Annotated in this window: 109 protein-coding genes and 1 pseudogene (2 of these 110 only partly in view); 68 read left to right on the top strand and 42 right to left on the bottom strand. The window is 58.9% G+C overall.

What is annotated here, in order from left to right:
- From ICA16_RS15145 to ICA16_RS15010, 28 genes are all read left to right on the top strand, one after another.
- On the top strand, positions 1-391 hold the 3' portion of the coding sequence (locus ICA16_RS15145) for a hypothetical protein (protein ID WP_210700925.1). Its footprint begins 173 nt before the window's first position; 391 of the gene's 564 nt are visible here — the last part of the coding sequence; its start codon lies off the left edge, out of view; the stop codon is at positions 389-391.
- A gap of 4 nt (positions 392-395) precedes the next feature.
- Positions 396-2,414 (top strand): phage terminase large subunit family protein, encoded by a 2,019-nt coding sequence (locus ICA16_RS15140; RefSeq protein ID WP_210700924.1) that lies wholly within the window; start codon positions 396-398, stop codon positions 2,412-2,414.
- Between the two features lies 1 nt (position 2,415).
- Entirely contained in the window at positions 2,416-2,622 is a 207-nt protein-coding gene (locus ICA16_RS15135; RefSeq protein WP_210700923.1) for a phage head-tail joining protein, read from the top strand.
- Entirely contained in the window at positions 2,622-4,103 is a 1,482-nt protein-coding gene (locus tag ICA16_RS15130; protein WP_210700922.1) for a phage portal protein, read from the top strand. The genes ICA16_RS15135 and ICA16_RS15130 overlap by 1 nt, the downstream gene beginning before the upstream one ends.
- Entirely contained in the window at positions 4,100-5,254 is a 1,155-nt protein-coding gene (locus ICA16_RS15125) for a head maturation protease, ClpP-related (protein WP_210700921.1), read from the top strand. The genes ICA16_RS15130 and ICA16_RS15125 overlap by 4 nt, the downstream gene beginning before the upstream one ends.
- Complete coding sequence (locus ICA16_RS15120; protein WP_210700920.1) at positions 5,251-5,595, top strand: head decoration protein; 345 nt, start codon at positions 5,251-5,253, stop codon at positions 5,593-5,595. The genes ICA16_RS15125 and ICA16_RS15120 overlap by 4 nt, the downstream gene beginning before the upstream one ends.
- A gap of 61 nt (positions 5,596-5,656) precedes the next feature.
- Positions 5,657-6,652 carry a major capsid protein gene (locus tag ICA16_RS15115; protein ID WP_210700919.1) on the top strand — a complete coding sequence of 332 codons (996 nt, stop codon included), beginning with the start codon at positions 5,657-5,659 and terminating at the stop codon, positions 6,650-6,652.
- Between the two features lie 2 nt (positions 6,653-6,654).
- On the top strand, positions 6,655-6,975 hold the full coding sequence (locus ICA16_RS15110; protein WP_186622938.1) for a head-tail joining protein: 321 nt from the start codon (positions 6,655-6,657) through the stop codon (positions 6,973-6,975).
- Complete coding sequence (locus tag ICA16_RS15105; RefSeq protein WP_210700918.1) at positions 6,972-7,637, top strand: hypothetical protein; 666 nt, start codon at positions 6,972-6,974, stop codon at positions 7,635-7,637. Before ICA16_RS15110 ends, ICA16_RS15105 begins: the two co-directional genes overlap by 4 nt.
- Positions 7,630-8,145 carry a hypothetical protein gene (locus tag ICA16_RS15100; RefSeq protein WP_210700917.1) on the top strand — a complete coding sequence of 172 codons (516 nt, stop codon included), beginning with the start codon at positions 7,630-7,632 and terminating at the stop codon, positions 8,143-8,145. The genes ICA16_RS15105 and ICA16_RS15100 overlap by 8 nt, the downstream gene beginning before the upstream one ends.
- A gap of 29 nt (positions 8,146-8,174) precedes the next feature.
- Complete coding sequence (locus ICA16_RS15095; RefSeq protein WP_150592594.1) at positions 8,175-8,708, top strand: phage baseplate assembly protein V; 534 nt, start codon at positions 8,175-8,177, stop codon at positions 8,706-8,708.
- A gap of 56 nt (positions 8,709-8,764) precedes the next feature.
- Positions 8,765-9,043, top strand: a complete 279-nt coding sequence (locus ICA16_RS15090; RefSeq protein ID WP_210700916.1) for a hypothetical protein — start codon at positions 8,765-8,767, stop codon at positions 9,041-9,043.
- 4 nt (positions 9,044-9,047) lie between these two features.
- Positions 9,048-9,374, top strand: a complete 327-nt coding sequence (locus ICA16_RS15085) for a GPW/gp25 family protein (protein WP_210699646.1) — start codon at positions 9,048-9,050, stop codon at positions 9,372-9,374.
- Complete coding sequence (locus tag ICA16_RS15080) at positions 9,371-10,252, top strand: baseplate assembly protein (RefSeq protein WP_210700915.1); 882 nt, start codon at positions 9,371-9,373, stop codon at positions 10,250-10,252. The genes ICA16_RS15085 and ICA16_RS15080 overlap by 4 nt, the downstream gene beginning before the upstream one ends.
- A gap of 1 nt (position 10,253) precedes the next feature.
- Complete coding sequence (locus tag ICA16_RS15075) at positions 10,254-10,862, top strand: phage tail protein I (protein ID WP_210700914.1); 609 nt, start codon at positions 10,254-10,256, stop codon at positions 10,860-10,862.
- Positions 10,855-12,828 carry a phage tail protein gene (locus tag ICA16_RS15070; RefSeq protein ID WP_210700913.1) on the top strand — a complete coding sequence of 658 codons (1,974 nt, stop codon included), beginning with the start codon at positions 10,855-10,857 and terminating at the stop codon, positions 12,826-12,828. Before ICA16_RS15075 ends, ICA16_RS15070 begins: the two co-directional genes overlap by 8 nt.
- 2 nt (positions 12,829-12,830) lie before the next feature.
- Positions 12,831-13,274, top strand: a complete 444-nt coding sequence (locus ICA16_RS15065; RefSeq protein ID WP_210700912.1) for a tail fiber assembly protein — start codon at positions 12,831-12,833, stop codon at positions 13,272-13,274.
- 103 nt (positions 13,275-13,377) lie between these two features.
- Complete coding sequence (locus tag ICA16_RS15060; RefSeq protein ID WP_150592459.1) at positions 13,378-14,544, top strand: phage tail sheath subtilisin-like domain-containing protein; 1,167 nt, start codon at positions 13,378-13,380, stop codon at positions 14,542-14,544.
- A gap of 13 nt (positions 14,545-14,557) precedes the next feature.
- On the top strand, positions 14,558-15,061 hold the full coding sequence (locus tag ICA16_RS15055) for a phage major tail tube protein (RefSeq protein WP_210700911.1): 504 nt from the start codon (positions 14,558-14,560) through the stop codon (positions 15,059-15,061).
- Between the two features lie 13 nt (positions 15,062-15,074).
- On the top strand, positions 15,075-15,674 hold the full coding sequence (locus ICA16_RS28455) for a phage tail assembly protein (RefSeq protein ID WP_210700910.1): 600 nt from the start codon (positions 15,075-15,077) through the stop codon (positions 15,672-15,674).
- Between the two features lie 150 nt (positions 15,675-15,824).
- A complete protein-coding gene (locus ICA16_RS15045; protein WP_210700909.1) occupies positions 15,825-18,668 on the top strand; it encodes a phage tail tape measure protein in 2,844 nt (947 codons plus the stop codon).
- Between the two features lie 9 nt (positions 18,669-18,677).
- Positions 18,678-19,523, top strand: coding sequence for a phage tail protein (locus tag ICA16_RS15040; RefSeq protein ID WP_210700908.1), 846 nt, complete (start codon positions 18,678-18,680; stop codon positions 19,521-19,523).
- Positions 19,498-19,704, top strand: coding sequence for a tail protein X (locus ICA16_RS15035; protein WP_123377010.1), 207 nt, complete (start codon positions 19,498-19,500; stop codon positions 19,702-19,704). The genes ICA16_RS15040 and ICA16_RS15035 overlap by 26 nt, the downstream gene beginning before the upstream one ends.
- A 78-nt stretch (positions 19,705-19,782) precedes the next feature.
- Positions 19,783-20,832, top strand: a complete 1,050-nt coding sequence (locus ICA16_RS15030) for a phage late control D family protein (protein ID WP_210700907.1) — start codon at positions 19,783-19,785, stop codon at positions 20,830-20,832.
- A gap of 48 nt (positions 20,833-20,880) precedes the next feature.
- Positions 20,881-21,444, top strand: coding sequence for a glycoside hydrolase family 19 protein (locus ICA16_RS15025; protein ID WP_210700906.1), 564 nt, complete (start codon positions 20,881-20,883; stop codon positions 21,442-21,444).
- The gene (locus ICA16_RS15020) at positions 21,426-21,968 is read left to right on the top strand and encodes a lysis system spanin subunit (protein WP_210700905.1); all 543 of its coding nucleotides are present in this window, start codon (positions 21,426-21,428) and stop codon (positions 21,966-21,968) included. The genes ICA16_RS15025 and ICA16_RS15020 overlap by 19 nt, the downstream gene beginning before the upstream one ends.
- Before the next feature lie 151 nt (positions 21,969-22,119).
- Positions 22,120-22,914 (top strand): DNA adenine methylase, encoded by a 795-nt coding sequence (locus tag ICA16_RS15015; protein WP_210700904.1) that lies wholly within the window; start codon positions 22,120-22,122, stop codon positions 22,912-22,914.
- Between the two features lie 98 nt (positions 22,915-23,012).
- On the top strand, positions 23,013-23,855 hold the full coding sequence (locus tag ICA16_RS15010) for a hypothetical protein (RefSeq protein WP_210700903.1): 843 nt from the start codon (positions 23,013-23,015) through the stop codon (positions 23,853-23,855).
- A gap of 261 nt (positions 23,856-24,116) precedes the next feature.
- Here ICA16_RS15010 and ICA16_RS15005 read toward each other — a convergent pair whose 3' ends face one another.
- From ICA16_RS15005 to ICA16_RS14980, 6 genes are all read right to left on the bottom strand, one after another.
- The gene (locus ICA16_RS15005) at positions 24,117-25,514 is read right to left on the bottom strand and encodes a hypothetical protein (RefSeq protein WP_210700902.1); all 1,398 of its coding nucleotides are present in this window, start codon (positions 25,512-25,514) and stop codon (positions 24,117-24,119) included.
- A 65-nt stretch (positions 25,515-25,579) separates the two neighbouring features.
- Positions 25,580-26,536 carry a hypothetical protein gene (locus ICA16_RS15000; protein ID WP_228734186.1) on the bottom strand — a complete coding sequence of 319 codons (957 nt, stop codon included), beginning with the start codon at positions 26,534-26,536 and terminating at the stop codon, positions 25,580-25,582.
- Positions 26,537-26,541: 5 nt separating this feature from the next.
- Positions 26,542-27,213 carry a TauD/TfdA family dioxygenase gene (locus tag ICA16_RS14995; protein WP_210700901.1) on the bottom strand — a complete coding sequence of 224 codons (672 nt, stop codon included), beginning with the start codon at positions 27,211-27,213 and terminating at the stop codon, positions 26,542-26,544.
- A gap of 233 nt (positions 27,214-27,446) precedes the next feature.
- The gene (locus ICA16_RS14990; RefSeq protein WP_210700900.1) at positions 27,447-28,211 is read right to left on the bottom strand and encodes a hypothetical protein; all 765 of its coding nucleotides are present in this window, start codon (positions 28,209-28,211) and stop codon (positions 27,447-27,449) included.
- Positions 28,212-28,595: 384 nt separating this feature from the next.
- Positions 28,596-28,802 (bottom strand): hypothetical protein, encoded by a 207-nt coding sequence (locus ICA16_RS14985; RefSeq protein WP_150617662.1) that lies wholly within the window; start codon positions 28,800-28,802, stop codon positions 28,596-28,598.
- Positions 28,803-28,953: 151 nt separating this feature from the next.
- Entirely contained in the window at positions 28,954-29,145 is a 192-nt protein-coding gene (locus ICA16_RS14980; protein ID WP_150617663.1) for a YegP family protein, read from the bottom strand.
- A gap of 350 nt (positions 29,146-29,495) precedes the next feature.
- Between ICA16_RS14980 and ICA16_RS14975 the strand changes: the two genes are divergently transcribed.
- Complete coding sequence (locus ICA16_RS14975; RefSeq protein ID WP_150603036.1) at positions 29,496-30,416, top strand: LysR substrate-binding domain-containing protein; 921 nt, start codon at positions 29,496-29,498, stop codon at positions 30,414-30,416.
- Positions 30,417-30,615: 199 nt separating this feature from the next.
- Positions 30,616-30,975, top strand: a complete 360-nt coding sequence (locus ICA16_RS14970) for a 5-carboxymethyl-2-hydroxymuconate Delta-isomerase (RefSeq protein ID WP_150617664.1) — start codon at positions 30,616-30,618, stop codon at positions 30,973-30,975.
- On the opposite strand, the gene ICA16_RS14965 is transcribed toward ICA16_RS14970, so the two are convergent.
- Together ICA16_RS14965 and ICA16_RS14960 are read right to left on the bottom strand one after the other, a co-directional pair.
- The gene (locus ICA16_RS14965) at positions 30,972-31,907 is read right to left on the bottom strand and encodes a LysR family transcriptional regulator (RefSeq protein WP_150603034.1); all 936 of its coding nucleotides are present in this window, start codon (positions 31,905-31,907) and stop codon (positions 30,972-30,974) included. The two genes, ICA16_RS14970 and ICA16_RS14965, sit on opposite strands and share 4 nt — an antisense overlap.
- Positions 31,908-32,092: 185 nt before the next feature.
- Positions 32,093-33,275 (bottom strand): annotated as a pseudogene (locus ICA16_RS14960) (cyanate transporter).
- A gap of 381 nt (positions 33,276-33,656) precedes the next feature.
- Between ICA16_RS14960 and ICA16_RS14955 the strand changes: the two are divergent.
- The 4 genes from ICA16_RS14955 (at position 33,657) to ICA16_RS14940 (ending at position 37,896) form a co-directional block, all read left to right on the top strand.
- Complete coding sequence (locus ICA16_RS14955) at positions 33,657-35,306, top strand: phosphoethanolamine transferase (RefSeq protein ID WP_210700899.1); 1,650 nt, start codon at positions 33,657-33,659, stop codon at positions 35,304-35,306.
- Positions 35,307-35,435: 129 nt separating this feature from the next.
- The gene (gene rnd / locus ICA16_RS14950) at positions 35,436-36,569 is read left to right on the top strand and encodes a ribonuclease D (RefSeq protein WP_150603031.1); all 1,134 of its coding nucleotides are present in this window, start codon (positions 35,436-35,438) and stop codon (positions 36,567-36,569) included.
- Positions 36,566-36,859, top strand: coding sequence for a YcgL domain-containing protein (locus ICA16_RS14945; protein WP_042558092.1), 294 nt, complete (start codon positions 36,566-36,568; stop codon positions 36,857-36,859). Before rnd ends, ICA16_RS14945 begins: the two co-directional genes overlap by 4 nt.
- Before the next feature lie 104 nt (positions 36,860-36,963).
- A complete protein-coding gene (locus tag ICA16_RS14940; RefSeq protein ID WP_150603030.1) occupies positions 36,964-37,896 on the top strand; it encodes a D-2-hydroxyacid dehydrogenase in 933 nt (310 codons plus the stop codon).
- 88 nt (positions 37,897-37,984) lie between these two features.
- Here ICA16_RS14940 and ICA16_RS14935 read toward each other — a convergent pair whose 3' ends face one another.
- Positions 37,985-38,578, bottom strand: a complete 594-nt coding sequence (locus ICA16_RS14935; protein ID WP_210553750.1) for a nitroreductase family protein — start codon at positions 38,576-38,578, stop codon at positions 37,985-37,987.
- Between the two features lie 278 nt (positions 38,579-38,856).
- On the opposite strand from ICA16_RS14935, the gene ICA16_RS14930 reads away from it, so the two are divergent.
- Positions 38,857-39,306 carry a YcgN family cysteine cluster protein gene (locus tag ICA16_RS14930; protein ID WP_150617670.1) on the top strand — a complete coding sequence of 150 codons (450 nt, stop codon included), beginning with the start codon at positions 38,857-38,859 and terminating at the stop codon, positions 39,304-39,306.
- A 117-nt stretch (positions 39,307-39,423) separates the two neighbouring features.
- Here the strand turns inward: ICA16_RS14930 and ICA16_RS14925 are convergent, their stop codons facing one another.
- From ICA16_RS14925 to ICA16_RS14910, 4 genes are all read right to left on the bottom strand, one after another.
- Positions 39,424-39,801: a YgaP family membrane protein gene (locus ICA16_RS14925; protein WP_210700898.1), complete on the bottom strand. Its 378-nt coding sequence runs from the start codon at positions 39,799-39,801 to the stop codon at positions 39,424-39,426.
- 81 nt (positions 39,802-39,882) lie between these two features.
- On the bottom strand, positions 39,883-40,353 hold the full coding sequence (locus ICA16_RS14920; RefSeq protein WP_210700897.1) for an RNA methyltransferase: 471 nt from the start codon (positions 40,351-40,353) through the stop codon (positions 39,883-39,885).
- Between the two features lie 130 nt (positions 40,354-40,483).
- Positions 40,484-40,855: a YajD family HNH nuclease gene (locus ICA16_RS14915; RefSeq protein WP_007911336.1), complete on the bottom strand. Its 372-nt coding sequence runs from the start codon at positions 40,853-40,855 to the stop codon at positions 40,484-40,486.
- 48 nt (positions 40,856-40,903) lie between these two features.
- Positions 40,904-41,590: a spermidine synthase gene (locus ICA16_RS14910; protein WP_042558095.1), complete on the bottom strand. Its 687-nt coding sequence runs from the start codon at positions 41,588-41,590 to the stop codon at positions 40,904-40,906.
- Positions 41,591-41,669: 79 nt separating this feature from the next.
- On the opposite strand from ICA16_RS14910, the gene ICA16_RS14905 reads away from it, so the two are divergent.
- Positions 41,670-41,954 carry a hypothetical protein gene (locus ICA16_RS14905; protein ID WP_210553749.1) on the top strand — a complete coding sequence of 95 codons (285 nt, stop codon included), beginning with the start codon at positions 41,670-41,672 and terminating at the stop codon, positions 41,952-41,954.
- On the opposite strand, the gene ICA16_RS14900 is transcribed toward ICA16_RS14905, so the two are convergent.
- Both ICA16_RS14900 and ICA16_RS14895 read right to left on the bottom strand, forming a co-directional pair.
- A complete protein-coding gene (locus tag ICA16_RS14900) occupies positions 41,951-42,424 on the bottom strand; it encodes a cyclic nucleotide-binding domain-containing protein (RefSeq protein ID WP_150603026.1) in 474 nt (157 codons plus the stop codon). The genes ICA16_RS14905 and ICA16_RS14900 overlap by 4 nt on opposite strands.
- Before the next feature lie 199 nt (positions 42,425-42,623).
- On the bottom strand, positions 42,624-44,678 hold the full coding sequence (locus tag ICA16_RS14895) for a S9 family peptidase (protein WP_210700896.1): 2,055 nt from the start codon (positions 44,676-44,678) through the stop codon (positions 42,624-42,626).
- Positions 44,679-44,915: 237 nt separating this feature from the next.
- Here ICA16_RS14895 and ICA16_RS14890 point away from each other — a divergent pair, with 237 nt between their 5' ends.
- The 3 genes from ICA16_RS14890 to ICA16_RS14880 are packed head-to-tail and all read left to right on the top strand — an operon-like array spanning position 44,916 to position 46,762.
- Positions 44,916-45,413, top strand: a complete 498-nt coding sequence (locus tag ICA16_RS14890; protein ID WP_210700895.1) for an MFS transporter — start codon at positions 44,916-44,918, stop codon at positions 45,411-45,413.
- A gap of 16 nt (positions 45,414-45,429) precedes the next feature.
- Positions 45,430-46,206 (top strand): class II glutamine amidotransferase, encoded by a 777-nt coding sequence (locus tag ICA16_RS14885; RefSeq protein WP_042558101.1) that lies wholly within the window; start codon positions 45,430-45,432, stop codon positions 46,204-46,206.
- 13 nt (positions 46,207-46,219) lie between these two features.
- Positions 46,220-46,762 (top strand): DUF2937 family protein, encoded by a 543-nt coding sequence (locus ICA16_RS14880; protein WP_210700894.1) that lies wholly within the window; start codon positions 46,220-46,222, stop codon positions 46,760-46,762.
- Positions 46,763-46,855: 93 nt separating this feature from the next.
- Here ICA16_RS14880 and ICA16_RS14875 read toward each other — a convergent pair whose 3' ends face one another.
- Complete coding sequence (locus tag ICA16_RS14875; protein WP_150603022.1) at positions 46,856-47,770, bottom strand: LysR family transcriptional regulator; 915 nt, start codon at positions 47,768-47,770, stop codon at positions 46,856-46,858.
- A 159-nt stretch (positions 47,771-47,929) separates the two neighbouring features.
- Here ICA16_RS14875 and ICA16_RS14870 point away from each other — a divergent pair, with 159 nt between their 5' ends.
- From ICA16_RS14870 to ICA16_RS14855, 4 genes are all read left to right on the top strand, one after another.
- Complete coding sequence (locus tag ICA16_RS14870; protein ID WP_150617676.1) at positions 47,930-49,216, top strand: MFS transporter; 1,287 nt, start codon at positions 47,930-47,932, stop codon at positions 49,214-49,216.
- A gap of 75 nt (positions 49,217-49,291) precedes the next feature.
- A complete protein-coding gene (locus tag ICA16_RS14865) occupies positions 49,292-50,044 on the top strand; it encodes a 5-oxoprolinase subunit PxpA (protein ID WP_210553745.1) in 753 nt (250 codons plus the stop codon).
- The gene (gene pxpB, locus ICA16_RS14860; protein WP_150603019.1) at positions 50,041-50,745 is read left to right on the top strand and encodes a 5-oxoprolinase subunit PxpB; all 705 of its coding nucleotides are present in this window, start codon (positions 50,041-50,043) and stop codon (positions 50,743-50,745) included. The genes ICA16_RS14865 and pxpB overlap by 4 nt, the downstream gene beginning before the upstream one ends.
- Entirely contained in the window at positions 50,742-51,659 is a 918-nt protein-coding gene (locus ICA16_RS14855) for a 5-oxoprolinase subunit C family protein (RefSeq protein WP_210700893.1), read from the top strand. The genes pxpB and ICA16_RS14855 overlap by 4 nt, the downstream gene beginning before the upstream one ends.
- 88 nt (positions 51,660-51,747) lie before the next feature.
- Here ICA16_RS14855 and ICA16_RS14850 read toward each other — a convergent pair whose 3' ends face one another.
- Both ICA16_RS14850 and ICA16_RS14845 read right to left on the bottom strand, forming a co-directional pair.
- Positions 51,748-52,926 (bottom strand): vWA domain-containing protein, encoded by a 1,179-nt coding sequence (locus tag ICA16_RS14850; RefSeq protein ID WP_042558108.1) that lies wholly within the window; start codon positions 52,924-52,926, stop codon positions 51,748-51,750.
- A gap of 17 nt (positions 52,927-52,943) precedes the next feature.
- Positions 52,944-53,789, bottom strand: a complete 846-nt coding sequence (locus ICA16_RS14845; RefSeq protein ID WP_042558109.1) for an AAA family ATPase — start codon at positions 53,787-53,789, stop codon at positions 52,944-52,946.
- A gap of 202 nt (positions 53,790-53,991) precedes the next feature.
- Between ICA16_RS14845 and ICA16_RS14840 the strand changes: the two genes are divergently transcribed.
- A complete protein-coding gene (locus ICA16_RS14840) occupies positions 53,992-54,222 on the top strand; it encodes a DUF4160 domain-containing protein (protein ID WP_210700892.1) in 231 nt (76 codons plus the stop codon).
- The gene (locus ICA16_RS14835; protein WP_210700891.1) at positions 54,210-54,707 is read left to right on the top strand and encodes a helix-turn-helix domain-containing protein; all 498 of its coding nucleotides are present in this window, start codon (positions 54,210-54,212) and stop codon (positions 54,705-54,707) included. Before ICA16_RS14840 ends, ICA16_RS14835 begins: the two co-directional genes overlap by 13 nt.
- Here ICA16_RS14835 and ICA16_RS14830 read toward each other — a convergent pair.
- Positions 54,704-55,780, bottom strand: coding sequence for a DUF748 domain-containing protein (locus ICA16_RS14830; RefSeq protein WP_150617680.1), 1,077 nt, complete (start codon positions 55,778-55,780; stop codon positions 54,704-54,706). The genes ICA16_RS14835 and ICA16_RS14830 overlap by 4 nt on opposite strands.
- A gap of 128 nt (positions 55,781-55,908) precedes the next feature.
- Between ICA16_RS14830 and cysK the strand changes: the two genes are divergently transcribed.
- A complete protein-coding gene (gene cysK, locus ICA16_RS14825; RefSeq protein ID WP_042558111.1) occupies positions 55,909-56,883 on the top strand; it encodes a cysteine synthase A in 975 nt (324 codons plus the stop codon).
- 248 nt (positions 56,884-57,131) lie between these two features.
- Positions 57,132-58,070 carry an aspartyl/asparaginyl beta-hydroxylase domain-containing protein gene (locus ICA16_RS14820; protein ID WP_150617681.1) on the top strand — a complete coding sequence of 313 codons (939 nt, stop codon included), beginning with the start codon at positions 57,132-57,134 and terminating at the stop codon, positions 58,068-58,070.
- Positions 58,071-58,132: 62 nt separating this feature from the next.
- Here the strand turns inward: ICA16_RS14820 and ICA16_RS14815 are convergent, their stop codons facing one another.
- Positions 58,133-58,393 (bottom strand): hypothetical protein, encoded by a 261-nt coding sequence (locus ICA16_RS14815; RefSeq protein ID WP_210700890.1) that lies wholly within the window; start codon positions 58,391-58,393, stop codon positions 58,133-58,135.
- Between the two features lie 34 nt (positions 58,394-58,427).
- On the opposite strand from ICA16_RS14815, the gene ICA16_RS14810 reads away from it, so the two are divergent.
- Positions 58,428-58,595, top strand: coding sequence for a hypothetical protein (locus ICA16_RS14810; RefSeq protein ID WP_210700889.1), 168 nt, complete (start codon positions 58,428-58,430; stop codon positions 58,593-58,595).
- Between the two features lie 96 nt (positions 58,596-58,691).
- Positions 58,692-59,555, top strand: coding sequence for a DMT family transporter (locus ICA16_RS14805; RefSeq protein WP_210700888.1), 864 nt, complete (start codon positions 58,692-58,694; stop codon positions 59,553-59,555).
- An 83-nt stretch (positions 59,556-59,638) separates the two neighbouring features.
- Here ICA16_RS14805 and ICA16_RS14800 read toward each other — a convergent pair whose 3' ends face one another.
- The gene (locus tag ICA16_RS14800) at positions 59,639-60,532 is read right to left on the bottom strand and encodes a DMT family transporter (protein ID WP_150594348.1); all 894 of its coding nucleotides are present in this window, start codon (positions 60,530-60,532) and stop codon (positions 59,639-59,641) included.
- Between the two features lie 214 nt (positions 60,533-60,746).
- On the opposite strand from ICA16_RS14800, the gene aceK reads away from it, so the two are divergent.
- From aceK to ICA16_RS14775, 5 genes are all read left to right on the top strand, one after another.
- Positions 60,747-62,468 carry a bifunctional isocitrate dehydrogenase kinase/phosphatase gene (gene aceK / locus ICA16_RS14795; protein WP_150617683.1) on the top strand — a complete coding sequence of 574 codons (1,722 nt, stop codon included), beginning with the start codon at positions 60,747-60,749 and terminating at the stop codon, positions 62,466-62,468.
- Positions 62,469-62,640: 172 nt separating this feature from the next.
- Positions 62,641-66,552: an ATP-dependent RNA helicase HrpA gene (gene hrpA, locus ICA16_RS14790; RefSeq protein WP_150617684.1), complete on the top strand. Its 3,912-nt coding sequence runs from the start codon at positions 62,641-62,643 to the stop codon at positions 66,550-66,552.
- Positions 66,553-66,870: 318 nt separating this feature from the next.
- Positions 66,871-67,992, top strand: coding sequence for a beta-ketoacyl-ACP synthase III (locus ICA16_RS14785; protein WP_042558117.1), 1,122 nt, complete (start codon positions 66,871-66,873; stop codon positions 67,990-67,992).
- Positions 67,993-68,112: 120 nt separating this feature from the next.
- The gene (locus tag ICA16_RS14780) at positions 68,113-68,727 is read left to right on the top strand and encodes an RNA polymerase sigma factor (protein WP_150603010.1); all 615 of its coding nucleotides are present in this window, start codon (positions 68,113-68,115) and stop codon (positions 68,725-68,727) included.
- Entirely contained in the window at positions 68,721-68,960 is a 240-nt protein-coding gene (locus ICA16_RS14775) for an anti-sigma factor family protein (protein WP_150617685.1), read from the top strand. The genes ICA16_RS14780 and ICA16_RS14775 overlap by 7 nt, the downstream gene beginning before the upstream one ends.
- Positions 68,961-69,134: 174 nt before the next feature.
- Here the strand turns inward: ICA16_RS14775 and ICA16_RS14770 are convergent, their stop codons facing one another.
- Positions 69,135-70,457 carry a putative porin gene (locus tag ICA16_RS14770; protein WP_150603008.1) on the bottom strand — a complete coding sequence of 441 codons (1,323 nt, stop codon included), beginning with the start codon at positions 70,455-70,457 and terminating at the stop codon, positions 69,135-69,137.
- 281 nt (positions 70,458-70,738) lie between these two features.
- Here ICA16_RS14770 and ICA16_RS14765 point away from each other — a divergent pair, with 281 nt between their 5' ends.
- A complete protein-coding gene (locus tag ICA16_RS14765; RefSeq protein ID WP_210701086.1) occupies positions 70,739-71,863 on the top strand; it encodes a GNAT family N-acetyltransferase in 1,125 nt (374 codons plus the stop codon).
- Positions 71,864-71,980: 117 nt separating this feature from the next.
- Here the strand turns inward: ICA16_RS14765 and ICA16_RS14760 are convergent, their stop codons facing one another.
- From ICA16_RS14760 to ICA16_RS14745, 4 genes are all read right to left on the bottom strand, one after another.
- On the bottom strand, positions 71,981-73,813 hold the full coding sequence (locus ICA16_RS14760; RefSeq protein ID WP_150603006.1) for an ABC transporter ATP-binding protein: 1,833 nt from the start codon (positions 73,811-73,813) through the stop codon (positions 71,981-71,983).
- An 87-nt stretch (positions 73,814-73,900) separates the two neighbouring features.
- Positions 73,901-74,464: a peptidylprolyl isomerase gene (locus ICA16_RS14755; protein WP_042558122.1), complete on the bottom strand. Its 564-nt coding sequence runs from the start codon at positions 74,462-74,464 to the stop codon at positions 73,901-73,903.
- A gap of 3 nt (positions 74,465-74,467) precedes the next feature.
- The gene (locus ICA16_RS14750; protein ID WP_210700887.1) at positions 74,468-75,271 is read right to left on the bottom strand and encodes an alpha/beta fold hydrolase; all 804 of its coding nucleotides are present in this window, start codon (positions 75,269-75,271) and stop codon (positions 74,468-74,470) included.
- A 14-nt stretch (positions 75,272-75,285) separates the two neighbouring features.
- Positions 75,286-76,209, bottom strand: coding sequence for a PA3225 family LysR-type transcriptional regulator (locus ICA16_RS14745; protein WP_150594336.1), 924 nt, complete (start codon positions 76,207-76,209; stop codon positions 75,286-75,288).
- 49 nt (positions 76,210-76,258) lie between these two features.
- Between ICA16_RS14745 and ICA16_RS14740 the strand changes: the two genes are divergently transcribed.
- The 3 genes from ICA16_RS14740 to ICA16_RS14730 all read left to right on the top strand — a co-directional run bounded on the left by ICA16_RS14740 (position 76,259) and on the right by ICA16_RS14730 (position 78,586).
- Positions 76,259-76,573, top strand: a complete 315-nt coding sequence (locus ICA16_RS14740; RefSeq protein ID WP_042558125.1) for a hypothetical protein — start codon at positions 76,259-76,261, stop codon at positions 76,571-76,573.
- Between the two features lie 229 nt (positions 76,574-76,802).
- Entirely contained in the window at positions 76,803-77,402 is a 600-nt protein-coding gene (locus ICA16_RS14735; RefSeq protein WP_210553738.1) for an FMN-dependent NADH-azoreductase, read from the top strand.
- A 326-nt stretch (positions 77,403-77,728) separates the two neighbouring features.
- The gene (locus tag ICA16_RS14730; RefSeq protein WP_210700886.1) at positions 77,729-78,586 is read left to right on the top strand and encodes a carboxylate/amino acid/amine transporter; all 858 of its coding nucleotides are present in this window, start codon (positions 77,729-77,731) and stop codon (positions 78,584-78,586) included.
- Between the two features lie 114 nt (positions 78,587-78,700).
- Here ICA16_RS14730 and ICA16_RS14725 read toward each other — a convergent pair whose 3' ends face one another.
- Positions 78,701-79,999: a mechanosensitive ion channel family protein gene (locus ICA16_RS14725; protein ID WP_210553737.1), complete on the bottom strand. Its 1,299-nt coding sequence runs from the start codon at positions 79,997-79,999 to the stop codon at positions 78,701-78,703.
- Positions 80,000-80,190: 191 nt separating this feature from the next.
- Here ICA16_RS14725 and ICA16_RS14720 point away from each other — a divergent pair, with 191 nt between their 5' ends.
- On the top strand, positions 80,191-81,531 hold the full coding sequence (locus ICA16_RS14720; protein ID WP_150603001.1) for a DEAD/DEAH box helicase: 1,341 nt from the start codon (positions 80,191-80,193) through the stop codon (positions 81,529-81,531).
- A gap of 60 nt (positions 81,532-81,591) precedes the next feature.
- Here ICA16_RS14720 and ICA16_RS14715 read toward each other — a convergent pair whose 3' ends face one another.
- The 4 genes from ICA16_RS14715 to ICA16_RS14700 form a co-directional block, all read right to left on the bottom strand.
- Complete coding sequence (locus ICA16_RS14715) at positions 81,592-82,191, bottom strand: hypothetical protein (RefSeq protein WP_210700885.1); 600 nt, start codon at positions 82,189-82,191, stop codon at positions 81,592-81,594.
- A gap of 12 nt (positions 82,192-82,203) precedes the next feature.
- Entirely contained in the window at positions 82,204-82,788 is a 585-nt protein-coding gene (locus tag ICA16_RS14710) for a papain-like cysteine protease family protein (RefSeq protein ID WP_210700884.1), read from the bottom strand.
- 266 nt (positions 82,789-83,054) lie between these two features.
- On the bottom strand, positions 83,055-83,330 hold the full coding sequence (locus tag ICA16_RS14705) for a hypothetical protein (protein ID WP_042558132.1): 276 nt from the start codon (positions 83,328-83,330) through the stop codon (positions 83,055-83,057).
- Between the two features lie 141 nt (positions 83,331-83,471).
- Entirely contained in the window at positions 83,472-84,206 is a 735-nt protein-coding gene (locus ICA16_RS14700) for a DUF899 domain-containing protein (protein WP_210700883.1), read from the bottom strand.
- 175 nt (positions 84,207-84,381) lie between these two features.
- On the opposite strand from ICA16_RS14700, the gene ICA16_RS14695 reads away from it, so the two are divergent.
- Positions 84,382-84,774 (top strand): transcriptional regulator, encoded by a 393-nt coding sequence (locus tag ICA16_RS14695; RefSeq protein WP_150602997.1) that lies wholly within the window; start codon positions 84,382-84,384, stop codon positions 84,772-84,774.
- A gap of 77 nt (positions 84,775-84,851) precedes the next feature.
- Here the strand turns inward: ICA16_RS14695 and ICA16_RS14690 are convergent, their stop codons facing one another.
- From ICA16_RS14690 to ICA16_RS14680, 3 genes are all read right to left on the bottom strand, one after another.
- Positions 84,852-85,721, bottom strand: a complete 870-nt coding sequence (locus ICA16_RS14690; protein WP_210700882.1) for a DUF6279 family lipoprotein — start codon at positions 85,719-85,721, stop codon at positions 84,852-84,854.
- A 76-nt stretch (positions 85,722-85,797) separates the two neighbouring features.
- Complete coding sequence (locus ICA16_RS14685) at positions 85,798-86,514, bottom strand: TorF family putative porin (protein WP_210700881.1); 717 nt, start codon at positions 86,512-86,514, stop codon at positions 85,798-85,800.
- Between the two features lie 216 nt (positions 86,515-86,730).
- A complete protein-coding gene (locus tag ICA16_RS14680) occupies positions 86,731-86,919 on the bottom strand; it encodes a hypothetical protein (protein WP_181818528.1) in 189 nt (62 codons plus the stop codon).
- Positions 86,920-87,259: 340 nt separating this feature from the next.
- On the opposite strand from ICA16_RS14680, the gene ICA16_RS14675 reads away from it, so the two are divergent.
- The 3 genes from ICA16_RS14675 (at position 87,260) to ICA16_RS14665 (ending at position 89,831) form a co-directional block, all read left to right on the top strand.
- Entirely contained in the window at positions 87,260-88,096 is an 837-nt protein-coding gene (locus tag ICA16_RS14675; protein ID WP_150602994.1) for a CvfB family protein, read from the top strand.
- Between the two features lie 103 nt (positions 88,097-88,199).
- Positions 88,200-88,604, top strand: a complete 405-nt coding sequence (locus ICA16_RS14670; RefSeq protein ID WP_210700880.1) for a DUF2177 family protein — start codon at positions 88,200-88,202, stop codon at positions 88,602-88,604.
- Positions 88,605-88,862: 258 nt separating this feature from the next.
- Complete coding sequence (locus ICA16_RS14665; protein WP_215729181.1) at positions 88,863-89,831, top strand: DMT family transporter; 969 nt, start codon at positions 88,863-88,865, stop codon at positions 89,829-89,831.
- On the opposite strand, the gene ICA16_RS14660 is transcribed toward ICA16_RS14665, so the two are convergent.
- Positions 89,779-90,960 (bottom strand): MFS transporter, encoded by a 1,182-nt coding sequence (locus ICA16_RS14660; RefSeq protein ID WP_210700879.1) that lies wholly within the window; start codon positions 90,958-90,960, stop codon positions 89,779-89,781. The genes ICA16_RS14665 and ICA16_RS14660 overlap by 53 nt on opposite strands.
- Positions 90,961-91,065: 105 nt before the next feature.
- On the opposite strand from ICA16_RS14660, the gene ptrR reads away from it, so the two are divergent.
- The gene (ptrR, locus tag ICA16_RS14655) at positions 91,066-91,959 is read left to right on the top strand and encodes a putrescine utilization regulator PtrR (protein ID WP_210700878.1); all 894 of its coding nucleotides are present in this window, start codon (positions 91,066-91,068) and stop codon (positions 91,957-91,959) included.
- A 142-nt stretch (positions 91,960-92,101) separates the two neighbouring features.
- A complete protein-coding gene (locus ICA16_RS28295) occupies positions 92,102-92,230 on the top strand; it encodes a PA1414 family protein (RefSeq protein ID WP_003184145.1) in 129 nt (42 codons plus the stop codon).
- 239 nt (positions 92,231-92,469) lie between these two features.
- On the opposite strand, the gene ICA16_RS14650 is transcribed toward ICA16_RS28295, so the two are convergent.
- From ICA16_RS14650 to speB, 4 genes are all read right to left on the bottom strand, one after another.
- On the bottom strand, positions 92,470-93,849 hold the full coding sequence (locus ICA16_RS14650) for a sodium:solute symporter family protein (RefSeq protein WP_210553729.1): 1,380 nt from the start codon (positions 93,847-93,849) through the stop codon (positions 92,470-92,472).
- A gap of 152 nt (positions 93,850-94,001) precedes the next feature.
- Positions 94,002-95,504, bottom strand: coding sequence for a purine-cytosine permease family protein (locus ICA16_RS14645; RefSeq protein WP_210553728.1), 1,503 nt, complete (start codon positions 95,502-95,504; stop codon positions 94,002-94,004).
- A gap of 55 nt (positions 95,505-95,559) precedes the next feature.
- Positions 95,560-95,982: a YybH family protein gene (locus ICA16_RS14640; protein WP_150617702.1), complete on the bottom strand. Its 423-nt coding sequence runs from the start codon at positions 95,980-95,982 to the stop codon at positions 95,560-95,562.
- A 10-nt stretch (positions 95,983-95,992) separates the two neighbouring features.
- A complete protein-coding gene (gene speB / locus ICA16_RS14635) occupies positions 95,993-96,943 on the bottom strand; it encodes an agmatinase (protein WP_047300226.1) in 951 nt (316 codons plus the stop codon).
- 325 nt (positions 96,944-97,268) lie between these two features.
- Here speB and ICA16_RS14630 point away from each other — a divergent pair, with 325 nt between their 5' ends.
- Entirely contained in the window at positions 97,269-98,162 is an 894-nt protein-coding gene (locus tag ICA16_RS14630; protein ID WP_007914510.1) for a LysR family transcriptional regulator, read from the top strand.
- Between the two features lie 5 nt (positions 98,163-98,167).
- On the top strand, positions 98,168-98,764 hold the full coding sequence (locus ICA16_RS14625; RefSeq protein WP_210700877.1) for a tRNA-uridine aminocarboxypropyltransferase: 597 nt from the start codon (positions 98,168-98,170) through the stop codon (positions 98,762-98,764).
- 232 nt (positions 98,765-98,996) lie between these two features.
- Here the strand turns inward: ICA16_RS14625 and ICA16_RS14620 are convergent, their stop codons facing one another.
- From ICA16_RS14620 to ICA16_RS14610, 3 genes are all read right to left on the bottom strand, one after another.
- Complete coding sequence (locus tag ICA16_RS14620; protein ID WP_150617704.1) at positions 98,997-100,358, bottom strand: HlyD family type I secretion periplasmic adaptor subunit; 1,362 nt, start codon at positions 100,356-100,358, stop codon at positions 98,997-98,999.
- A 10-nt stretch (positions 100,359-100,368) separates the two neighbouring features.
- Positions 100,369-102,531 carry a type I secretion system permease/ATPase gene (locus ICA16_RS14615; protein ID WP_210553727.1) on the bottom strand — a complete coding sequence of 721 codons (2,163 nt, stop codon included), beginning with the start codon at positions 102,529-102,531 and terminating at the stop codon, positions 100,369-100,371.
- A 134-nt stretch (positions 102,532-102,665) separates the two neighbouring features.
- Positions 102,666-104,024, bottom strand: coding sequence for a TolC family outer membrane protein (locus ICA16_RS14610; protein WP_150602983.1), 1,359 nt, complete (start codon positions 104,022-104,024; stop codon positions 102,666-102,668).
- Between the two features lie 533 nt (positions 104,025-104,557).
- On the opposite strand from ICA16_RS14610, the gene ICA16_RS14605 reads away from it, so the two are divergent.
- Positions 104,558-113,846 carry the 5' portion of a retention module-containing protein gene (locus ICA16_RS14605; RefSeq protein ID WP_210700876.1) on the top strand. It continues 68 nt past the right edge of the window, so 9,289 of the gene's 9,357 nt are visible here — the first part of the coding sequence; its start codon is at positions 104,558-104,560; its stop codon lies beyond the right edge, outside the window.

Raw genomic sequence — 113,846 nt, 5'->3', positions numbered from 1 at the left:
TACACGAATTGCACCGGCTATCCGTACATCAGTCCAGCATATTGAGACTGGCCCTTTAGTCCACAGCGCTGTCCCTCATGCAGCGCCGGACTACCATCACGCTAAGACCCGACTGGCTCTCGCGCAGGCTGAGCGGGCTGAAACTGACCTGCAAAAGATCACCGGCGACTTGGTGGATAGGGAAGTCGTCGATGAAGCGGCGTTCGTGTCAGGGCGCATGACACGTGACTTGCTATTGAGCTTGCCGCCCAAACTCGCTCCAGTGTTGTCGGCTATGACCAACACTTGGGACATTGAGAAGCACCTTCTTAGTGAAATCCGCCAGGCTCTTGAGGAGGCTGAGCGACTCTCCACCGAAGATTTCGACCACGCCTTAGCCCTCGGAAACTGATCCCATGGATACCAAACTTGCAAACGGTGCCGAGGTTTACCGTACGGCGTACTTCCGTGGACTGCGGCCAGAGCCTGAGCTGTGGGTCGATGAGTGGGCAGATGAGTACATGCGGATTCCGCGCGACACAGGTGCTGCTGAACCCGGCCGTTACCGCACGTCCCGGACGCCTTATGCACGCGAGCCTATGCGTTGTCTGTCGCCCGCACACCGCAGCAAACGTGTAGTCACCATGGTGGCTTCCCAGTTGATGAAAACCCAAATCGCGCTCAACTGGATTGGCGGGCTAATCCACATGGCTCCGTCAAATATCCTGACGCTGCTCCCAAGCTTGGGCCTGGCCAAACGAGTGTCGTCGCGGATCGGAAAGACCATCAAAGCCACTCCAGTTTTGCGTGGGCGAATCGCAACCGGGCGAGATGCGGTGAACACCATGGATACCAAGGAATTCGAAGGTGGTTCGCTGTATGTTACAACCGCCGGCTCTGCTGCGAACCTATCTGAGCTATCGGCGCGCTACATTTACGGCGATGAAATTGATCGTTGGGAAGTCGACATTGGGGAAGAGGGAGACCCGATTGAACTGGCCGAGACACGTGCCAGTACTTTCGGTCGCAACGCAAAGTTCTATTTCTCCAGCTCGCCCACGATCAAGGGAGCTTCGCGCATTGCCGATCTGTTCGAAGGCAGCGACCAGCGGCACTACTACGTCCCGTGCCCAGACTGCGGCTTTATGCAGGTGCTTGAGTGGGAGCGGCTGCACTACAGCGAGGACTTGAGCGCAGTCCATTACGAGTGTGCTGGATCCGATTGTGACGTGCTGATCGAGGAACACCACAAGGGTGAGATGCTCGCTAAAGGCGTATGGCGTGCGCACGCGGAAGGTGATGGCGAGACGGTCGGGTTTCACCTTAATGCTCTCTATTCACCACCTGGCTGGATGGATTGGCGTACTTTGGCGATGCAATTTGAGAAGGCGAAAGTCGCCCAAAACAAAGGCGACCTCGAACCCATGCAGGTGTTTTATAACACCCGTCTGGCCAAGGTCTGGGACAGTGCGCAGGAGCAAACCAAGGCCGAAGTGCTGATCGCTCGGGCACGTCTCGAAACCTACACCCTCGGCGCGATGCCGGCCGGTTCACTGATGCTGACTGGCGCCGTCGACGTCCAGGCCAACCGCTTGGAGCTGATGGTGATGGGCTTCGGCATCGGCATGGAGCGCTGGGTTGTTGATCACCAGATTATCTGGGGTGACCCGGCCGACGAGCGAACCTGGGCGGTGCTGGATGAAAAGCTTAAGGCGCGGTATCGGCATCCCTGCGGCGTGGACTTGGCGATCCTCGCCACCGGCGTTGACTCCGGCGGTCACCACACCGACGAGGTTTACCATTTCTGTCGCGTTCGTCGCTGGCGCAACGTCTTCGCCATCAAAGGGGCGAGCAAGCCGGGCAGGCCGGTGATCGCTCAGCGCCCTTCCATGGTAGACGTGACCTGGAAAGGCCAGACCGAACGCAATGGCGCCGAGCTGTGGTTCGTCGGTACCGACACCGCCAAAGACTGGATTTACAACCGCTACCCGTTCCCGGACGGGCCGGGGTGTCTGCACTTTGCCAACGACCTGCCGGACGAGTTCTTCGCCCAGTGCGTAGCCGAACGCAAGGTCGCCCGCTACGTGCGCGGTCACAAGCGCATCGAGTGGGTCAAGGGCAAGGCCGAACGCAACGAAGCGCTCGACCTGATGGTGTACTGCTTGGCCATGGCTCATTACTTGGGCATCAATCGATATCAGGAACACGATTGGGAGCGGGTCCGACAGTCACTGGCACAGGCCGGTTTGTTTGATGACGCGACAGGCATGAAGCCCGTTCAGGGCGAACGTGTCTCTAGTTCTACACAACCAGTTCCGGTCGCCTCTACTGCGCAACCCGCACCGCAACCTGCAGCACCGGCCTCGACTCCGCGCCCGGTTGCGGCATCCCCTCTACGCCGCAGCTCTGCCAGTGGCTACCTGAAGAGACGCTGATATGTCATTTACGAAAAAGCACCTCGACGCGGTTGAGGCGGCCATTGCTCGCGGTGAAAAAACTGTGCGCTACACCGACCGTACCGTGGAATACCGCACGGTCGATGAGCTGCTGAAGGCGCGCGAAGAAATACGCTCGTCGCTGGCCAGCGCCGCCGGGCCACGTTCGCGCGTGGTCCGGCTGTACCACGCAGGGAAGGGGATCTGATGGCCCGCCATTTTCCGACGCTGACCCGTAACGGATTTGTGCTGCCGTCCAACATCAAAGCCAGTTACGAAGGCGCTGGTGAGGGCCGCCGATCCACTGGCTGGGATGCACCCGACAACGGGATCAACAGCATCAACACCCCGGCACTGCGCAATTTGCGCTCGCGCTCCCGGGCAGCGGTTCGTAATGACCCGTATGCCTTCAACGTGATCGACAAGCGCGTCAGCAACTTGATCGGCACCGGCATCACGCCTAGGCCGACAACCGACGATGATGCGTTGCGCAAGCTGCTGCAAGAGCTGTGGGGCGATTGGGTTGATGAGTCTGATGCGGATGACCGCACCGACTTTTACGGCCAGCAGGCGCTGGTGGCGCGCACGGTGGAAACATCGGGTGAATGCTTTATTCGCTTGCGTCCTCGCAGTCGGGATGAAGGCTTGGCGGTTCCGCTGCAGTTGCAGATTCTGGCGCCGGAGTTTGTGCCGCACGACAAATTCGAGAGCACCAAGAACGGCAACATCATCCGCGCCGGCATCGAGTTCACGCCCGGCGGCAAGCGGGTAGCGTATTGGATGTACATGTCGCATCCGCGTGACTCGGCCTCGTTGAACGCCGGTTACAACCAGCTAGTGCGAATCCCGGCCGCGCAGGTGCTGCACATCTTCGAACCGGTCGAACCTGGCCAGTTGCGCGGTGTGCCGCGATTGTCGCCGGTGCTTAAGCGCCTGCGCAGTCTGGACAACTACGACGACGCGGTGTTGTTCCGCCAAGAGGTGGCCAACCTGTTCGCCGGTTTCATCAAGCGCCCGGCGCCGGAATCGGGACCGGTTCCACGCGATCCGGTCACCGGCCAATTGCTTGATCTGGACCGTGACGATTTCACCCCCATGGTCGCGCTCGAGCCCGGCACCATGCAGGAGCTTGGCGCGGGCGAAGAGGTTGAGTTTTCCAAACCGCCAGACGCCGGCAATAACTACCCGGACTTCATGCGTCAGCAGTTGATGGCTGCAGCAGCGGGATCGGGCACGCCTTACGAAATCCTCACCGGCGACATGCGCGGGATCAACGACCGAGCCCTGCGGGTAGTGCTCAACGAGTTCCGGCGCCGCCTGGAGCAACTGCAATTTAGCGTGTACGTGCATCAGCTCTGCCGCCCGGTACGGGCCGCGTGGATGGACATGGCGGTGCTGTCGGGTGTTCTGGTGCTGGACGATTACGCGCAGAAGCGCCGCCAGTACCTGCGCACTCGCTGGGTGCCACAAGGCTGGGCCTACATCCAGCCGGTGCAGGATGTGCAGGCGCGGCGGATGGAAGTGCAGGCCGGGTTTTCGTCGCGCAGCGAGATGGTCTTGCGTACTGGCTACGACGCCGAAACGGTCGATCTGGAAAATGCCGCCGATCTGGCGCGCGCCACCGCATTGGGCCTCAACTACAACACCCTTGATGCCGTCGAAGACACCGACGACAAGGAGCAACCATGAGCAAAACTGCGAAACCGCGTATTTACAACCGCGCCGGCAAACGCGTCGAGGTAAAGGACAAGACCTGGTATGCCGTTGATGCCAGCGGCGAAGCGGCCGATCGAGTTATCGAAGTTTTCGTCTATGGCGAGATCGGCGCGTGGGGCATCACTGCTAATCAGTTCGTGCAGGATCTGCGCGCCATGGATGACGGCGTTTCACCAGTGGTGGCCGCGTTCAACAGCATCGGCGGCGATTTGTTCGATGGTCTGGCCATGCACAACGCGCTGTCGCGGCTGGGCGAGCGCTGCACTGGTCGCATTGATGCACTGGCAGCGAGTGCGGCCAGCGTTGCCGTGTGCGGTGCACACCGCGTAGTCATCGCGGCGAACGCCATGTTGATGATTCATAACCCCTACACCTATACAGGCGGGGACGCTGAGGACTTTCGCCGGGTCGCTGATGTGCTGGATCAAACCTTGGAGGCGATCATTGCGGCCTATAAGGCCAAGGCGCCCAACATTGACGACGCAGAACTGCGGCGAATGGTTAATGCAGAAACCTGGCTGACTGCCAATGAAGCATTGGCCCTCGGTCTGGCTGACGAAGTCGGCGACGGCATCAAAGTCAAAGCGTGCCTCGGTCAAGGCGCGGTGCTGCAACGATTCCAGCATGCACCGGCTGATTTGCTGGCCCAGCTCGACGAGCCACCTGAAGCGGATCCGGATCTTGATCCTGTCGAACCGCCGCTGGTGCCGCCTGTCGTCGATTCGGCCAAGTTGGCATTGATGGTCACTCAGCGCTGCACGGCGGCGGGCATCAGCAACCTGGTCGAGCCGCTGCTTAAGTCCACCCAGCTTGAAAGCGAAGAGGTCGTTTTAGCCGGTCTGGCACGCGCCAAGGCGGTAAACGACCTCTGCGTGGCCGCGCGGTTGCCGGAATTCAGCGCCGAGTATGTCGCGGCAGGTCTGGACGAGGCGGCGGTGCGGGCGCGTCTGTTCGACAAGATTGTCACCAGCGGTAAGGGCTTCGAAATCGACAACAGTCTGCCGCTGGCGGACGACCTGGCGCCCAAGGTGCTGGCCAAACAACCTGACCCCAACTTGATTTGGGCTGCTCGCCAAGCGGCCCAAACTGGAACCGCGCAAAGCGCGAAAGGAGCAAGAGCATGACCATCAAACAGGAACCGATGCACGCGGGTGAATTCCTGCTGTCCGAAGGCGCCGGCAATATTTCGCGTGAAGCGATCAACGTCGCGGCCGGTCCAGCGTTGTGGCCGGGACAAGTCCTCGGACTGGTGACCGCCTCCGGCGAATTCGCACCGTACAACCCAACGGCTGAGGACGGCACCGAAAACGCTGTCGCCATTCTTTACGGCCCGCTGGGCGAATCCGATGTGGTGCGTCGCGGTCGCGCCGTGGTGCGGTTGGCCGAGGTCAGTGAAGCGCATTTGACCGGCCTCGATCTGGCCGCCGAGAAAGCACTTGCCGCGCATTTCGTGATCGTCCGCTAAGTCGATCCTTTTTTGTATGCATCCCGCCGCGTGCGGGATTTTTCGTTTCTGGAGAGTACCCATGGCCGATATCGCCATTTTTGACGACGAAGCGTTTACCGTTACCTCGCTGACCGCTGCACTCAATGATCAACCCTACCTGCCGGGCCGCATCAGCGCCTTGGGTCTGTTCCGCGAGGAAGGCATTACCTCGCTGACCGTGCAGATTGAAAAGGACGGTGACACCCTGGCACTGGTGCCGGCCGGTGAGCGCGGTGGTTCTGGCCTGGTGGTTGCTGCGAGCAAGCGCAACCTGATCCCGTTCAACACCGTGCACCTGCCGGAGCGTTTCACGATCAAGGCGGATGAGATCCAAGGCATCCGCGCCTTCGGTACTCGCACCGAGCTGCAGGCGGTGCAGGACGTGGTCAATGCGCGTCTGGCTAAGGCGCGTCGTCAGTTGGACGCCACGCATGAGTTCCAGCGCATGGGCGCACTCAACGGCCAGATCCTCGACGCTGATGGTTCGACGGTGTTGCTGGACTTGTATGAGCGCTTCGGTGTGCAGCGTCAGAAGATGTCCATGGGGCTGACTAAGGCCGATACCGAGCTGCGGGTCATGTGCGGTGAGGCTCTGGACATGCAGGAGGATGCGCTGGGCAGCGTGACCAGCACCGGTTCGCGCGCTTTCTGCGGCAAGAACTTCTGGAACAAGCTGATTGTTCACAAGTCGGTCAAAGAGACCTACCTCAACAGCCAGCAGGCAGCAGCCCTGCGCGGTGATGCTCGTGAAAGCTTCGAGTTCGGCGGCATCATCTGGGAGCGTTACCGTGGCAAGGTCGCCGGTGTGTCTTTCGTCCACGACGACAAGGCGCTGCTGGTGCCTGAAGGCGTGCCCGATCTGTACATCTCGGTGTTCGCGCCGGCGGACTACATGGAAACGGTCAACACGCAGGGCATCCCGTACTACAGCATGATCGAGCCGTTGCCGATGAACAAAGGGATGGCCGGTGAAGCCCAGTCCAACCCACTGCACATGTGCACTCGACCGCGCGCCCAGATCCTGTTGGAACTCTGACCATGGGCTTTCGCGATCTGATCGCCGAGGTTGACGCGGTGGTGTTCGAAACGCTGGGCGACACCGCGCGGATCGAGGGTCGCGAAGAGCCAGTGTTCGGCATGTTTGCCGCGCCCTGGCTGCAACCCAAGTTCGGCAAGCTCAACACCGGGTTGCGCGAGCCGCGCTTCGAGATCCGCGTCAGCGATTCGCAAGGTCTGGAACAGGGCATGCTGGTCAGCGTTGACCTGCCTGCTCTGGATGGCGGCGGTGACTACGACTTGATCCAGCTCGAACCGAGCGGCGACGGACTGGTCGCCCTGATTCTGAGGTTGCGGCCATGAGTGTCGGCAGCTATTTCAAACCCTCGGCCGGGGGCGGGATGATTTCTATCCAGTCCTCGGCCGCAGATTTTCAGGCGTTCCAGAACTTTGCCAAGGTGGTGCCGAAAGCGGCGGCTGCGGCGCATCGGCGCGCAATCAACAAGACGTTGGGCTGGTTGCGCACGCACATCGCCCGAGCCGTCAGCCGGTCAGAGCGCATTGCTGTTGCAGCGGTGCGTCAGCGGTTGCGCAGCTATCCGGTTTCCGGTGGTGCTGCGAGCGGCAAACTGTGGTTCGGGTTGAACGCCATCGAATCCAGTCGGATCGGCCGGGCGCGGCAAACCGGCAGCGGTGTGTCGGTGGCGGGGCGGCGTTACCAAGGGGCTTTCCTCAAGAAGGTCTACGGCAACAAACCCGACATCTGGATCCGCACAGCCAGCAAGCATTTCAACGGGGACGATTACCCGGACAGCACGGTCTCTCCCGGTCGCGGGGCGAGTTCGGGCTGGGTCGCCGAACACGGCAGTCGTTTCCCGCTGGCCAAAGCCAAAGTGTCGCTGGAGCAGGCCCGACCGCATTTCGACAGTTGGGTCAAAAAGGCCGATGAGCGTCTGCTGGAGATTCTCAAGCAGGAACTCAACTTTGAGCTGCAGAAATACCTTAAGAGGATCGGCAATGTCTGACGAACCGTTCAGCCTGGACCAGCTTTATCGGGCGGTAGAACAGTATCTGCGCGCTCACCTTCCTGGCGTGCAGGCCGTCACAGCCTGGCCAGACATTAAGGATCGCGTGTTGTTGCCAGCGGTATTTCTGGAGGTGGCCGAGATCGAGCCGGGTACCGATATCGGCACTGGCGAAACCTCGCTGGTCTGCAAGTTCGAGGCTCGGATCATTGTTGACCCGATCAAGCCGCACCATCATCAACAGGCCGTGCAATTGGCGACCCAGTTGGCGGTGCTTCTGCGTGCGCAGACGTGGGGGTTGGCAGTTGAACCCGCCGAGTTTGTGCAATCGCTGCAGGACTGGACCCAGCCGCACCTGGATGGATACACCGTGTGGCTGGTGGAGTGGACTCAGCAAGTCTATCTAGGCCCGGAGGAATGGCTCTGGCCTGACGAGCCGCCGGGCATGTTGCTCATTGGATTCAACAACGACGTCAAAGAGGATTTTGTACCTGCGGAGGATGTGTGAGTAGCTACGCGAGTGCCCAGCACGACCGCATGATTGCGGGGGCGGTAAAGGCTTGCTACGTGGTCGCGGTAGATCTGTCCGCATCGCCGCCAGTGTGCAGGGTATCTGATGGTGAGTGGACCAGCGCCTGGGTGCGCTGGCACAGCATCGCGGCGGGAAAGGCCAGGCATTGGCGGGCGCCGTCCATGGGCGAGCAGGGCAGTTTGATCAGTCCCAGTGGTGACGTGTCACAAGGCACGTTTGTCCCGGGCTTGTATGGGAATGCCGGACCTCCGCCGGACAACCGCGACCACGTCGAGGTTTGGCGCTTCGATGATGGCGGCTCGCTGATCTACGACTGGCAGGCCAAGAGCTACAGCATCACCCTGCCGAGCGGTACGGTGACCATCAAAGTGGCCAGCACGGAAGCGGTTGTTACCGATGCCGCCGTGAACGTAACCACCGGCAACATCAATCTGAAAGCGGCGGTGATGATCGACGGCGCGCTGCACGTCACCAAGGGCATCACCAGCGCCGGCGCAATCATTGATGCCACCGGCAACAGCAATCACCACACGCATTAATTTCAAACCACCACAGCCCGCCCAGTGCGGGTTTTTTCGTATCTGGAGTGTGCCTTATGAGTAAGTCTAGAACTGATGGCGATTCCGCCGGGGTATCCGAAGCCATTGCTGTTTCGGGATTGAAACCGGCGCCGCTGGGTTTTCCTGCTACTGCTGACGCGGTTGAACCCATCGGACCACCGCGCGTTTTTCGCGACAAGGTTTTCACCTCGCGCACCTTGATTATGCCCGGCGGCGGCACGCTTGCTGTTGTCGCTGGTCGTGTTGCCGCATGTGGTGATGATCAATATGCGTTTTTGAAGGCGCATCCAGACCTGGAGCAATTGCAGGAGTAATCAAATGATCGGAATGGATCGCCACACCGGCCAGCCCATTTCCGGCATCGAGCATTTGCGCCAATCCATCCCAGACATCTTGGGCACGCCGCTGGGCAGTCGCCGGCACCGTATGGAATACGGCAGCAAGCTGCGCCGGTTTGTCGATTTGCCCGTTAACGAGGGCTGGAAAAGCGCCGTACAGGCTGAAGTCGCCCGCGCTCTAGGGCGCTGGGAGCCGCGTTTGAAGCTGGATCAGGTGCGCGTCATTTCCGTCATTGGCGGGCAAATCAATATGCAAATCGTCGGGAAGTACCTGGGCGACAGCGTCACGTTGGAGGTGGCCGCATGAGTACCGTTGATCTGTCGTCGTTGCCGGCACCGACCGTGTTGGAGCCTCTGGACTTCGAAGAGGTTTATCAGGATGGGCTGGGCGTGTTTCGCGGGTACATGGGGGGCAACTGGACGGCCGCGCTGGAAAGCGATCCAGTGGTCAAGACGCTTGAGGTCGGGGCTTATATCAAGGTCGGCAACCGCGCTCGGGTCAATGACGCCGGCAAGGCGCTACTGCTCGCGCACGCCATTCGCGGTGACCTCGATCAGTTAGGGGCTAACGTCAATCTGAAGCGTCTGGTTATCCAGTCCGAGGATCTGCTGGCGGTGCCGCCGGTGCCCAAGGTCATGGAAGAAGACGAGCCGTTTCGCGAACGCATCCAGTTGGCCTATGAGGGCTTGACCACGGCCGGCCCGCGTAACAGCTACATCCTGCACGCGCGTAACGCCTCGGGGCTGGTGGCGGATGCCACGGCTGAAAGCCCGAAACCTTGTCACGTTACGGTAACGGTGCTGGGGCTGGACGGGGAAGGGGAAGCACCGCCGGAGCTGCTGGCGACGGTGGCCGCTGCGTTGAATGACGATGACGTGCGCCCTGTCGGTGATCGGGTGACCGTGCAGAGTGCGCAGGTGATCCGCTACGAGATTGACGCCATCTTGCATATGACCGGCGCCGGCCCGGAAGTGGATGCCAGTTTGGCCGAAGCGAAAAGCCGATTGGCCGGCTGGATCAATCCCCGCAAGCGGCTGGGTGTTGAGGTCGCACGCTCCGCTGTTGACGCTCAGTTGCACGTCGCCGGCGTTGCCCGGGTTGAGTTGGTTGGGTGGCAGGACTTGGCCCCGACCAAGGCTCAGGCGGCGTTCTGCACGCGCTACAACGTGAGGCTGGCGGGCTGATATGAAAAGTCTACTGCCGCTTAATAGCACGCAACTGGAACGGGCCATGGAGGCCGCGTTTTTCGAAAAGACGATTGTCCCGCTGCGCGACCTCTACAACCCCGACACCTGTCCGGTGCATCTGCTGCCGCATCTGGCGTGGGCGTGGTCAGTGGATCGCTGGGATTACCGGTGGAGTGAGGCGACCAAGCGCGCGGCCATTAAGGCGTCGTTCTACATCCACAAGCACAAGGGCACCATCGGCGCATTGCGCCGCGTGGTCGAGCCGCTGGGCTACCTGATCGAAATCGTCGAGTGGTTCCAGACGGTGCCCGAGGGTGTGCCGGGCACTTTCGCGCTGAAGGTTGGCGTTCTCGACACCGGTATCACCGAGGAAATGTATCAGGAGCTTGATCGCCTGATCGACGACGCCAAGCCCGTCACCCGGCACCTGACCGGGCTGGCTATCAGCCTCGAAACCAAAGGCGATCTGAACATTGCCGTGTCCCTTTATGACGGCGACGAAATCGACGTTTACCCACCCGTCATGCGTGACATCGAGGTCACCGGCAGCTTTGGCGTGGTCGGTCGCGAACACACCATAGACACCCTGGACGTTTATTATGATTGATGCGAATTCGCAGTTTTTCGCGATCCTCACGAACGTGGGGATGGCCAAGCAGGCGAACGCCGACGCGCTCGGCATTGCCTGGAAACTCACGGAAATGGGCGTTGGAGATGCCAACCCGGGCGGGCTGGCTGATCCGCCAAATCCGATTCCGTCGGCCGCTCAGACCAAGTTGCTCAACGAGTGGCGGCGCAAGCCGTTGAATCAGCTACGGGTTGACCCGGTCAACTCGGCAGTGATCATCGCCGAGCAGATCATTCCGGCCGATGAGGGCGGTAAGTGGATTCGCGAAATCGGCCTCTACGATGCCGACGGCGATCTGGTCGCGGTGGCCAACTGCGCGCCAAGTTTCAAGCCGTTGCTGTCGCAAGGCTCGGGCCGCACGCAAGTCGTGCGCATGAATTTCGTGGTCACCAGTACCGGCAACATCACGCTGAAGATCGATCCGGCGGTGGTGCTGGCGACCCGCGAGTATGTCGATTCGCGCATTCTGGATGAGCTGAGCAAGCTTGACACTAAGCAGTCTGTTCGCGTGGCCACCACGGCCAACATCAATCTGGTTGGCTTGCAGACGATTGATGGTGTCGCGCTGGCCGCCGGTGATCGGGTGCTGGTGAAAAACCAGACTGCCGCCAAGGACAATGGCCCCTATGTGGCAGCGGTTGGCGCCTGGGCGCGGGCCAAGGATGCCGACAACAACACGAAGATGACGCCGAATCTGACGGTGGCTGTCGAGGTTGGTGCGACGCAAGCTGACACGATCTGGCAACTGGTGACCGATGGCGTGATTGTCGTGGGCACCACGGCGCTGACGTTCAAGGACATCACCGACGGATTCGCCCGACTGTTGTCGCCAAGTTTGGCCGGGAATCCGACCGCTCCAACGCCGGCACAATACGACGCCAGTAAGTCGATCCCGACGACTGATTTTCTCAAGCGGCGAGGGGTTGAATATTCGGCCACCAGTTGGTTATTGGCGAGCACGGTTCTCTCGGCGGCTCACGTCGGCGGGTATCACACATTTGCAAGCCCGGCGCCAGTTACAGCCACGCTGCCGCCGATGGCTGGCATTCCTCAAGGCGTCACCATCGGGTTGGCGAATACGAATGATGGTGTGGTTAATGTCGTAGCCGCTTCTGGCGAAACCATGTACATCCCGACCGGCGTCATTGGCGCTTTGTCGTTGGGCTTGGGCGATACGGCTGAATTCACTCAAGTCGGCAGCCAGTGGCGTTTAAGCGGCGGAACGGTGGCGTTGCGATTTGCCGGGACAATGAGCGGGGCACATTTTCTCACTCAACCCCAGTTTGACGACAGCAATAAGCTGGCCACGACGGGGTTTGTGAGAAGGGCGAGCGGAAGTTTCAGCGGGCAAACGAACATCACTACGGCTACCGCCAGTTTGACGTCTGCAATGGCGGGGAGTCGGATCGTAGTCTCCGTGTCCGGTGTTCTGACGCTGCCGGTGTTGTCCACCATTCCTATCGGGACAAAGTTCTATATCCAGAACTCCGCATTGGGCGACGTCGCGGTTAACCGACAGGGTGCGGATGTCATTGTTGCGCTAGCCAATAGCTTGACCAGCATCACTATTCCGCCGCAGTCAGTCGGTGTTTTGGCGCGCGGGGAATCTAACTGGGTATTTGAGGAGGGGCCTGCGGCTCTCAAGTACGCCACGGAATTTGCTTCCAGCATCGGCGCCTCAGGTTGGGCGCGGCGTCCGGACGGGCTGATCGAGCAGTGGGGCGTCGGTGTCACGGATGCCAACGGTTATGTTTATGTGTCTTATCCGCGTGCATTTACCAAGGGTGTGCGGAATGTGACGCCGGTACATCTCGGCTCCGCCCCCCTGCTGCATGCGGTCATGGACGTAGGGTTTACCTTGCAGGGTTGCAGAATTCTTGTGAAAAACTCGGCGGGTGGTTCTTCGGCAAATTGGCAGGTTTTCTGGCGCGCATTGGGAGATTGAACGTGGAAAAGATTATTTACTTCAGTCCGTCGACCTGTGGCGCGTATGAGCCGGCGTTTCACGGTGGTGATATGCCCGAGGACGTGGTCGAGGTGGCCGAAAGTGTTTGGCTGGGCTTGCTTGCTGAGCTGGAGAGCCAGCCAAAAAAAATGTCGTCGCGACCTGATGGCCAGCCGGTGCTGATTGATCCGCCGCCGCTCGATTTTGACGAGCAGGCGGGTGTCGAGCGGGCTTGGCGTGATGCGCAATTGGCGCTGTCCGATCCGCTGGTTTCTCGACACCGCGACGAGATCGACGAAGGCGGTTTGACCTCGATCACGGCCGAGCAATATACCGAGCTGCAAGCCTACCGCCGGCAGTTGCGCGACTGGCCGCAAGGCTCGCAATTCCCGCTTGTCGAACACCGGCCGCCGGCGCCGACCTGGCTGTCAGCACAACCCGACTAAACGCCCCGCACCGACGGGGCGTTTTTCATTCCGTTACGCGTAACACCAACACCCTCACAGCCTCGCTTAAGCGGGGCTTTTTCGTTTCTGGAGATTGGACTTTATGAGTTTCTTTCACGGCGTCACGACCACTGATGTCAAGACGGGAGCGCGCACCATCTCGCTGCCGTCTTCGTCGATTATCGGCCTGTGCGACACCTTCACACCGGGCATTCTCGGCGGCGGTACGGCCAAGGCCGGCGAACTGAAGTTGATCACCACCGAGCGCGAAGCCATTGCCGCGTTCGGTGCCGACTCGGCCATCACCAAGGCCTGTCAGGCGATTTTCGTCAAAGCCAAGGCGGTGATCGTCGCCATCGGTGTGGCCAAGCTGGAAGACGCCGCGCTGCAAACCTCGGCGATCATCGGCGGTGTTCTGGCCTCGGGGCAGCGCACCGGTTTGCAGGCGCTGCTCGACGGTAAAAGCCTGTTCAACGCACAGCCGCGATTGCTGATCGCCCCGGGCCACACCGCGACTCAGGCTGTGGCCACTGCGCTCGACAGTGTGGCGCAGAAGCTGCGCGCCATCGGCATCATCGACGGCCCTGGCACCACCGATGAGGCCGCCATGGCCTACGCCGATAATTTCGGCAGTCGCAACCTGTTCATGGTTGACCCGGGTGTGAAGTACTGGGACACCGTCACCAGCTCGACGGTCGACGCGCCCGGCTCGGCTTGGGCAGCAGGCCTGTTTGCATGGACGGATGCTGAATACGGTTTCTGGGCCTCGCCATCGAACAAGGAATTGACCGGTATCACCGGTACCGGCCGCGCGGTCGAGTACCTGGACGGCGACGAAACGTGCCGGGCCAACCTGCTCAACAACGCCAATATCACCACGATCATTCGCGATGACGGTTATCGCCTGTGGGGCAACCGCACGCTGTCGAGCGATCCGAAGTGGGCCTTCGTTACTCGCGTTCGCACGCTGTTCATTCTCATGGATGCAGTGCAGGCCGGGCACAAATGGGCTGTCGACCGTTCGATCACCAAGACCTACGTGACCGATGTCACCAACGGTCTGGATGCGTTCATGCGCGACCTTAAAGCCCAGGGCGCAATCATCAACTTTGAAGTGTTCCCCGACACCGAGCTGAACACGGCCAGCCAGATTGCCCAAGGCAAGGTGTATTGGCGCATCCGTTTCACCGACGTGCCGCCGGCAGAAAACCCGAATTTCCTTTTCGAAGTCACCGATCAGTGGATGACCGAAGTGCTTGAAGCAGCCTAAGGGGGCGTAACCAATGATTCCTCAAACTTTGTACAACACCAACCTGTTCGTCGACGGTGTCAATTTTGCCGGCGAAGTGCCGAGCATGACGCTGCCCAAGCTGACCACCAAGACTGACGAGTATCGCGGGGGCGGCATGGCCGGCCCTGTCGAGATGGATCAGGGGCTGGAAAAAATGGAAGCATCCTTTGTCACCAAGGGCGTGCGCCGTGAGTCGCTGAAGAATTTCGGTCTGGCTGATGGCACGGCGTTCAATGCCACGTTCCGTGGCGCCTTCAGGGGGCTGAAGGGCGCCGTTACGGCGGTGGTCGCCACTTTGCGCGGTCGCCTCAAAGAGGTCGACATGGGCGACTGGAAAGCCGGCGACGCCGCCGAGATCAAACACGCTATCGCGGTCACCTACTACAAGCTCGAAATCGACGGGCGCCTGATGTACGAGATCGACATGGTCGCCGGCATTCAAGTGATCGACGGCAAAGACCAACTCCTCGAAGTGCGCCAGGCGCTCGGCCTGTAGGGAATAGATGCAGATGACTCAAGCAATCGCTAAAAACCTCCCCGCCTGGCTGTCGCTCAGCGCAGTCGGTGCCGTCGTGACGCTGACCCGGCCAAGCAAGGCCAACAGCGTCGACGTCGAGACGTTGAACCTGCGTAACCCGACCGTACGTGAAGTGCGCGCAGCAGACCGTGCTGCCAACGGAGACGACGAACAGCGCGAACTGATGCTGTTCGCAGGTCTCGCCGAGGTCGGGCTGAAGGATCTGGAAGGACTCAAGCTGACCGACTATCGCCGCGTCCAGACAGCGTATTCGCACCTGGTACCGAAAACCGATTATTCGGACTCGATGCCGGCATGGTTGTCGCTGACCACCGACCAGGTGCTGGTGACGCTGTCGTGCCCGAGCGAAATCAACGGCGTGACAGTCGACAAGCTGGCCTTGCGTTCGCCGACCGTGGGCGACGTGCGGGCCGCCAATCGTGAAGTGGGTGGTGACGATGAGCAGCGCGAGCTGGTGTTGTTTGCTGCGTTGTCCGGTGCCCCTGTGGCGGATCTGGAGGGGCTGAAGCTGGTGGATTTTAACCGCTTGCAGGCCGGCTATTTTCGCATGGACGACGACGACGGGTTTTAACCCCAGCGTTATCAAGTCGGCGGCGAAACGTCTGGCGGCGGAAACGGGATTTTCCGCCGCCGAGATCCAGTCGATGCCGTTTGCGGAAATGGTGTGGTGGCTCACGGATTGAGCCGCTTTGGGTAGTGCTGGGCACATGGGGGCCATCACATGGCAAACAAAATCGCCCTCGGGCTGGTGATCGGCGGCGCCGTCAGTTCGACGGTCGGCGCCGCGTTCAAGGATGTGACCGGGCGTATCAAGCGCCTCGAGGCAGAAGGCAACAAGGCGCGCGTGCTGCAGCGCACGATTGGCGACACCATCCGCCTGCGCGAAGAATGGAAGAAGGCTCACGACACCGGCGCGGCCGGTGCGTCCAAATTACTCAACCGTTTGAACTCAAACCTCGACAGCCTGAAAAAACAGGGGGTTGAGGTCGGCCGGCTGGAAAAAGCCTATCGCTCGATGGGGCAGATGGCCAACAAAGCCGAACTGAAAGCCAAGGGGCATCAGCAGATTGATTCGGGCGTAAAGGGCATGAAGGGCGCCGTCGGTGCGGCGGTGGTTGGTGTCGGTGCTCTGGCAGTGCCGACCAAGGTCAGCGCTGATTTTGGCGCGATTGTGCGAGATATCGCGATCAAGGCCGGCATTGCCAACAAGCCGCAAGAGCAGGAGATGTCGCGCAAGATCATCGACACCTCACGCGACACCGGCATGGCGCGTAACGACGTGGCCGACGTGGTCAATCAGTTGGTCGGCGCCGGTATGGACCTGAGCAAGGCGCTGGAATATGCACCCGTCGCGGCCAAGTTTGTCGTGGGGCAGGGATCCAGCGGCGTCGACACGGCGAAGATGATCAACGCCCTGGGGCAGAACGCCAAGATCACCGACCCCAAGCAGATGCAGCAGGCGCTGGAGGCGATCGCCTACCAAGGTCAGGCGGGCAGCTTTGAAGCGGCCGACATGGCTAAGTGGTTCCCGGAGCTGCTGGCTAACATGGCCAGCAACGGCATCACCGGCTTGGACGCGGTGACGCAACTGGGCGCCATGTTGCAGGTGCAGATGAAGCAGGCCGGCAGTTCGGACGAAGCAGCCAACAACCTGAAAAACTGGATGGGCAAAATCGGCTCGACCGACACGGTCAAGGCCTACGAAAAAGCCGGTATTGATTACAAGGGATCGATGCAGACCGGTTTGCAAAACGGTATGTCGACGCTTGAGACCAGTATGGCGCTGGCTCAGAAATACATTCAGGCGACCGATCCAAAGCGCGCGGCGGCCATGGCCGAAGCGACGTCGAAAATCAGCAAGGAAGCGGATCCTGAAAAGGCCAAGGCCATGATGGCCTCGCTGGAAGAATCCCTGCGCACCGGCGACCTGTTCGCTGATATGCAGGTCAAGGCCGCGCTGTCGGCCTACATGCAGAACAAGGCGCTGTACAGCCAGCTTAAAAACGATTCGCGCGATGCAACCGGGATCCTCGACAAAAACCTCGCCGAGCGGCGTGAGTCGTCGTCGCAGAAGTGGGCCGAAATGGCCCAGTCGATGGATGACGCCATGCGCAGCATCGGCGATGCCCTGCGGCCGGTAACGGACGTCGTTGCAGAGTCGCTGACCAAAGTCACCAAGGGCATCACGTCGCTGTCTGACAGCGCGCCCGGGGTGGTGACGGGTGTCGTGGCAGTCGGTGGTGGATTGATTGCCCTCAAAGGGATTTTCAGTTCGTTCAAGATTGGCAAAGGGTTGTTCAACCTGGCGCGCGGATCCTTGGGCAAGGGCAAGGCCGGCGAAGTGCAAAAGGTCTTCGTGACCAACGCTAAAGACGGTGATGGCGACGGCAAGGATGCAGAACCCAAGGGCAAGGCCGGCAAAGCGCTGTCGCTGGTCGAAACCGGGCTCAAGGCCGTCGCCGCTTTCAAGGGCGAGCCGGCGGATGGCAATGATGACGCCGGGGAAGGCGCCGACAAGAAGCCCGGAAAGCTCGATCTGGTTTCTACCGGCCTCAAAGTCGTGTCGCTGGCCCAAGAAGCCGTCTCGGGCGGCGATGGTGAGGGCGAGGCGGGCGGCGGTGACGACGCGGTCAAAAAGGTGTTCGTCGTCAACGCCGGTGCCATGGGTGGAGCCGGTGGCGCAGATGCCTCGGGCGAAACTCGCCGGCGTGGGCGTGGGCGCGGCTCGCGGCGCGGTGCTTCGCGGCGCCGGCCGTTGCATCGCCCTGGGCCGCCACGACCACCCGGGCCAAAGCCGCCTGTACCACGGCCACCGGTTCCCGTACCGCGTCCGCCCGTTCCGGTGCCACGGCCGCCGATTCCACCGGTGCCACCTGTCCCGGCCGGGACGATGGCCAAGCTGGGCGGGGTCGTGCAAGCCGTTGGTAAGGTCGGCAAAGTCGCCAAGATGATTCCGGGCGGTACGCTGCTGGAGTCTGGAGCGATGGCCTACGAGACATTTGAAAACGCCAAGACCAAGGACGAAAAAGCCGAGGGCTACGGCGCGGCCGCTGGCAATCTGGCCGGCACCATGGCAGGGGCAGCAGCAGGCGCGGCGATTGGTTCGGTTGTGCCGATTATCGGCACGGCCATCGGCGGCTTGATCGGCGCCTATCTGGGCAGTCAGGGCGGTGCGGCGTTGGGCGGATCTTTGGGTAAATCGCTGTTCGGTGGCGAGGATGAAAAGCCCGAGGAAAAGCCAAAGGCGCCCGTGCCGACCACGCCGCTCATGATGGCGTCAGCAGCGCAGCAAGGCCCGGTGCTGGGGGATGTCGCACGCTCGATGGCGGTGACGGCGCCACTCAAGTCGGCAGCGCTGGCGATCCAGCCCAAGGAGCCAGAAAAGCCGGTACCGGCCAAGGTCGATCAGCAGTTTCAATACTCGCTGAGCATGCCGGTGACCGTGCAGGGTGATGTCAAAGACCCGCAAGCATTGGCGCAAGATCTGATGCCGCACATGCAGCGAATGATGGCGGACGCGGCGAAGACTAACGCCGCCAAGCTGTACGACGAACCCCATCTGTAAGGAGGTTTCATGGCTTACATGGAGCAGATGCAATCAACTCTTAAGTATCTGGTGGAGGCAGCGGAAACCGGGCGGCGTAGCGCGGATGGCATGCTGAGCCCGGTCAACGGTGCTATCCGCGAACTGACCGGTGCCGCGTCCGAGCTGGAGAACATCCCGTTTGTCGGGCCGGCCATCGGCGCCAAACTTCAGCGGGTAATGCGCGGCGTCGACGCGGCTCAGGCCAAGGTCGGCCAGGTGGCGGCGGTGTACGGCCGCGCCACCCGGGCGGCAGCAGAAGTGCAGGAGCGGCTGGGCACGTTGAAGGAACAGGCGGGCAAGGCGGCCACGGCGATCAACAACGTCGCCGGCAAAGTCAGTCCGGCGCTGGCCAACATCGTGCCCACCAGTTCCTTTGCCGTGGATGCCACGCCGGCGCCGGAGGCGGTGAAGCCGTTCCCGCACCTGATGATCATTCAGCCGCGCGATCCGAAGATTGAGCCGTATTACTTCAACCTGGACACGGCAGCTTTCGACGAGCTGAGCCGTTCGACCGAATTCCGCTGGGCTTCGCAGGAGCGCTTGACGCGTAGGCCGGCGAAGCAGGCCATTGGTATGGGCGATGAAAAGTTGACGCTCAAGGGCACGATCTACCCGGGCTTCAAAGGCGGTTTAAAGCAGCTCGACACGCTGCGTTCCATCGGGGCCAGGCTTCAACCGCTGACCCTGACCACGGGTTATGGCGAGGTGATCGGAACGTGGTGCCTGAAAAACATCAACGAGGAACAGTCCGCGCTGCTCCACGGCGGGATTGCTCGAAAACAGGGCTTCACTTTGGAGTTTGAGCGCTATGGCGACGACATGCAGGACGTCTGACGGCGACATGCTCGATGTCATTTGCAACAACGTTTACGGTCATCTGAATGGCAGCGTCGAGGCTGTGCTCGATGCCAATCAGGGGCTGGCTGATGAGCCTCAGCCGTTCCGGTCGGGCGTGATCATCGTCCTGCCGGATCTGCCCAGCCCGACCAATGAAGGCGTCAGCTTGTGGGATTGACCTCGGCCGCCGCGTTACGCGTAACGGCACCTTGTTTTTCTGACCCGCCTTGTGCGGGTTTTTTATTGGAAAAAATCCATGACCCCGATGTTTCGCATTGTCGCCGATGGGGCCGACGTCACGGCCAAGATCAATGATCGTCTGTTGTTGCTGCGCACCTCTGACAAGCCGGGCATGGAGTCCGACGAGTTTGAGTTGCGTATCGACGACCGTGATGGTCAGGTGAAATTGCCACGGCGTGGCAGCGCTATCGAGATATACCTGGGTTACGCCGAAACGACCTTGGCGCGCATGGGCAGCTACACCGTGGACACCGTCGAGGTATCAGGCCCGCCGGACACCATCGTGATCAAGGGCAAGGCCAGCGACATGCGTGGCAGTGGCAAAACCATCCGTAGCGGAAGCTGGGAAAACGTGCCGCTCTCGAAGATCGTGGCTGACGTCGCGGCGCGCAATGGCTGGACGCCGGTGTGTCCGGTGTCGACCAAGGTCGCCCGGGTCGACCAGCTCAACGAGTCCGATTTTAATTTCATCACCCGGCTCGCCAAGCATTACGACTGCACGGCCAAGGTCGCCGACGGCAAACTATTGGTGATGCCGCGCCAAGGTGGCCAGACGGCCAGCGGTAAGGCGTTTGGCGCTGTCACCCTGACCCGTCGCGACCTCAGTCGCTGGCAATTCAGCCTAGGCGATCGCAACTCACACAAGGCGGTTTCGACCAAGCACCAGAACAAAAAGGACGGCAAGCTGGAAGTGGTCACCATCGACAACGATGACTCCCCGGACGGTCTGCCGGCGGTGCATACCGATCGCCATATCTACCCGAATAAGACCGCCGCCGAAGCGGCCGCCAAGGCCCGTCTGTCAGCGTTCAATCGCTCGACCGCCGACGTGCGGTTTGAGATGGAAGGACGGACTGACATCTTCGCCGAGCGGCCGATTCTCGCCCAGGGCTTCAAAGTCGGCCTTGATGGCGAGTATCTGGCGGACTCGGTGGAGCAGGTGTTCACCCAATCCGGCTGGTCCACCACGGTCGAATGCAACGCCGGCAAAGCAGGTAAATCCAAGGGCAAGAAAAAGAAGGGTGCAAAACCACCACTCAAGGTGGTGAACATCGAGAAGCAATAGCCGCATTCCATCGCCGCCTGAGTGCGGTTTTTTACGTCTGGAGTTTGTATGTCCATCACTGAACAACAGCTGCAAAGCATCATGCCCAACGCCCGCCGCCAAGCGGGCGTTTTTGTATCCGCTCTCAACGCAGCCATGACCCATCGACAGATCAACACGCCGAAACGCCAGGCCGCGTTCCTGGCGCAAGTCGGTCACGAGTCGGGTCAGCTGCAGTACGTCCGGGAGCTGGGCGGCGACCAGTACCTAAGCAGATACGACACCGGCAACCTTGCTGCAAAACTGGGCAACACGCCGGCAGCAGATGGTGATGGCCAGCGCTATCGCGGTCGCGGCCTGATCCAGGTCACAGGCCACGACAATTACCTGCGCTGCAGCTTGGTGCTGTTTGGCGACGAGCGATTGCTGCGCACGCCTGAACTGCTGGAACTGCCGCAGTGGGCCGCCGAATCGGCCGCATGGTTCTGGTCGGTGAATGGGCTGAACGCGCTGGCCGATCAAAATGAATTCAACACGATCACCCGCAGGATCAATGGCGGCCTCAGTGGTCTGCAGGATCGGCTGGAGTTGTGGGGGCGGGCGAGGGCGGTGCTATGCGTTTCGGCGAACTGATCCCGGCGCCGTATCGGCTACTGGCAAAAGGCGCGCTGCTGGTCGTCGTGGTCGGTGGTTTTGCGGCCATCACCTGGCGAGTCCAGGAGTGGCGTTATGGCACCCAGCTCGCCGAACAAGGCCGCCTGCACACCGAAACGCTCAATCAGATAACCCTTGCTTCGGCCGCTCAGCAGCGTGCCGAACAGGATAAACGCCTCGCGCTCGAGCAGCGCCTGGCAACCAGTGAACAAACCCATTATCGAGCCTTGAGCGATGTCCAACGTGATCAAGGTCGCCTGCGCGACCGCCTTGCCACTGCTGATCTGCGCCTGTCAGTCCTACTCGACGCCACCACCGGCGCCGGCATTGGATCGATGTCAGCCACCACCGCCACCGGCGGCGTGGTTCATGGTCCCACAAGAGCCGAACTTGACCCAGCGCATGCTCAACGAATTATCGGCGTCACCGATGACGGCGACCGGGGGCTAATTGCCCTCGCAGCCTGTCAGGCATACGCCAAGGAAGTCTCGACACCGAAGTGAAAAAAGAGCGGCCGGTCCGGATGCGTCAACATACGGATCGACCGCCGTCCCTGCAGATGGTCCCTGCAAGTCCAGCCAAGGCTCTTGCTCCGTGCACAAAGCGCGGCGAGCCTAGCACCTGTTTATCCATACAGCAAAGGTCTTGCTTTTTATGTCTACACCCATCATCCCTTGGATGGGCGGCAAACGCCGCCTGGCCGACCGCCTCATTCCGCTTTTTCCGCCACACGAATGCTACGTTGAAGTCTTTGCCGGCGGTGCCGCGCTCTACTTCATGAAGCCCCAGCCATCGCCGGTCGAAGTCCTCAACGACATCAACGGCGACTTGGTCACGCTTTACCGCGTCGTGCAGAACCACCTCGAAGAGTTCGTGCGCCAGTTCAAATGGGCGCTCAGCTCGCGGCAGGTGTTCGAATGGCAGAAAATGACCCGTCCTGAAACCCTCACCGACATTCAGCGTGCCGCCCGATTCTTTTACCTGCAGCACCACGCCTTCGCCGGCAAGGTCTCGGGTCAGACGTTCGGCACGGCGACCACCGCACCGGCCATCAACTTGCTACGCATCGAGGAAAACCTCTCGGCCGCGTGGCAGCGCCTGTCGGGAACCTACGTCGAAAACCTTCCCTGGCTTGAATGCGCTGAACGTTACGACCGCGCCCATACCTTCCATTACATGGACCCGCCTTACTGGCAGACAGCCGGCTATGGCGTGGACTTTCCGTTCGAGAACTATGAGCGGATGGCCGACTTCATGCGCCGCTGCAAAGGCAAGGTGATGGTCAGCATCAATGATCATCCAGACATCCGCCGTGTGTTCGAGGGCTTCCACTTCGAGACACTGGACATTCGCTACACCACTATCAACCAGCGGCAGGGGAAGGCCGAAATCAGTGGCGAGTTGGTGATCATGAATTGGGAGCCGAAAGCGTTAGGAGGATTGTTTTAAGAGAAATGCCTATAGTGCCCTTGGAACCTCTATCTTCATTGCTAACAGGGTTTCCACAGGGCATATGCCAGGTTGTTATTAGCCAATGTGAGGGGTTTATGCAGGTGCGATACATTTCTGGAATTGACGGCACCGAAAAAATACGCCGTTACATGTCTATGAAAAAATTCGAACGGTTGGTTCGTCAGGGAATGCATTACTTTCCAGCCATGACTTCATTTGAGGATCAACTGGAAGGTGGATTGCACACGATTACGCCTTACCTTCTGGAGTACGAGAGGGTACTTCTTGATGTCGCAATGAATCAGATGTGGCCGTCAAATGACCGATCAAGAGCGGAGTGCCGAGATGCTGTCCCTAAAGTTTCACTCTCAACTGTTTTTGGAAAGTACTTAACTTCTAGCATTGAGGAGAATTCGGCGTTGTTAGCGTGGCAGAAAGATAATCTATTTGTGAGTTGTTGGGATTCAAGTGAAATTGAAAGGTTAGAGATGTGGAAAATATATGGCCGGGATCGGTGCGAGGGCGCCTGCGATGAGTCTAGAGCGGTATGTATTGAAACAACGGTCGGAAAGCTGGTTGGCTCTCTATCCTTATCTTCAGGGTTTGAGTTGAGAGCGGCTAAGGTAGAATACTTTTATCCAGATAGTTTCCAGTACGAAAGAGATATTCCTCTTGCTCCATTTTTAGCCAAGCATTACTGCTATGGGTTTGAACGTGAAATTAGGTTTGTCTACTTTGACTCTTCGGTCGAACCTCTAAGCGAGCAGGAAAAGTTGCATGGTCGCTTGATTGAAAATACAGAATTGGGAATCGATAAGGTTGTTGTGTCGCCGCTCGGCGGGCTTTGTTTTTTTGAGGAGGTTAGAGAGATATGTGAACCTCTAGGCTTAGCAGTTGTTGAATCTGAATTATATGGCGCATTCAAAAAGAATACCTAAGCTAGGTAAGCAATGCATGGGCGCTAGCTTTGTGTGATCGGTGCTCAACAGGATCGACGAGCATTCGGGGAGGGGGACTCTTCGAGCGCTAGCGTGACAACGAAACCAGATTGAGGCATGCAGCGGGAAATAATGAGACAAAGTAACACCATCAGATCGGATCAATTATGGAAAATTTCCTGCATATAAAAGCTCACCTGCAACAATGCCATTGGTCATTGCCACTGTTGCGGGAAAAGATACCTTCAAGTATTGTGAATTCTAAATAATTGAACCGATGCGTGCGTGGTCCCATTTTGTTATGTCCTCTTCACTGAATGCCCAGGTCCAAGGCTCTTTAAATAGTGTTTTGTTTCTAGCGTCCGCTAGCCAGTCAAAACAATCGCCGAGCTCATAACGAGCTATTAAATGCTCGGCTATGTCCCTTTGTCCGAGAAAGAACAAGCTTTTTATTATTTGATCTGGAGCTCTGAATCTCCCTAGCATGGTGTCGGATATGCCATCTATGCCTCGGTTGTCGAGTTCTGCGTGAGATTTATATAGGTTATATAAAAATGGGTATCTTTCTCCATAGTGGGCTTCGCTGGTTAAGCGGTAAAGAGTCTCGATGTCAATCATTTGATGGATGTCGAGGTTATTTCTGATTTTCTCCATAGCTTCTTTTTCTTTTCTGTTGTCGTCAAGCAAGTCTTGTAGGAAGTCTATAGAGCCCGTGTCGATCATTACAATATCAAACTCCTTGTCGGAAAAAGCAGTTCGATATTCTACAATGTCATTTGTGATGCACCATGCGTCAAAAAATTTAATAAAAGTCTCTAAATTCGCCTGTAGCAAGGCTAAAGGTGCTTCTATTATATGGGATAGTTGATAGTTTTTTTGGATGCATGTTAATGCGCGACTAAAGTCATTTGAGCTTATATTAAGTTTCTTTTGTATTGTTTCTTTTGTTTGAATGAATTTTTCAGTTCCCCAGGAAGAGCGCTTTGGAAGAGCTTTGGCGATCAAATAAAGATCATGTCTAGATAATTTTGATGTTCTATCGCCATAGCGTAACTCTTCATCTATCGCTTCGTTTAGTAGGTTGAGGTCTGACAGGTGATTTTCTAATTTTGAGAATTTGTCGTGAAGCACTTTTACATTTATCAGGTAGGTTTCGACAAGGTGTTTCTTGCTTTCTTTGTCAAATGCATATCTGAAGGTTTGTCCTGTAGGGTCTATTTTAGCGATGTCTGAGATGGTTTGATCCATTTTTTGGATTATTATTGAGTAGCGAGGGTCAATTCTCACAGAGTTTGTCTTGATAAAATTCCAAATTATGCCAATGTCGTGCGAGCTTGCGAGATTGAATTCAATTGTTGGTGGGCGTTTTGATGAGAAATTAATTAAATAGTCGGCTGTGCCTTTAAGATGTAATTCAACCGCGTGGCGCATGTTGAAGCAAATTGGATAAATAAGTAGGTCAGGGGAGAATTTTGCCCCGCGTGTTTCTAGGACATTGAAAATAAGGCTGTTGGCGGCAGCTGAAAAACCTTTGGCGTATTCAACATAGCTGGGCTGTCCATTCTCTCCGACACAAGCATTTGCCCAAGTGGGTTCTCCTCTTCTAAAACTGGAGTTTTGGCCTATCAATATCGTGGCTCCTGTCTGATGCATTTTCAATGCCTGTCCTTTGGCCGTGTTCGCCCCATATTTGCCTATCTCGCTCTCTATGGAAACGGTGCGATTTATTCGTTGTTGTCGGGCTCATAATCATACTGTTCGCGTTTAGCGGTCTCAATATCATCCTCTGTGTATAGGTTAAAGAACTCTGCAGCGGAATAAGTGGTTGTTTCAGTAAATACGTTTCCGAGTCCGCAAGCAGTGAGCTTGGAATAGCCGCTGATCTTCATCTGGCAAGCTATGCATTCGAAAGCCGATGGCAACATAGTTTGCCGCTGGATAACCTCATCATCGCCTATTGTGGTGGAAACTGCACCGTTAGGTGCTCCGTGAAGTAAAGCAGTGGATTTACAAGCTGGGCAACTAATACGATGTCCTGATTGGCGTGTAGCCCAAGCTTCAGCTTGGGATCTCGCCGTGTTCTGATCTTTTTCGGATTTGTTGCTCCAAACCTTCGCGTACGCCTTAATCTCCTGCTCTACTGCCTTGGCTGTCGCGTCGTCGAGCGAGTCAATCATCTCCTGAGCTTTATTCGCGTTAGGCATCATTGTGCTCAATTTCTCGTCCATTGATTGGAGCAAGATACTGCAAGCTTTATAAAACTTTGGAAGCCAGTCAGACGTTTCGGCATCAATAAACGCTGCCTCGCCAGTGTGGAGCTCGGCATTGCGTCTTTCAACGTGTTTGGAGCAGAAGCCTGCTATTTCCGTCGTGAAGCTGGGGACAAGTTCCGTAAGTCGAGCTAATACCTCTTTGGTTCCTATCGAAACTGCAGAGAACTTTTTTGCAGTGGTCGCGCCGCCGAGAGCGTACATAATATTGCGCCAATTCTGCTGGTCTGCCAGCAATGCAGGGGATATGTTCGATAGTGCTGCGCGCGAGAGAAACTCAAGACTCAAGGATGAAAAAAGTCCAAACTGCCAGTCGTCGGCTGTGAATCGATTCATTTCATCAGCATAAAGTTGGGCTTTGCTAAGCAAAGAGTCTTTAGACCACGGCATGTTATTGTCTGAAACATCCATTTAAGTCACCATAAGTCGGAAAGGTAAATTCGTTCAATGCTGCGATTTTTTGCTTGTGGCGGCACGGATGATCGACCATGAAGTACTCGCCAGTTGTCAATAATTATGGTGTCATGTAGATCAGACAAATGAATGGTTTCAACTGATCTTTCGAAGAGAGATTTGACAAGTTCCCCCGTTTTTACAGCGGCTACATTGACAGGTTTCAGAAATAGAAAATCCCAACGTAATCCCATCACTCTATTCCGGGAAAAGACGACCGGCATAGTACAGATCGGATGCTCCGGGTGTTTTCGACGCGGCGCGAGAACTGCTCGAGAGATGTATTCCTCAGCATCAATAAGGAGCAGAGAGGTGGGAAGAAGGTAAGTGCTTACCGACGAGGTACCCTCCAAGCACCGGAGCATAAGGTAGCGAGGGGGCGTTTCCCAGTGAGCATAATCAGTGTGGAGAGGGAACTCGTCCAGTCCGAATACGCCACTGTACGTATTCGACTTGGCGTCGGTGGTCTCGCGAGGTCTGAGGGTTTGTACGGTTGGAATTTTATGGTTTGCCGCCACCTTCTCAACATCGAGAACAGAGCCTGCCATGCGAGCTACTTCCTCGGTGGAGGTGCCGCTACGCCACTGCTTGAGTAGCAGATAGCCTCTCTTTTCCAGTTCCGCTTTTGCGCTCATCTCCATTCCCTGCGTTCTTTGGTCAGGGGGACGTTTTTTTATCGGCTCAGTCGGCCTTGGCGTGTCATCCATATCGATCCCGAGGTGGTGCGTCGGTTGACGCTAGTTTTGAAGGTGACTTGCCCGAGGTATCACCAACATCTTATCTCGGTGCAGGATATCCGAACGATTGTAAACACGTTGAATTGTCGATCTTGGCCGAGAGCGGTCTATTAGAGGCTCTATATGGCACTTTAGCTCTCCGCATCCAGGAAGGCTGTATTCGCCTTCAAGTCCTGCTCTTTCCACTCGGCAAGGCCTAGGTAATACATTGCCAATGCTAGGCTTTCCGGGGTGTCTCCAGGAGCAAACGGTTGGAATTTTGCTATCAGGCATAGAACATCAACGGCACCTATCACCTTGTAAAAGTTTAAGGGTGTACCGTAATCAGCGTCGGCATACGAACCGTGCGTGATGCCATTTCGATTCGTTTTGTCTGCAAGAGAGTATCTGTCTGAGCCAGCGTAAAGGTACTGCTTCAGATAGTGGTCGAACGAATCCAGCATCGAATCGACCTCTTCATAAGCCCCGAGCTTCAATCGGTTGGTTTCTTGTTTGGCATAGCTCAGAAGTGCCGTTAGCATTGGCTTAAGTTCTAATCTTCTCGCGTTCCCAAGGCCGAAGAGTTCGTGCAGTTGTCTTGCCGTTCCTTCTATGACGGGGACCAGTCCTGAAACTGCAACATGGTTCAGTCCTAGAAAATGTGCTTCGATTGATTCCGAAATGATGACTTTGTAGTCCTGCACTATCGGGATTTGCGGGTACCGAGATACCACCATGGCAGCTAAGTGCCCAGGCGTGTAGATCTTCTTAAGCGCGGCTTCAATATGGGCTTGGCTGTGACCTTGGGATGTTCCAGCGCCTTTTATGATTTCTGAGAACGTGCCGAAATTTACGAAGGGTGGGATGAAAAAGCCAATTTTCGCGAACTCTGTTTCGAATCCTTTGAGATTGCCCATTCAGAAATCCTATGCAGGGGAATGATTGATGCTCAAGGTTACAGTGCCAGAACACGGATTCGACATTTAGGGCATTTTTAGGGCAGAACGCAGGCCGCCGTAGACCTTTCCAAGCCTTTTAAACCAATGCTCCGACTTGGTTTTGCTGGCCTATAGCGGCCCGAAGTGATGGCGGCATGGGTTCGAATCCCTATCTCTCCGCCATACATAGAAAAGCCCCGTAGATGAAAATCTACGGGGCTTTTTCGTTTTTGGTACAGGCCATCAAGACCTGCTCCTGCATCTGCCGACGCCGTTTTATCAAACGCAGAAAAAGCCCCTCAGGACGAACCTGTGGGGCTTTGCATTTCAGCAGGGTCTACATCAGACCCTTTGGCGGTCCACTCACGGCTGCGAGTGCCCCAGCTTCAATTCGATCAGCTCATAAACTTCCTTATGCGTCGAGTTATGCAGCGACTTGTCCTTACACGCCGAGGCGAGGAGGTTTCTGACTTCCTCCTGGGCGTGTGGGTACAGGCCGGCGACGTAGTCGGTTTCATGCGGTTGGGTGCAGTTGAAGTGCTTGTCGTCTTTTGCTTTATCTCTAGCCATTGTGTAGCTCCTTTTGAATTTGAGTGATCAGGTGAAACAGGACCAAATTGCCCCATCCGCCGCAGAGCGTAGGAGAGGAAAGGAGGCCCGCCAGTCGTTCAAGCAAAAAAGGAAAGGGCTGTAGGACGGTGTCGCGCGGTGACTCTCGCGGTTAAATTTCCTTGACCGGTGTATCCCCCTGCGCACCCTTGATCAACTCGATCACGTGTAAACAATCCGCCTTGTTCACATACGACTCGCCGCTGGCGATGGTCTCGTGATTGCCTGCGCGCAGCCTCCAGCGCCATTGGCCTTTGCCTGTAGTGGGGGTGCCTCTGGATTGCCTGTAAATCTCGAAATACATTCAGTTCGCTCCATGCGATTAATACGTGCGACAGCCTGTGTGGCGCATCGACGCAAGCCTAGCGCAGGCGGTTTTTTTGGCCATCGGACATTTGTTTCCAATCGTTCACGGATGTTTCTGAAGGGCTTGAGCCAGAGCGTCTGGTGTGTTCGGTTGATCGGCTGTATGGCGTCGTTTTTCCACAGACTTTTCCGCGCACCCATGAGGTTTTTTCGTCAGTTGCTCGATCTTGAGTTGGTCATCTGGCCGGGTTTGAATCGCCTGCCGGTGGACCGACGCATCATGGCGATGGACGCCGCCCCCCAGGCCTTTCTACACTGCCTGCCAGTTTGGGGAGCAGGGGGCAATGGATGAACCGCAATGAACTACGCAAGGCCGACATCAACCTGATGGTGGTGTTCGAAACCTTGATGCTCGAACGCAACGTGACCCGCGCGGCGGAAAAGCTGTTTCTCGGCCAGCCGACCATCAGCTCGGCGCTCAATCGCTTGCGCACGATGCTCAACGATCCGTTGTTTATTCGCGTCGGCCACCGTATGGAGCCGACGGCCCGCGCCGAAGACATCTTTCGCCACCTCAAGCCTGCGCTGGATTCGCTGTCAGTGGCGCTGAGCCTGACCCGCGATTTCGATCCGGCGGTGAGCACCATGACCTTCCGCATCGGCCTGTCTGATGACGTCGAGTTCGGTCTGCTGCCGCCGCTGTTGCGCGCGCTGCGTCAGGAAGCGCCGAACGTGGTGTTCGTTGTGCAGCACGTCGATTACTGGCGGATTCCCGATTTGCTCGCTGCCGGCGACATCACCGTTGGCATCAGCCAGACCCGTGGCCTGCCGGCCAATGCCAAACGCAAACTGCTGCGGCACATTCAGCCGAGCATCCTGCGTGCCGACGCCTCCGATACACCGCTGACCCTCGATGAGTACTGCGCGCGCCCGCATGTGCTGGTGTCCCACACGGCCAACGTCAGCGGCTTCGCCGATGAGTGGCTGGCAGAACTTGGCCGTACCCGTCAGGTGGTGCTGTCGGTGCCGCAATACAGCGCGTTGCCGGCGCTGTTGGCCGGTACTGACCTGATCGCCAGCCTGCCGGATTACACCGCCGCAGCCATGGCGACCTCCGGGTTGCTGTTCAAGGAACCGTTCCCGTTCAAGACGCCGACGCTGGACCTGTCGATGGTCTGGCTCAGCCACGTCGACAGCGACCCGGCCGAGCGCTGGTTGCGCTCGCGGCTTGAAGCGTTCATGAGTGAACGCCCACTGACCCCGGCGTGATAAAAAACGTCTGCCATTCGTTATCGCGCGGTCACTGCGCGGTACCCCTGTAGGAGCTGCGGCACGCTGCGATCTTTTGATCTTGATCTTTGAAAAAACGAATCAAAAGATCGCAGCGTGCCGCAGCTCCTGCAAGGATTTGCATTAAGCCGTCTGTGTTATATGTACGAACTTTCACCCCACTGACTGGAGCATCCCCATGCCACACCTGCACATGGAATACACCGCCAACCTGCCGCAGTTGAACGCCGACCTCGCGTTGATCCGGCTAAACAACACGTTGGTGGGTTCCGGTCAGTTCGCCGCGGAGTTCGATATCAAGAGCCGTGCGGTAAAGGTGGAAACCTTCAAGGTCGGCACGGCCATGGGCGAGCGGGCGTTTGTGCATGTGAAGCTGGCGCTGCTCAGCGGTCGTTCGGCGGAGACCAAGAAGCAGCTGTCGCAAAGTCTGCTGGCGGTGTTGCAGGAGCTTTGCGAATGGCCGGCCGGCGTCGAGGTGCAGTTGTGTGTGGAGCTGTTGGATATCGACCGCGAGTCCTACAGTAAAACCGCCATTTAGCCTGCTTCCAGCTCGCTGCACACCTTGATCACTTGCTCGCGTAGCCACACGTTGGCGCTGTCCTGATCGGCGTTTTGGCTCCATTGCATATCGAGGGTGAATCCCGGCAGGCCATTGGGCGCCTCACAGTGATTAAACACCGCGTCGTTGGTGAGTAAACGCTGGATGCGCCGGGGCAGGGTGAGGATGAAGTCGGTGCCGGTGATCATCTTCAATGCGGCGCTGTAACTGTTCGAACGCGCGACGATCTGGCGTTTTTGTGCCTGCCGCGCCAGCCAGCCGTCGACCATATTGGTGGTGGACGTCCAGGGTGTCGGGAACACATGCCGCCGCTCGGTGAACGCTTGCAGGCTCAGACGCGGCTCCAGTGGCGTGGCGCGTTTGTCGAAGACGCAGACCAGGTCATCCTCCAGCAGCATTCGCGATTTCAGGTCAGTGTGGTGGCGGTGAAAGTTGGGGCCGAAACTGATCACCAGATCGAGGCTGCCGTCGCGCAATTCGTCGGCCGGGACGTCAGTTTCGAACTTGTGCATGTTGACCATTACCGGCAAGTCATCGAAGTCGAAACGTTTCAACAGGCGCGGCAGAATCAGTTGCTCGAAATATTCCGGGGCGCAGATGTTGAACGTGACCGCTTGCTGGGTCGGGTTGAACACCGGGGCGCCGGCGTGGCACAGGTTGATACTTTCAAGAATCTTCTGCACATGGCCGTACATGCTGCAGGCCTTGTAAGTGGGGCGCATGCCCGTGCGAGTGTTGATGAATAGCTCGTCTTCGAAACTGGTGCGCAGTTTTTTCAGGCAATAACTGACGGTGGACTGACTGACGAACAGCGTTTCCGAAACATCGGTGACGCTGCTCTGCTCGTACACGGCGACAAACACCATGAGATCCTGCATGTCGAGTTTTCGAAGCAAGTTACTGTTCAGCATCCGTACTGTCTCGCTGTGCTCCTTGCGCTGAATACGCGCAAACGTGTGCGAACGATCCTAACGGAACGATGGTGCCAGGACAAAGCCTTGTAGGACATTTCACGGACAGTTGTGGGACAGAAAGTTTTAGCAACACGACGTCATCAATCAAACCGCTGAAACATGGCCAGAAGCCTCTAGCCCGATCAATGAAACTGGCGTGCGTAATGCCGGGGATCGAAACGCCACACCATGAGAAGCATGACCACCATCACAGCGGTCAGTGACCACCACGCCCATTCGAAGCTACCCAGATGGTCGCGGATCATCCCGGCCAGCAGTGGCGAGAGCCCGGCAATCAGATAGCCGATTCCCTGGACGAAGGCGGTCAGACCTCCGGCGCGCTGCGGGTTGTCGAGATGGTCGAGCGAGACGATCAGACTCATCGGAAACACACCGCCAATCCCCAGCCCCAGCAGGCACGGCCACAACAGGCTGAGGTATTGCGGGCTGAGGATCAGTCCATAGAAGCCGCCGATGATCAGCCCGAGAAGCACCGTCAGCACCACACGACGATCACGGCTGCGATTGGCGATGGCGGGCACTACCAGACCGGAAATCACCTCCATGGCGGTCAGAAAACCTAACAACAGCCCGGCGTTTTGTTCGCTCCAGCCTTTTTCGACGTAGTACGGCGCGAGCCAGGCGAGAACGCACGTGTAGGACGCTGTCCCCAGGCCGAAGAAGATCGCGAGTAACCAGGCGCGGGAATGTGTGACGAAGGATTGTTTTCTTACAACTGGCGCCGGGGCCCGAGGCGTATTCGCGCTGTGCCCACCAGAACAACAATGCCAGCAATGCCAGCCCTGCCCATATCGCCAGACCGACGCGCCAACTGCCCGTGCGTGACATGACCAGTGGTGCAAACGAGGCGGCGATGGCCGCGCCGCCCATGATCGAGGTCACATACAGGCCCATGCACAGCGCTACGTTGTCGGGAAAACGCGATTTGATGAACGCTGGCATCAAGGCCTGAATCAGTGCGATTCCGAACCCGGCGAGCACGGCACTGACAATCAGCTCGGCGGCCGAATCAACAAACAGGCGTGCCACGGTCGCCAGGCCAATGATGACCAGCGACATCAGTACCGTGCGTTGCTCGCCGAGGCGCTGGCTGATGCCCATTGCGAAAAACATCGCCAATCCCATGGCCATGACAGGGAGCATCGTCAGCAGCGAGGCGACGCTGAAACTCAACGCAATATCGCCACGTATCGCAGATAACAATGGTCCGATTGCCGCCATCGATGGGCGCAGGTTAAGGCCGACCAAGACGATGCCGAGCATCAGCCAGGTTGCGGGGCGCGCGGTGATGCGGACGTTTTCCATTTTCAGACCTTAAAACCGAAGGCTGACGATTAGGCGCGCACTCACCTGACTGGGGCAAACCAGAAAATCCACGACCCCACCTAAAAATCCAATAACCCCGCGATCCCCTGTAGGAGCTGCCGAAGGCTGCGATCTTTTGCAAAAAAAGATCAAAAGATCGCAGCCTTCGGCAGCTCCTACAGGAAGATCCTGCGATTCGCTGAACCAGACCTGAATCATTCGCAAATACTTCGCAAGTTTTGGCGTATAGCCATCAACCAACTATTCGTTGGCTTCTTTTTCACAAAAAATTGATGGTTGCCTGCTTAAAGTTTGTGCTGTCTGAGTCAATGAACTTTTCACAATTGGCGATGGCACTTCTCTTCAGGAATATCCCTAACCATGTTGAAGTTAAAAGCCGTGCGCCCGGAATGGGTGACGTTGTGTGCCAGTGCGTTTTTTTTAGCTGGATTCAACTTTGTGCTTTGGCAGCACCTGTTCGCGATTACCTCGGCGGATGGCAAGGGCATTGCCATGCGCGTTGCTTTCGGGGTGATGATCTTCGCGGCCTTCAACATTGTGCTGACCTTCCTGGCGTTTCGCCGAGTATTGAAACCCGTACTGACGTTGATGTTCCTGATCAGCGCCGGCGTGGCATATTTCATGAGCCAATATGGTGTGTTGATCGATGCAGGAATGTTACGTAACTTCGCTGAAACCAATGTCACCGAAGTTCGCGACTTGCTCTCTTTCAAGTTGCTCGCTTACATAGTCTTTTTGGGTGTTCTGCCGTCCTGGTTGTTGTGGAAAGTTCCGGTCGACTACCGCCGTTGGCACCGCGAGTTGTTCAGCAAGGTTATTGTGAGTTTCGCCTCAGTGGCGGTCATCGGTGGGGTGGCGCTGGCCAACTACCAGGGTTTGTCATCCTTGTTTCGCAATCACCACGAATTGCGCCTGATGCTGGTGCCGAGCAACTACATCGGCGCGGCGGCCGGCTATCTGCGTGAACAAGTCGCTTCTGCGCAGCAGCCATTCGTCAAGATCGGCGAGGACGCCCAGCGTGATGTTGCCTTGCAGAATCATCCGCGCAAATCCTTGACCGTATTGGTAGTGGGTGAAAGTGCGCGGGCGGAGAACTTTGGCATTCTGGGGTACGACCGCGACACCACGCCAACACTCGACAAGGAAGCAGGGCTGATTGCATTTACCGATGTGCATTCCTGCGGCACGGAAACGGCAGTCTCCGTGCCGTGCATGTTCTCCAACATGGGCCGCAAGAACTACGACGCCAGTAAGGCGAAGAATGAAGAAGGTTTGCTGGATGTACTCAAGCGCGCCGGGATCGACGTGATCTGGCGCGATAATCAGTCGGGCTGCAAAGACACCTGTAATCGCGTCACTGTGCAAGACGTCAGCAACTTGAAAGACCCGACGCTGTGCGCCAACAGCGAGTGCCGCGACGAGATTCTCCTGCAAGGCCTGCAAGGTTTTATCGATCATCTGGACAAGGACACCGTGCTGGTATTGCACCAGATGGGCAGCCACGGCCCGGAGTACTTCAAGCGTTACCCGAAGGAGTACGAGCACTTCACCCCGGTCTGTGAAAGTAATGCGCTGAACAATTGCAGTCGCGAAAGTATCGTCAACGGTTACGACAACACGCTGGTGTACACCGACCATGTGCTGTCGAGTCTGATAGATGTGTTGCGCAGCAATCAGGACAAGGTCGATACCGCCATGCTGTATCTGTCTGATCACGGTGAGTCGCTGGGCGAGTACAACCTGTTCCTTCACGGCACGCCTTACATGCTGGCGCCGGAGCAGCAGAAACATGTCGCCATGCTGGCGTGGTTCTCCGACAGCTATCAGAAGTCCTACTCGGTCGATACGCATTGCCTGCAAATGAGTCGCGACAAGCCATTGAGCCAGGACAATCTGTTTCATTCGATGCTGGGCCTGCTGGAAGTGCACAGCTCGGTGTATCAGCAGGATCTGGACATGTTCGCGGGCTGCCGTGGCGCGGTGATCGACGGGGTGTTGGCCAAAGAGTGAGCCAGCAGACTCACCCTGTAAGACTATTCTTCCTTCAGGCGGGAGATTTCATCAAGCTCTTGTCCAGTTGAGGCGCGGAAAACGCCAGTGGCGATATATACTGCGCGCCATTCTTCAAGGGAGAGCCGTGTGGCCATCGATATTCACTGGATTCGCGACAACGAAAGCCTCGCGCAATTTTGCGCCGAGTGGCAGCAGCTGCCTTTCGTGGCCATCGACACCGAATTCATGCGGGTCGACACCTTCTACCCGATTGCCGGCCTGTTACAGGTTGGCGACGGCAAACGCGCCTACCTGATTGACCCGCTGAGCATCAATGCCTGGCAACCACTGGCCGCACTGCTGGAAAACCCGGCGGTGCTCAAAGTCCTGCACGCCTGCAGTGAAGACCTCGAAGTCCTGTTACGCCTGACAGGCAGCCTGCCAGCGCCGATGTTCGACACGCAATTGGCCGCCGCTTATCTGAATCTCGGGTTCTCGATGGGTTATTCGCGGCTCGTGCAGTCAGTGCTCGGTATCGAACTGCCGAAGGGCGAAACTCGCTCCGACTGGTTGCAGCGTCCGTTGTCCGACACGCAAATCAGCTACGCCGCCGAAGATGCCGTGCATCTGGCGGAGGTTTTCGTACAGTTGCGCCCGAAACTGTCTGACGACAAGTTCGCCTGGGTACTGGAGGACGGCGCCGAACTGGTCGCCAACCTGCGTCGCGAAACCGATCCGTACGAGGTTTACCGTGACGCCAAACTGGCGTGGAAACTGTCCCGTGCGCAGTTGGCCGTGCTGCGCGAACTGTGCGCCTGGCGCGAACGCGAGGCCCGTGCCCGCGACCTGCCGCGCAACCGTATCGTGCGTGAGCATTCGCTATGGCCGCTGGCCCGCACGCAACCGGATTCCCTTGGTGCGCTGGGCAAGATCGAAGACATGCACCCGCGTACCGTGCGTCAGGACGGCGAATTTCTGCTTGATCTGATCAAGCGCTCTGGCAGTGTGGGCCCTGATCAGTGGCCTCCTGCTGTTCCGGAGCCGTTGCCGATCGAAGCGGCTGCGCTGATCAAGCAACTGCGCGCCCTCGGTCAGGCCGAGGCTGAGCGCCTGGATATCGCCCCGGAACTGATGCTGCGCAAGAAAACCCTCGAAGCCCTGGTCAAAAGCGGCTACCCCGAGGGTCCTTACCAATTGCCTGAGTCGCTGCGTGGCTGGCGCCGCGAACTCATGGGCCAGAAGCTGCTCGACAGCCTGGCCACCGCCGGAGAACAGCCTTGAAACGTATTTGCTCCATTTACCAAAGCTCGAAACGCAGCGGCATGTACCTTTATGTGCTCAAGAGCGATGAGCTTGAGCGTGTGCCGGAAGCCCTGATGCTGGCGTTCGGCAAGCCGAAACACTCGTTCAATCTGGTGCTGTCGCCCGAGCGCAAACTGGCCAGCGAAGACATCGTCGTGGTGCTGGAAAACCTCGACAAGCAGGGCTATCACCTGCAAATGCCACCCGCCGAGGACGAGTACATCGAGCACTTGCCCGAAGAGTTGTTGCGCCGCAACGACCCAATGTGATCGGCGAGGCCCTGTCCTGGGCCTCGTTAACCCTGGAACTGTTTTTAACGCGATGGCCGCGATGAATGTGGTGTCCATCTGCACGATTTGCGAAAGGTTTGAAGATGCGCGTTCTGATTGCTGAACACGACCACGCGATATACGCCCGGCTGCTGCAACAGGCAGCGCCGGAGCTCGAAGTGCTGACCAGTGGCGACTCCGCTGAACTGGCTCAACTGGCTGCCGACTGCCCGGTGTGGCTGGGACAGCCGGATTTGCTCGCGACCTTGTTGCGCCAAGGGCATCAACCGCAATGGCTGCAATCGACCTGGGCCGGCATCACACCGCTGCTCGCCGACGGCCTCTGCCGGGATTATCGCTTGACCCGCGCGGTGGGGATTTTTGGCCAGGTGATGGCTGAATACGTGCTGACCTACATGCTCGGCCACGAACGCGAAGTGCTGGCACGGTTGGTCAGCCAGGTCGAGCGTAAATGGGACAACCGCACCGGTCAGAGTCTGGTTGGGCGCAAGGTGCTGATCGTCGGCACCGGCGACATCGGCCAGAGCGTGGCGCAGTTTCTGCTGCCGTTCGGCGTTGAGCTGTACGGCATCGCCAGCAGTGCCCGCGAGCAGGCGCCGTTTGTCGAGGTCGGCTCAATGGCAGATCTGCCGCGACTGGTGGGCGAAGTGGATTACGTGGTAAACCTGCTGCCCAATACCGAACACACCCACGATATCTACGACGCGGCGCTGTTCAAGCAATTCAAGCCGACCGGGTTGTTCATCAACGTCGGACGTGGCGTGGCAGTGGTCGATGCGGATCTGGTGGAAGCCCTGAAGGAAGGTCATCTGGCGGGCGCGGTGATCGACGTCTGCCGTCAGGAGCCACTGCCGCAACGTCACCCGTTCTGGACAGCGTGGGGCTTGCTGCTCACCGGCCACAGCTCGGCACCGACTTCGCCGGCGTTGATGGTGCAGTTGTTCGTCGACAATTTGAAGGCGTATCAGGCAGGTGAAGCGTTGCGTGGTGAAGTGGATTTCACCCGCGGCTACTGAGTTGACATCAAAAGATCGCAGCCTGCGGTAGCTCCTACAGGGGAATATGTACACCGTAGGAGCTGCCGCAGGCTGCGATCTTTTGCTTTTAGAGGGTGAAATCGCCTTCAGCCGCCAATTCACTCAGCGGGCGACGCGGGCTCGGCTCTTCGCGCGCTTGCAGGTAATCCGCGAGGGTTGCCTTGTCACCCAGTTTGCCAACGGCAACCGCCGCGTGCAGCGCGTAACCTTCAGGAATGTTCAGCTCCTTGCGGGTCAGCTCCTGATCGAAGCCTGCCATGCCGTGGGTGTGCCAGCCGCTGATGCTCGCTTGCAGCGCCAGATGGCCCCACGCCGAACCCGTGTCGAAGGTGTGCCACAGCGCCGGAGTTTCTTCAGTGGCGCCCGGAGCGGTGAAGGTGGTCTTCGAAATCACGATCACCAGTGCCGAGGCGTGCTGCGCCCAGCTACGGTTGAACTCATTCAGCAGGCCCAGATAACGTTCCCAGTTCGGCGTGTCGCGGCGCGCATAAAGAAAGCGCCACGGCTGCGAGTTGTAAGCCGAAGGCGCCCAGCGCGCGGCTTCGAAGAAACTCAGCAGGGTTTCTTTCGGGATCGCTTCGCCGGTGAAGGCGCGAGGCGACCAGCGATCGGTGAACTGTGGGTGAATGGCGTAATCGGCAACGCGAGTGTTGGCACTCATCAAGAGATTCCTTGCGACGTTTGAGTAAGAAATTCGAATGAAAACCCGGCGGGATCAGTTGCGCTGAACGATGGGGTTTCCCGAGCCATGGCAGTTCACCGGGATGCAACGCGGTCGAGCATTAATGGCTCCCGGGCAAGGCTCCTGCGACTGGCAAAGCTACGCGCTGCCACAAAAACTGACAAGTGCAGTGCAACCGGCAGTCGCCAGCGCTTGGCCCGCAGGGCCTTGGGCACTAGACTGGCGCCTTTTCACCACCTGATGTTGATGCTTGAGCCATGGCCGCCAAAGTCGAACCGTTCTGGATACGCAAAACCCTCGATCAACTGGATCCGGAGGAGTGGGAATCGCTGTGCGACGGCTGTGGTCTGTGCTGCCTGCAAAAACTCGAGGATGAGGAAGACAACAGCGTTTATTACACGCGCATCGCCTGCAAACTGCTGGACCTGAAAACCTGTCAGTGCAGCGATTATCCGAACCGCATCAAGTTTGTCCCGGACTGTATCCAGCTAACTCCCGGCCAGGCTGAAGAGTTCAAATGGCTGCCGCCGACCTGTGGTTATCGACTGGTCAGCGAAGGCAAGGATCTGCCGTTGTGGCATCACCTGGTGTGCGGCGACCGAGATGCGGTGCACCACGAAAGGATTTCCCAGTCCGGACGCATGCTCGCCGAAGGCAGCGTGGCGGAGGATGACTGGGAAGATCATCTGATTTTCCGCGCGGGTTGAGTTTTCACATTTCGAGACCGCTATCGCGAGCAGGCTCACTCCTACATGGGAACGCATTCCAATTGTAGGAGTGAGCCTGCTCGCGATAGGGCCATTTGCCTCACCGAAAATCCCGGATCAAACCCCGGCTTTCGGCGATTTCACCGAATCATTACCAGTGACAGTTGCAGTGCTGGTCGCGGCCTCGGCATTGGCCTTCAGCTTGCTCAGCTCTTCACCGGCGCGCTCGATCTTGGCCCGCACGTTGTTCATGTCCTGACGGCTTTTCTCGAACAGGCTTTTTACCGAGCTGTGCCCGGTAATGCCGCGGGCCATGGCCACACCGCCAATCGCCACCTGAATCAACCCGAACACACCGCCACGGCGCAAGCCCTTGCCGACCATCACTACGCCGCCGGCCAGCGAGCCAATGCGCTCCCAGCCCTGAACATTCTGGTCGGAAGGGGACTGAAACGGGGTGGATTCGATACGCTCGACGCGTTTGAGCTCGGTCATGATCTTTCTCCAGGCAATGAATAATGGTTAAACAAGCTGACTGCCGGAGCGGTCAGCTTGTTCCATCGGATGTGCGACGCTTCAGCGGAATTTTGGCCCGGAGCGGGTGTTCAGGCCCTTCGCCATGCGGTCGTAAAGCACAACGTTGACTGTTGCGGCGAGGTTCATGCAGCCGGAGGTCGGGATGTACACGACGTCTTCGCACCAGTCGCGAATCTCTTTGTCCAGCGAGCCGTCTTCCGGGCCGAAGATGTACAGCGCGCGGTCCGGGTGAGTGTATTCCGGCAGCGGGCGGGCGCCTTCGACCAGTTCAACGGCAACCGGCACGCAGTTGAGCGGGAGGATCTTTTTCAGATCGTCGATGCCGATCAGCGGGATGTCGTAATGCACGCGTTTGGTGTCGGTGACGAAATCGGCGGCGCGTTCATAGCGCTTGCCGGTATAGAACACCGACGCCACGCCGTAACAGCCTGCGGCGCGCATCACCGAACCGACGTTCTCAGGTGATTTGGGGTTGTACAAACCAATGCAGCTGTAACGTTTGTCTGCCACGAGCGGGGAGCCTTCGGGAAAAAGAGGGCGATTATACGGGGATAAGATCTAAAGATCGCAGCCTTCGGCAGCTCCTACAGTTGGATGGCGTACACCCTGTAGGAGCTGCCGAAGGCTGCGATCTTTTGCTTTAATCTTCTTTCTTCATCAACCCGGCCAGCGCGGCAAACGGGTTATGCGTCGCCTTGGCGATTTTCGGCGTGCTCAGCGAGCCCTCGCTGAAGTATTGCTGGTCGGTATAACGCGAGTGCTCGTTGTCGTGGCAATACAAGCACAGCAACTCCCAGTTCGAGCCGTCCTGCGGGTTGTTGTCGTGGTTGTGGTCGCGGTGGTGCACGGTCAGTTCGCTCAGGCGCTTGCCGGAAAACTCACGGGTGCAGCGGCCACACACGTGCGGGTACATCTTCAGGGCCTTGTCGCGGTAGCCCATTTCCTTGTCGCGCTGGTTGTCGGCGAGGATGCGATCGAGCTTCGACGTGTTGGTGGGGGTGGACGAACTCATGGGTTCACCTTTGTAGAAGACTAAAGACGGTTATGTTCGCAGTTTAGCTCAGCCCTTGAGCTTCTCGGCAATCCAGATGGTGTGGCGCGTGCCTTTGTTGCCGTGGGCGAAGACCTGCACTTCTTCGGCCTTGAAACCGGCCTTCTTCAACTTGTCGGAAAACTGCCGATCGGCGCTGGCCGACCATACGGCAAGTACGCCTTTGGGGCGCAAGGCCTTGGCGCAGGCGTTCAGTCCGGCGGCGGAGTACAACCAACTGTTGGCCTTCTGGGTCAGGCCTTCAGGGCCGTTGTCGACGTCGAGCATGATCGCGTCGAAACCGTTCGGCTCGCTTTGCAGCACATTGGCAACGTCTTCCTGGCGGATCACCGTGCGCGGATCGAGCAGCGGGCGGCCGGATTTTTCTCCGAGCGGGCCACGGTTCCACTCGACCACGCCCGGGACCAGTTCAGCGACCACGACTTCGGCGGTTTTGCCCAGATGCTTGAGCGCAGAGGCGAGGGTGAAACCCATGCCCAGGCCACCGATCAGCACCCGCGAATCCGGACGCCCGGCGACCTTGCGGCAAGGGATCTCGGCCAAGGCATCTTCAGAGCCGTGCATGCGCGTGTTCATCAATTGCCCGCCGTCGCCGCCCTGGATCTTGATGACAAAATCCTCGCCATACTCGAACAGGCACAGGGCACCGCCGCTTTCAGGGATCGGGGTGGTGTCGAGCAGAACAAAACGTTTCATGGAAATCTCTACAAGGGGGAAGGCAAGCAGGCCCGTTGGGAGTAGCCTGAGCGCAGACTAAGGCCAAACGGAGCCCTTGATGAAGCGCACCATTCTAACGGTCATTGCCCTGGCCGCGCTCGCGATTACTGCGGCGCAGGCGCAGCAGGCCATTCCGATCAGCCCGGCGCCGCAACCCGGCTCGCCCGGCACCGCAACGCCAACGCCATACCCGCAGATCACACCGATCAACATTCCCAAATCGGGAGCCGGCAGTGGCAGCCCACCGCTGGTGCCGATTGAAATGCCCAGCCCGCCGATCAAGGATCAACCGGTGCCAGGCATCGAGCCGACCGGCACCAAAGCGAAAACCCCGGGCGGTTAAATCTGCTGCGCCGCCAGTTGGCCATCGGCCATGCGCAGGCGTTTGGACAGCGAGACGGCGAGGGCGCGGATGATCTTGGCGGCGATCTTCGGTGCGTCGTTGAGCATTTTTTCCAGCGAATCCTTGCCCAGGTTGAGCAACTGACAATTGCTCGCCGCGATGCACGTCGCCGAGCGTCGCTCGCCATCGAGCACGGCCATTTCACCGAATGCCCGGCCGCTGCGTAGCGTGGCCATGGTAATGACCTGGCCGTCGGGCCCGGTTTTTTGCACGGCGACCTGGCCGGTGTGAAGAATGCACATGAAGCTGCCGGCATCGCCTTCGCGGAAAATCGCCTCGCCCTCAGCCACGGTACTGATGCTGAAGTAGCCGGATGCTGCGGCAAAGTCCGCCAGCGCCAATTGATCGAACAGGCCGCAGTCCATCAGCCAGTCGCGGATTTCGTTGTTCAGTAAGGTTGGTTCTGACATGTCATTACAGTCTTTATTGTTTTCTCGGTTTCAGGCGCTATATGAACCCTGTAGGAGCTGCCGCAGGCTGCGATCTTTTGATCTTGCCTGTTAAAAAACAAGATCAAGAGATCGCAGCCTTCGGCAGCTCCTACATTGGATTTGTGGTGTATCGGCCCTTTGGGTCTTGAGTTAAGACCCAAGTGACCGATGGAGTTCCTCAGGCAAGCCCCAGAACCTTGAAAACAAATGCATATTCGAGGGCTACGTCACGTAATCCCTGATATCGCCCGCTCATCCCGCCATGCCCAGCGCCCAATTCGGTCTTGAGCAGGAGCACGTTGTCGTCGGTTTTTGTCGCCCGCAGCCTGGCCACCCACTTGGCCGCTTCCCAGTACTGCACGCGGCTGTCGTTGTAGCCGGCGATGACCAGCGTCGCGGGATAATCCTGCGCGGTCACGTTTTCGTACGGCGCATACGCCTTGATCCGCTCGTAGACGTCCGGGTCTTCGGGGTTGCCCCACTCGTCGTATTCAGTGACGGTCAGCGGCAGCTCCGGGTCGAGCATTGTGTTGAGTACGTCGACGAAAGGCACTTCGGCAATCGCCACACCAAACAGATCCGGCCGCTGGTTAAGCACCGCGCCAATCAGCAAACCGCCGGCGCTGCCACCGCTGATCGCCAGCTGCGGCGCAGTGGTGATGCCGTTGAGGATCAAGAACTCGGCGCAGGCGATGAAGTCGCTGAAGGTGTTGTGTTTGTGTTCCTGCTTGCCGGCGCGATACCAGGCTTCGCCCAGCTCACCGCCGCCGCGCACGTGGGCGATGGCGAAGGCCATGCTGCGATCGAGCAGGCTCAAACGGGCATGGGAGAACCACGGGTCGAGGCTCGAACCGTAAGCGCCGTACCCGTAGAGGTACAGCGGCACCGGTTTGCCGACCATTTCACGCTTCATCACCAGACTGATCGGCACTTGCGTGCCGTCCGGCGCGGTCGCCCAAAGGCGTTGGCTGACATAGGCGTCGGCGTCGAACGGGCCGAGCACCGGGGTTTCCTTGAGGACGGTTTGCTCGCCCGTCGCCAGAGTCAGTTGGCGTACCTGAGCGGGGCGATTCAAGGCCTCGTAGCGCAGACGAATGCGATCGCTTTCAAATTCCAGACTGTTTTGCACGTAGAGGCTGTAGGCCGCGTCCGGCAATTGCACGCGATAAGGCGTCAGGCCATGTGGGTGAACTTCAATGATCGGCAAGCCACCTTCGCGCAGGCTCAGGGTCATGGCTTCGGTGTTGAGGGTCACGCCGTCGAGCATCACCGTGTCGCTGTGCGCGATCAGGTTCTGCCAGTCGGCCTCGCTCGGCGCAACACCCGTATCCGGCGCTTGATAGAGGGCGAAGTTGATGCCGTCGCGGTTTGTGCGGATGAACCACGTCCATGCGCCATCGAGCATGCCGTGATCGACATCGTATTCATGGTCTTCGACCCGCGGCGCCAGGCAAGTGAACGGCAGGTGCGGCTGATTGGCGTCCAGCGCCCAGACTTCGCTGGTGGTCTTGCTGCCCAGCGACAGCAGCAATTGCTGCTCGGAGCTTGAGCGGTAGCAGTGCAGGAAAAAGCGTCCGTCCGGTTCGTGGAACACTTCTTCGGCCGCGGTGCCGTCGAGGCGATAGCGGAACAGTTTGTACGGGCGATGAGTGTCGTCGAGGGCGCCGAAAAACAGCGTCAGGCTGTCGTTGGCCCACGTCATGCTGCCATCGCAGTCTTCGAATTCCAGTTCGCTGACCTTGTCGTTGGACAGTTCCTTGACGAACAGGGTGTAAATTTCATCGCCAGAGGCATCGACGCTGTAGGCCAGACGCTGGTGATCGGGGCTGATGCTGAACGCCCCCAGCGAAAAGAAACCGCCATTGGCCAGTGCGTTCGGGTCGAGCAGCAGCTGTTCGCGGCTTTCGTCGAGGGTCAGGCTGTCGTCCGCCGGGCGCGGGCAACGGTAATGCCGAGCGTATTCATCGCCCGCCGTGGTGCGCGTGTAATAAAGGTACGGCCCCCACGGCGAGGGCAGGGACAAATCGGTTTCCAGGATGCGGCCCTTGATCTCTTCGAACAGGGTTTCGCGCAGCTCGGCCTGATCGGCGGTTTGCGCTTCCTGATAGGCGTTTTCAGCCTTGAGGTAATCAAGCACCGCGTCGGTGTCGCGTTCCTGCAGCCAGGCATACGGGTCGGCACCGGCCGCCTTGCGGGCAATCGGGGCACTGATGACGTTGGCGGATTGGGGCATGGAAGGCTCTCGGACAATGTACGGAATTAGGGTTTTCGCCACTCTGGATCGCGCCGCTGACCTTGTGGGAGCCAGCCTGCTGGCGATGCCGGACTGCCAGACAACATCAATGTTGAATGTACCAGCCTCATCGCCAGCAGGCTGGCTCCCACAGGGGATGCGGCTGGCCGTCTGGCATTGTGACAAGCCTGGCGGGCGAAAAGTCGTTACTATAAGCGCCTCTTTGCCTGCCTTGCCATGGACACCATGACCGAGAACGACTATCTGATCGCCTGGGGCCTCTACGGCTTTGCCGCTGTAGGCTGCCTGTTGGTATGGATGCGCCTGACCCGCTGGATGTGGCGCTGGTTGCGCGAGCCACTTCGTGTACTGATGGCAGTGTTGCTGTTCAGCCCTACTGTCGTTGATCCGGTGAAGGAAATGGTCGCCCCGGCCATCGCCATCACTGCGCTGGATCTGGCGTTCAAGGTGGGCAACAACGCCTGGCGGGCGGTCTCCGATCTGTTCATGTACGGCATGATCGCCTTCGGCATCTACCTGATTTACGTGCTGATCCGCTTGCCGATCGAGCGCGCGTCCAGAGCTCGCCGCGAACAGGCTGAAGCTGCCAAAGCCGCAGCCCGCGCCGATGATCGTGACGATGATCAACCCTTCGGCGCCGCCGGAGACGACCGCTACGGCCGCCCGCCGGTACCGAACAATCCGCAGCGCATGCGGGTCGAGCCGCGTCTGTAATCCCGAGAGTCCGCACATGTGTGAATTACTGGGCATGAGTGCCAACGTGCCGACCGATATCGTCTTCAGCTTCACCGGGCTGATGCAGCGCGGCGGGCGCACCGGCCCGCACCGCGACGGTTGGGGCATTGCGTTCTATGAAGGCCGTGGCCTGCGGTTGTTCCAGGACCCGGCGGCAAGCTGCGAGTCGGAAGTGGCCAATCTGGTCCAGCGCTATCCGATCAAGAGCGAAGTGGTCATTGGCCACATCCGCCAGGCCAATGTCGGCAAGGTCTGCCTGTCCAACACTCACCCGTTCGTCCGCGAACTGTGGGGGCGCAACTGGTGCTTCGCGCACAACGGCCAACTCGCCGACTTCACCCCGATCAAAAGTTTCTACCGCCCGGTTGGCGATACCGACAGCGAAGCGGCGTTCTGCGATTTGCTCAACCGCGTGCGTGCAGCATTTCCCGAACCGGTCGATATAGAAGTGCTGTTGCCGGATCTGGTCGCTGCGTGTGCTGAATACCGCAGCAAAGGCGTATTCAACTGCATGCTCAGCGACGGCGACTGGCTGTTCTGCTATTGCACGACCAAACTTGCACAGATCACCCGGCGCGCACCGTTCGGTCCGGCGCGGCTCAAGGATGTCGATGTGATCGTCGATTTTCAGGCCGAAACCACACCCAATGATGTGGTGACGGTCATTGCGACTGAACCGTTGACCGAAAACGAAACCTGGACCCGCTACGAACCGGGCCAATGGAGCCTGTGGCGACGCGGCGAATGCGTCAGCCAAGGCAAGACCGAATAAGGATTTGCACCCCATGTTGCTCAGTTATCTACGGCTGGTGTTGTTTGCGGCGGGCCTGTTGATCGGTGTCCAGGTGCCGGGATTCATCAACGATTACGCGAAACGCGTCGAGGCGCATCTGATCGAGGCGCAGACCGGTCTGCGCGGCTTTCAGGGCACTGCCGAGCAGTTTTTCAAAGGAGACATTCAGGCGCTGGTCGCGCATTACCGCGCCAGTGAAGACCCTGTGTTTCGCAGCGATGCCGACAGCCTGAGCACGATGCTCAACCGTCAGATTGCACTGGATAAGCAATTCCAGGCGATGCAGGGCCCTTGGTACATCCGCTTCCTGCAAGTGGTGCTGGCCGCCGATCCGGATATTCGCAAGGAAACCTGGAATGGTTACAGCTACCAGATTCTGCTGACGCCGGAAGCCATGATCTGGGGCATGAGCGGGGCGTTGCTGCTGTCGTTCGGCATCGAATGCGTGTTCCGTCTGATCGACTGGGTGGTGCTGGGCGGCAGACGCCTGCGCCAGAGCCGGCCGATCGAAGACCGCGACGTGCGCGGCCTCTAAGGCCCACGATCAAAAGATCGCAGCCTTCGGCAGCTCCTACATGAGGGTATGCATTTCCCTGTAGGAGCTGTCGCAGGCTGCGATCTTTTGCTTCTAAATATTCAGCTTGATGTAACCCGTGCCCACCTTGCGCGCATACCCCGCCAACACCTGCTGACACAACGTCACGATCTCCTCGACCCACTCAACCCCCACCCGCCACGACACCACCACCTGCAACGCCGGCGGCGTCTTGTCGATGCCGAGCAAAATCAATTCCCCGCGCGCCAGCTCCTCGGCCACCAGCACCGGTGGCAGCGCACCAATGCCAAACCCGTCACGCAGCAACCGGGTAATCGCCGACACCGAATTCACGCAGTTCAAGCGCGGCGCCAACACGCCGCTGGCCTGCATCAGCGCCAGAATGTCCTGATGCGGTCGCGAGTTTTTTGAGTAGGTGATGATCCGCTCCTGCGCCAGTTCGGCGAGGTCGGCGTAGTCGCGGTTGTAAATCGAATTGCTGGCGACGATCCAGCCCAGCGGATGGCTGGCCAGTTCCAGGCTGCGCACGCTTTCATGGCGTACCAGATCGGTTTGCAGGATCAGATCGAGAAAACCTTTTTGCAACTGATCGCAGAGATTGAGCGACGTATCCGCCACCAGCTCGATTTCAACTCGCGGATACAGCTCGGTCATCTGCGCCACCAACGGGCTCAGCCACGTGTGAATCACCGTGTCCATGACACCGATACGTACACGGCCAACTTTGCTCGAACGGGTCTCGATCGATTGCTTCAGTGCTTGCATGGTGTCGAGCATCTGCTCGGCATAGTCCAGCACTTTCAAGCCTTCGGGCGTCAGGCTCACGCCACGCGAATCACGTAAAAACAGCTTCACACCGAGTTCGCCTTCAAGCACTGCGATGCGGCTGGAAATCGACGCCTGGGTGGTGAACAGCTTGTCGGCGGTCAGACGAAAACTCTTCAGCCGGGCGACCCAGACAAAGGTCTCGAGAAACTTCAGGTTCATGGGCAAGGCTCGGGTGACAAATTTTTCTTATGCCTAAGGCGGGTTTTTATTCGTTGGACGCAGCAGGGCTACGGGACGAAAAATCGACGCATCCGGTTCCCACGATAGGCGTCGTCGGAGCTGCGAACAAGACCAATAAAAAACCTGCGGAGATTTGCCATGAGTGCTCCCGACACTATCGATCTACCCAAGCCATCGGCGCGTCCGGGGCCGTTCGACTGGTATCGCAACATCAACCAACAGGAGCGCCGCACGTTCTGGAGCTGCAAGATCGGCTACGGTCTGGACGGCATGGACACGCAGATGCTCAGTTTCGTCGTGCCGACCCTGATTGCGATGTGGGGGATCACGACCGGTGAAGCCGGGCTGATTCATACCAGCACCTTGATCGCCTCGGCCATCGGCGGCTGGGTCGCCGGCATTCTCTCCGACCGGATCGGTCGAGTGCGTACGCTGCAACTGACCGTGTTGTGGTTTGCCTTCTTCACCTTCCTCTGCGGCTTCGCGCAAAACTACGAACAACTGCTGATCGCCCGCACCTTGATGGGCTTTGGTTTCGGCGGTGAATGGACCGCAGGCGCGGTGCTGATCGGCGAGGTGATCCGCGCCAAGGATCGCGGTAAAGCCGTCGGCATGGTGCAATCCGGTTGGGCGCTGGGCTGGGGGCTGACAGCGATTCTGTATGCGCTGCTGTTTTCGGTATTGCCACCGGAAGATGCCTGGCGGGCGCTGTTCATCCTCGGCATTGTCCCGGCGATTTTCGTGATTTTCGTGCGGCGTCTGGTGAAAGATCCGGAGATCTATCGCGAGGCCAAGGCAGCGCAAACGCCGGAAAATCAGGCGAAGTTCTACGAGATATTCGCCCCCGGCATGCTCTTCACCACAATCCGTGCGTCGTTGCTGACCACCGGTGCGCTGGGCGGCTACTACGCGATCACATCCTGGCTGCCGACCTTCCTGAAGAACGAGCGTGGCTTGAGTGTGCTCGGCACGGGTGGTTATCTGGCGATGGTCATCGTCGGCTCTTATGTCGGCTATGTGATCAGCGCCTATCTGACTGACTTATTGGGCCGCAAAAAGAACTTCATCCTCTTCGCCGTCGGTTCGTTCACCATCGTTCTGCTGTACACGCAATTGCCGGTAAGCAACGGCGTCATGCTGTGGCTGGGCTTCCCGCTGGGGTTCTTTGCTTCGGGGATCTTCAGCGGCATGGGCGCGTTCCTCACTGAGCTGTTCCCCACGCGAATTCGTGGTTCAGGCCAAGGTTTCTGCTACAACATCGGCCGGGCGCTGGCGGCACTGTTTCCGCTGTTTATCGGCCTGCTCAGCCAGAAAGTGCCATTGAGCGTGGGCATTGGTGCCTTTGCGGCGGTGTCTTACGGCGTGGTGATTATTGCGGCGTTGAGCCTGCCGGAAACTCGCGGCAAGCAACTGGATGCGCAGTAACTGATAACCTGCGGGGCATTGCCCAACGGCTTTGTCCTACGGATAGAAAGACAAGAAGCTACAGGAGTGTTTACCGTGAGCCGCCTGTTATTGAACTGCGACATTGGCGAGAGCTTCGGCAGCTGGACCATGGGTCTGGATGACGAAGTCATGCCCTTCATCGATTGCGCCAACGTGGCCTGCGGTTTCCATGCCGGCGATCCGGGCATCATGCGTAAAACAGTCAGCCGTGCGCTCAGCCACGGCGTGCAGATTGGCGCGCACCCGGCGTATCAGGATCTGGTCGGATTCGGTCGCCGCTCCATGGCCTATTCCGCGCAAGAGTTGCAAGACATCCTGCATTACCAGATTGGCGCCCTCGACGGCATCTGCCGAGCCCAGGGCGCGCGGGTCAGTTACGTCAAACCCCATGGCGCGATGTACAACGACATGATGGCCAACCCGGCGCAGTTGCGTGCAGTGATTCAGGCCGTTGCCGCCTACGACCGCGCGTTGCCGCTGATGTTGATGGCGACCCGCGACAATACGGCAGCGCAGCAACTCGGTGACGAGTACGGCGTGACCCTGTGGTTTGAAGCCTTCGCCGACCGCGCCTACGACAGCGCCGGCCGACTGGTTTCACGGCACCAGCCGGGCGCTGTGCATCACGACCCGCAAAAAATCATCGAGCAAGCCTTGATCATCGCTCGTGGTGACGCGCTCACTGCCAGCGATGGCAGTGCATTGCATTTGCAGGCCAACACCCTGTGCGTGCACGGCGATAACGCCAGTTCGGTGGCTGCCGTGCAGCGCATCCGTGAGGCCTTGAATCAGCAGAGCGCGCCATGAATCCAAGGATTGAAGTGGTGGCGCTGGATTGCCTGATGCTGCGCCTGTTTGATGAAATCGCTGAAGCCAACATGCCGTGGATGCTCGCGGCCAGCGTGCGGTTGCGTGAGGTGTTCGGCGCGCAGTTGATTGACCTGGTACCGTCCTACACCACACTGATGGTGCATTACGATTTGACGTCGTTGAGTCCGAAGCAAGCGCGGGAATTGATCGCTGAGGCGTTGATCGATCTGTCGCCAGATGCGCGAACCGTCGGCCAGTGCCATGTGTTGCCGGTCTGGTACGACCTGAGTGTCGGGCCCGAGCTGAGCCTACTCGCCGAGCGCAGCGGGCTGGCGGTGGAGGAGGTGATTCGTCGCCACAGTGCCAGGGAATACCAAGTGTTCGCCCTCGGTTTTGCGCCGGGTTTTGCTTTCATGGGATTGGTCGAAGACGTTCTGGCAGCGCCGCGTCTGAATACCCCGCGCAAGAAAGTCGCCGCTGGCAGCGTTGGTATTGCCGAGCGGCAAACTGCGGCTTATCCCGTCGTATCGCCCGGTGGCTGGAACCTGATCGGTCGCACTCCGACGAAGCTCTTTGATCGCAATCGTGACGGCTACAGCCTGATGCAGCCCGGTGATACGGTGCGGTTCGAAGCGGTGAGCCATGCCGAGTTCATCAACCTGGGCGGTGATGACACGCCACTGGAGGCCTTGGCATGAGCCGACTGACGATTGAATCCAGCACACCGCTGTGCCTGTTGCAGGACGCCGGGCGCTTTGGGGTGCGACATCTGGGCGTGACTCAGGGCGGCGCGGCGGATTGGTGTTCGATGGGTTGGGCCAACTGGTTGCTGGGTAATGGACTGGATGTGCCGGTGATCGAAATCACCCTGGGCGGGTTTGCGATGGTGGCCGAAGAGGACTGCTTGCTGGCGCTGGCCGGGGCTGATCTTGGAGCGCTGATCGACGGCCAGCCGCTGGCGCCTTGGCGCAGTTTCAAATTGAGCAAAGGGCAGACATTGCAGTTCACCCAGCCATTGCTCGGCGCCCGGGCTTATCTGGCGGCGCCCGGTGGTTTCGACGCGCCAAAGGTTTTGGGCAGCAGTGCAACGGTGGTGCGCGAAGAACTTGGCGGGCTCGATGGCATGGGCTTGCCCTTGGCCAAGGGCTCTACGCTGAGCTATCACGGCAAAGCCGCTCAACTGCGCGAAATAACGCATCAGCAGCAACCGGACCTGCGCTCGAATGAGCCGCTGGATCTGGTACTCGGTGCGCAAATCGGTCAGTTCAGCGGGCAGAGTCTGTTTGACGTGTTCAACAGCGCCTGGACGCTCGACAGTCGCGCCGATCGCATGGGTATTCGCCTGTTAGGCAAGGCGTTGCAATATCAAGGGTTGCCGATGATTTCCGAAGGCATTCCGCTGGGCGCGGTGCAGGTGCCACCGGACGGGCAGCCGATTGTGTTGCTCAATGATCGGCAGACCATTGGCGGCTATCCGCGGCTGGGGGCGTTGACGCCATTGGCGTTGGCGAGATTGGCGCAGCGCCTGCCGGGAGCGCAGGTGCGGTTGCGGCCGGTGGTGCAGGAAGTTGCGCATCGCGAACATGTCGAGTATTTGCAGCGTCTTGGTTGAAGATCAAAAGATCGCAGCCTTCGGCAGCTCCTACAGGGGAAACGCGGATTCCTCTGTAGGAGCTGCCGAAGGCTGCGATCTTTTGCTTTTACTTGGATAAAAACCGCATCCCTTCCTCCAACCCGCGAAGGGTCAGCGGATACATCTGGTCCTCAATCAAATCCCTGACGATATTGGTCGACGAGGTATACCCCCACGTATCTTTCGGATACGGGTTGATCCAGATGAGCTTCTTGTACTTCGCCATGAACCGCTGCATCCACACGTATCCCGGCTCTTCGTTCCAGTGCTCGACGCTGCCGCCGGCCTGGGTGATTTCATAAGGCGCCATGGCGGCATCGCCGATGAAGATCACTTTGTAGTCGGCGCCGTACTTGTGCAGCAGGTCCTGGGTTGAAGTGCGCTCGGAAGTACGGCGCATGTTGTTTTTCCACACCGACTCGTACACGAAGTTGTGGAAATAGAAATACTCCAGATGCTTGAACTCGGTCTTGCAGGCCGAGAACAGTTCCTCGCAGATCTTCACATGCGCATCCATCGAACCGCCGATGTCGAACAGCAGCAACAGCTTCACCGTGTTGCGGCGTTCCGGACGCATCTGAATGTTCAGCAGACCGGCATCCTTGGCGGTGTGGTCGATGGTGCCGTCGATATCCAGCTCTTCTGCGGCGCCTTGGCGGGCGAATTTACGCAGGCGACGCAGGGCAACCTTGATGTTGCGCGTGCCCAGTTCCACCGAGTCGTCGAGGTTTTTGTATTCGCGCTGATCCCAGACTTTTACCGCTTTGCCCTGGCGCTTGCCGGCATCGCCGACCCGAATGCCTTCCGGGTTGAACCCGCCGGACCCAAACGGGCTGGTGCCGCCAGTGCCGATCCATTTGTTGCCGCCGGCGTGGCGTTCCTTCTGTTCTTCCAGACGCTTTTTGAATTCTTCAATCAACTTGTCCAGGCCACCCAGGGACTGGATTTGCGCACGTTCCTCATCGCTCAGCGAACGCTCGAACTCCTTGCGCAGCCAGTCTTCGGGAATCAGCGCCTGCAGGTGATCGTCGAGTTTTTCCAGGCCATTGAAGTAAGCGCCGAACGCACGGTCGAACTTGTCGAAATGCCGTTCGTCCTTCACCAGAATCGCCCGCGACAAGTAGTAGAACTCGTCCATGTCGGCGAAGGTAACGCGCTGTTTCAGCGCGTTGATCAGGTCGAGCAGCTCGCGCACCGACACCGGCACCTTGGCTGCACGCATTTCGTTGAACAGGTTGAGCAACATGGCATCAGCCTCTTAGCTTAGCGGGTGCCGCGACGGCTCATGAACGCCAGGCGCTCAAGCAGTTGCACGTCCTGTTCGTTCTTGACCAAGGCCCCTGCCAACGGCGGAATCGCCTTGGTCGGATCGCGTTCACGCAGCACTGCTTCGCCGATGTTGTCGGCCATCAGCAGCTTCAGCCAGTCGACCAGTTCCGAAGTCGATGGCTTCTTCTTCAGGCCCGGCACCTTGCGCACGTCGAAGAACACGTCCAGCGCTTCGCTGACCAGATCCTTCTTGATGTCCGGGTAATGCACATCGACGATTTTCTGCAGGGTGGTGCGGTCGGGGAAGGCGATGTAGTGGAAGAAGCAGCGACGCAGAAACGCGTCCGGCAACTCTTTCTCGTTGTTGGAGGTAATGATGATGATCGGGCGCTTTTTGGCCTTGATCGTCTCGTCGATTTCGTAAACGTAGAACTCCATCTTGTCGAGTTCTTGCAACAGGTCGTTCGGGAACTCGATGTCGGCCTTGTCGATCTCGTCGATCAGCAGAATCACCCGCTCTTCAGACTCGAAAGCCTCCCAGAGCTTGCCTTTTTTCAGGTAGTTGCGCACATCGTGGACTTTTTCCGTGCCCAGTTGCGAGTCGCGCAGACGGCTGACCGCGTCGTACTCGTACAGGCCCTGATGCGCCTTGGTGGTGGACTTGATGTGCCAGGTGATCAACTTGGCGTTGAACGATTCGGCCAGTTGCTCGGCGAGCATGGTTTTGCCGGTGCCCGGCTCGCCCTTGACCAGCAGCGGCCGCTCCAGGGTGATGGCGGCGTTGACTGCCAGCTTCAGGTCATCGGTGGCGACGTAGGCCTGGGTGCCTTCGAACTTCATCTGCTAATCCTCGAACGGTAACGCCGACCTGAACGGGCAGGGCGGGGGCGAAATAATCGGATGCCCCGACTATAACGCGCAGCCCGGTCGACTGTGAACGCAGACGGCTTATTCAGTCTCTGAATGGGGCGTCACATGTTGACTCGGTCTCGGCCGAAGGCCAGTATTCAGGTATCGCCGATTTGGCGATAGGCTGCGCGGCATGTCTACCAAATACAGATTTCGCGATAAATACAGAATTCAGCTGCGCGAGAAGGATCACCCCCCGCCCCATGTCCACCTGACCGGTGGCGGAGTGGATGTGATGCTTAGCCTGGAAACCGTAGAGGTCATGATGGGCAAGGCGCCGCTGCTGATCATCAAAGAAGCACAAGCGTGGGTCGCGGCCCATCAGGTGCAATTGCTGGAGGACTGGAAACGATGTTATCCATGAAGCGGCCGCGACTGTCAGCGGTTCAGGCACTGAGCGCTTACCACTTGGCACTGACCTTTATAGATGGTCAACAACTGATGCTCGATCTGAGCAATGATTTGCATACCTTTCCGGGCCTGCAGCCCTTGCTCGCTGCAGAAGTGTTTTCGACCGCCATGCTGGCTGATGAGGGTTGGTGCGTTGAGTGGCTGGAGCCGGATATCCAGATTGGCGCAGATACGTTGTATCTGGACGCCCTGGCGCAAAATGCAGCTGACGAAAACACCCGTATTTTCATCAGTTGGCGTGCACGTACCGGATTATCGTTGAATCAGGCTGCCGAGGCGCTGGGTGTCAGCGCCCGCAGCATCAGTCGCTACAGCAATGGACGGGAAGCCGTGCCACGCGCTCTGGCGCTTGCCTGTCTCGGTTGGGATTCATTGCAGCGAGGGTCAACGCTGGCGGCGGAGGAGTCCGGCCGATATGTCTTTAACCGTAAGTCCTAACCCTCATCCGGCTTCGGCCGCTCATACCGGGCATTGAATGCCTGAACAAAGCCATTGCGCAAAATCTGCAAAAACGCTTCGAATGCGTTGATATTTTGCTGGTGCACATTACCGCTGAGTTGTACGCGGGTAGCGAACTGGTTTTTGACCTGATTCTTCAACACGGTTTCGGTACCGCCGACCAGTGCTTCCCAAACCGAGCGGAACAGACCTTTGTTCTTGTTCTCGACGTCTTGCTGCCAGTCGAACACATCGACGTCGCGCAGCAGCGGTTTGATGTAACCGGTGACTTTGGCTTTTTCGGCTTTTGCTTCAATTACCACGTCGCCATGCCCGGCGTTGAAATCGAACTTGCCATAGGCAGAAGCGAAATCATTCATGCGCTTGAGTTCGATGTCTTTTGCCCGAAGTCGAAACTCGAAGTCTTCGAAGTTGCTCAGCGGATCGAAGGTCGCCGTGGTTTCCAGAGGGGCATGGCCAAGCAACAAGGCTTTGCCCTCGAAACGCGCATCACGTTTGCCTTCGGTGTCGACCACGTTGGTCAGGTTATAGATGCTGGCATCGACGTTGGTTGCATTCATGTTCACCGGCGGTTTGGAGTTGAAGTTGCGGAACGTGATTTTCCCGTCGCTGATGCGTACTTCGTTGAGCGTAATCGGCAGGAGTTTGCCCAACTGCTCACGCCAGTCAGTACCTTGACCGGTCTGGGAGTTCTGCTTGTTGGCGCCGCCGTCGACAAAGTTGATTTCAGGATTGAAGAACTGCACTTCGCCCACCACCGCATGGTCGTACCACAACGAGTGCCAGCTCACCGCCAGATCAATCACCGGTGCATTGACGAACGGCACCGGCACCTTGCCGTCGACTTTGACGATTTTCAGGCCGTTGATCTTGTAGGCGCCGCGCCACAGCGCCAGGTCGACGTCGGTCACCTGGCCACGGTAATCACCCATGTCCGCCAGTTTGTCATTCAGATAGTCGCGCACCAGGTAGGGCAGGGCGATGTGCAAGGCGACCAGTAACACAATGACGGTGACGAAGGCCCACAACGGCCAGCTGTAACGACGCTTCATGGTGGCGATTCCCGAACGATATAAAGCGATTGACTGCGCACGTCGACAGACGTTCGACCCGACTGGACTGTGATGGGCAACAGGCATACCTTGGAGCGCTAAATTCAATGCTGCATAAGGACCCAGCCATGAGCCGTATCTTTGCTGACAATGCCCATTCCATCGGCAACACGCCGTTGGTGCAGATCAACCGTATCGCGCCACGCGGTGTGACCATCCTGGCCAAGATCGAGGGGCGCAACCCCGGTTATTCGGTCAAGTGCCGGATCGGCGCCAACATGATCTGGGACGCCGAAAGCAGCGGCAAACTCAAGCCGGGCATGACCATCGTCGAGCCGACGTCGGGCAACACCGGCATTGGCCTGGCCTTCGTGGCTGCCGCCCGTGGCTACAAGTTGATGCTGACCATGCCGGCGTCGATGAGTATCGAGCGCCGCAAGGTTCTGAAAGCGCTGGGCGCCGAACTGGTGTTGACCGAACCGGCCAAAGGCATGAAAGGCGCGATCGAGAAGGCGTCGGAGATTGTTGCCAGCGATGCCGACAAATACTTCATGCCGGCGCAGTTCGATAACCCGGCCAACCCGGCCATCCATGAAAAAACCACCGGCCCGGAAATCTGGAACGACACCGATGGCGCCGTTGACGTGCTGGTGGCTGGCGTAGGTACCGGCGGAACCATTACCGGCGTTTCGCGGTATATCAAGAATACCCAGGGCAAACCGATTACTTCGGTGGCGGTGGAACCTGTGGCCTCGCCGGTAATTACCCAGGCGCTGGCCGGTGAAGAGATCAAGCCGAGCCCGCACAAGATTCAGGGCATCGGTGCCGGTTTTGTGCCGAAGAATCTGGATTTGTCGATGGTCGACCGCGTCGAGTTGGTCACCGACGAGGAGTCGAAGGCCATGGCGCTGCGCTTGATGCAGGAAGAAGGGATCTTGTGCGGCATCTCTTGCGGCGCGGCGATGGCGGTGGCGGTTCGTTTGGCGGAGACGCCGGAAATGCAGGGCAAGACTATCGTGGTGATCCTGCCGGACTCGGGTGAGCGTTATCTGTCGAGCATGTTGTTCAGCGATCTGTTCACCGAACAGGAGAATCAGCAGTAACCAGGCAAGTAAAAGATCGCCAAGCGACGGCGATCTTTTGATCCTGTTTGTGACCTTGGTCGCGCAAGTCTGATTTGGATCAGCCAACGTTCAGGAGCCTTATGTTAATAAATGCTTTGTTACGCAATCCTTAACACTGAATTTTAGGTCGAACGGGTTTTGCCTCAGGCCGGTAGTGTTTATCATGGCCGGCTGCCATGCCGGGTAAAGGGCATTGTGCAGCGTTGTTTTTATTCAAGGAGTTGTTGATGACCTTTTCGTTAGCCGCCAAGGTGTCGGTGCTGCTGCTGTTTATCGGCAGCATCCTCTATGTGCATCTGCGCGGTAAAGCGCGCCTGCCGGTGCTGCGCCAGTTCGTCAACCACTCGGCACTGTTCGCCCCGTACAACGCCCTGATGTACCTGTTCTCCAGCGTGCCATCCAAGCCGTATCTGGATCGCAGCAAGTTTCCGGAGCTGGACGTACTGCGCGACAACTGGGAAACCATCCGCGACGAAGCCATGCATCTGTTCGACGAGGGTTATATCCGCGCGGCCGAAAAGAACAACGATGCCGGGTTCGGCTCGTTCTTCAAGAAGGGCTGGAAGCGTTTCTACCTCAAGTGGTACGACAAACCACTGCCATCGGCCGAGACCCTGTGCCCGAAAACCGTGGCTTTGGTCAGTGCCATTCCTAACGTCAAAGGCGCGATGTTTGCGCTGCTGCCCGGCGGCAGTCACCTCAATCCGCACCGCGATCCGTTTGCCGGTTCCCTGCGTTATCACTTGGGCTTGTCGACGCCCAATTCCGATGATTGCCGGATCTTCGTCGACGGTCAGGTCTATGCGTGGCGCGATGGTGAGGATGTGATGTTCGATGAGACCTATGTGCACTGGGTCAAGAACGAAACCAAGCAGACCCGAGTCATTCTGTTCTGCGACATCGAACGTCCGCTGAGCAATCGCCTGATGACTCGCATCAACCGCTTCATCAGCGGCTGGCTCGGCCGCGCGACCGCACCGCAAAACCTCGACGACGAACGCGTCGGCGGGATCAACCAGGCCTATGCATGGAGCAAGCGCTTCAGCGACAAATTCAGCGGCGTGGTCAAACAGTGGAAGCGCCGTCATCCGAAGGCTTACCGGGTGATGCGCCCGGTACTGGCGGTGGTGGTGCTGACGTTGCTCGGGTACTGGTTGTTTGGTTGAGGGTGGACTGCAGAAATAAAAAAACCGCTCTTTGTGAGCGGTTTTTTATGCCTGTGAAAAGTTCACAGACGGCCAGCGGCCAGTAAGGTTGGCTCTTCGGTTTCAGTGCCTGCTACAAGTAATTGCAGGAGACGCTGTTGGCTGGCAGTCAGCGCTACCTCACCGGATCGATCTTTTCGGGTGAAGGCTTCTTCGTCGATTTGCTCATTTTGCTTCCTGCATTGATCGTTAATTGAACACAGCTTGTTCCCGCCTGTCGCTGCTGGCCAAATCATTGCAATCGATGTGCCGCGCTGGTTATAGTCGGCGCTCGTGAGCCACACGGCTCACAATCCAACCCCAAGAAGATCAGCCCAAATGCCTGCATCCCTCATCAACGCGGTAGTCGATTCAGCGGTCAACGCTGGCGTCGTGCCGTGCGGGAATCAGCAGCCAAGGCAGATCAGTCATTACCCCCCACCTGTCAGTAGCACGCCGGTGCGCGCAGTTGCGCCGCCACCGCCGGGCGTTGGCGTTTCGGGCTGATCGGCATTTTTTGCTGACCCCCGTGCCCGCCTGCAAAAACCTACTGAATTTCAGCTTCGGCTGAGTTGGCTATTTGCCTGACTACAGGTGGTATTCATGTTTGTCCTTTCGAAAAAATCCGCGCTCGCGGCGGCGTCCACGAGCCTGTTCGTTCTGCTGTGGAGCAGCGGGGCGATCTTCTCCAAATGGGGCCTGGCCCATGCGTCACCCTTTGCCTTCCTGTTCATTCGCTTTGCCATCGCCCTGTGCGGGCTGGTGCTGCTGATTCCATTGCTGAAACTGAAACTGCCCAAGGGCGGCAGGCCGATGCTGTTTGCGATCGCCACGGGCGTAGTGTTGTTGGGGGCTTATCAGATTTTCTATCTGCTGGCCCTGAACACCAGAATCACCCCGGGTGTGATGGCGACCATCATGGGCGTGCAGCCGATTCTGACGGTGGTATTGATGGAACGGCAGCGCTCGGCGAGCCGGCTGTTCGGGCTGGCGCTTGGCTTGGCGGGACTGGTCATGGTGGTTTACCAGGGCATCGGTCTGGCCGGCATGTCGTGGGCCGGGATGCTCTTTGGTTTGTTGGCGCTGGCGAGCATGACGCTGGGCTCGATCATGCAGAAACGCATCACCGACAATCCCCTCGGCACGCTACCGGTGCAGTACCTGGCCGGCCTGTTGTTGTGCGGGATCTTTGTGCCGTTCCAGCCGTTTCATTTCGAACACAGCGCGGGTTTCATCGTGCCGGTGTTGTGGATGGGGCTGGTGGTGTCGGTGCTGGCGACGCTGCTGCTGTACCGCCTGATCGCGCGGGGAAATCTGGTGAATGTCACCAGTCTGTTCTATCTGGTGCCAGCGGTGACAGCGGTGATGGATTACCTGATTTTCGGTAATCGCCTGGCGGCATTGAGCGTGCTGGGGATGCTGTTGATCATTGTCGGGTTGGCATTCGTGTTCCGCAAAACCCAATGACGCGACCCCTGTAGGAGTTGCCGCAGGCTGCGATCTTTTGATCCTGATGTTTAAAGTCAAAAGATCGCAGCCAGCGACGGCACCTACAGTTTTTTTACCACCGCCGGCTTCAACACCAGCCACAACGCCAACGCAATCAACACCCCGCCATACACGTGAGCCATCGACAACGGCTCATCCAGCAACAGCGCACCCCACAACACTCCGAACGGCGGAATCATGAAGGTCACGGTCATCGATTTGACCGGGCCGATGGAGCTGAGCAGGCGGAAGTAAATAATGTAGGCAAACGCCGTGCAGCCCAGGCCCAAACCGAGCAGCGACAGCCAGACATTCCAGCCGCCCCAACTCGCTGGCGGTTGAGTCACCACGCTGTAACCGAACAGCGGCAACAGGAACAGTGTCGCGCCGAGCATGCTGCCCACGGCTGACAGACGACTGTCCAACCCGCCGGCCTGATCCAGCCAGCGCCGCGCGAGGAATCCGGCAAAACCATAGCAAGTGGTCGCGAGCAGGCAGGCGAGGGCGCCCAGCAGCAATTGCATATCGAAGGCCACGGGACCGGCGCGCGTCAGCACGCCGACACCGAACAATCCGAGAAACACGCCCGCCAGTTTGGCCGCAGTGAGTTTCTCGCTGAAGAACAACCCGCCGATCAATACGCCCATCAAGGGCGTGGTGGCGTTGAAGATCGCCGAATAACCGGCTGGCAGCACTTGAGCTGCAACCGAATACAGCGTCGCCGGTATCCCCGAGTTGATCACGCCGAGCAGCATCACGGTTTTCAGCTTGCCCTTGAAATCCCAGCTGATGCGCATCAGCCCGAGGATCACCAACAGACCGACGGCAGCGATCGATACCCGAAAAAACGCCGTCGGAATGGTGCCGATCACTGGCGCAATAATGCGCATGAACAGAAAACTCGCGCCCCAGATGGCAGCCAGCGACAACATACGGAAAATATCGACAGGGCTCACGGCGGGCTCCTTGCTTGATCGGGACGAGAGTGTTGCCGAGCCTCCTGACGATGGCAACCGCTAATCGGGCATTTAAATGTCCCTGGCAGGAATGCCTGACAAAAAATGCCACGCCGTACGTCTGCGCTTCGGTTTTGGCCGAAATTGCACTTCTCCTCATGCCGGTTCCGTGGCTAAGCTCAAGCCTTCACGAATGCACGCAGAGGTTTCATCTATGCCGCAGCAATGGCCCGCCACCGACATCGCCCGCATGATCCTCGATGGCTTTGATGATTACCGCGAGCATTTCCGCCGCATCACCGACGGTGCCCGGGAGCGTTTCGAGCAGGCGCGCTGGCAGGAGACGCAGACTGCGTCAGCGGCGCGAATCAACCTCTATGAGGAAAAAGTCGGCGAAACCATCGCCCGACTGCGCGAATACTTCGACGACGAAACACTGATGAATGTCAGCTGCTGGCCGCTGGTGAAAAGCGCCTACATCAGCGTCATCGACCTGCGCTTCGACGATGAACTGTCCGAGACCTGGTACAACTCGATTTTCTGCGGGCTGTTCAGCCATGACCTGATCAGCGACGGCTGCATGTTCATCCATACCACTCGCCCGAGCCTGCGCCGTGCGCGGGCTGCGCAAACCCGCACGTACAAGCCGCAAGGGCAGTTGTCGGGAATGCTGGCGAGCATTTTTGCCGACTACCGTTTCAGCGAGGATTACGCCGATTTGCCCGGCGACCTGCGCCGCCTCGAAGCGCAGTTGCGTGAAAACCTGCCGGACTGGGTATGCAAGGATCCAGAGCTGAGCGTCGAGCTGTTTTCCTCGGTGCTGTACCGAAACAAGGGCGCGTACCTGGTCGGGCGCATTTACACCCGCGACGAGCAATGGCCGCTGGTGATTCCGCTGCTGCACCGCGAAGGGCGCGGGATTCAGATTGATGCGCTGATTACCGACGAAGCCGATGTGTCGATCATCTTCTCTTTCACCCGCTCGTATTTCATGGTGGATGTGCCGGTGCCGGCCGAGTTCATCGGTTTTCTGCGGCGGATTTTGCCGGGCAAACACATCGCCGAGTTGTATACCTCGATTGGCTTTTACAAGCACGGCAAGTCCGAGTTCTATCGGGCGCTGATCAATCACCTGGCCAACACCGATGACCAGTTCATCATGGCGCCGGGCGTGCGTGGCATGGTCATGAGCGTGTTTACCCTGCCGGGCTTCAACACCGTGTTCAAGATCATCAAGGACCGGTTTTCACCGTCGAAAAACGTCGACCGTGCCACGGTGATCGAGAAGTATCGACTGGTGAAAAGCGTCGACCGGGTAGGGCGCATGGCCGATACCCAGGAATTCGCCGATTTCCGTTTTCCGCTGAGCAAATTCGAGCCGGCGTGCCTCGAGGAATTACTGGAGGTTGCGCCGTCCACGGTGTCGGTGGAAGGCGACACTGTGCTGATCCGCCACTGCTGGACGGAACGGCGGATGACCCCGCTCAACCTTTATCTGGAAAATGCCAACGATGCGCAGGTGCATGAAGCGCTGGAAGATTACGGGCTCGCGATCAAGCAACTGGCGGCGGCGAACATCTTTCCCGGCGACATGTTGTTGAAGAACTTCGGCGTCACCCGTCACGGGCGGGTGGTGTTTTATGACTACGACGAAATCTGTTTCCTGACCGAAGCCAACTTCCGCCACATCCCGCAACCGCGTACGCCCGAGGATGAAATGGCCTCGGAGCCGTGGTATTCGATCGGGCCGCTGGATGTGTTTCCCGAGGAGTTTCCGCCGTTTCTGTTTGCTGATTCGGGGCAGCGCAAGTTGTTCGATCAGTTGCATGGCGAGTTGTATAACGCCGATTACTGGAAGAGCCTGCAAGAGGCGATTCGCGCCGGCAAAGTGATTGATGTTTTCCCGTACCGCCGCAAAGGTCTCGATAACGAATAACTCACCACCCCTGTAGGAGCTGCCGCAGGCTGCGATCTTTAGATCTTGCCTTTATAAAACAAAGTCAAAAGATCGCAGCCTGCGGCAGCTCCTACAGGGGAAGCAGGTCAATCGAGGGTAAATCTGCGACAATCGCGTCCTTGCGCCACTACATGACCGAATTGCGTACCCGATGACCGACGAATCGCCCTCCATCGACAAACTGTTGAAAAACCTCGATCACGCCATGCTCGCCGACCGCCACCGGCTGCGGCGGCAGTTGCTTGAGCTGCGCAAGAATCCCGATGAGGCCAAGCTGGCTCAATGGGTGACGCGCATGCAGGCGTCTTGTGATCAGGTGCTGGCGCGCAAGGCCAGCCTGCCGGTCATTCGTTACGACGACAGCCTGCCGATTGCGGCCAAGCGTGACGAGATCAAAAAGGCGCTGGAGCAGCATCAGGTGCTGATCATCGCGGGTGAAACCGGGTCGGGCAAGACCACCCAGTTGCCGAAAATCTGCCTGGAGATCGGTCGTGGTCAGCACGGTCTGATCGGCCACACCCAGCCGCGCCGGATTGCAGCGCGCAGCGTCGCCAGCCGCGTTGCCGAAGAACTCGGGACGCCGCTCGGTTCGCTGGTCGGCTATCAGGTGCGTTTTGAGGATCAGAGCGATTCCAATACCCTGATCAAACTGATGACCGACGGCATCCTGCTGGCGGAAACCCAGAACGACCGCTACCTCGAGCGCTACGACACGATCATCGTCGACGAAGCCCACGAACGCAGCCTCAACATCGACTTTCTGCTCGGTTACCTGAAAACCCTGCTGCCGCGTCGCCCGGATCTGAAAGTCATCATCACCTCGGCAACCATCGATCTGGAGCGTTTCTCCAAGCATTTCGACGATGCGCCGATTGTTGAAGTCTCCGGCCGTACCTTCCCGGTGGACACCTGGTATCGCCCGCTGACCCTGGAGCAGGACGAAGAGGGCAACCGTGTCGAAGATGACCTGACCGTGGATCAGGCGATCCTCGCCACCCTCGACGAAATCGCCGCTTACGAGCGCAGCGAACGCCGCAGCCCCGGTGATGTTTTGGTGTTCCTGCCCGGCGAACGGGAGATTCGCGACGCCGCCGATATGCTGCGCAAGGCCCAGATCAAGCACACCGAAATTCTGCCGCTGTACGCACGCCTTTCACCGGCCGAGCAACAGCGGATTTTCCAGTCGCACCCGGGCCGTCGTGTGGTGCTGGCGACCAACGTTGCCGAAACCTCGCTGACCGTGCCAGGCATCCGTTACGTGATCGACAGCGGCACCGCGCGCATCAGCCGCTACAGCTATCGCGCCAAGGTCCAGCGCTTGCCGATCGAAGCGATTTCCCAGGCCAGCGCCAACCAGCGTAAAGGTCGCTGCGGCCGGGTCGAGCCGGGCATTTGCATCCGCCTCTACAGCGAAGAAGATTTCATCGGCCGCCCGGAATTTACCGATCCGGAAATTCTGCGCACCAACCTCGCCGCGGTGATTTTGCAGATGCTCCATCTGCGCCTCGGCGAAATCACCGCGTTCCCGTTCATCGAGCCGCCGGACGGCAAGGCGATCAGTGACGGTTTCAATCTGCTGCAAGAACTCTCGGCGGTCGATCGCAACAGCCAGTTGACCCCGCTCGGCCGCCAATTGGCGCGCCTGCCGGTGGACCCGCGCATGGGTCGCATGCTGCTCGAAGCGGCCAAACTCGGCAGTCTGCAGGAAGTGCTGATCGTCGCCAGTGCCATGTCGATTCAGGACCCGCGCGAGCGTCCGCCGGAGCGTCAGCAAGCCGCCGATCAGGCCCACGCGCAATGGAAAGACATCGACTCGGACTTCGCCGGGCTGGTCAATCTTTGGCGCGGTTTTGAAGAGCAGCGCCAGGCGCTGACGGCCAGCCCGCTGCGTAACTGGTGTCGGAAGAATTTCCTTAACTATCTGCGTTTGCGCGAGTGGCGCGACTCCCATCGCCAGTTGAGCCTGATCTGCCGCGACATGCAGTTGAGCCTGAACAAAGAGCCGGCGGATTATCAGAAACTGCACAAAGCCGTGCTGGTCGGTTTGCTCAGCCAGATCGGCCAGAAAACCGAGGACGGCGATTACCTCGGCGCCCGTCAGCGACGCTTCTGGATTCATCCGTCGTCAGGCATCGGCAAGAAGCGCCCGCAATGGCTGATGACCGCCGAACTGGTGGAAACCACCAAGCTTTACGCGCGGATGGTGGCGAAGATCGACGCCGACTGGATCGAGCCGCTGGCCGGGCATCTGATCAAGAAAAACCACTTCGAGCCGCACTGGGAAAAGAAGCGCGGCCAGGTCGTGGCGTTCGAACAGATCACCCTGTTTGGCCTGATTGTGGTCGGCCGCCGGCCGGTGCATTACGGCCCGGTCGATCCGGTGGTCTCGCGTGAATTGTTTATCCGTGAAGGTCTGGTGCGCGGCGAGATTCAATCCAGAGCCAAGTGTCTGTCTGCCAACCAGAAGCTGCTGGAACAGCTCGACGAACTCGAAGCCAAGGCCCGTCGTCGCGACATTCTCGCCGACGAAGAAACCCTGTACGCGTTCTACGATGCACGCTTGCCGGCGGAAATCCACCAGACGGCGACCTTCGATAGCTGGTATCGCATCAACAGCCAGAAAGATCCGCAGCTGTTGATCATGCGTGAAGAAGACGTGCTGGCTCGCGAGGCCAGTGAAGTCACCGCACGGGATTACCCGGACACCCTGCACATCGGTGATCTGGAACTGGCCCTGACCTATCACTTCGAACCCAATCACCCGCGTGACGGCGTGACCTTGCGTGTGCCGGCGCCGCTGTTGCCGATGTTGCCGCCGGAGCGTCTGGAATGGCTGGTGCCCGGGTTGATCGAGGCCAAGTGCATCGCCCTTGTGCGTAACCTGCCGAAAGCGCTGCGCAAGAACTTCGTGCCGGTGCCGGACTTCATCAAGGCTGCGTTGCAACGCATGACCTTCGCCGAAGGTTCGCTGCCGCAAGCTCTGGGCCGTGAGCTGTTGCGCATGACCGGCGCACGCGTCAGCGATGAGGCGTGGGCAGAGGCTGAGCAAGGGGTCGAAGGGCATCTGCGGATGAACCTGGAAATCGTCGACGGCCAAGGCAAGTTCCTTGGCGAAGGACGCGATCTGGCCGAGCTGACCGCACGCTTTGCCGAAGCCAGTCAGGCCGCACTGGCCGTGCCGCAGAGCGCTAAAAGTCAGCAGCCGGTGGAGGCGAAAGTCTTTGCCCCGGTGGCGGAAAAGACTCAGCAGAAGATCGCCGGGTTGTCGATGACGGTGTATCCGGCGCTGGTGGAAGAGGGCGGTACGGTCAAGGAAGGACGATTCTCGACGCCGGCCGAAGCCGAGTTCCAGCATCGTCGTGCGTTGCAGCGTTTGTTGATGCAGCAATTGGCCGAGCCGGCCAAGTTCCTGCGTGGCAAGTTGCCGGGGCAGACCGAACTGGGTCTGCTCTACCGCGATCTGGGGCGGGTCGATGCCTTGGTCGAAGACATTTTGCTGGCCAGCCTCGACAGCTGCATTCTGGAGGGCGAAGACCCGTTGCCGCGTGACGGCGCAGGCCTGGCGGCATTGGCCGAGCGCAAACGAGGCAGCTGGACTGAACACGCCGAGCGTGTGGCGCGGCTGACGCTGGAGATCCTGAAGATCTGGCACGGTCTGCAAAAGCGCTTCAAGGGCAAGATCGACCTCGCCCAAGCCGTGGCGCTCAATGACATCAAGCAGCAGATCAGTCATCTGGTCTATCCGGGTTTTGTCCGGGAAACGCCGATGCAGTGGCTCAAGGAATTGCCGCGTTACCTGAAAGCGGTCGAGCAGCGTTTCGAGAAACTCGGCGCGCAGGTGCAGAAGGATCGGGTCTGGAGCGGCGAACTCGCTGGCCTCTGGGCGCAATACCAGACTCGCGCCGCCAAACACGCCCAGGAAGGAAAACGCGATCCGCAGCTTGAGCTGTACCGCTGGTGGCTGGAGGAATACCGGGTTTCGCTGTTCGCCCAGCAGCTTGGGACGAAAGTGCCGATCTCCGACAAGCGCCTCAATAAGCAGTGGACTCAGGTAGAACCCTGATGTGCGCCTGGCAATAATCCTGTAGGAGCTGCCGCAGGCTGCGATCTTTTGATTTTGTTTTTCCAGATCAAGATCAAAAGATCGCAGCCTGCGGCAGCTCCTACAAGGAATGCGTTTAGCGTGAAAAGGGGCCAAAACCTTGGGTTTATGGCAAACTTCGCGACCATAAACGCCGCGTTCGCGACTCAGAGCCTTTGGCCGTGTCTCGGATCGGAATAAAGCGATGCCAGGTTTGCGTCCCCCGGATGGGAATAGACCCTTTGTGTGTTGGTACGACGGTTCCAGCACTTTCTGCCTGAACAGATTAGAGAAACGACCATGCATAACGTCGTCATCAGCGGCACCGGCCTGTATACCCCGGCCAACAGCATCTCCAACGAAGAGCTGGTGCAGTCTTTCAATACCTACGTCGCACAGTTCAACGCGGACAACGCCGAGGCCATCGCCAGCGGCGAAGTCCAGGCACTGACCGAATCCAGCGCCCCGTTCATCGAGAAAGCCTCGGGCATCAAGAGCCGTTTTGTCATGGACAAGGACGGCATTCTTGATCCGCAGCGCATGGCCCCGCGCCTGCCGGAGCGGTCCAATGACGAATGGTCAGTGCTCTGCCAGATGGCCATTGGTGCTGCCGAGCAAGCCTTGCAACGCGCCGGCAAAACCGCTGCCGACATCGACGGTGTCATCGTTGCCTGCTCCAACCTGCAACGCGCCTACCCGGCCATCGCCATCGAAGTCCAGGAAGCGCTGGGCATCCAAGGTTTCGGTTTCGACATGAACGTGGCCTGTTCCTCGGCGACCTTCGGCATTCAGGCAGCGACCAACAGCGTGCAACTGGGCCAGGCCCGGGCGATCCTGATGGTCAACCCAGAAGTCTGCACCGGTCACCTGAACTTCCGTGATCGCGACAGCCACTTCATCTTCGGCGACGCGGCCACTGCCGTGATCATCGAACGCGCCGATCTGGCCACCTCCAAGCACCAGTTCGACGTGGTCAGCACCAAACTGCTGACCAAGTTCTCCAACAACATCCGCAACAACTTCGGTTTCCTCAACCGCGCGGCGGAAGAGGGCGTCGGTGCTCGCGACAAACTGTTCGTGCAGGAAGGCCGCAAGGTGTTCAAGGACGTTTGCCCGATGGTTGCCGAACTCATCGGCGAGCATCTGCAAGAGAACCAGCTCAATGTCGGCGACGTTAAGCGTTTCTGGCTGCACCAGGCCAACCTGAGCATGAACCACCTGATCGTGCGCAAGCTGCTGGGCCGCGAGGCCACCGAAGAAGAAGCGCCGGTGATCCTCGACACCTACGCCAACACCAGCTCGGCGGGTTCGGTCATTGCCTTCCACAAATATCAGGATGACCTGGCCGCCGGTTCGCTGGCAGTGCTGAGTTCGTTCGGTGCGGGTTACTCGATCGGTAGCGTGATTCTGCGCAAGCGTTGAGTTTGCCCTGAAAAGATCGCAGCCTGCGACAGCTCTTACACTGACGGTTTCAAACCCGTTGTTGTAAGTGCTGCCGCGGGCTGCGATCTTTTGCGTCCTATCAACTGAAACGAGGCGTCAATGGCCGTTACGGACGACACCCAATTGCTTGAGCGCTTGTTGGCGGGTGAACAAAAGGCTTTCAAGGAGCTGGTCACGACTTATCAGAGCGCCATGCGTGCCGTTGCGTATGCGATCGTCGGCCAGCGTCATGTCGAGGAAGTGGTGCAGGATGCCTGGCTGTCGGTGGTGCGTCATATCGGCAGCTTCGAAGGGCGCTCCAGTCTCAAGACCTGGTTGCTGACCATCACTGCCAACTCGGCCAAGAGTCGCTACAAGCAAAATCGCCGCGAGGTGCTGCTCGATGACTTGCCGTCGCCCCACGGCACTATCGACGACGACCGTTTTTCGTCCAGCGACGGTCATTGGCTGGTGGCGCCTTTCGCCTGGCACCAGGACACCCCCGAGGCGTTGTTGACCGAAGGCGAACTGCGCGAATGCCTGGAGCACACACTGTTGAGCCTTTCGGAACTGCAAAGCAGCGTTTTGCTGTTGCGTGAGCGTCAGGGCGTGGAGCTGGAAGAGATCTGTAATCTTCTGGACATCTCGCTCTCCAATGTCCGCGTGCTGCTGCATCGGGCACGGTTAAAGGTCTTCGCGACCGTGGAACATTTTGAGGAGACAGGAGAATGTTGACCTGCAAGGAGCAAGTGGCACGATCCAGTGATTATCTCGATGGCCAGCTGAGTTTTGGCGAGAAGCTGATGGTGCGGCATCACCTGATGTTTTGCCGCAATTGCCGGCGTTTCATTCGCCAGATGCGGTTGATGCAGGCGACGCTGAAGGCCATGCCGGAAAAACCTGAAGAGGGTGTCGATGCATTGGCCGAACGCCTGGCTGAACAGCGCCGCAAAGACGGCCCTTTGTAGGAGCTGCCGAAGGCTGCGATCTTTTGATCTTGTTTTTAAAGATCAAGATCAAAAGATCGCAGCCTTCGGCAGCTCCTACAGAGGGCTTTGCGCATTCTGAAATAGCCCCGCGTGGGTGAAACGAACGGATGATGGGGATCGTCCCGCCCACGTCAGGCTATTGACTGCTGCTGTTTAGAACTTGGCTTCCGCATCCAGCTGCAGGGTGTTGGCATCTGCATCACGCTGGGTACGGCTGGCGAAGTCTGCCTTGGTCAGGAAGTACGTCGCGCCGACAGCGAAGTTCTTGTCGATGTCGTAACCGACCTTGAACTTGTGACCACGCGAACCTGTGGTGCCGTTGGCAAAGTCGGAGTCGGTGAAGGCGCCGACCACGGCGTTGCGCTGCACGTCACGATAGTTGTAGTCGAGGTTGAAACCAAAGACCTTCGACTTGGCGCCGAGCAGCCAGGCAGTGTCCTGATCGGTCACGGCGTCGTTGTTCTTCACGTACTGACCGTAGAACGACAGAGGCATTGGCAGACCGCCGATGTCGACCTGGCTGAAACCTTCGTACAGGCGGAACTCGTTGTTTGCCGAGTTGCCGTTGACCGCCAGGGCGCAAGGCGTGGAGGTGCCGGTGCAACGGCTATCGTCGTCGTTCTGGTAGGCGTAGACACTGCCGCCCAAGGTCAGCTTCAGGTTGTCGGTGATATTGAAGCGGCTACCCAACTGGCCGGCGGTCAGGCGCAAGTCGTGACGGAACTGCACGCCGTCGCCATCGACGTTGTCCTTGAGGTTGTAGTTACCCAGGCTGCCGAACAGTTCGGCGCTGCTGCCCAATGGGTATTTGTAAGTAACGGCCAGACCTTCAGGGTTGATGTCGCTATCCCAGATCACGTCGCCCATGCTCACCCACGGTTGCAGCATCTTGCCGCCGATCACGTGCAGGTTCTTGATTTGATCGGGGTGGTAATCGATGTAGCCCAGATCCAGCCAGATCTGCTTCTTGTCGAAGTAGTTGTCCTGATCCTGGTTGGTCGAACGCGCATCGTCGCCGCCGCCGGTGGCGATACGGATGCCGGTGTCCACTTGCGGATTGATCTCGGTGTAGGCACCCAGACGGGCACGGATGCGCTGACGATCCTTGTCGCGACCGCCGTTGTTCGGTTCGCCATCGATTTTGATGGTTTCCTGACGGATACGCACGTCACCCTTGAACTGAGTTTTTGCTGCCCAGGCCAGTTTCTGGTCGAAAGCGCTTTGTTCGTTGGTCTTCTTCGCGACAGCCGCGACTTGTTCGTTGGTCTCTTGCTGCGCCTGCTGCGCGATTTGCTGAGCCTTCTGATCCTTGGCCAGTTCAGTTTGCAGTTCAATGTACTGCGCCTGGGAAATCGAACCGTTAGCCTTGAGCATGTCGAGCAGTTTGGCGTCGACTGCAGCACTGGCCGGAACGCTCATGGCCAGCAACAAGCCACCGCACAGGGCCGCCGCAGTTTTCGTGGAAGCAAGACGCATAGCAATCTCCGAAGATGAGAGGGATGGCTTAACCATCCTGGGCACAACCGACAATCGAGGTCGGAAAACAGTGTCCGGGTTAGAACCCGGCGCTCTAAAAACAGGCGCCAGTATCGCGATGGTTTATGACAGAGCGGTGGCACAGTGATGGCAGGTTGATGACGATGTGCGTTCGTCGCGAACTATTGAGCTAGAGCGCTGTCGGCCGATTGCGAGTGTGTAATGCAACGCAATCGGCGATACTCGCCGGGCGCTGGAGTCCTGTTGTGGAGAGCTTGTTGATGCCGTTGCAATGCCTGCAAAACCTGTCAGAAATTGCCCCGCATGCCTGGGACGCACTGGTGCCGGACAATCAGCCGTTTCTGCGCCATGCGTTTCTCAGTGCATTGGAAGACAGCGGCAGCGTCGGCCCCCACTCCGGTTGGCAGCCGGAGCATTTGCTGCACATCGAAGACGATCGGCTGGTGGCGGCGCTGCCCAGTTATCGCAAGTGGCACTCCTACGGTGAGTACGTGTTCGATCATGGCTGGGCCGATGCCTGTGCTCGCGCCGGGATCGATTACTACCCCAAGCTGTTGACGGCGGTGCCGTTCAGTCCGGTCAGTGGGCCGAGGCTGCTGGCCGCCAGAGTCGAGGACGGTTTCGAGCTGCTCAAGAGCCTGCCCGGTTACCTGGAGATAGAAGAGCTTTCCAGCGCTCACATCAATTTCACCGATGCGTTCACCGACGCTGCCATGGCCGAACAGCCGGGCTGGTTGCAGCGCATTGGCTGTCAGTATCACTGGCAGAATCGCGGCTATCGCGACTTTCAGGACTTTCTCGACGTGCTCGCTTCGCGCAAGCGCAAACAGATGCGCAAGGAACGCGAGCAAGTGGCCGGGCAGGGCTTCGAGTTTGAATGGCTGGAAGGACGAGAGCTGGATGAGGCGCAGTGGGATTTCGTCTACGCCTGCTACGCCAATACCTACGCCGTGCGCCGGCAGACGCCGTATCTGACCCGGGAGTTTTTCAGTCTGTTGGCCGAGCGCATGCCCGAAGCGATTCGCGTGGTGCTGGCCAAACAGGGCTCACGGCCGGTGGCCATGGCGTTCAGTCTGGTGGGGGGCGACAGTTTTTACGGACGTTATTGGGGCTGTCTGGCCGAGTTTGATCGGCTGCACTTCGAGACCTGTTTTTATCAGGGCATGGACTACGCGATTGCCCAGGGTTATCAGCGTTTCGATGCCGGTGCTCAGGGCGAGCACAAACTGATTCGTGGCTTCGAACCGGTGATCACGCATTCATGGCATTACCTGCGCCATCCGGGACTTAAGGCGGCGGTCAAAGATTTCCTGCAGCAGGAACGCGCCGGCATTCTGGCCTATGCCGAAGAAGCGCGAGCCGCTTTGCCCTACCGCCAAACCTGAATCCCTTGTAGGCGTGAGCCTGCCCGCGATAGCGGGGTGTCGGTCAACATTGATGGGGCTGACAGACCGCTATCGCGAGCAGGCTCACTCCTACAGGTTTTGTGGTGATCGGGTATATCAATCGATTCCGACAAACCCTCCAGTCTGATGCGCCCACAACCGCGCATACAACCCACGGTGAGCCAGCAGTTCAGCATGGGTGCCGCTCTCGGCGATCTTGCCGTTTTCCAGCACCACCAAGCGATCCATCCGGGCGATGGTCGAGAGGCGATGGGCAATCGCGATCACGGTTTTGCCCTGCATCAGCGTTTCCAGGCTTTCCTGAATCGCCGCTTCAACTTCCGAGTCCAGCGCCGAGGTCGCTTCGTCCATGATCAGGATCGGCGCGTCCTTGAGCAGCACTCGGGCAATCGCGATGCGCTGACGCTGGCCACCCGACAGCTTCACGCCGCGCTCGCCGACATGGGCGTCAAACCCGGTACGGCCTTCTGCGTCGGACAACAAAGGAATGAACTCGTCGGCGCGGGCCTTGTGCACCGCATCCCAGAGGTCGGCGTCGGTTGCATCAGGTTTGCCGTACAACAAGTTGTCGCGGATCGAACGGTGCAGCAGCGAGGTGTCCTGGGTAATCATGCCGATACGTGCGCGCAGACTTTCCTGGCCGACTTCGGCGATGTTCTGCCCGTCGATCAGGATGCGCCCACCCTCGACGTCGTACAGGCGCAGCAGCAGGTTGACCAAGGTCGATTTGCCGGCGCCGGACGGGCCGATCAGGCCGATTTTTTCACCCGGTTTGATGGTCAGGTTGAGGTCGCCGATGATCCCGCGCTTCTTGCCGTAGTGAAAATCCACATGCTCGAAACGCACTTCGCCATTGGCCACCGCCAGCGGTTTGGCCTGCTCCTGATCGGTCACGCTGACCGGTTGCGAGATGGTGCGCAAACCGTCCTGGACCATACCGATGTTTTCGAAGATGCCAGTGACCACCCACATGATCCAGCCGGACATGTTGACGATGCGGATGACCAGACCCGTCGCCAGGGCAATGGCACCGACGGTGATCAACGATTGCGTCCACAACCACAGCGCCAGAGCGGTGGTGCCGACGATCAGCAAGCCGTTCATGGTGGTAATCGCCACGTCCATGCTGGTGACTACGCGGCCGGCCATTTGCGCCTTGACGGTTTGTTCTTCGATGGCTTCCTTGGCGTAATGCTGTTCGAAGTTGGTGTGGGCAAACAGCTTCAGTGTGGCGATGTTGGTGTAGCCGTCAACGATCCGTCCCATCAGTTTCGAGCGCGCGTCGGAGGCTTCCACCGAGCGCTCTTTCACCCGGGGCACGAAGTAGTAGAGCGCGCCGATGTAGCCGACGATCCACACCAGCAGCGGGATCATCAGGCGCCAGTCGGCCTCGGCGAACAGCACCAGCGCGCTGATCGCATAGATCACCACATGCCACAACGCATCGACGGCTTGCACCGCTGAATCACGCAGCGAGTTGCCGGTCTGCATGATGCGCTGGGCGATGCGCCCGGCGAAGTCGTTCTGAAAGAAGTTGAGGCTCTGCTTGAGCACATAACTGTGATTCTGCCAGCGGATCATGCTGGTCATGCCGGGGCTCAGGGTCTGGTGCACCAGCAGGTCGTGCAGACCAAAGAAAATCGGCCGCAGGACCAGCGCAACCACCACCATCCACGTCAGTTCGAGGGCGTGGTCGCTGAAGAAATTCGGGTTGGGTGTGCCCTGGGCAAGGTCGATGATGCGGCTCAGGTAACTGAACAGCGCCACTTCGATCAGCGCGGCGAACAGGCCAACGACCAGCAGGGCCGCGAAACTCGGCCAGACCTGCTTCAGGTAGTAGGTATAGAAGGGCCAGACACGATCTGGAGGGGCCGCCGTCGGGGCGTCGCGGAATATGTCGATCAGTTGTTCGAAACGGCGATAGAGCATCAGATAACCGCCCGGATACGGGCTCTCCTTTTATCAGTGTGAGCGGCGTGGCCCGAGGCCGCCGCCGCTCGAAATGCCCCGCGAAACTTAGTCGATGCGCTTGGCCGACTTGATGATCACAGGGTCGACAGGCACGTTCTGCATGCCGCCTTTGGTGGTGGTTTGCGAATTGACGATGATGTCGACCACGTCCATGCCCTTGACCACTTTGGCGAATACCGCGTAACCGGCATCACGGCCCGGGTCGAGGAAAGCGTTGTCAGCCACGTTGATGAAGAACTGGCTGGTGGCCGAATCCGGGTTGGAGGTGCGCGCCATCGACAAGGTGCCACGAACGTTGTGCAGGCCGTTGCTGGCTTCGTTCTTGATTGGTGCCTTGGTGTCTTTCTGCTGCATTTGCTGGGTGAAACCGCCGCCCTGAGCCATGAAGCCCGGGATCACACGGTGAAAAATCGTGTTGGTGTAGAAGCCGCTGTCGACGTACTCAAGGAAATTCTTGGTACTGATCGGCGCCTTGACCGGGTCCAGTTCGATTTCGATCTGGCCGTTGGTGGTGTCCAGCAGCACGTGCGGCGCTTTGGCCGGGGTGGCAGCCATCAGGTTGGCGGCAAACAGCACGGTACCGGCGGCGAGGGCGATTTTTTTCAGCATGGGTCAGTGATCCTGAGGATGAATATCGGCTGCGGCGAGAAACTCCAGCAGCGTTTGATTGAAGCGTTCGGGTTGATCGAGCGGGGTGGCGTGGCGCGAATCGGCGATCACCACCAGCCGCGCATCGGGCAGCAGTTTTACATAGGTTTCTTTCAGCGTAACGGGTGTGTAGTCACGGTCGGCGCTGACGATGAGCGTTGGACAGGTCACCCGGGAAAGTCGTTCCTGAACGCCCCAGCCAACAATTGCATCGAAGCTGGCGAGATAAGCACGTTTGTCGTTTTTTGCCCAGCGTTCGGCCATTTTCTGCCGCAGATCGGCCTGTTCCGGCTTGGGGAAAAGTTTGCTGCCCAATGCCTTGCCGATGGTTGCCAGGCTGAGCACGCGCATCAGGCTCCAGCGTTTGAACCACTGCCAGTAGTCGTCGCGCGAACGCAGTTTGACCTCGGGCGCGCTGTTGACGATGGTCAGGCTCTTGAGCAGTTGCGGCTGATCGACACCCAGCTGGAAACCGATCATGCCGCCCATGGACAGGCCAATGTAGTGCACCGGGCCGAGGTTCAAGTGCTCGATCAGTGCGACCAGGTCGGCGCTGAATCCGGCGATGCTGTAGCGCTCGCGGGGTTTGTCCGAGCGCCCGTGGCCGCGGATGTCCGGGACGATCACCCGGTAGTGCGCGGCCAGTGCGGGAATCTGCATTTCCCAGTCCAGCGTGCTTGAACCGAGCCCGTGGACCAGCAGCAACGGCGCGCCGTGGCCATATTCCTCGTAGTGCAGGTTGCAACCGTCGTGTTCGAAATACGCCATCGGTGAACTCCGTGTCAGGCTTGTTCAGGGGCGGCGAACGGTGCATCCAGCGGCAACGTGTCGAAGGTGCGCAGCAGTTCGATGAGGATTTGCGTCGCCGGGCCCAGCGGTTTGTCCTTGTTCGAGTACAGATAGAAACTCGGGTTGCGACTGCCACCCTGATCCAACGGTAGCAGCTTGAGCGAGCCTTCTTTCAATTCCCGTTCGATCATGTGCCGTGGCAACCAGGCAAATCCCAGACCGCTGCTGACGAAGGTCGCGGCGGTGGCGAGACTGCCGACGGTCCAGCGCTGTTCCGCGCCGAGCCAGCCGACATCCCGTGGTTGTTGGCGGCCGGAGTCGCGGATGACCACTTGCATCTGGGTTTCCAGGTCCTGGAAGCTCAGTTCGCGGTTCAAACGATGCAAAGGATGTTCCGGATGGGCGACGGCAACGAACTCGACATCGCTCAATTCTGCGCCGAGGTAACCGGGAATGCTGAACCCGGTGATGGCCAGGTCAGCCACACCTTCAAGCAAGACTTCCTCCACGCCCGACAGCACTTCTTCGCGCAGGCGTACCCGGCAGCCACGGCTTTGCGGCATGAACGCGGTCAGTGCGCGGACGAGGCGAGCGCTGGGGTAAGCCGCATCGACGACCAAACGTACTTCGGCTTCCCAACCTTGCTCCATATGGTGGGCGAGGTCTTCCAGTTGGCTGGCCTGTTTCACCAGTTGTCGCGAGCGGCGCAGCAGGACGCCGCCGGCCTCGGTGAGCACTGCTTTACGCCCGTCGATGCGCAGCAACGGCACACCGAGTTGGTCCTGCATGCGGGCGACGGTGTAGCTCACCGACGATTGCGAACGGTGCAGGGCCTCGGCGGCCTGGGCGAATCCGCCGTGGTCGACCACGGCCTGCAATGTTCGCCATTGATCAAGGGTCACGCGGGGCGCTTTCATCAATAGCTCCTCTTGTCCTAAGCTGGCTGTCCCTCATGGAGACTGCCGAATGAAAAAATTCTGTTGTGTGCTGCTGGCGCTGCTGCCGCTGACGGCGTTTGCGTATCCGATCGACGTGCAGAAAGACCTCAACGACATGAAGATCGACTACGAGACCTTCGACACCGATAACGACATCGGCTCGATTCGGGTGGCCAACTACGGCGATGTCGATGCGACCTGCAAAGCGGTGTTCAATAACGGTCCGGAAGCGCCACGCACCCGTACCATCGATGTACCCGCCGGCAAACACAAGAACGCCACGGCCAAGTTCACCCGCGAGATCATCAAGCTGCGCATCAAGCTGACCTGCACGCCGAAGTAAAAATTTTCCCCTGTAGGAGTGAGCCTGGTCGCGATTGCGGTGTTCCATAAAAATGGATGCTGTCCGCACACCACCATCGCGAGCAGGCTCACTCCTACAAAGGCATGCGTCAGCTTATAAACGAATTATTCGATGCTTTGCAGCAATTATTTGCGCTTTTTCATCGATACGATACTGCTTAACCTTCACTCCATCGACCTACAACATTCTCGGATGGAGGCTACACAACATGTCCCGCGTTCTGATCATCGAAAGCAGCGCCCGCCAGCAAGACTCGGTTTCCCGTCAACTGACCCAGACCTTTATCAGTCAGTGGAAAGCGGCGCACCCAGACGATCAGATCACCGTCCGTGACGTCGCCGTAAACCCGGTTCCGCACCTCGATATCAACCTGCTGGGCGGCTGGATGAAGCCCGCCGAGCAGCGCAATGACAGCGAACAAGCGTCGCTGGATCGCTCCAATGAATTAACCGACGAGCTGCTCGCCGCTGATGTGCTGGTGATGGCTGCGCCGATGTACAACTTCGCGATCCCCAGCACCCTCAAGGCCTGGCTCGACCATGTGCTGCGTGCCGGCGTGACGTTCAAGTACACCGAAACCGGCCCGCAAGGCTTGCTCAGCGGCAAGCGTGCCTACGTCCTGACTGCTCGCGGCGGCATCTACGCTGGCGGCCCGGCCGACCACCAGGAACCTTACCTGCGTCAGGTAATGGGTTTCATCGGTATCCACGACGTGACCTTCATCCACGCTGAAGGCATGAACCTGGGCGGCGACTTCCAGGAGAAGGGCCTGAACCAGGCCAACGCCAGGCTTTCTCAGGTCGCTTGATATGTTAATCGCCAGATAATCACTGGATGTTCTAGTGCTCTGGCGCAACCCCTTCAAGGCTTTACGCGCATCGAACCTCCCTTTGCACTTGTTGCTCCTGAGTGCTGTAGCCCGATTGCACGCATTAGCGAGATCGGGCTTTTTTTTGCCCGGGATTTGAAGACGGACACAGCCCCCTCTGTAGGAGCTGCCGCAGGCTGCGATCTTTTGATCTTGTTTTTTTACAATCAAAAGATCGCAGCCTGCGGCAGCTCCTACAGGGGATTTGTGTTGGTTCCAGAAAGTAAAACCCGCTATCGTCGCCGCCATTCAAAACAGGGGCGACCATGGGCTATCTACTTTTTGTCACGCTGATCCAGGCGTTTTCCTTCAGTCTGATCGGCGAATACCTGGCCGGGCATGTCGACAGCTACTTCGCGGTGCTGGTGCGTGTGGTGCTGGCCGGGCTGGTGTTTATCCCGCTGACTCGCTGGCGTTCGGTGGAGCCGGCGTTCATGCGCGGCATGCTGCTGATCGGCGCGTTACAGTTCGGCGTGACCTACGTCTGTCTGTATCTGAGTTTCCGTGTGCTGACGGTGCCGGAAGTGCTGCTGTTCACCATCCTCACGCCGCTGCACGTGACCCTGATCGAAGACGCGCTGAACCGACGCTTCAACCCGTGGGCGCTGATCGCGGCACTGGTGGCGGTGGGCGGGGCAGCGGTGATTCGCTTCGACAGCATCAACCCGGACTTCTTCATGGGCTTCCTGCTGCTGCAACTGGCCAACTTCACCTATGCCGCCGGGCAAGTGTTGTACAAGCATCTGGTGGCCAAACACCCGAGCGATTTGCCGCATTACCGGCGCTTCGGCTTCTTCTACCTCGGCGCGCTGGCGGTGGTGTTGCCGGCGTTTCTATTGTTCGGCAAATCGAACTTCCTGCCGGAGGCGCCGCTGCAATGGGGTGTGCTGGTGTTCCTCGGTCTGGTCTCGACCGCGCTGGGGCTGTACTGGTGGAACAAGGGCGCGTGCATGGTCAATGGCGGCACATTGGCGGTGATGAACAACCTGCATGTGCCGGTGGGCTTGCTGCTGAATCTGCTGATCTGGAATCAGGATGAGGAACTGGGAAGGTTGTTCCTTGGCGGGAGTGTCATCCTTGCCGCTGTATGGATCAGCCGACTGGGTATCAGACGCACCGCATAACCCCTTGTAGGAGCTGCCGAAGGCTCGGGCCGCGATCGGACGATCTTTTGATCTTGCTCTTAAAGCACAATCAAAAGATCGCAGCCTTCGGCAGCTCCTACACGGGATCGGGGGTTACATGACGTGTTTTTCAGGCTCGGGGATGTGGCTCGCGCCCAACACCGCCGGCAACAACCCCGAGCGCAAATCCCCGCCACTCGGCTGCTGATACAGACTCAACCCAAACTCCGGCAGCACTGCCAGCAGATAATCAAAAATATCCCCCTGAATCCGCTCGTAGTCCGCCCACACCGTGGTGCGGGTGAAGCAGTAGATTTCCAACGGAATGCCCTGCGCCGTGGTCTGCATCTGGCGAACCATGCAGGTCATGTTCGGCTGAATTTCCGGGTGGCTCTTCAGATAAGCCAGCGCATAAGCGCGAAAGGTACCGATGTTGGTCATGCGCCGGCGGTTGGCCGACATGGCCGCGACATTGCCCTGCGCCTCGTTCCACGCCTTGAGCTCGGCTTTCTTGCGGCCCATGTAGTCGGTCAGCAGATGCACCTGGGATAGCTTCGCTTCCTCGTCATCGCGAATGAAGCGCACGCCGCTGGCGTCGATGAACAGGCTGCGCTTGATCCGCCGGCCACCGGATTGCTGCATGCCGCGCCAGTTCTTGAACGACTCGGACATCAGACGCCAGGTCGGGATCGAGACGATGGTCTTGTCGAAGTTTTGCACCTTGACCGTGTGCAGGGTGATGTCGACCACGTCACCGTCGGCGCCGACTTGCGGCATCTCGATCCAGTCGCCGACCCGCAGCATGTCGTTGCTGGTCAGCTGCACGCTGGCGACAAACGACAGCAGCGTGTCCTTGTAGACCAACAGGATCACCGCCGACATCGCACCCAGACCCGAGAGCAGCAACAGTGGCGAACGATCGATCAGCGTGGCAACGATGATGATCGCACCAAACACGTACAAGACCATTTTCGCCAGTTGCACGTAGCCTTTGATCGAGCGCGTGCGGGCATGTTCGGTGCGTGCGTAGATGTCGAGCAAGGCATTGAGCAGGGCGCTGATCGACAGCAGCAGGAAGAGGATGGTGAACGACAACGCGACGTTGCCGAGAAAGGTCATCGCGGTTTTGCTCAGCTCGGGCACCAGATGCAGGCCGAACTGGATCACCAGCGATGGCGTCATCTGCGCCAGTCGCTGAAACACCTTGTTGTGGCGAAAGTCGTTGATCCAGTGCAGGGCGGGTTGGCGACCGAGCATGCGGCTGGCGTGCAGGATCAGATAACGCGCCACTCGTCCGAGCACCAGCGCAATCACCAGTAAAACCGTCAAGGCCAGACCGGCCTGCAAAAGTGGATGCTGTTCGAGGGTGCCCCAGAGGTCCTGGGCGTTGAGCCAGAGCTGTTTGAAATCCATGAGAGAAACGATTCTTCTGTAAGGCGCGATGGGCGATTAGAGCATTTAAGCCGCTGTGTATTACCGTAAGAGACAAATCGAGCAACAAAAAAGCCACTGATTCACGCCGTTTGTATAAAGAAACTCGGCCTGAGCGCTCGAAACCGGTAACCTATGCAGCTGTTTTTTTGCATATCTTCGAGGTAGCACCCGTGTTTTCCCAATTCGCCCTGCACGAACGCCTGCTAAAAGCTGTGGCCGAGCTGAAATTTGTCGAGCCAACGCCTGTGCAAGCCGCGGCCATTCCGCTGGCGCTCCAAGGGCGTGATTTGCGGGTGACTGCACAAACCGGTAGCGGCAAGACCGCCGCTTTTGTCCTGCCGATCCTCAATCGCCTGATCGGCCCGGCCAAGGTGCGCGTCAGCATCAAGACCCTGATCCTGCTGCCGACCCGCGAGCTGGCCCAGCAGACCTTGAAGGAAGTTGAACGCTTTGCGCAGTTCACTTTCATCAAGTCCGGCCTGATCACCGGCGGTGAAGACTTCAAGGTCCAGGCCGCCATGCTGCGCAAGGTGCCGGACATCCTCATCGGCACCCCGGGCCGGATGATCGAGCAACTGAACGCCGGCAACCTCGACTTGAAAGAAGTCGAAGTACTGGTGCTCGACGAAGCCGACCGCATGCTCGACATGGGTTTCTCCGAAGACGTGCAACGTCTGGTCGATGAATGCCCGAACCGTCAGCAGACCATGCTGTTCTCCGCCACCACCGGTGGTTCGGGCCTGCGCGAGATGATCGCCAAGGTGCTGAACAACCCTGAGCACTTGCAGCTCAACGCGGTCAGCCAGCTGAATTCGACCACCCGTCAGCAGGTGATCACCGCTGACCACAACCAGCACAAAGAACAGATTGTGAACTGGCTGCTGGCCAACGAGACCTACCAGAAAGCCATCGTCTTCACCAACACCCGCGCCATGGCCGACCGCATCTACGGCCGTCTCGTGGCTCAGGAATACAAGGCGTTCGTGCTGCACGGCGAGAAAGACCAGAAGGATCGCAAACTGGCGATCGACCGTCTGAAGCAGGGCGGCGTGAAGATTCTGGTGGCGACCGACGTTGCGGCCCGTGGTCTGGACGTTGATGGTCTGGACATGGTGATCAACTTCGACATGCCACGCAGCGGCGACGAATACGTGCACCGTATCGGTCGTACTGGCCGTGCCGGTAACGACGGTCTGGCGATCTCGCTGATCTGCCACGGCGACTGGAACCTGATGTCGAGCATCGAGCGCTATCTGAAGCAGAGCTTCGAGCGCCGCACCATCAAGGAAGTCAAAGGCACCTACGGCGGACCGAAAAAGGTCAAGGCCTCGGGCAAAGCCGTTGGCGTGAAGAAGAAAAAAACCGACGGCAAGGGCGACAAGAAGAAAACTGCCGCCAAGACGCCGACCAAGCGCAAGAGCGTCAACCGTCCCAAGCCAGACTCTCTGGTGAGCAGCGACGGCATGGCCCCGCTCAAGCGCCGCAAGCCAGCAGAGCCAGCGGCTGAGTAAGTCGTTTCAGGCGCATAAAAAACCCGGACAGTGTCCGGGTTTTTTTATGGCCGGGATTTGTCAGCTCCCGAGCAGACCGCTGGTGTCGGCATCAAAGCGTTGCTTTGCCTTGTCAGCGGCCGGTTTCAGCAACGCGAGCAGCGCTGCCTCGCTGTACAACCGGGTTGTCGCCAGTTCCTTGGGCGACGGCTCGATCGGAATCAGCAGATCTTCACCGTCCGCGTGCAGCCAGATCGCCACAACGTGCAGTGCCGAGACAAACAACAGTCGCGGTTCCACGGTTTTGCCCTGCAATTGCGGCGACTGCTCCGCCAGTTTCAACGCGCCGACGGCAGCGGCGGCGAGCGTCCCGTGGTTCAACGAGGCGAACTCGACGTGGCCGCGTACTTCAGCCAGTTGCGCATCGGCAATCGTCACGCCGTCGGCGAACACCAGATAATGCCAGTCGCCCATCCGCGCGTCTTGCAGACCTTTGCCGTTGCTCAAATCCTCCAGACTCAGCGAGTAACCGCGCCAGGCTTCGCTGAGGCTGATCTTCGCAGGTGAGGCGTTGGCGAATTTGCGGTTGGCGCCAAAGCCCTGGGTTTGCAGGGCCGTTTGCAGCGCCGGACGCAAGGTCTGTACGCCGTTGGAAGGCGCCTTTGGATAAGTCAGTTGCATGATCTCGCCCTCTTAGTTTTTTACGGTGAAGTAAGTATTGGTCCAGTTGCCGCCGCCGTTGTAAGAACCGGGAAGTGCGTTTAGCGCGCGGGTCGAATAGCCGTAGATCGAGTCCGCGACCAGGACGTAGTTGCCGTTGGTGCCATAGATCGTCAGGAAGTGCGCGCCGCCGCCGTACCAGGCACAGCGCAGGCCGACCGGGCGGCCCATGTTGATCTGGTTCTGAATGGCCGACATCTGCAGCGAACCCTGATTCATGCCGTTATAACTGCGCGTGGTGCGCAGGGCGGTGTCCAAGTAGCCATAGACGTTGCACGGCCCCGGCTGATTGCAGCAGTTGCGGTTCAGCTCCGAACTGGCCACTCCGCACTGGGTCCACGACCCGGTGCCGTAGTAGTTGCCGACTGAAGCGGAAACGGCCGCCCAGCACCAGTTGGTCTGGGTTTGCTTTTGCATCGTGAAGTTGAGGCTGCCAGGGGCGAGTGCGCGGTTCTGCTCCGCTGCTTCGACTTCGACCAATTGCGGGTCGACCAGATGGCCGATAAGACACCTTGGCAGGGTCTCGCCGGTAAAACGGGTTGCTTCATTGGTTAACATTTTTCAATCCTCCATGAGTGAAAACAAGCGTCCAGCTTGTGAGTGTGTTGCGGTGTTGCTGAGCGATCGGTGTGTAAGGGTTGCCATGTTGGATGGCGCGTTCCGATCTCCTTGCTCGAGGTAACCTTAGCCTGAATATGCATTTGTGCAATAAAATAAATGCATTAATGCATTTTTAAGCTCAAAAGATCGCAGCCTTCGGCAGCTCCTACAGGTGAACCATCAATCCCATGTAGGAGCTGCCGAAGGCTGCGATCTTTTGACTTTTAGCTGTCCGCTTTCTTCTCAGCCGAATTCAGCTCTTTCAAGCGCTGATCAATCAACTGGCACTTGTCCGGCAAATCCGCACTGGCCGTGCCCAGGTCCATCTTCTGCAATTCCGCGTTGATCTCCTTGGCCTTGGCTGGATTCTGTTCGGTGAGCCGGGTGACTTCCTTGGCCAGTTGTTCGCGTTTAGCGGTGGCTTCTTCCGGCGTGCAGGCCCAGACGGGCAGGGCGCAGGCGAGAGTGGCAGCGAGTGTGAGCTTGATCAGGGTTTTCATGGGAGCAGGCCTCAGTTCCGGTTAAGGCGGGTTAAACGGTTGAGGGCTTTGGCCGGTTAAAAGTTCAGTCTCGCTCCCATCAATCCTCCGCAGACTTTATGGGAGCGAGGCTTCTCAATGGCGATGACACGGCATCAAAGACTAACTTGCGTGGCAGCAACTGGATCGGTTTCCACCTTCATAGCGATCATGATGCCGCACCCATTCCATGATCTCGTCCTCATTCCTGCCCTTGGGCGTAAGGTCGAGGTAGTTGTAGGCGCCGACCAACATATCCAGTCCTCGGGCATACGTTGAGTACGTGTGGAAAATCTCACCTTTATCATTACGATAAAACACACTCAGCCCCGGCATTTCCTCTTCGACACTGTCGGTTTTTTCGTAGTTGTAAGTAGCCTTGCCAGCCGCAACATCTTCAGCGCGCGCGCAAACGCCGAAGTCATAGTTGAAGTCGCAACCTTCTGACGACACCCAGTCGAACTTCCAGCCCATCCGCCGTTTAAAGTCCTGAAATTCGTTGAACGGTGCATGGGAAACAGCCACCACGGCGAGGTCGTGATGGGCCAGATGCTGATTGGCGCCATCGATGTGGTCGCTCAAAAACGAGCAACCCTGACAACCTTCCTCCCAGTCTTTGGCGAACATGAAGTGGTACACCACTAATTGGCTGTTTTTGCCGAACAGGTCGGCGAGTTTCAGTTCGCCGTTGGGGCCCTGGAAGTGGTAGTCCTTGTCGATTTTCATCCAAGGCAATGCTCGGCGTTCAGCGCTGAGGCGGTCGCGTTCCTTGGTGAACGCTTTTTCATGAGCCAGGTGCTGCTTACGAGCGGCAAGCCATTCTTCGCGCGATACCACCGGATGATTCTCAACGTTCATGATGATTTCTCCTGCGGGGTTGAAACCGTCTGTTTCAGACTAGTCGTTTAACCCGCCGGGAATTCGACAGACCGCCGGTCGGTCGCCGCGCAAAATGAGGCTGAACGGCTGCAGCGCGCCTGGGTCACAACCTATGAACGCGCCCAAAATCACGCGCACCGGAGGTTGAATCAGGATGACGACTTATAACTGGGATTTGATTGAGCGATTGCTGCATGAAGTGCAGAACAGTGCTGGCGAAAGCTTCGCCCCTCGAAAATACGCCGAGGATTACGCGGCGGCGAAGGCCAGTGCAGGCGAGCCGATCGAGAATCTGGATCACTTGAAAACGCTGGCTTGCGAGTATGAAGGTTTGTTGCTTGATCGTGGATACATCGAGCCGCGTTCCGATGATGAGGGCAGCACAGGTAACAATTTCAAGCTGACCCCGCGTGGGGCGAGCCTGTTGAGCCTGATCGACAGCAGCATTCCGGGCAATGATCATCCGCGCGAAGTACTGGACGATCAGGAAGATGCGCTGGATGAAGTGACATTTGATGAAGTGGCGTCCAAAGCGCAGATAGCCTAAAAGCAAAAGATCGCAGCCTCCGGCAGCTCCTACACAAAACCATGTAGGAGCTGCCGAAGGCTGCGATCTTTTGATCTTCACCCCTGTTTTGCAGCCTTCAAACACTTCAGATCATTGAAGTCTTTACGCACTCCCTCGATCTTCTTCAGCAATCGCTCCCGCTGCTGCGGCGTACTCTCAGCCATCAGGTCGACCGCCAGCGCCCGTCCTTGTGCCTCAGTGTTGGCGTAGGCCTTGCGGTAATCCGCCGTCCATAAACTCTCGCGATTGATCAAAAGAGTCTCGATGCGTTGTGGGAACTCGGGACTTTTGCGCTGTGCAACCGCCGCGCTGAACTGCTTCTGCCAGTGCTCACGATTGGCAATCCATTGGGTGTTCTGATCGCCCAGGTCGTTGGACCAAGTCGCCACTCTCTGTCTTTGTGTCGGGCTTAGCGGGCCGAGCCAGTCGTTCAGGCGTTTCTCCATGCGCTCGCCACGTTCCTTGATCTGCTCGGCCAGTGGCGGTTTGACGTAATCCTGCTGGCGTTTGCGCAGATCCTTGGCAAACGCGTCGTTCATCTCCTCTACCTGCTTATCGTCCAGGCCTTGCAGAAGTTCGATGGCTGACGGGGTGATCTCCCGCGCAGTTTCGGCAATGGCTTTCTTTGCTTCCACGGTGCGCGCCTGAAGCGCTTCGTCAGTGACCTGATTGGTTTCGACCATCGTTTGCAAACGATCCAGCCAGTCGAGATAGCCCGGCAATTGCGTGGTGCAGTGCCAGCTCAGGTGTTCCTGGAGGCGCTCGTTGAACCAGCCCTTTTGCTCGCCGTTCATGTCCAGGTAGTCGCCGAGCGTCCACGGGATGATCACGTCGAGATTGCGATACGCCAGGCCGACGCGGCTGCAGGCGCCAAGGGCGAGGGTGCAAATCAGCAGGGCAGCGATGTGTTTGAACCAGCGAGACATGGGCGAATCCTTGCGATGGCTAGCCGTAGGGTCTGATTCTCATGTGAACGCAGAATGAACCCGGCAGTTCAGCCAATCAATAGAACGCGCGTGCAGCCTTGAGTGTGACGAGGCCATCGCACTCGCTGTTGTGCCCGGAATAGGCCGAGCAATCGCTGCCGCTGAGGCTGGAGTTGCTGTAGATCAGGTCGAGGTCGACGCCCATGAAGGGCCGGGACAATTTCACCGACCAGTCAGTAAAACTGCTGACGTAACCACCGTCTACCGCGACCGGCGAATTCAACTGGTGGGTGGTGTATTTCATGCTGACACCAATGCCGAACGGCTGATTACCGCTGAGGTCGGCGAACAGCGTGTTGTTCTGTTTATCCGGGTCGTTGCTCAAGGCAATGCCGAATCGGCTGCCGAGCAGGGTCAGGCCGCCGAATAATTCCTGGCTGTCGAGGGTGTCCACTTTGGGATAGCTGTAGTGGATCATCCCCACTTCGTAGCCGAGGGTTTCGTCGAAAGGTTGTTTAAAGCCGACGTAGGAATCGATTTCGAGGTTCTTGCCCGGCGTGATGCCCATGCTCGGTGCGTATTGGCCGATATAGATGCCACTGTCGTGACTAAGGTCGAGTCCGCCATGAAACGAGCCAGTGGACGCCGGTTTGACTAGTCCTTGCGCCATGCTGCGAGAGGGAGTGGTGCCCAGCTTGAGGTCGAAGTCGCCGAGCTCGCGCTGGAAAATCTGCGCGTGCACAGGCGGGCAAGCCAGCAGGGCTACAAGCAATAAACGGGAATTTTTACGCATGCGTCACTCCATGAACAGCGAGCGCAGGGCTGCGGACCTGCTGAAACGCTTGATCTAGACGTGTGCAAGGATACCGACGAATGATCGGCATTGATGGCCGTTCGTCGATTGTCAAAAATTAGATGGGTTTTTGTTTAAAGCGAAGGGGGGATTGCGCGGTGCCAGTCCAGACGCTTCGAAGCTCAAAGCGCCTAGGGACGGGTGTATTACCGGGGATTACTTCTTGCCCAGGCTGATCTGCTTGGACGGACCGAACGTCTGGCCGCTGACGCCTTTGGCAATTTGCTGGATCTCGCCGCCGGACTTGAGGAACAAAGCGATCTGATCGTTGATCGATTCGCTTGTTTCAACGGCTGGGGCTGGCTTTGCTTTGCTGGTGGATGCTTTTACACGCATGGCGGCCATTAACCTGTAGAAGAGTAACTCGGCCAGGTATCGTACAGTAATTGCTTGACAATAGCTCGGTAAATATCCCCCGGAATAACCAACCGCCAGGGTGGATTATTCTCGGTTAAATATTCGAAATAATTCGCTAACCTGCTGTTTTAGTTAAAAACATCTATGCATTGCGGCACTGTGGCGGCCTTTCGCTGGGCACCGAATCAGTCTGACGAGTGGCACCGCGCGCGTGCCCGACCAAGGAGAATCAAGGCGTTGCGCAGATTTTCCCGGCCTCGCCGTTTTGCCGGCGAACGTTCCCGGTAAAACCGGGTAGAATGCCGCCCACGCAATGAGGGTTTTGGAAATGGCTTTAGTCGGGCGCTACAACAGTTTGCAAGTGGTTAAACACACTAACTTCGGTTTATATCTGGACGGCGGTGCCGACGGCGAAATTCTTTTGCCCAACCGTTATATCCCTAAAGATATTCCCAGCGAAGATGAAGACTGGCTCAACGTATTTGTTTATCTGGATAGCGAAGACAAACTTCTCGCTACCACTGAAAAACCGAAAGTTCAGGTCGGTGAATTCGCCAGTTTGAAAGTTGTTGAAGTCAACAGCATCGGTGTGTTCCTCGACTGGGGCTTGCCGAAGGATCTGTTGCTGCCGTATTCCGAAGAGAAGCGTCAGATGACTGCCGGCGAATATTGCGTGGTGCATGTCTACCTCGACAAGCACACCCGTCGTATCACTGCCACTGCGCGACTGGATCGCTACCTCGACAAAACCCCGGCCAGCTACAGCCCGGGTCAGGAAGTTGATCTGCTGGTTGCCGAAGCTACCGATATGGGCTTCAAGGCAATCATCAACAACAAACACTGGGGTTTGATTCACAAGAACGAAATCTTCAAGTTCATGCGCGCCGGCATGAGCGAAAAAGGCTTCATCAAGGAAGTGCGCGCCGACGGGAAGATCAGCCTGAGCCTGCAACCGGTTGGCCAGGAAGCGGCGAGCAGCCTGAACTCGAAGATTCTGGCCAAGTTGCGCGAAAATGACGGCACCCTGCCGGTCAGCGACAAGAGCGATCCGGCATTGATCAGCAGCCTGTTCGGTGTCAGCAAGGGCAACTTCAAGAAGGCCATCGGTTCGCTGTACAAGGAAGGCAAGATCGTCATTCATGCGGATCGTATTGAACTAAGCTGAGCCAACGCCGGCCCCATGCAGGAGATGCCGAAGGCTGCGATCTGTTGATCTTCAACGGCAGAAGATCGCAGCCTGCGGCAACTCCTACATTGAGGATGGTGTGATGAAGAAAGCGCTGATTGCTTATGTTGCAACGCTGGTGACATTTCTGTTGCTCGACGGGATATGGCTCGGCCTGTTGATGGCGCCGACCTATCGCGAACTGCTCGGACCGTTGATGCTTGAAAAACCGCTGCTGGTTCCCGCAGCGGTTTTTTATTGCCTGTATGTTTTCGGTTGCGTGGTGTTCGTGGTGTTGCCTGCGCTGAACTGGCAGAGGGCAGCGAAGATGGGCGCACTGTTGGGGCTGGTAGCGTATGGCACGTATGACCTGACCAATTGGGCGACGTTGCGCGGATGGTCGGTGCAGGTGTCGTTGCTTGATTGGGCGTGGGGGACGTTTGCCACCGCTGTGGCTTGTACTGTTGGTTTTCTAGTGGCGAAACGGCTGGTGAAGTCATACTCCTGAACAGCGTTGATTGAGCTGGCCTCATCGCTGGCAAGCCAGCTCCCACAGGGTTTTGTGTCGAGCACGAGACAGGGGTAGGCGCCACGAACTTGTGAGAGCTGGCTTGCCAGCGATTGGCGGCGCAGCCGACAGCCATTCACCACTGACGCAGCAGACAAATTAAATGTCTTTTCCAGACGGCTTTTTCTGTCGCACTGGTTAATAATCGACGCCACGACCCTTCGCCCCGGACATTGATCCGGGGTTTTGTTTTGACCAATGGATGGCTGCCATGTTGTGTGTGTTCGAGGTGTTGCGGTGATTGTCGAGCGGCGCAATGCCGACCGTTTTGCTTTGCAGGTGATGATCGGTCTGTGCCTGATCTGGGGTGTGCAGCAGGTGATGATCAAGTGGGCTGCACCTGACATTGCGCCGGTGATGCAAGCGGCGGGGCGCTCGGGGATTTCTGCGCTGCTGGTCGGATTGCTGATCTGCTGGAAGGGCGGTTGGGATCAGGTAGGCAGCACCTGGCGCGGCGGCTTGCTGGCCGGTGCGTTGTTCGGGCTGGAGTTCTTCTTTATCTCCGAAGGCTTGCAACTGACCACGGCAGCGCACATGTCGGTGTTCCTCTACACCGCACCGATTTTTACCGCGCTGGGCGTGCATTTTCTGTTGGCCAGTGAGCGTTTGCGACCGTTGCAGTGGCTGGGGATTTTGCTCGCCTTCATCGGTATCGCGATTGCGTTTGCTGGTGGTGTGTCGTGGGACAACCTTGATCGGCGCATGTTATTGGGCGATGCCTTTGGTGTATTGGCCGGCGCCTGCTGGGGCGCGACCACGGTGGTGGTGCGCGCATCGCGCCTGTCGGAAGCCCCGGTGACGTTGACCCTGTTCTATCAGTTGATCGTCGGCTTCGTCGGCCTGCTGTTGATTGCGCTTTTCAGCGGCCAGATCGGCCATGTCAACCTGACCGCTGTGGCGGTGGCCAGCGTGCTGTTTCAAGGGCTGGTGGTGTCGTTCTTCAGTTACCTGGTGTGGTTCTGGTTGTTGCGGCGTTATCTGGCGGCCAACCTGGCGGTGTTCTCGTTCATGACGCCACTGTTCGGCGTCACCTTCGGCGTGTTGCTGCTCGGTGAACAACTGAGCCTGAACTTCGTCATCGGCGCTGTACTGGTGTTGCTCGGCATCACGTTTGTCAGCGCCGAGCAGTGGCTGCGTCGGCGTTTGCGCAAAGCGCTGGGCCAGTAACCGTCGATTGCATCGCCAGACCGCCAGCAATCAGCAAACCACTGCCGGCTATCACCAACGCCGGTTGCAAGCCACCGCTGAAATGGCTGCTCAGCGCGGCCAGTAACGGGCCGCTGAGCTGACCAACGGCGAAGCAAGCGGTGAGCATGCCGGCATTACGCTGGGTGGCGTGCGGCGCCAGTTCCCGCGAGCGTTGCATGACCAGTTGCATGCAGGCCAGGAATGGCGTCCCGCAGAAGATGACGCCCAGCGCCAATCCCCAGCCGCTGCCCAGCAAGCAGGCGAACACCCCGGCGGCTTGCAGCCATAACGTCGCCATCAACCAGTGACGCGTGGTGTGCGGATCGTGACGACGCAGGCTCACCAGCAAGACGCCGATGGCGGCGCCAAGGCCGAAGCACGGCCAGAACAGATCGGCCTGCCATCGCCCGTGAAACTGCGCGTTGGCCATTTGCGACAGGAACGTGGCCGGAATGATGTAACCGACGCCGTACAGCGCGTAAATCAACGCCAGACGGCCAATGCCACGACTCGCCGGGCTGACGGCCGCTGCATCAGTTGCCTTCGCGGCGACCTGTTGTGGCAGGAGTCGCCAGACCCCCAACATCATCACCAACGCGGCCGCGGCATAGATCAGCCACAACGTCGCGGACGTCTGGTTCAACAGATGTGAGATCAGCGCCAGCAACCCTGTCAGAAAAATCCCCAACCCCGGCCCGGCAAATACCAGCGCACCCAGTCGTGGGCGACCCGCTGCCACCGCCAGTGGCTGACTGAGCGCAGTAATCATCACCAGCACCCAGGCACTCGCCACACCGGTTCCGAAGCGCAGCAGCAGATGTGCCCAGAAGCCATTCGCCCAGAACGACGCCAGCGTCAGCAGCACACACAGCCACAAGCCGCCGTGCAGACGCCGCTGAACCTGTTGCGGACGATGGGCAAACATCGCATCCACCGCACCGAGCAGGTAACCGAGGTAATTGGCCGCGGCAATCAGACCGGCGGCAGTCAGGTCAAACTGCCCCTCGCTGAGCAGGTGCGGCATTTGCGGGGTGAGGGCGAAGCGCCCGATGCCCATGGCCATCATCAGGGCGACGAAGCAGGCGGATAAGCGAATCAGCGGCGACATGGTCTGGATTCCGTTGGCAAGATCAATGACCGTCAGGCTAGGACTGATTGACTTTCTTTAAAATTGAATAATAGTGAGTAACTTGTTCTGTTCTGGAGAAAGGTTGTGGAGTTCAGCCAACTGCGGATTTTTCAGGCGGTCGCCGAGGAAGGTTCGATCACCCGCGCCGCCGAACGCTTGCACCGAGTGCCGTCGAACCTGTCGACACGGCTCAAGCAGCTTGAAGAGCAAATGGGCGTGGAATTGTTCGTCCGTGAGCGTCAGCGTTTGCAGCTCTCGCCTGCGGGAAAAGTCTTGCTGGACTACACCGGCAAACTGTTCGCCCTGCGAGATCAGGCCAGCGCGGCGGTAATGGGCGGGCAACCGGCGGGGGATTTTGTGCTGGGCACGATGTACAGCACCGCCGCTATCCATCTGCCGGCATTGCTGGCGCGCTATCACAAGCAATATCCGGCGGTGAACCTGCAAGTACAGTCGGCGCCGAGCGGTGAGTTGCTGGAAGGTTTGCTCACCGGACGCCTCGACGCGGCGTTGGTAGACGGGCCCCTGCAACTGGCCGGGCTCGACGGCGTGGCGCTCTGCGAGGAAAGGCTGGTGCTGATCACCGAGATTGATCATCCGCCCGTGCACACCGCCAGTGATGTCGAAGGGCGGTCGGTGTTCACCTTTCGTCGTGGCTGTTCCTATCGCATGCGTCTGGAGGCATGGTTTGCCCATGCCCACGCGGCAATGGGCCGGGCCATGGAGATCGAGTCCTATCAAGGCATGCTCGCCTGCGTGATTGCCGGCAGCGGGGTGGCGCTGATGTCGGAGTCGATGCTGGCCAGCCTGCCGGGGCGCGAGAGCGTAGCGGTGCACCCGTTGGCCGAACCGTTCGCGGGTGCGACAACGTGGCTCATGTGGCGCCGGGGCATGGTCGGCGCCAATCTCAATGCGTGGATTGAGGTGCAGCAAGCCGTCTATCCCGCACCTTTGGTTGAATCACTGGAAATGGCTTGAACCAATGGCAGCGCACTCTGTTCAATTCAGTAACAGATCATTGCGGATTTGGCCGAGCATTGCGTAGGACTTCGGACTATTATCAGTGCGAAGCGGCCTCAGAATTCCGGCCGCTCAGCACCACCCTGAAGGGGGCATGACGATGAAAGAGAAAATTCAAAACTGGCTGCATGATTTGGGTGTTGCCCTCGGCTTGATCGAACCGCCTCTGCAACCGGTACCGATCCGCACGGACGACGAACAGCGTCGGCGCCAGCCTCGTCGGCGGTAATGTCCCTGATGTGAAGGGTCAAGAGACTCACGATCAAGAGATCGCAGCCTCCGGCAGCTCCTACAGAGAAGTGTAGGAGCTGCCGGAGGCTGCGATCTTTTGCTTTCAGTGCCCCAGATCATCGGTAAAAACCGGCTCAAGTCATTCGCGGTCTTCACGCTTTCCTCCAGGCGAAAAAAAACGGGTGTGGCAACCGACGCCACACCCGTCGAAGAAAGCAATCGTTCGTTACATCAAGCTCAGATCGCGCTGGCCATCGTAGCGGGGCGCGGCGACATCAGGCTGACCACCACAAAACTCACCAGACCCACAGCCAGGCTGTAGTAGATCGGTGTGTTGGCGTCCAGACCGTCCTTGAACATGAACAGCAGCGCCGTGGCAAAGCCCAGGCCCATGCTGGCGATAGCGCCGGCGGTGGTCGCGCGTTTCCAGAAGATCGCACCGATCAGTGGCACCAGCATGCCGCCCACCAACAGGTTGTAGGCCAGGGTCAGAGCGCTGATCACGTCGTTTACCACCAGCGCGATGCCGAGCACGACGATGCCGGTCAGCAGGGTGAACAAACGGTTGATACGCAGGCTCGATGGCTTGCCGCCGCGCAGTTTCGGCAGCAGGTCTTCGGTCAGCGTGGTGGCGGCGGCGAGCAGGCCGGCGCTGGCAGTGGACATCATGGCGGCCAGTGCGGCAGCGATCACCAGACCCCGGATACCGTCCGGCAGCGACAGTTTGACGATCGCGGCGAAGGCGTTGTTGACGTTGTCCAGATCCGGGATCAGTACGTGCGCGGCCATGCCGATCAGTGCACAGGCGAGGCCATAGATGATGCAATAGATGCCCGCGATGCTGCCGGCGTATTGCGCGACTTTGGCGGTCTTGACGGTGAACACCCGTTGCCAGATGTCCTGACCGATGAGGATGCCGAAGAAGTAGATCATGAAGTAGGTGATGATCGTGTCCCAACCGATGGTGGTGAAGCTGAATGCGGTCGCAGGCAGTTTCAGCACCAGTTCATCCCAACCGCCGACGCGGTACAGGCAGATCGGCAACAGGATGAACATCAGGCCAACGGTCTTGATGATGAACTGGACGATGTCGGTGAGGGTCAGCGACCACATGCCGCCAATCGCCGAATAGATCACCACCACGCCACCACCGACGAGTACCGAGACCCAGAATGGCAGGTCAAACAGCACTTGCAGGACGGTGCCGATCGCCAGAATCGAGGTCACGCCGATCATCAGCGCGTAGGCCAGCATGATGACCGCGCTCGCCGAGCGGGCCATCGGGTTGTAGCGTTTTTCCAGAACCTGGGTCACGGTGTAGATCTTCAGCTTCAGCAGCGGTTTGGCCAAAAACAGGTTCAGCGCAACGATGCCGCAACCCAGTGCCGCGCACAGCCAGAAACCGGAAATGCCATGCACGTAGCCCAGGCGCACGGTGCCGACAGTGGACGCACCACCAAGCACCGTCGCGGCCATGGTGCCCATGTACAGGCTCGGGCCGAGGTTACGACCGGCAACGAGGAAGTCCTCGTTGGTCTTGGCCTTGCGCATGCCGAAATAGCCGAGCAAAAGCATGCCGGCGGCGTAGATGAGGACGACGAATAAATCCAAAGCCATGATGGCGTGTCTCCGATTGTCTTTTTTATGTTGAGGCTGAATTCAGTTCCCTTGTAGGAGTGAGCCTGCTCGCGATAGCGGTCTGTGAGTCACATCTGTGTGGGATGTGCTGCAGTCATCGCGAGCAGGCTCACTCCTACAGGGGATTTGCGTCAGGCGGCCTGACGCAGTTCGGTTTTCTCAGCGGCTTCGCGGCGGACATCCTTGGGCCCAAACACTTCGCGCGGTTCCGGAAACAGGCGCAGCAGCGTCAGGTACACCACCGAGGCCAGCCCCAGAGTCACCGGCAAACTGATGTCGATGCCCCCCGCCAACTCACCCAGTGGGCCGACGAACTGCCCCGGCAGGTTGACGAAGAACAGACCAACGGCCGCGCTCGGGATCCACGCGCCCAGGCCCCGCCAGTTCCAGCCGTGGGTGAACCAGTAGCGTCCGCCTTGTTCGCCGCGCGTGAACACTTGCAGGTCATCCGGGCAGTAAAAGCCGCGACGCACCACCAGGCCGATGATCATGATCACCATCCATGGCGTGGTGCAGGTGATGATCAGCACGGCGAAGGTCGACACGCTCTGCACCAGGTTCGCCGCAAAGCGTCCGATGAAGATGAAGGCAATCGACATGACGCCGATCAGCAGGGTCGCCTTGACCCGAGACAACACCCGCGGAAACACGCTCGACATGTCCAGCCCGGTGCCATACAGCGACGTGGTGCCGGTGGACATGCCGCCGATCACCGCAATCAGGCACACCGGCAGGAAGAACCAGCTCGGCGACACCGCCAGCAGCCCGCCGACATAGTTGTTGGCCGCAATGTAGTCCGGCGCCTTGATCGCCACGATGGTCGCGGTGGCCAGGCCGAACAGGAACGGAATCAGTGTCGCCAGTTGCGCGGCGACCACTGCGAACATGATGCGGCCCTTCGGCGTTTCGCGGGGAATGTAGCGAGACCAGTCGCCGAGGAATGCTCCGAAGGAAATCGGGTTGCTCATGGCCACCAGCGCGGCACCGATGAACGCCGCCCAGAACCCGGCCTGACCCATGGCCACACTGCCGGCGTATTGGCTGTCGAAGGCGGGGGCAAAGGCGAAGATGCCGAGCAGGAACAACAGGCTCGCGGCCCACACCGCAATGCGGTTGACCCACAACATGAAGCGAAAGCCGTAGATGCAAACCGTCAGCACCAGCAGCGCGAACAGCCCGTAGGCCAGGCCGAGCGTGAGGTCGGTTTCCGGCAGGTCGAGCAGGCGTTTGGCGCCGCCAACCAATGCATCACCCGAACTCCACACCGAGAGCGAGAAGAATGCGATAGCGGTCAGCAACGACAGGAAGGAACCAACGATCCGCCCATGCACGCCGAAGTGCGCACCGGAAGACACGGCGTTATTGGTGCCGTTGAGCGGGCCGAACAGCCCCATCGGCGCCAGAATCAGCGCACCGACCAGCACACCCAGCACAATCGCCCAGACGCCAGCCTGAAAAGACAGACCGAACAGCACCGGGAAGCTGCCGAGTACAGCGGTGGCAAAGGTATTGGCGCCGCCGAAGATCAAGCGAAACAGGTCGCTGGGCCGGGCGTCACGCTCATGATCCGGGATCTGTTCGACCCCGTTTGTTTCAATGCTGCGAAGGCTTTTTTCGTTGTTGTTGTTATTCATGATCTGCTCCGATCATAAAGGCGCGCTCATCGTGCGTGAGCGTCACCTGTTTTGGCTAAGGGGGTGGCAGCCCTTCCGGCATTGCGGACAAATGTTCGTGGCAGGCCAGCCAATGGCCTTGTTGTTCTAGGCTCGACGTTTGTTTCTTGAAAACAATCGTCTCGCGCTCCTGGCTGAAGTGTTGCTCCCCTTGCATGCGCAGCTCGGTGGCCACGTCATGGATGAAAATCGCCACGTCACCTTGCAGGCTGACGAAGGCGTTGCTCGAGGTGCAGGAAAGCACCTCGAAGCCATCCTCGGCGCGCCAGCCGTCCCACAACGCCTGATAGGCATCGCGCGACAGCAGCGGCTGTTCGAGGGTGTAGAACACGAAGCTGGCGTCGGCGCTGAATGCGCCGAAGTAGGCTTCGCGATCATTGCGTGCGAAGGCTGAAACCAGTTCGGCCGCCGCATGCAAAACCTGATCATGTTCGTTCATGAACCGATCCTCAGCGATGGACTACGCCAGGCAGTACGCAGAGCATTTCGTACAGCAGGTTGGCGGCCAGCAGCGAGGTGTTGCCGGTGGTGTCGTAAGCGGGCGAGACTTCTACCAGATCGCAACCGATCAGGTCGAGGCCTTGGCAGCCGCGAATGATCTCAATCGCCTGAATGGTCGTCAGGCCACCGATTTCCGGGGTGCCTGTGCCAGGTGCCCAGGCCGGATCGATGCCATCGATGTCGAAGCTCAGGTACACCGGACCGCCGCCGACTTTCTCGCGGACTTCGGCCATCAGCGGCGCCAGCGACTTGTGCCAGCACTCTTCGGCCTGCACCACGCGGAAACCCTGATTACGGCTCCAGTTGAAGTCATCAGCGGTGTAACCCTGGGCGCGCAAACCAATTTGCACCACGCGATCGCAGTCCAGCAGACCTTCTTCGACAGCACGACGGAAGGTCGTACCGTGGGCGATTTTCTCGCCGAACATGTGGTCGTTGACGTCAGCGTGAGCGTCGATGTGTACCAGACCCACCTTGCCGTGCTTTTTGTGAATCGCACGCAGGATCGGCAGGGTGATGGTGTGGTCGCCACCCAGGGTCATCGGAATCACGTTGTGTTCGAGGATGTTGTCGTAGGCTTCTTCAATGATGCGCACGGCGTCGAGCAGGTTGAAGGTGTTGATCGCGACGTCACCGATGTCGGCAACCGACAGCGAATCGAACGGCGCAGCGCCGGTGGCCATGTTGTACGGGCGGATCATCACCGATTCGGCGCGGATGTCGCGCGGTCCGAACCGGGTGCCGGGGCGCAGCGAAGTACCGATGTCCAGCGGCACGCCTACAAAGGCAGCGTCCAGGCCGGCAGCGGTTGGCAAGTGGGGAAGTCGGAGCATGGTGGCGATGCCGCCGAAGCGCGGCATTTCGTTGCCGCCCAGTGGTTGGTGAAGAATCTTGTCCACGGGTAGGGCCTCATCGTCTTTGTTTTATTTATGTCGGCGCGCCGTTCAGCAAAGGTTCGGACGCCGCTGTGGGGCCGATTCTGCGAAATGTAGTGAAGGGGAAGAATCGCTACGGGCAAATACTTAGTTCAGATTTTTCTAAACTAATGGCAAGGCCCACGCTAGACTTCTCCCACTGCTGATTGCCTCTGCAGGAGCTGCCGAAGGCTGCGATCCTTTGATCTTCAGCGGCCCCAAGGCTGGCAAAAATCAAGATCAAAAGATCGCAGCCTGCGGCAGCTCCTACAGGGTTGTGGTTTAAATCTGGATGATGTGTGGAGTAAACATGGCCAACGCTTTACCCGACCTGAAACTGTTACGCATCTTCGTCAGCGTCGTGCGCCATCAGGGTTTCGCCAACGCCCAGCAGGAACTCAACCTCTCGACCTCGGCGATCAGCACCTACATGAGCCAGCTCGAAGCCGCGCTCGGTCTGGTGTTGTGCCATCGCGGCCGCGGTGGTTTCAGCCTTACCAGCAAAGGGGAACTGTTTCATCAGGAAACCCTGCGCCTGCTCGCCGAGCTCGAAGGGTTCGAGCAATATGCCGCCGCGCTAAAGGGCGAATTGCGCGGCACGCTCAACCTCGGGGTGATCGACTCCACTGTCAGCGACAAGGCGTTGCCGTTCGCCGAAGCCATCGGTGCCTACAGTCAGGAACACCCGGCCGTGCATTTGCACCTGTCGGTAATGAGCCCCTACGAACTGCAACTCGGCGTGCAGGACAACCGCCTCGATCTGGCAATTGGTGCGTTCTCCACGCGCATGAGCGGTCTGATTTACATGCCGCTGTACCGTGAGCAGCACTGGCTGTATTGCAGCAGTCGTCACCCGTTGTTTAACGAGCGACGGATTCCCGAGCAAGTCATCACCCAGCAACGCATGGTCGGTCGTGGCTACTGGAGCCAGGCAGAGCTGGCTCGCCACGGTTTCAAACACAGCGCGGCGACGGTAGAAAGTATGGAGGCGCAGTTGATTCTGGTGCTGTCCGGCGCCTACATCGGTTATCTGCCGGAGCACTACGCCCAGGCCTGGGCTGACAAGGGCGATTTGCGCGTGTTGCTGCCAGCGACCTTCGGCTACCAGGCGCCATTTTCGATGATCATGCGCCGTGGCCGCAGCCGCGAACCGCTGATCCAGACTTTCCGCGATTTGCTCAAAGCACAGCTCAACCAGGCGTAAAAATGATGTCCAGAGTCCAATGCCCGCGCTGCCTGCGCCCACAAACCCATTGCCTTTGCCCATTGATCCCGAGCCTCGACAGCCGCACCCGGGTGTTGCTGTTGCAGCATCCGAGCGAGGTCAATCATGCGTTGAATACCGCGCGTCTGGCTGCGCTGGGGCTGACCAATGCCGAGCTGATTGTCGGTGAGGTATTTGCGGATTTGCCGACACTGCTGGACCAGCCGGGCTATCAGGCGCGGCTGCTGTTTCCCGCGGACGATGCGCAGCCGATGCAGGCTTATGGCGCGTCTGATGAACCGCTGTTGCTGGTCGTGCCGGACGGCACCTGGCGCAAGGCGCGCAAGATGCTGCACCTAAATCCACTGTTGGCGGCGTTGCCACGGGTGACACTGGCGCAGGGCGCGGTGTCGCGGTATCGGTTACGCAAGGCGCCGGGGCCTGGGGCGTTATCGACCATCGAGGCGATTGTGCAGGCGTTGCAGACGCTGGAAGCGCCGACATCATTCGAACCGTTGCTTAAACCTTTTGAAGCGTTGATCGAGGGGCAGATTGCAGCGATGGGGGAGGAGACTTTTCAGCGTAATCATGCTGAAAAATGATCGGTGTTTTTGCTGGCCTAATCGCTGGCAAGCCAGCTCCCACAGTATCCATGTCGAACACAAAATCTGTGAACATCACAAAAACCTGTGGGAGCTGGCTTGCCAGCGATAGCGCCAGATCATTCACCACAAAATCCAGATCAAAAGATCGCAGCCTGCGGCAGCTCCTACATGGGGTTTTGCGAGCGCCACAGCTTTTGTAGGAGCTGCCGAAGGCTGCGATCTTTTGATCTTATCTTTCGCGCATCGCCTCGGTCCGGGCTTTGAGCACCGGTTTAAGCAGGTAATCCAGCACACTTTTCTCCCCGGTAATGATGTCCACCGTCGCCACCATCCCCGGAATGATCAGCAGCGGTTTCACATCCCCGCCAAGGTGATTTTTATCGGTACGCACCTGAATTAGGTAGAAGCTGTTGCCCTTGTCATCAGTAATCGTGTCGGCACCAATCAGCTCAAGCTTGGCGCTCAGCCCACCGTAAATCGTGTAGTCGTAAGCACTGAACTTGACCATGGCTTTCTGGCCCGGATGCAGGAACGCGACGTCTTGCGGGCGCACTTTGGCTTCGATCAGCAGGTTGTCTTCCAGCGGCACGATTTCCACCATGTCGCTGCCTGGCTGGACGACGCCGCCGATGGTGTTGACCTTCATCTGCTTGATCACCCCACGCACCGGCGAGGTCACCGTGGTGCGCGTCACACGATCGTCGATGGCGATGCTCGAGGCGGTGATTTTTGACAGGTCGGTGCGTTTCTCATTCAGCTCTTTGGCGGCTTCCGAGCGGAAGGTTTGCTCCGATTCGTCGATCTTGCTGCGGATTTCGGCAATCGCCGATTCGGCCCGTGGGATCGCCAGGGTTGTCGCACTCAGCGAGCCGCGAATCTCCACCGCACTGCGCTTGAGCCGCAGGATTTCCACCGGTGATACCGCACCGCTTTTGACCAGCGGCTCGGACATGTTCATCTCTTGTTGCAGCAAGCCGAGGCTAGAACTGAACTGGCCTTGCTTGGAGCGAAATTCCGCCAGTTCCTGAGTCTTCTGCCGCAGTTGTTCGCTGAGGGTACGTTGCTCACTGGCCAGTCGGCGCAGGCGTTGTTCGTGCAGCGAGCGTTCGTCTTCAGCGACTTGCGGGGCCTTGGCGATCACCTCGGCGGAGAGTTTGAACGGCCGCCCCTCGGCCTCTGCCGACAGCCGTTCGACCTGTGCGGTCAAGGCATATCGATCAGCCTCGCTTTCACCCTTGTTCGACAAAAAACGCGTGTCATCCAGACGCAGCAGGGTGTCGCCCTTGTTGACCATTTGCCCTTCACGGACGAAAAGCTCGGTGACGATCCCGCCCTCAAGGTTCTGGATCACCTGAACCTTGCTCGACGGAATCGCCTTGCCTTCGCCCATGGTCACTTCTTCGAGCACGGCGAACTTGGCCCAGACCACAGCGCTGATCAACAGGGCTGCCGCGAGCCACACGGTGATCCGCGACCAGCGCGGCGAATCCTGCAATGAAGCTCCGGCAGTTTCCGGCATGAACTCGACCTCGGCGCTTTTGCCGAAACTGTCGAAGTAGCCGCGTGACTTGCTATCGGTGGAAGCAGACATGGCGCAACTCCTAGACCGCCGCCGAGCCGACGCGGCCCTTGCGCAGTGCTTCGATGACCGCTTCTTTCGGGCCGTCAGCGACGACCCGGCCGTTATCCAGCACCAGCAACCGATCCACCAGGCTCAGCATCGAGGTGCGGTGGGTGACCAGCAGCAGCGTTTTGCCTTGTACCCATTCGTGCAGCTTCTGGCGCAGTTGGTCTTCGCTGCTGTTGTCCATGGCGCTGGTGGGTTCGTCGAGCAACATGATCGGCGGGTCGAGCAGCAATGCCCGGGCCAGCAATACGGCTTGGCGTTGGCCGCCGGAGAGTAATTGCCCGCGCTCGCCCACCGGCCGGTCGAAGCCTTGCGGGTGCTGGCGCGCGAGTTCGGTGACGCCGGTCAGCTCGGCGACTTCGAGCATGCGTGAATCGCTGATGTAGCGCGCACCAAGGGTCAGGTTGTCGCGCAGGCTGCCGGCCAGCAGCGGCAGATCATGGGCGACATAACCGATCTGCTGGCGCAGGTCAGCGACATCCAGTTGCCGCAGGTCGAGACCGTCGAGCAGCAATTGGCCTTCTTCGGGTTCGTAAAAGCCCATCACCAGCCGTGCCAGGGTACTTTTGCCGGAACCACTACGGCCGATGATGCCGACCCGTTCACCGGGTTTGAGGCTGAAACTGACGTTGCTCAGCGCCGGGGCATTCTGGCCGTTGTAGTGGAAGGTCACGCCGTTGACGTCCAGTGCGCCTTGCAGTTGTGTGCGTTCCAGTGGCCGCTGTTTGCCGTCGCGTTCTTGCGGTAACGACATCAGCGCATCGGTGCTTTTCATGGTCAGTTGCGCTTGCTGATAGCGGGTAATCAGGCCAGCAATCTGCCCCAGTGGTGCGAGCACGCGGCTGCCCAGCATGTACGTCGCCACCAGTGCGCCGACGCTCAGGTTGCCGGCGATGATGCTGTAGACCCCAGCGACAATCGTCGCCATCCCCGCGAACTGTTGGATGAACAACGTGCCGTTGGTGGCGAGTGCCGAGAGGTTGCGCGCATGGCTGTCGAGGCGGGTGAGGGCGCCGTGGGTGCTTTCCCATTTGTGCTGGCGCTCGCTTTCGGCGCTGCAGGCCTTGAGTGTTTCCAGGCCACCGAGGGTCTCGATCAGCAAGGCCTGGCGTTCGGCTCCGAGGCTCAAACTCTTCTGCACGGTGTCACGCAGACGCACCTGAATGATCATCGCGAAGATGATCGTCAGCGGAAACGCCAGCAGCGGAATTACCACCAGCCAGCCACCGAGCAGGCCGATCACCACCAGCATCAGCACCACGAAGGGCAGGTCAATCAGGCTGGTCAGGGTAACCGCGGTGAGGAATTCGCGCAGTCCCTGAAAATCGTGAATGCTCTGGGCAAAACCGCCGATGGTAGCCGGCCGAGCCTTCATCGACATACCGGTGATGCGTTCAAACAACGTCGCGGAAAGGATCACATCGGTTTTCTTGCCTGCGCTGTCCAGCAGGTGTGCACGCACCACTCGCAGCACCAGTTCGAAACCGGTGCCGATCAACAGGCCGATCGATAATACCCACAGGGTTGAAGTGGCCTGATTGGGCACCACGCGGTCGTAGGTCTGCATGACAAACAGCGGCACCATCAGGCCCAGCAGGTTGATCAGGAAACTGGCAAGAATCGCATCGCTGTACAGCCATTTCGACAGCTTCAGGGTGTCACGAAACCACGCATGCACCCGCGGCACCAGCGGCGAGCGCAGGTCTTCGAGTTCATGCCGTGGCCGCGCGAACAAGGCCTGGCCGCTGTAGTGCTCGCCGAGTTCTGCGCGGCTGACCCACTGCTCGCCGCCATCGGCTTCGCTGGGCAGGATCAGCGCCTTGCCGTCATCGCCAAAGCGCCGCAGCACGGCGGTGCGACCGTCGTTGAGCAGTAGCAGAATCGGCAGATTCAGCGGGGAAATGTCTTTCAGCTCACGGCGTAACAACCGCGCCTGCAACCCGGCCCGGGCCGCTGCGCGAGGCAGCAGATCCAGGCTCAGGCGTTGTTTGTTCAGGGGCAGTCCGGCACTCAGGCTGGCGCGACTGACAGTCGCGCCATGGAGTTTGCAGAGGATCAACAGACCGTCGAGTAACGGATCATCGAAGCTCAGCCGCGGATCGACCCCGGCGTTGCCGCCTCCGGCCATGCTAGTCATATTGATCGCCCCTGGTTGTGTGCACATCGCCCTGTGTAGGAGCTGCCGCAGGCTCGGGCCGCGATCGGACGATCTTTTGATATTGGAAAACCAACATCAAAAGATCGCAGCCTGCGGCAGCTCCTACAGAAGGGTTATTTCAGCTCTGGCAGGCGTGCTTCGTTTTTGACTTCGGCAGAAGCAATCGCATCCGCCGGCAGGACCACTCGTTGTTTGCTCAGCAACTGGCCCATGTTGGCCAGCACGCGGTACATCGAATATTCCTCGGTATAGCGAATTTCGGTGTAGCGACGGTTGGCGTTGTAGAGCTCGTTTTCACTGTCGAGCAAATCGAGCAGGGTGCGTTGGCCGAGGCCGAACTGGTCCTGATACGCCATGCGTACACGTTTGGTGGTTTCAGCGTATTCACGGGCGGTCGGGGTTTGTTTCTTGGCATTTTCCATGGCGTTCCAGGCCAGACGAATGTTCTCGTTGAGCTGGCGCAGAGCGTTGTTGCGGATGTCCATCGCCTGATTGATGTCGTGCGCATTCGCCGCCAGTCGCGCCTTGTCGCTGCCGCCACGGAACAGGTTGTAGTTCATCACAATGCCCACGCGCCACTCGTTGTCGTGGCCTTCGTCACCCTGCACGTTGTTGTTCGCGCCAACTGCAGCCTCAGCATCGAAGCGTGGGTAGAACGGCGACTTGGCGACTTCGTACTGGCTCTCTGCCGACTGCACGTCAGCCTGCGCCGATTTCAGGTACGGGTTGTTGTCGACCATGCTCTGCTGGGCTTCGCGCAGTTGGGTGGGCAGTTCACCGCGGGTCGAGGCCGGGGTTTCGAGTTCATCAGGCATGCGCCCGACCACGCTGTAGAAGTTGGATTCGGCGTCGGCCAGATCAACTTCGGCGGTGTCGAGGTTGTTTTGCGCCAGCGCCTTACGGGCGACCGATTGGTCGGAGTCGGCGCTGCTGCCGACGCCGCGCTCGGTACGCAGGCCAATCTGATCGTTGACGCGCAAGTGCGCCTGCAGGTTGTTCGTCGCCAGTGTCACCAGTTCACGGCGCTTGAGCACTTCGAGGTAGACCTCGATGGTGCGCAGGGCCAGGTCCTGAGCGGTGCCTTGCGCGTAGTAGGCGCGCGAGTTGGACACGCCTTTGGTGCGCTCGACTTCGTTGGCAGTGTTGAAGCCATCGAAGATCATTTGCCGCATGCGCAGCTCGGACTGGGTGTAGGTGAGGATTTCGGTGTTGTGATTGCCGAAGGCCCGGGTGTTGGTGTTGTCGCTGTAGCCGCGACCGTAGGCGGCGTTCAAATCGACCGATGGATAGAAGCCACCCTTGGCGACTTTGACTTGTTCATCAGCCGAAAGGCGAGCGTCCACGCGCGACGCAAGTTCCGGGTGGGTAGCAATAGTGCTTTGAATCGCCTCGGTGAGGTTCATGGCCTGGGCTTGAGAAGTGCAAGCCATGGCCAGCAAAACCGCGCTGCAGAGGGGGGTTAGAACGCGCATGGGTGCATCTCCCTGAGTCCTGATGGTGTGTTACTGTCGCCAAATATTTGACGATATTTTGAGGTCTAAGCGTTTCACTCTTGTAACAACAGAGCTAAGAACATCCTGAAGCGTAGCTAAGAAAAAATTTTCATAAGGCTTATTCCGAAAAAAACTTATGCGGTTTGTAAAATGCAGCACATTGTTCATCTCGAAAGCCTTTGTTTTGTGCGCTTTAGGGAGCGCAAAAAGGCTTGAGGAAAGTTCCATTCACTTTGCGACATACGGCGAAGTACTGCTGAAGGGGAGGGACGCGTAGCGGTCGATGAGCGACAGATTTTTGTCACTCGAGTGATTCAACACCGTTACGTAGCGTTAGCAGGTTAGTTGTCTCGATCAGGGTTCGGAGGTGCTTGAAAGCACTGATATTTCCTGCTCGGGTAAGACCTGCGAGACGAACTGTCGAGGGTGCGAGCGTCGCCACGACAACCCGATTGAGCCATGGGCTGCTTCGCGAACCAGTGCTGACGGTGGTCAGCAGCGGAGGATTTCACATGGCAACGCTCATCGGCACAGTTACCAAGGTTATTGGTCAGGTTTTCGCTCAAGGCATCGACGGCACTCGTCGCGAGCTGGTTGAGGGGGATCGCCTGTTTGCTGGCGATCAACTGATCACCGGGGCCGAGGGCGCGGTTGCCGTTCATCTGCAAAATGGCCAGGAATTGACCTTGGGTCGCGGCAGCAGCCTGACCATGACCGACCAATTGCTGGCCGGCCAGGCTGCGCACGTGAACGCCGCTGAGGCGCTGACTCCGAGCGATGCACAACTGACCGATGTCGAGCAGATCCAGAAAGCCATCGCTGCCGGTGACGACCCGAGCAAAACCGCTGAAGCCACTGCTGCAGGTCCGAATGCTCCAACAAGTGGTGTGCCGGGTGAAGCGGGTGGCGGCCACAGTTTTGTTTTGCTGGAGGAAGTCGGCGGGCGAGTTGACCCGATCATCGGCTTCCCCACTGCCGGCTTCAATGGCATTCCCGAGTTTCCTGAAGAACGCCGCAACGCAGTCATCGACAATGGTGACAACGGCGACGATATCGGCGCGCCTGTTGTCCCGCCGCCACCGGTGAACAATCCGGTCACGCTCGGCGGGCTTGCGGTCGCCGGCGGTGAGCTGAACGTAAACGAAGCCAATCTGCCCGACGGCTCTGCCGCCAATAGCGGAGCGTTGACGCAAAGTGGCAGCTTCACCGTATCGGCACCGGACGGTCTGACCAGCCTGAGCATCGGCGGCATCAACCTGATCAACGGTGGCGTGGCCGTCGGCTTCCCGCAATCGATCACCACGCAACTGGGCAACACGCTGACCATCACCAGTTACAACCCGGCGACCGGCGTGGTCAGCTACAGCTACACGCTCAATGGCAACGAAACCCATGCGGCCGGCGACGGCGCCAACAATCTCAGCGAACAGTTCACCGTGATCGCCGGCGACAGCAATGGCGACACCGCCACGGGAACGCTCGACGTCAACATCACCGACGACGTGCCGGTCGCGGTCGACGACAACAATGGCACCGCTTCCGAAACCTTGTTGACGCTGACCGGCAACGTGCTGACCAACGATGATCAAGGCGCCGATCGTGTGCCGGTCGGCCCGAATGCTGGCCCGATCACCCCGGGTACTTTCACCGGTACCTACGGCACGCTGGTGCTCAACGCCAACGGCACTTACACCTACACGCTGAACACCAGCGATGCTGACTTCAAAGCCCTGACCGGCGGCGGTAACGGCACGGAAACCTTCGCCTATACCCTCACCGATGCCGACGGCGATACCAGCACCGCGAACCTCGTGTTGCAGATCCATAACAATGACGATCCGGTGATCATCAACGGCCTCGATGTGAACGGTGGCGAGCTCACCGTTTACGAGCAAAATCTCGGTGACGGCAGCGCGCCTGACTCTGCGGCGTTGACCCAAAACGGCACCTTCACCATCACCGCACTGGACGGCGTCACCACGCTGACTATCGGTGGTATTGCCGTGGTCACCAACGGCGTTGCCGCCGGTTTCCCGCAATCGGTCACCACACCGTTGGGCAGCACGCTGACCATCAACGGGTTCAACGCGACGACGGGCGTGGTCAGTTACAGCTACACCCTGGTCGACAACGAAGCGCACGCATCCGCCAACGGCGCGAATAATCTGCCAGAGCAATTCGCCGTCACCGTGGTCGATGACAACGGCACCACCGCCAACGCGACCCTCGATGTGAACATCGTCGATGACCTGCCAAACGCCGTGAACGACAGCAACACATCGACCGCATCGGAAACCCTGCTAACGCTGACCGGTAACGTCCTGACCAACGACGTGCAAGGCGCCGACCGCGTAACCACTGGCCCGATCACCGCCGGTACGTTCACCGGTACCTACGGCACGCTGGTGCTCAACGCCAACGGCACTTACACCTACACGCTGAACACCAGCGATGCTGACTTCAAAGCCCTGACCGGCGGTGGTAGCGGCACGGAAACCTTCGCCTACACCCTGACCGATGCCGACGGCGACACCAGCACCGCGAACCTCGTCTTGCAGATCCACAACAACGACGATCCGGTGATCATCAACGGTCTGGATGTGAACGGTGGCGAACTCACCGTTTACGAGCAAAATCTCGGTGACGGCAGCGCGCCTGACTCTGCGGCGCTGACTCAAAACGGCACCTTCACCATCACCGCACTGGACGGCGTTACCACGCTGACTATCGGTGGCATTGCCGTGGTCACCAATGGCGTGGCCGCCGGTTTCCCGCAATCCGTCACCACACCGTTGGGCAGCACGCTGACCATCACCGGGTTCAACGCAACGACTGGCGTGGTCAGTTACAGCTACACCCTGGTCGACAACGAGGCGCACGCAACTGCCAACGGCGCGAACAATCTGCCTGAGCAGTTCGCCGTCACCGTGGTCGATGACAACGGCACCACTGCCAACGGCACCCTCGATGTGAACATCGTCGATGACCTGCCAAATGCCGTGAACGACAGCAACACGTCGACCGCATCGGAAACCCTGCTAACGCTGACCGGCAACGTCCTGACCAACGATGTACAAGGCGCCGACCGCGTAACCACTGGCCCGATCACCGCCGGTACGTTCACCGGTACCTACGGCACGCTGGTGCTCAATGCCAACGGCACTTACACCTACACGCTGAACACCAGCGATGCCGATTTCAAAGCCCTGACCGGCGGCGGTAACGGCACGGAAACCTTCGCCTACACCTTGACCGATGCCGACGGCGATACCAGCACCGCGAACCTCGTGTTGCAGATCCATAACAACGACGATCCGGTGATCATCAACGGGTTGAACGTCGAGGGTGGCGAACTCACCGTTTACGAGCAAAATCTCGGTGACGGCAGCGCGCCTGACTCTGCGGCGTTGACCCAAGACGGTACCTTTACCATCACCGCACTGGACGGCGTCACCACGCTGACTATCGGTGGCATTGCCGTGGTCACCAACGGCGTCGCCGCTGGTTTCCCACAATCAGTCACCACCCCGTTGGGCAGCACGCTGACCATCACCGGGTTCAACGCGACGACGGGCGTGGTCAGTTACAGCTACACCCTGGTCGATAACGAAGCGCACGCAACTGCCAACGGCGCGAACAATCTGCCAGAGCAATTCGCCGTCACCGTGGTCGATGACAACGGCACCACAGCCAACGGCACCCTCGATGTGAACATCGTCGATGACCTGCCAAACGCCGTGAACGACAGCAACACGTCAACCGCTTCGGAAACTTTGCTGACGCTGACCGGCAACGTCCTGACCAACGACGTGCAAGGCGCCGACCGCGTAACTACTGGCCCGATCACCGCCGGTACGTTCACCGGTACCTACGGCACGCTGGTGCTCAACGCCAACGGCACTTACACCTACACGCTGAACACCAGCGACGCTGACTTCAAAGCCCTGACCGGCGGCGGTAACGGCACGGAAACCTTCGCCTACACCCTCACCGATGCCGACGGCGATACCAGCACCGCGAACCTCGTGTTGCAGATCCACAACAACGACGATCCGGTGATCATCAACGGCCTCGATGTGAACGGTGGCGAACTCACCGTCTTCGAGAAAAACCTCAGCGACGGCAGCGCGCCTGACTCTGCGGCGTTGACCCAAAACGGCACCTTCACCATCACCGCACTGGACGGCGTCACCACGCTGACTATCGGTGGTATTGCCGTGGTCACCAACGGCATCGCCGCTGGTTTCCCGCAATCGGTCACTACCCCGCTGGGCAGCACGCTGACCATCACCGGGTTCAACGCGACGACTGGCGTGGTCAGTTACAGCTACACCCTGGTCGACAACGAAGCGCACGCAACTGCCAACGGCGCGAACAATCTGCCAGAGCAATTCGCCGTCACCGTGGTCGATGACAACGGCACCACTGCCAACGGCACCCTCGATGTGAACATCGTCGATGATCTGCCAAGTGCCATTGACGACAGCAACACATCGACCGCTTCAGAAACCCTGCTGACGTTGACCGGCAACGTCCTGACCAACGACGTGCAGGGCGCCGACCGCGTAACCACCGGCCCGATCACCCCGGGTACTTTCACCGGTACCTACGGCACGCTGGTGCTCAACGCCAACGGCACTTACACCTACACGCTGAACACCAGCGATGCCGATTTCAAAGCCCTGACCGGCGGCGGTAACGGCACGGAAACCTTCGCCTACACCCTCACCGATGCCGACGGCGATACCAGCACCGCGAACCTCGTGTTGCAGATCCACAACAACGACGATCCGGTGATCATCAACGGTCTGGATGTGAACGGTGGCGAACTCACCGTTTACGAGAAAAACCTCAGCGATGGCACCAGCCCGAACACCCCGGCGCTGACCCAGAGCGGCACGTTCACCGTGACGGCCATCGACGGTCTGCAAACCCTGACTGTCGGCGGCATTGCCGTAGTGACCAATGGCGTGGCCGCAGGCTTCCCGCAATCGACCGTCACACCGCTGGGCAGCACGCTGACCATCACCGGTTTCAACGCAACGACTGGCGTGGTCAGCTACAGCTACACCCTGGTGGATAACGAAACTCATCCGAACGCCAATGGCGCCAACAGCATCACCGAGAACTTCAATGTCGTCGCGACGGACACCGATGGCAGCACCGCCAACGGGCAGATCAACGTCAATATCGTCGATGACTTGCCGAGCGCGCATCCCGATGCGGCGTCGGTGGCGGAGGGCGCCACTGTCAGCGGCAATGTCCTGAACAACGATATTGGCGGTGCCGATGGCCCGGCCGTGACAGGCGCGGTGGTTGGCGTGCGCGTCGGTGCCGATACCTCAACTTCGGCCATCGGTGGCCTGAACTCGCAGATCAACGGCACCTACGGCTACCTGACCCTCGATGCCAACGGCAACGCGGTTTACCACAGCAATCCCAACACGGTGAATGGCCCAGGTGCAGTGGATGTGTTCACCTACACCGTGCGTGATGCCGACGGCGATGAAAGCACCACCACCATCACCATCGATGTCTCCAACAGCAAACTGTATGCGGTCAGCGACACCGACGTCACCGTCTACGAGAAAGCGCTGGACCTGACCAAGGACGGCGTGGATCTGGCGCCCGGCACCGTCACGGGCAGCGACCCGACCAGCACCAGCGAAACCGCGTCCGGCACGTTGGTCGGCTCGGTCAACGGTGCCGTCGGCGCGATCAGCTATGCGCTGGTTGGCAGCGCCACCGGCAACTACGGGCAGATCGTCCTCAACCCCAACGGCACCTACACCTACACCCTGACATCGCCAGCGACCACCACACCGAATGCCGATGACGGTGCCAACACCCTGACCGAAACCTTCACCTATCAGGCCACCGATTCGCTGGGCAACATCGTCACCAGCACCATCGTCGTCAGCATCGTCGATGACGTGCCGCAAGCGATGAACGACAGCAATGCCAACAACGCCTCGGAAACCCAACTCACCCTGAGCGGCAACGTGCTGACCAACGATGTGCAAGGCGCAGACGTGGTGGCGACCGGCCCGATTACCCCCGGCACTTTCACCGGCACTTACGGCACGCTGGTACTCAACGCCAACGGTACTTACACCTACACCCTCGACGCCACTGACGCCGACTTCAAAAACCTGCAAGGTGGCGGCAACGGCACCGAGACGTTTACCTACACCCTGACCGATGCCGACGGCGATACCAGCACCGCCAGCCTGGTGCTGAACGTCCACAACAATAACGACCCGGTGGTGCTCAACGGCCTCGACGTCAATGGCGGCGAACTCACCGTTTACGAGAAAAACCTCAGCGACGGCACCAGCCCCAACACCCCGGCGCTGACCCAGAGCGGCACCTTCACCGTGACCGCTCTTGATGGCCTGCAAACCCTCACCGTCGGTGGCATTGCCGTGGTCACCAATGGCGTGGCCGCAGGCTTCCCGCAATCAACCGTCTCGCCGCTGGGCAGCACTTTCACCATCACCGGTTATAACCCGGCCACTGGCGTGGTCAGCTACAGCTACACCCTGGTCGATAACGAAACCCACCCGAACGCCAACGGTGCCAACAGCATCACCGAAAACTTCAACGTGGTAGCAACCGACACCGATGGCAGTACCGCCAGCGGTCAGATCAACGTCAACATCGTCGATGATCTGCCGACCGCCAAACCCGACACCGGCTCGGTGGCGGAGGGTGGCACGGTCAACGTCAGCGTATTGGGCAACGACGTCAACGGTGCCGATGGCGCGGCCACGGTGATCGGCGTGCGCGCCGGCAGCAATACTGCAACCTCGGCTGTTGGCGGGCTCAACAGCAACATCAACGGCGCCTACGGTTACCTGACCCTCGATGCGGCGGGCAATGCCGTTTACCACAGCAACCCGAACTCGGTGAGCCCACCGGGCGCCACTGACACCTTCACCTATAGCATCCGCGACAGTGACGGCGACGAAAGCACCACGACCATCACCATCAATGTCGCCGACTGCAAACTCATTGCCTCGGTCGATCAGGACGTGACTGTCTTTGAAAAAGCCCTCGACCTGAGCAAGGATGGCCAGGATCTGGCGTCCGGCACGGTCACCGGCAGCGACCCGGGCAACACCGGCGAAACCGCCAGCGGCACGCTGGTCGGTGCGGTCACCGGCGGCAGCGGCGCGCTCACTTACACCCTGGTCGGCAGCGCCACCGGCACTTACGGGCAGATCCAGCTCAACGCCGACGGCACCTACACCTACACGCTGACTTCGGCCCCCAAAACCTCGCCGAACGCCAACGACGGGCCGAACACCCTGAGCGAAAGCTTCACCTACAAAGCCACCGATGCGCTGGGCAACACCACCACCAGCACCCTCGTCGTCAACATCGTTGATGACGTGCCAAAAGCCGTTGCCTCGGATCGCTCGGTGACAGCCGTGGAGATCGATTCCAACCTGCTGATCGTTCTTGATATCTCCGGCAGCATGGCCGATGCCTCGGGTGTGCCGGGCCTGTCGCGGCTGGCGCTGGCCAAGCAGGCGATCAGTGCCTTGCTCGACAAGTACGATGATCTGGGCGACGTCAAAGTCCAACTGGTGACCTTCAGCAGCAACGCCACCGACCGAACCGCCGTGTGGGTGGACGTCGCGACAGCGAAGACGATTCTTGCGGGGCTGACGGCTGGCGGCGGTACCAACTACGATGCTGCCGTGGCGGTGATGCAGACCGCGTTCAACACCTCGGGCAAACTCACCGGGGCGCAGAACGTCGGCTACTTCTTCTCCGACGGCAAACCCAACGAGGGCGACATCAACGCCGCCGATGAAGCCGCGCTGAAAAATTTCCTCGATGCCAACAACATCAAGAACTACGCAATCGGCCTCGGCAGCGGCGTGAGCAACGCCAACCTCGATCCGCTGGCGTACGACGGCATCAACCACACCAACACCAACGCGGTGGTGGTCACCGACCTCAACCAGCTCAACTCGGTGCTGTCGGGCACCGTGCAGGGCGCGCCGGTCACCGGTTCGTTGCTGGGCGAGGGCGGCACGTTCGGCGCCGATGGCGGTTTCATCAAATCCATCGTGATCGACGGCACCACCTACACCTATGACCCTAAAGCCCTCAGTGGCCAGGGGTCACTGATCGCGAGCGGCGGCGTCAATCACGGCACCTTCAACACCGCGAACAACACGTTGAGCATCGCCACCAACAACAGCGGCACGCTGCTGATCAACCTCGACACCGGTGAATACACCTACACCTCGCAGAAAACCACCGCTGTGGTGCTCACCGAAAATATCGGCTTCACCGTCAGCGATAACGATGGCGATCTGGCTAGCTCGACGCTGACCGTGAAAGTGATCCCCAACGCACCTCCGGTGGCGATGGACGACCACGTCATCACCAACGTGCTGTCGGGCAACATTTTGGTGCCGGGTGAGCTGTTGCTGGCCAACGACACCGACCCTAACGGCGATACCCTCAACGCGACGCCAACCAGTTTCAACACCGGTTGGGTGTCGAAAGAGGCGGACTTCACCGGCACCGGCGCGATCAATTTCACGGGCACCAACGTCAATACGGCGGCCAACCAGAATCTGGCCAACGTCCGTAGTGCGTTCTCGGCGAACGCGGCAACCATGACCGCCGTGCTGGTGGTCAGCGGCTACCTGGGCGCCGTGACCAACAGCAATGCCAATGATGAAGACCGCATCACCGTCAACCTGCGTCAGGGTGAAACCCTCAACCTCGACCACAATCTGGCGGCCGGTAACGTCGGCATGGAGTACTCGATCAATGGCGGCAGCTGGATCGCGCTGGCGGACGGACAAACCCTCACTGCGACATCGAGCGCGGTCTACCAGATTCACATCACCAACCTTACCAACCCCACGGGCGGCAACGTCAACGGGTCGGAAAACTACCAGTTGACCATGAAGCTCAACTACGCCGGGGCCCAGGACATGGCCCCGGACTACCACGGCACTTACACCGCCAACGATAACCACGGCGGCAGCGACACGGCCAACGTGAGCATCAGTTACCAGGACGGCCACACTCTCACCGGTACAGCAGGCGATGACGTGCTGGTGGCGGGCACCGGCAACAACATCATCAATGCCGGCGACGGCAACGACGTACTGACCGCAGGCTCAGGCAACAACGAACTGCACGGCGGCGCTGGCAACGACTTGCTCTACAGCGGCGCCGGCAATGACCTGCTCGATGGCGGCAGTGGGACCGACACCGCGAGCTACGCCCATGCGACTACCGCCGTCACCGTCAACCTCGGCCTGCTCGGTGCGCAAAACACCCTCGGCGCCGGGACGGACACCCTGACCGGTATCGAAAACCTCGTCGGCTCCAACTTCAACGACAGCCTGACTGGCGACAACAATAACAACGTGATCAACGGAGGTCTGGGCAACGACACCCTCAATGGGGGCGGCGGCGATGACTTGCTGATCGGTGGTTTAGGCAACAACACCCTGACCGGTGGGGCAGGGGTCGACACCTTCCAGTGGCTCAAAGGCAACAGCGGCCACGACCTGATTACCGACTTCACCCCCGGCACCGACAAGCTCGACCTGTCGCAACTGCTGCAAGGTGAAAACGGCACCACGTCGTCCCTCGACGACTACCTGCACTTCAGCGTCAGCGGCAGTGGCGCCTCGGTCATGACCAGCATCGACGTGAGCGCCATGGCCGGCGCCACGCCGAACCAGACGATCGATCTGGCCGGCGTCAACCTCGCCAGCCACTACGGCGTCACGCCTGGCGCCGGTGGGATGATTGCCAGCG

The organism is Pseudomonas anatoliensis (assembly GCF_017976235.1).
Classification (GTDB): domain Bacteria; phylum Pseudomonadota; class Gammaproteobacteria; order Pseudomonadales; family Pseudomonadaceae; genus Aquipseudomonas; species Aquipseudomonas anatoliensis.
Note: the sequence above shows the minus strand (reverse complement) of the source record. Positions and strands in the feature narration are given on the sequence as shown.

Excerpts from the sequence above, each read along its gene's own strand:
- ICA16_RS15140 (WP_210700924.1), top strand. The coding sequence starts at position 396 with ATGGATACCAAACTTGCAAACGGTGCCGAGGTTTACCGTACGGCGTAC.
- ICA16_RS15135 (WP_210700923.1), top strand. The coding sequence starts at position 2,416 with ATGTCATTTACGAAAAAGCACCTCGACGCGGTTGAGGCGGCCATTGCT.
- ICA16_RS15130 (WP_210700922.1), top strand. The coding sequence starts at position 2,622 with ATGGCCCGCCATTTTCCGACGCTGACCCGTAACGGATTTGTGCTGCCG.
- ICA16_RS15125 (WP_210700921.1), top strand. The coding sequence starts at position 4,100 with ATGAGCAAAACTGCGAAACCGCGTATTTACAACCGCGCCGGCAAACGC.
- ICA16_RS15120 (WP_210700920.1), top strand. The coding sequence starts at position 5,251 with ATGACCATCAAACAGGAACCGATGCACGCGGGTGAATTCCTGCTGTCC.
- ICA16_RS15115 (WP_210700919.1), top strand. The coding sequence starts at position 5,657 with ATGGCCGATATCGCCATTTTTGACGACGAAGCGTTTACCGTTACCTCG.
- ICA16_RS15110 (WP_186622938.1), top strand. The coding sequence starts at position 6,655 with ATGGGCTTTCGCGATCTGATCGCCGAGGTTGACGCGGTGGTGTTCGAA.
- ICA16_RS15105 (WP_210700918.1), top strand. The coding sequence starts at position 6,972 with ATGAGTGTCGGCAGCTATTTCAAACCCTCGGCCGGGGGCGGGATGATT.
- ICA16_RS15100 (WP_210700917.1), top strand. The coding sequence starts at position 7,630 with ATGTCTGACGAACCGTTCAGCCTGGACCAGCTTTATCGGGCGGTAGAA.
- ICA16_RS15095 (WP_150592594.1), top strand. The coding sequence starts at position 8,175 with ATGATTGCGGGGGCGGTAAAGGCTTGCTACGTGGTCGCGGTAGATCTG.
- ICA16_RS15090 (WP_210700916.1), top strand. The coding sequence starts at position 8,765 with ATGAGTAAGTCTAGAACTGATGGCGATTCCGCCGGGGTATCCGAAGCC.
- ICA16_RS15085 (WP_210699646.1), top strand. The coding sequence starts at position 9,048 with ATGATCGGAATGGATCGCCACACCGGCCAGCCCATTTCCGGCATCGAG.
- ICA16_RS15080 (WP_210700915.1), top strand. The coding sequence starts at position 9,371 with ATGAGTACCGTTGATCTGTCGTCGTTGCCGGCACCGACCGTGTTGGAG.
- ICA16_RS15075 (WP_210700914.1), top strand. The coding sequence starts at position 10,254 with ATGAAAAGTCTACTGCCGCTTAATAGCACGCAACTGGAACGGGCCATG.
- ICA16_RS15070 (WP_210700913.1), top strand. The coding sequence starts at position 10,855 with ATGATTGATGCGAATTCGCAGTTTTTCGCGATCCTCACGAACGTGGGG.
- ICA16_RS15060 (WP_150592459.1), top strand. The coding sequence starts at position 13,378 with ATGAGTTTCTTTCACGGCGTCACGACCACTGATGTCAAGACGGGAGCG.
- ICA16_RS15055 (WP_210700911.1), top strand. The coding sequence starts at position 14,558 with ATGATTCCTCAAACTTTGTACAACACCAACCTGTTCGTCGACGGTGTC.
- ICA16_RS28455 (WP_210700910.1), top strand. The coding sequence starts at position 15,075 with ATGACTCAAGCAATCGCTAAAAACCTCCCCGCCTGGCTGTCGCTCAGC.
- ICA16_RS15045 (WP_210700909.1), top strand. The coding sequence starts at position 15,825 with ATGGCAAACAAAATCGCCCTCGGGCTGGTGATCGGCGGCGCCGTCAGT.
- ICA16_RS15040 (WP_210700908.1), top strand. The coding sequence starts at position 18,678 with ATGGCTTACATGGAGCAGATGCAATCAACTCTTAAGTATCTGGTGGAG.
- ICA16_RS15035 (WP_123377010.1), top strand. The coding sequence starts at position 19,498 with ATGGCGACGACATGCAGGACGTCTGACGGCGACATGCTCGATGTCATT.
- ICA16_RS15030 (WP_210700907.1), top strand. The coding sequence starts at position 19,783 with ATGACCCCGATGTTTCGCATTGTCGCCGATGGGGCCGACGTCACGGCC.
- ICA16_RS15025 (WP_210700906.1), top strand. The coding sequence starts at position 20,881 with ATGTCCATCACTGAACAACAGCTGCAAAGCATCATGCCCAACGCCCGC.
- ICA16_RS15020 (WP_210700905.1), top strand. The coding sequence starts at position 21,426 with ATGCGTTTCGGCGAACTGATCCCGGCGCCGTATCGGCTACTGGCAAAA.
- ICA16_RS15015 (WP_210700904.1), top strand. The coding sequence starts at position 22,120 with ATGTCTACACCCATCATCCCTTGGATGGGCGGCAAACGCCGCCTGGCC.
- ICA16_RS15010 (WP_210700903.1), top strand. The coding sequence starts at position 23,013 with ATGCAGGTGCGATACATTTCTGGAATTGACGGCACCGAAAAAATACGC.
- ICA16_RS15000 (WP_228734186.1), bottom strand. The coding sequence starts at position 26,536 with ATGGATGTTTCAGACAATAACATGCCGTGGTCTAAAGACTCTTTGCTT.
- ICA16_RS14995 (WP_210700901.1), bottom strand. The coding sequence starts at position 27,213 with ATGAGCGCAAAAGCGGAACTGGAAAAGAGAGGCTATCTGCTACTCAAG.
- ICA16_RS14990 (WP_210700900.1), bottom strand. The coding sequence starts at position 28,211 with ATGGGCAATCTCAAAGGATTCGAAACAGAGTTCGCGAAAATTGGCTTT.
- ICA16_RS14985 (WP_150617662.1), bottom strand. The coding sequence starts at position 28,802 with ATGGCTAGAGATAAAGCAAAAGACGACAAGCACTTCAACTGCACCCAA.
- ICA16_RS14980 (WP_150617663.1), bottom strand. The coding sequence starts at position 29,145 with ATGTATTTCGAGATTTACAGGCAATCCAGAGGCACCCCCACTACAGGC.
- ICA16_RS14975 (WP_150603036.1), top strand. The coding sequence starts at position 29,496 with ATGAACCGCAATGAACTACGCAAGGCCGACATCAACCTGATGGTGGTG.
- ICA16_RS14970 (WP_150617664.1), top strand. The coding sequence starts at position 30,616 with ATGCCACACCTGCACATGGAATACACCGCCAACCTGCCGCAGTTGAAC.
- ICA16_RS14965 (WP_150603034.1), bottom strand. The coding sequence starts at position 31,907 with ATGCTGAACAGTAACTTGCTTCGAAAACTCGACATGCAGGATCTCATG.
- ICA16_RS14955 (WP_210700899.1), top strand. The coding sequence starts at position 33,657 with ATGTTGAAGTTAAAAGCCGTGCGCCCGGAATGGGTGACGTTGTGTGCC.
- ICA16_RS14940 (WP_150603030.1), top strand. The coding sequence starts at position 36,964 with ATGCGCGTTCTGATTGCTGAACACGACCACGCGATATACGCCCGGCTG.
- ICA16_RS14935 (WP_210553750.1), bottom strand. The coding sequence starts at position 38,578 with ATGAGTGCCAACACTCGCGTTGCCGATTACGCCATTCACCCACAGTTC.
- ICA16_RS14930 (WP_150617670.1), top strand. The coding sequence starts at position 38,857 with ATGGCCGCCAAAGTCGAACCGTTCTGGATACGCAAAACCCTCGATCAA.
- ICA16_RS14925 (WP_210700898.1), bottom strand. The coding sequence starts at position 39,801 with ATGACCGAGCTCAAACGCGTCGAGCGTATCGAATCCACCCCGTTTCAG.
- ICA16_RS14915 (WP_007911336.1), bottom strand. The coding sequence starts at position 40,855 with ATGAGTTCGTCCACCCCCACCAACACGTCGAAGCTCGATCGCATCCTC.
- ICA16_RS14910 (WP_042558095.1), bottom strand. The coding sequence starts at position 41,590 with ATGAAACGTTTTGTTCTGCTCGACACCACCCCGATCCCTGAAAGCGGC.
- ICA16_RS14905 (WP_210553749.1), top strand. The coding sequence starts at position 41,670 with ATGAAGCGCACCATTCTAACGGTCATTGCCCTGGCCGCGCTCGCGATT.
- ICA16_RS14900 (WP_150603026.1), bottom strand. The coding sequence starts at position 42,424 with ATGTCAGAACCAACCTTACTGAACAACGAAATCCGCGACTGGCTGATG.
- ICA16_RS14895 (WP_210700896.1), bottom strand. The coding sequence starts at position 44,678 with ATGCCCCAATCCGCCAACGTCATCAGTGCCCCGATTGCCCGCAAGGCG.
- ICA16_RS14890 (WP_210700895.1), top strand. The coding sequence starts at position 44,916 with ATGGACACCATGACCGAGAACGACTATCTGATCGCCTGGGGCCTCTAC.
- ICA16_RS14885 (WP_042558101.1), top strand. The coding sequence starts at position 45,430 with ATGTGTGAATTACTGGGCATGAGTGCCAACGTGCCGACCGATATCGTC.
- ICA16_RS14880 (WP_210700894.1), top strand. The coding sequence starts at position 46,220 with ATGTTGCTCAGTTATCTACGGCTGGTGTTGTTTGCGGCGGGCCTGTTG.
- ICA16_RS14875 (WP_150603022.1), bottom strand. The coding sequence starts at position 47,770 with ATGAACCTGAAGTTTCTCGAGACCTTTGTCTGGGTCGCCCGGCTGAAG.
- ICA16_RS14870 (WP_150617676.1), top strand. The coding sequence starts at position 47,930 with ATGAGTGCTCCCGACACTATCGATCTACCCAAGCCATCGGCGCGTCCG.
- pxpB (WP_150603019.1), top strand. The coding sequence starts at position 50,041 with ATGAATCCAAGGATTGAAGTGGTGGCGCTGGATTGCCTGATGCTGCGC.
- ICA16_RS14855 (WP_210700893.1), top strand. The coding sequence starts at position 50,742 with ATGAGCCGACTGACGATTGAATCCAGCACACCGCTGTGCCTGTTGCAG.
- ICA16_RS14850 (WP_042558108.1), bottom strand. The coding sequence starts at position 52,926 with ATGTTGCTCAACCTGTTCAACGAAATGCGTGCAGCCAAGGTGCCGGTG.
- ICA16_RS14845 (WP_042558109.1), bottom strand. The coding sequence starts at position 53,789 with ATGAAGTTCGAAGGCACCCAGGCCTACGTCGCCACCGATGACCTGAAG.
- ICA16_RS14840 (WP_210700892.1), top strand. The coding sequence starts at position 53,992 with ATGTCTACCAAATACAGATTTCGCGATAAATACAGAATTCAGCTGCGC.
- ICA16_RS14835 (WP_210700891.1), top strand. The coding sequence starts at position 54,210 with ATGTTATCCATGAAGCGGCCGCGACTGTCAGCGGTTCAGGCACTGAGC.
- ICA16_RS14830 (WP_150617680.1), bottom strand. The coding sequence starts at position 55,780 with ATGAAGCGTCGTTACAGCTGGCCGTTGTGGGCCTTCGTCACCGTCATT.
- cysK (WP_042558111.1), top strand. The coding sequence starts at position 55,909 with ATGAGCCGTATCTTTGCTGACAATGCCCATTCCATCGGCAACACGCCG.
- ICA16_RS14820 (WP_150617681.1), top strand. The coding sequence starts at position 57,132 with ATGACCTTTTCGTTAGCCGCCAAGGTGTCGGTGCTGCTGCTGTTTATC.
- ICA16_RS14810 (WP_210700889.1), top strand. The coding sequence starts at position 58,428 with ATGCCTGCATCCCTCATCAACGCGGTAGTCGATTCAGCGGTCAACGCT.
- ICA16_RS14805 (WP_210700888.1), top strand. The coding sequence starts at position 58,692 with ATGTTTGTCCTTTCGAAAAAATCCGCGCTCGCGGCGGCGTCCACGAGC.
- aceK (WP_150617683.1), top strand. The coding sequence starts at position 60,747 with ATGCCGCAGCAATGGCCCGCCACCGACATCGCCCGCATGATCCTCGAT.
- hrpA (WP_150617684.1), top strand. The coding sequence starts at position 62,641 with ATGACCGACGAATCGCCCTCCATCGACAAACTGTTGAAAAACCTCGAT.
- ICA16_RS14785 (WP_042558117.1), top strand. The coding sequence starts at position 66,871 with ATGCATAACGTCGTCATCAGCGGCACCGGCCTGTATACCCCGGCCAAC.
- ICA16_RS14780 (WP_150603010.1), top strand. The coding sequence starts at position 68,113 with ATGGCCGTTACGGACGACACCCAATTGCTTGAGCGCTTGTTGGCGGGT.
- ICA16_RS14775 (WP_150617685.1), top strand. The coding sequence starts at position 68,721 with ATGTTGACCTGCAAGGAGCAAGTGGCACGATCCAGTGATTATCTCGAT.
- ICA16_RS14770 (WP_150603008.1), bottom strand. The coding sequence starts at position 70,457 with ATGCGTCTTGCTTCCACGAAAACTGCGGCGGCCCTGTGCGGTGGCTTG.
- ICA16_RS14765 (WP_210701086.1), top strand. The coding sequence starts at position 70,739 with ATGCCGTTGCAATGCCTGCAAAACCTGTCAGAAATTGCCCCGCATGCC.
- ICA16_RS14760 (WP_150603006.1), bottom strand. The coding sequence starts at position 73,813 with ATGCTCTATCGCCGTTTCGAACAACTGATCGACATATTCCGCGACGCC.
- ICA16_RS14755 (WP_042558122.1), bottom strand. The coding sequence starts at position 74,464 with ATGCTGAAAAAAATCGCCCTCGCCGCCGGTACCGTGCTGTTTGCCGCC.
- ICA16_RS14750 (WP_210700887.1), bottom strand. The coding sequence starts at position 75,271 with ATGGCGTATTTCGAACACGACGGTTGCAACCTGCACTACGAGGAATAT.
- ICA16_RS14745 (WP_150594336.1), bottom strand. The coding sequence starts at position 76,209 with ATGAAAGCGCCCCGCGTGACCCTTGATCAATGGCGAACATTGCAGGCC.
- ICA16_RS14740 (WP_042558125.1), top strand. The coding sequence starts at position 76,259 with ATGAAAAAATTCTGTTGTGTGCTGCTGGCGCTGCTGCCGCTGACGGCG.
- ICA16_RS14735 (WP_210553738.1), top strand. The coding sequence starts at position 76,803 with ATGTCCCGCGTTCTGATCATCGAAAGCAGCGCCCGCCAGCAAGACTCG.
- ICA16_RS14730 (WP_210700886.1), top strand. The coding sequence starts at position 77,729 with ATGGGCTATCTACTTTTTGTCACGCTGATCCAGGCGTTTTCCTTCAGT.
- ICA16_RS14725 (WP_210553737.1), bottom strand. The coding sequence starts at position 79,999 with ATGGATTTCAAACAGCTCTGGCTCAACGCCCAGGACCTCTGGGGCACC.
- ICA16_RS14715 (WP_210700885.1), bottom strand. The coding sequence starts at position 82,191 with ATGCAACTGACTTATCCAAAGGCGCCTTCCAACGGCGTACAGACCTTG.
- ICA16_RS14710 (WP_210700884.1), bottom strand. The coding sequence starts at position 82,788 with ATGTTAACCAATGAAGCAACCCGTTTTACCGGCGAGACCCTGCCAAGG.
- ICA16_RS14705 (WP_042558132.1), bottom strand. The coding sequence starts at position 83,330 with ATGAAAACCCTGATCAAGCTCACACTCGCTGCCACTCTCGCCTGCGCC.
- ICA16_RS14700 (WP_210700883.1), bottom strand. The coding sequence starts at position 84,206 with ATGAACGTTGAGAATCATCCGGTGGTATCGCGCGAAGAATGGCTTGCC.
- ICA16_RS14695 (WP_150602997.1), top strand. The coding sequence starts at position 84,382 with ATGACGACTTATAACTGGGATTTGATTGAGCGATTGCTGCATGAAGTG.
- ICA16_RS14690 (WP_210700882.1), bottom strand. The coding sequence starts at position 85,721 with ATGTCTCGCTGGTTCAAACACATCGCTGCCCTGCTGATTTGCACCCTC.
- ICA16_RS14685 (WP_210700881.1), bottom strand. The coding sequence starts at position 86,514 with ATGCGTAAAAATTCCCGTTTATTGCTTGTAGCCCTGCTGGCTTGCCCG.
- ICA16_RS14680 (WP_181818528.1), bottom strand. The coding sequence starts at position 86,919 with ATGGCCGCCATGCGTGTAAAAGCATCCACCAGCAAAGCAAAGCCAGCC.
- ICA16_RS14675 (WP_150602994.1), top strand. The coding sequence starts at position 87,260 with ATGGCTTTAGTCGGGCGCTACAACAGTTTGCAAGTGGTTAAACACACT.
- ICA16_RS14670 (WP_210700880.1), top strand. The coding sequence starts at position 88,200 with ATGAAGAAAGCGCTGATTGCTTATGTTGCAACGCTGGTGACATTTCTG.
- ICA16_RS14665 (WP_215729181.1), top strand. The coding sequence starts at position 88,863 with ATGGATGGCTGCCATGTTGTGTGTGTTCGAGGTGTTGCGGTGATTGTC.
- ICA16_RS14660 (WP_210700879.1), bottom strand. The coding sequence starts at position 90,960 with ATGTCGCCGCTGATTCGCTTATCCGCCTGCTTCGTCGCCCTGATGATG.
- ICA16_RS28295 (WP_003184145.1), top strand. The coding sequence starts at position 92,102 with ATGAAAGAGAAAATTCAAAACTGGCTGCATGATTTGGGTGTTGCCCTC.
- ICA16_RS14650 (WP_210553729.1), bottom strand. The coding sequence starts at position 93,849 with ATGGCTTTGGATTTATTCGTCGTCCTCATCTACGCCGCCGGCATGCTT.
- ICA16_RS14645 (WP_210553728.1), bottom strand. The coding sequence starts at position 95,504 with ATGAATAACAACAACAACGAAAAAAGCCTTCGCAGCATTGAAACAAAC.
- ICA16_RS14640 (WP_150617702.1), bottom strand. The coding sequence starts at position 95,982 with ATGAACGAACATGATCAGGTTTTGCATGCGGCGGCCGAACTGGTTTCA.
- ICA16_RS14630 (WP_007914510.1), top strand. The coding sequence starts at position 97,269 with ATGGCCAACGCTTTACCCGACCTGAAACTGTTACGCATCTTCGTCAGC.
- ICA16_RS14625 (WP_210700877.1), top strand. The coding sequence starts at position 98,168 with ATGTCCAGAGTCCAATGCCCGCGCTGCCTGCGCCCACAAACCCATTGC.
- ICA16_RS14620 (WP_150617704.1), bottom strand. The coding sequence starts at position 100,358 with ATGTCTGCTTCCACCGATAGCAAGTCACGCGGCTACTTCGACAGTTTC.
- ICA16_RS14615 (WP_210553727.1), bottom strand. The coding sequence starts at position 102,531 with ATGACTAGCATGGCCGGAGGCGGCAACGCCGGGGTCGATCCGCGGCTG.
- ICA16_RS14610 (WP_150602983.1), bottom strand. The coding sequence starts at position 104,024 with ATGCGCGTTCTAACCCCCCTCTGCAGCGCGGTTTTGCTGGCCATGGCT.